The 115,343-nt window shown below is 55.7% G+C and carries 88 protein-coding genes (2 of these 88 only partly in view); 38 read left to right on the plus strand and 50 right to left on the minus strand.

Annotation, left to right across the window (positions count from 1 at the left end):
* Positions 1-767, plus strand: partial view of a glycosyltransferase gene (locus tag A3850_RS04305; RefSeq protein ID WP_068214564.1) — the 3' portion only. Its footprint begins 244 nt before the window's first position; 767 of the gene's 1,011 nt are visible here — the last part of the coding sequence; its start codon lies beyond the left edge, outside the window; its stop codon occupies positions 765-767.
* Between the two features lie 180 nt (positions 768-947).
* Here A3850_RS04305 and A3850_RS04310 read toward each other — a convergent pair whose 3' ends face one another.
* Entirely contained in the window at positions 948-2,261 is a 1,314-nt protein-coding gene (locus tag A3850_RS04310; RefSeq protein ID WP_068214566.1) for a UDP-glucose/GDP-mannose dehydrogenase family protein, read from the minus strand.
* Positions 2,262-2,354: 93 nt separating this feature from the next.
* Positions 2,355-2,900, minus strand: coding sequence for a cytidylate kinase family protein (locus A3850_RS04315; RefSeq protein WP_068214567.1), 546 nt, complete (start codon positions 2,898-2,900; stop codon positions 2,355-2,357).
* A gap of 104 nt (positions 2,901-3,004) precedes the next feature.
* On the opposite strand from A3850_RS04315, the gene A3850_RS04320 reads away from it, so the two are divergent.
* Positions 3,005-5,275, plus strand: a complete 2,271-nt coding sequence (locus A3850_RS04320) for a hypothetical protein (RefSeq protein WP_068214568.1) — start codon at positions 3,005-3,007, stop codon at positions 5,273-5,275.
* A 154-nt stretch (positions 5,276-5,429) separates the two neighbouring features.
* On the opposite strand, the gene A3850_RS04325 is transcribed toward A3850_RS04320, so the two are convergent.
* Entirely contained in the window at positions 5,430-6,791 is a 1,362-nt protein-coding gene (locus tag A3850_RS04325) for a hypothetical protein (RefSeq protein ID WP_068214569.1), read from the minus strand.
* A gap of 128 nt (positions 6,792-6,919) precedes the next feature.
* Between A3850_RS04325 and A3850_RS04330 the strand changes: the two genes are divergently transcribed.
* Together A3850_RS04330 and A3850_RS04335 are read left to right on the plus strand one after the other, a co-directional pair.
* Complete coding sequence (locus A3850_RS04330) at positions 6,920-8,038, plus strand: hypothetical protein (RefSeq protein WP_076639964.1); 1,119 nt, start codon at positions 6,920-6,922, stop codon at positions 8,036-8,038.
* A 72-nt stretch (positions 8,039-8,110) separates the two neighbouring features.
* Complete coding sequence (locus tag A3850_RS04335) at positions 8,111-8,431, plus strand: low molecular weight protein tyrosine phosphatase family protein (protein WP_068214573.1); 321 nt, start codon at positions 8,111-8,113, stop codon at positions 8,429-8,431.
* A gap of 108 nt (positions 8,432-8,539) precedes the next feature.
* On the opposite strand, the gene A3850_RS04340 is transcribed toward A3850_RS04335, so the two are convergent.
* Entirely contained in the window at positions 8,540-9,103 is a 564-nt protein-coding gene (locus A3850_RS04340) for a hypothetical protein (protein ID WP_068214575.1), read from the minus strand.
* 431 nt (positions 9,104-9,534) lie between these two features.
* Between A3850_RS04340 and A3850_RS04345 the strand changes: the two genes are divergently transcribed.
* The gene (locus A3850_RS04345; RefSeq protein WP_068214576.1) at positions 9,535-10,635 is read left to right on the plus strand and encodes a gliding motility-associated C-terminal domain-containing protein; all 1,101 of its coding nucleotides are present in this window, start codon (positions 9,535-9,537) and stop codon (positions 10,633-10,635) included.
* Between the two features lie 147 nt (positions 10,636-10,782).
* Positions 10,783-13,614, plus strand: a complete 2,832-nt coding sequence (polA, locus tag A3850_RS04350) for a DNA polymerase I (protein WP_068214578.1) — start codon at positions 10,783-10,785, stop codon at positions 13,612-13,614.
* A 12-nt stretch (positions 13,615-13,626) separates the two neighbouring features.
* Here the strand turns inward: polA and A3850_RS04355 are convergent, their stop codons facing one another.
* From A3850_RS04355 to A3850_RS04400, 10 genes are all read right to left on the minus strand, one after another.
* Complete coding sequence (locus tag A3850_RS04355; protein WP_076639923.1) at positions 13,627-13,941, minus strand: type II toxin-antitoxin system RelE/ParE family toxin; 315 nt, start codon at positions 13,939-13,941, stop codon at positions 13,627-13,629.
* A gap of 11 nt (positions 13,942-13,952) precedes the next feature.
* Entirely contained in the window at positions 13,953-14,222 is a 270-nt protein-coding gene (locus A3850_RS04360; RefSeq protein WP_068214581.1) for a hypothetical protein, read from the minus strand.
* Positions 14,223-14,325: 103 nt separating this feature from the next.
* Entirely contained in the window at positions 14,326-14,535 is a 210-nt protein-coding gene (locus A3850_RS04365) for a hypothetical protein (RefSeq protein WP_068214583.1), read from the minus strand.
* Between the two features lie 543 nt (positions 14,536-15,078).
* A complete protein-coding gene (locus A3850_RS20105; protein ID WP_157500878.1) occupies positions 15,079-15,543 on the minus strand; it encodes a hypothetical protein in 465 nt (154 codons plus the stop codon).
* A 77-nt stretch (positions 15,544-15,620) separates the two neighbouring features.
* On the minus strand, positions 15,621-15,887 hold the full coding sequence (locus tag A3850_RS20550) for a hypothetical protein (RefSeq protein WP_076639924.1): 267 nt from the start codon (positions 15,885-15,887) through the stop codon (positions 15,621-15,623).
* Positions 15,866-16,165 carry a hypothetical protein gene (locus A3850_RS04375; protein ID WP_068214586.1) on the minus strand — a complete coding sequence of 100 codons (300 nt, stop codon included), beginning with the start codon at positions 16,163-16,165 and terminating at the stop codon, positions 15,866-15,868. The genes A3850_RS20550 and A3850_RS04375 overlap by 22 nt, the downstream gene beginning before the upstream one ends.
* Before the next feature lie 720 nt (positions 16,166-16,885).
* Complete coding sequence (locus A3850_RS04385; protein ID WP_068214590.1) at positions 16,886-17,758, minus strand: RHS repeat-associated core domain-containing protein; 873 nt, start codon at positions 17,756-17,758, stop codon at positions 16,886-16,888.
* A gap of 554 nt (positions 17,759-18,312) precedes the next feature.
* A complete protein-coding gene (locus tag A3850_RS04390; protein WP_082921611.1) occupies positions 18,313-19,185 on the minus strand; it encodes a tyrosine-type recombinase/integrase in 873 nt (290 codons plus the stop codon).
* The gene (locus tag A3850_RS04395) at positions 19,182-20,117 is read right to left on the minus strand and encodes a tyrosine-type recombinase/integrase (RefSeq protein ID WP_082921612.1); all 936 of its coding nucleotides are present in this window, start codon (positions 20,115-20,117) and stop codon (positions 19,182-19,184) included. The genes A3850_RS04390 and A3850_RS04395 overlap by 4 nt, the downstream gene beginning before the upstream one ends.
* A 60-nt stretch (positions 20,118-20,177) precedes the next feature.
* Entirely contained in the window at positions 20,178-22,712 is a 2,535-nt protein-coding gene (locus tag A3850_RS04400; protein ID WP_082921613.1) for a toprim domain-containing protein, read from the minus strand.
* 172 nt (positions 22,713-22,884) lie between these two features.
* On the opposite strand from A3850_RS04400, the gene A3850_RS04405 reads away from it, so the two are divergent.
* The gene (locus tag A3850_RS04405; RefSeq protein WP_082921614.1) at positions 22,885-23,250 is read left to right on the plus strand and encodes a helix-turn-helix domain-containing protein; all 366 of its coding nucleotides are present in this window, start codon (positions 22,885-22,887) and stop codon (positions 23,248-23,250) included.
* Positions 23,251-23,355: 105 nt separating this feature from the next.
* Here the strand turns inward: A3850_RS04405 and A3850_RS04410 are convergent, their stop codons facing one another.
* The 5 genes from A3850_RS04410 to A3850_RS04425 form a co-directional block, all read right to left on the minus strand.
* On the minus strand, positions 23,356-23,649 hold the full coding sequence (locus A3850_RS04410) for a hypothetical protein (protein ID WP_068214595.1): 294 nt from the start codon (positions 23,647-23,649) through the stop codon (positions 23,356-23,358).
* Between the two features lie 3 nt (positions 23,650-23,652).
* Positions 23,653-30,336, minus strand: a complete 6,684-nt coding sequence (locus A3850_RS20305; RefSeq protein WP_082921615.1) for an RHS repeat-associated core domain-containing protein — start codon at positions 30,334-30,336, stop codon at positions 23,653-23,655.
* Positions 30,337-30,382: 46 nt separating this feature from the next.
* On the minus strand, positions 30,383-31,852 hold the full coding sequence (locus A3850_RS04420; RefSeq protein WP_068214599.1) for a tail fiber domain-containing protein: 1,470 nt from the start codon (positions 31,850-31,852) through the stop codon (positions 30,383-30,385).
* Positions 31,853-32,213: 361 nt separating this feature from the next.
* Entirely contained in the window at positions 32,214-32,387 is a 174-nt protein-coding gene (locus A3850_RS20115; RefSeq protein WP_157500882.1) for a hypothetical protein, read from the minus strand.
* 121 nt (positions 32,388-32,508) lie between these two features.
* The gene (locus A3850_RS04425; RefSeq protein WP_068214601.1) at positions 32,509-33,267 is read right to left on the minus strand and encodes a hypothetical protein; all 759 of its coding nucleotides are present in this window, start codon (positions 33,265-33,267) and stop codon (positions 32,509-32,511) included.
* A 138-nt stretch (positions 33,268-33,405) separates the two neighbouring features.
* On the opposite strand from A3850_RS04425, the gene A3850_RS04430 reads away from it, so the two are divergent.
* The 4 genes from A3850_RS04430 to A3850_RS04445 all read left to right on the plus strand — a co-directional run bounded on the left by A3850_RS04430 (position 33,406) and on the right by A3850_RS04445 (position 39,159).
* Positions 33,406-33,768 carry a BlaI/MecI/CopY family transcriptional regulator gene (locus tag A3850_RS04430; protein ID WP_068214603.1) on the plus strand — a complete coding sequence of 121 codons (363 nt, stop codon included), beginning with the start codon at positions 33,406-33,408 and terminating at the stop codon, positions 33,766-33,768.
* A 21-nt stretch (positions 33,769-33,789) separates the two neighbouring features.
* Positions 33,790-36,450, plus strand: a complete 2,661-nt coding sequence (locus A3850_RS04435) for a M56 family metallopeptidase (RefSeq protein ID WP_068214604.1) — start codon at positions 33,790-33,792, stop codon at positions 36,448-36,450.
* A gap of 166 nt (positions 36,451-36,616) precedes the next feature.
* Positions 36,617-37,426, plus strand: coding sequence for a DUF6624 domain-containing protein (locus tag A3850_RS04440; protein ID WP_068214608.1), 810 nt, complete (start codon positions 36,617-36,619; stop codon positions 37,424-37,426).
* A gap of 197 nt (positions 37,427-37,623) precedes the next feature.
* A complete protein-coding gene (locus tag A3850_RS04445) occupies positions 37,624-39,159 on the plus strand; it encodes a M20/M25/M40 family metallo-hydrolase (protein ID WP_068214609.1) in 1,536 nt (511 codons plus the stop codon).
* Position 39,160: 1 nt separating this feature from the next.
* Here A3850_RS04445 and A3850_RS04450 read toward each other — a convergent pair whose 3' ends face one another.
* The 6 genes from A3850_RS04450 to A3850_RS04475 form a co-directional block, all read right to left on the minus strand.
* Positions 39,161-39,847: a HupE/UreJ family protein gene (locus A3850_RS04450; RefSeq protein ID WP_068214610.1), complete on the minus strand. Its 687-nt coding sequence runs from the start codon at positions 39,845-39,847 to the stop codon at positions 39,161-39,163.
* Positions 39,828-40,892, minus strand: a complete 1,065-nt coding sequence (locus A3850_RS04455; RefSeq protein WP_082921617.1) for a DUF4198 domain-containing protein — start codon at positions 40,890-40,892, stop codon at positions 39,828-39,830. The genes A3850_RS04450 and A3850_RS04455 overlap by 20 nt, the downstream gene beginning before the upstream one ends.
* Positions 40,893-41,116: 224 nt before the next feature.
* Complete coding sequence (locus A3850_RS04460; protein WP_197493984.1) at positions 41,117-41,434, minus strand: hypothetical protein; 318 nt, start codon at positions 41,432-41,434, stop codon at positions 41,117-41,119.
* A gap of 198 nt (positions 41,435-41,632) precedes the next feature.
* Positions 41,633-44,821, minus strand: a complete 3,189-nt coding sequence (locus A3850_RS04465) for a CHAT domain-containing tetratricopeptide repeat protein (RefSeq protein ID WP_068214614.1) — start codon at positions 44,819-44,821, stop codon at positions 41,633-41,635.
* Between the two features lie 5 nt (positions 44,822-44,826).
* The gene (locus A3850_RS04470) at positions 44,827-45,579 is read right to left on the minus strand and encodes a tol-pal system YbgF family protein (protein WP_068214618.1); all 753 of its coding nucleotides are present in this window, start codon (positions 45,577-45,579) and stop codon (positions 44,827-44,829) included.
* Complete coding sequence (locus A3850_RS04475) at positions 45,576-46,109, minus strand: RNA polymerase sigma factor (protein WP_068214620.1); 534 nt, start codon at positions 46,107-46,109, stop codon at positions 45,576-45,578. The genes A3850_RS04470 and A3850_RS04475 overlap by 4 nt, the downstream gene beginning before the upstream one ends.
* Positions 46,110-46,229: 120 nt before the next feature.
* Here A3850_RS04475 and A3850_RS04480 point away from each other — a divergent pair, with 120 nt between their 5' ends.
* The 3 genes from A3850_RS04480 to A3850_RS04490 all read left to right on the plus strand — a co-directional run bounded on the left by A3850_RS04480 (position 46,230) and on the right by A3850_RS04490 (position 49,594).
* The gene (locus A3850_RS04480) at positions 46,230-47,726 is read left to right on the plus strand and encodes a WD40 repeat domain-containing protein (RefSeq protein ID WP_157500887.1); all 1,497 of its coding nucleotides are present in this window, start codon (positions 46,230-46,232) and stop codon (positions 47,724-47,726) included.
* A gap of 569 nt (positions 47,727-48,295) precedes the next feature.
* Positions 48,296-48,766 carry a hypothetical protein gene (locus tag A3850_RS04485; RefSeq protein ID WP_068214625.1) on the plus strand — a complete coding sequence of 157 codons (471 nt, stop codon included), beginning with the start codon at positions 48,296-48,298 and terminating at the stop codon, positions 48,764-48,766.
* A gap of 486 nt (positions 48,767-49,252) precedes the next feature.
* Positions 49,253-49,594, plus strand: coding sequence for a nucleotide pyrophosphohydrolase (locus tag A3850_RS04490; RefSeq protein ID WP_068214627.1), 342 nt, complete (start codon positions 49,253-49,255; stop codon positions 49,592-49,594).
* A gap of 62 nt (positions 49,595-49,656) precedes the next feature.
* Here the strand turns inward: A3850_RS04490 and A3850_RS04495 are convergent, their stop codons facing one another.
* The 11 genes from A3850_RS04495 to A3850_RS04545 all read right to left on the minus strand — a co-directional run bounded on the left by A3850_RS04495 (position 49,657) and on the right by A3850_RS04545 (position 65,498).
* Entirely contained in the window at positions 49,657-51,294 is a 1,638-nt protein-coding gene (locus A3850_RS04495) for a DUF1501 domain-containing protein (protein ID WP_068214629.1), read from the minus strand.
* Between the two features lie 59 nt (positions 51,295-51,353).
* Positions 51,354-52,799 carry a DUF1800 family protein gene (locus A3850_RS04500; protein WP_068214630.1) on the minus strand — a complete coding sequence of 482 codons (1,446 nt, stop codon included), beginning with the start codon at positions 52,797-52,799 and terminating at the stop codon, positions 51,354-51,356.
* A gap of 154 nt (positions 52,800-52,953) precedes the next feature.
* The gene (locus A3850_RS04505) at positions 52,954-53,769 is read right to left on the minus strand and encodes a YgcG family protein (protein ID WP_082921618.1); all 816 of its coding nucleotides are present in this window, start codon (positions 53,767-53,769) and stop codon (positions 52,954-52,956) included.
* Positions 53,770-53,875: 106 nt separating this feature from the next.
* The gene (locus A3850_RS04510; protein WP_068214632.1) at positions 53,876-54,334 is read right to left on the minus strand and encodes a TPM domain-containing protein; all 459 of its coding nucleotides are present in this window, start codon (positions 54,332-54,334) and stop codon (positions 53,876-53,878) included.
* 3 nt (positions 54,335-54,337) lie between these two features.
* Positions 54,338-54,925, minus strand: a complete 588-nt coding sequence (locus tag A3850_RS04515) for a LemA family protein (protein WP_068214634.1) — start codon at positions 54,923-54,925, stop codon at positions 54,338-54,340.
* Between the two features lie 8 nt (positions 54,926-54,933).
* The gene (gene meaB, locus A3850_RS04520; RefSeq protein WP_068214636.1) at positions 54,934-55,971 is read right to left on the minus strand and encodes a methylmalonyl Co-A mutase-associated GTPase MeaB; all 1,038 of its coding nucleotides are present in this window, start codon (positions 55,969-55,971) and stop codon (positions 54,934-54,936) included.
* A 141-nt stretch (positions 55,972-56,112) separates the two neighbouring features.
* Positions 56,113-57,225, minus strand: coding sequence for a M42 family metallopeptidase (locus A3850_RS04525; RefSeq protein WP_068214637.1), 1,113 nt, complete (start codon positions 57,223-57,225; stop codon positions 56,113-56,115).
* Between the two features lie 173 nt (positions 57,226-57,398).
* Positions 57,399-60,584: a glycoside hydrolase family 9 protein gene (locus A3850_RS04530; RefSeq protein WP_068214638.1), complete on the minus strand. Its 3,186-nt coding sequence runs from the start codon at positions 60,582-60,584 to the stop codon at positions 57,399-57,401.
* Positions 60,585-60,788: 204 nt separating this feature from the next.
* Positions 60,789-63,002 carry a patatin-like phospholipase family protein gene (locus A3850_RS04535; protein ID WP_082921619.1) on the minus strand — a complete coding sequence of 738 codons (2,214 nt, stop codon included), beginning with the start codon at positions 63,000-63,002 and terminating at the stop codon, positions 60,789-60,791.
* Positions 62,999-63,751: a 23S rRNA (guanosine(2251)-2'-O)-methyltransferase RlmB gene (gene rlmB / locus A3850_RS04540; protein WP_231915278.1), complete on the minus strand. Its 753-nt coding sequence runs from the start codon at positions 63,749-63,751 to the stop codon at positions 62,999-63,001. The genes A3850_RS04535 and rlmB overlap by 4 nt, the downstream gene beginning before the upstream one ends.
* A gap of 31 nt (positions 63,752-63,782) precedes the next feature.
* A complete protein-coding gene (locus tag A3850_RS04545; protein WP_068214641.1) occupies positions 63,783-65,498 on the minus strand; it encodes a CotH kinase family protein in 1,716 nt (571 codons plus the stop codon).
* A gap of 69 nt (positions 65,499-65,567) precedes the next feature.
* Here A3850_RS04545 and A3850_RS04550 point away from each other — a divergent pair, with 69 nt between their 5' ends.
* Positions 65,568-66,458 carry an aldose 1-epimerase family protein gene (locus tag A3850_RS04550; protein ID WP_068214642.1) on the plus strand — a complete coding sequence of 297 codons (891 nt, stop codon included), beginning with the start codon at positions 65,568-65,570 and terminating at the stop codon, positions 66,456-66,458.
* A gap of 77 nt (positions 66,459-66,535) precedes the next feature.
* Here A3850_RS04550 and pdhA read toward each other — a convergent pair whose 3' ends face one another.
* Positions 66,536-67,594 (minus strand): pyruvate dehydrogenase (acetyl-transferring) E1 component subunit alpha, encoded by a 1,059-nt coding sequence (gene pdhA / locus A3850_RS04555; protein ID WP_068214644.1) that lies wholly within the window; start codon positions 67,592-67,594, stop codon positions 66,536-66,538.
* Positions 67,595-67,722: 128 nt separating this feature from the next.
* Positions 67,723-68,595: an esterase family protein gene (locus tag A3850_RS04560; RefSeq protein ID WP_197493985.1), complete on the minus strand. Its 873-nt coding sequence runs from the start codon at positions 68,593-68,595 to the stop codon at positions 67,723-67,725.
* Between the two features lie 197 nt (positions 68,596-68,792).
* Here A3850_RS04560 and A3850_RS04565 point away from each other — a divergent pair, with 197 nt between their 5' ends.
* Positions 68,793-69,533, plus strand: a complete 741-nt coding sequence (locus A3850_RS04565; protein WP_068214646.1) for an RDD family protein — start codon at positions 68,793-68,795, stop codon at positions 69,531-69,533.
* An 88-nt stretch (positions 69,534-69,621) separates the two neighbouring features.
* Complete coding sequence (locus A3850_RS04570) at positions 69,622-70,386, plus strand: sulfite exporter TauE/SafE family protein (protein WP_068214648.1); 765 nt, start codon at positions 69,622-69,624, stop codon at positions 70,384-70,386.
* Between the two features lie 15 nt (positions 70,387-70,401).
* Here the strand turns inward: A3850_RS04570 and A3850_RS04575 are convergent, their stop codons facing one another.
* On the minus strand, positions 70,402-72,900 hold the full coding sequence (locus A3850_RS04575; protein WP_197493986.1) for a BamA/TamA family outer membrane protein: 2,499 nt from the start codon (positions 72,898-72,900) through the stop codon (positions 70,402-70,404).
* Here A3850_RS04575 and A3850_RS04580 point away from each other — a divergent pair.
* From A3850_RS04580 to A3850_RS04620, 9 genes are all read left to right on the plus strand, one after another.
* Positions 72,878-73,636, plus strand: a complete 759-nt coding sequence (locus A3850_RS04580; RefSeq protein ID WP_068214651.1) for an RNA methyltransferase — start codon at positions 72,878-72,880, stop codon at positions 73,634-73,636. The genes A3850_RS04575 and A3850_RS04580 overlap by 23 nt on opposite strands.
* A 163-nt stretch (positions 73,637-73,799) precedes the next feature.
* Positions 73,800-75,191 carry a rhodanese-like domain-containing protein gene (locus A3850_RS04585; protein ID WP_068214654.1) on the plus strand — a complete coding sequence of 464 codons (1,392 nt, stop codon included), beginning with the start codon at positions 73,800-73,802 and terminating at the stop codon, positions 75,189-75,191.
* Between the two features lie 97 nt (positions 75,192-75,288).
* Positions 75,289-77,004: a SulP family inorganic anion transporter gene (locus tag A3850_RS04590; RefSeq protein WP_068214656.1), complete on the plus strand. Its 1,716-nt coding sequence runs from the start codon at positions 75,289-75,291 to the stop codon at positions 77,002-77,004.
* Positions 77,005-77,236: 232 nt separating this feature from the next.
* Positions 77,237-78,583 carry a fasciclin domain-containing protein gene (locus A3850_RS04595; RefSeq protein WP_068214658.1) on the plus strand — a complete coding sequence of 449 codons (1,347 nt, stop codon included), beginning with the start codon at positions 77,237-77,239 and terminating at the stop codon, positions 78,581-78,583.
* Between the two features lie 322 nt (positions 78,584-78,905).
* Complete coding sequence (yidD, locus tag A3850_RS04600; protein ID WP_068214660.1) at positions 78,906-79,166, plus strand: membrane protein insertion efficiency factor YidD; 261 nt, start codon at positions 78,906-78,908, stop codon at positions 79,164-79,166.
* 85 nt (positions 79,167-79,251) lie between these two features.
* The gene (locus tag A3850_RS04605) at positions 79,252-80,457 is read left to right on the plus strand and encodes a thioredoxin domain-containing protein (RefSeq protein WP_068214662.1); all 1,206 of its coding nucleotides are present in this window, start codon (positions 79,252-79,254) and stop codon (positions 80,455-80,457) included.
* A gap of 68 nt (positions 80,458-80,525) precedes the next feature.
* On the plus strand, positions 80,526-81,473 hold the full coding sequence (locus A3850_RS04610; protein WP_068214665.1) for a prolipoprotein diacylglyceryl transferase: 948 nt from the start codon (positions 80,526-80,528) through the stop codon (positions 81,471-81,473).
* Positions 81,474-81,506: 33 nt separating this feature from the next.
* Positions 81,507-82,052 carry a Crp/Fnr family transcriptional regulator gene (locus A3850_RS04615; protein WP_068214667.1) on the plus strand — a complete coding sequence of 182 codons (546 nt, stop codon included), beginning with the start codon at positions 81,507-81,509 and terminating at the stop codon, positions 82,050-82,052.
* A gap of 70 nt (positions 82,053-82,122) precedes the next feature.
* Positions 82,123-82,695: a DinB family protein gene (locus A3850_RS04620; RefSeq protein WP_068214668.1), complete on the plus strand. Its 573-nt coding sequence runs from the start codon at positions 82,123-82,125 to the stop codon at positions 82,693-82,695.
* Positions 82,696-82,800: 105 nt separating this feature from the next.
* Here the strand turns inward: A3850_RS04620 and A3850_RS04625 are convergent, their stop codons facing one another.
* The 8 genes from A3850_RS04625 to A3850_RS04660 all read right to left on the minus strand — a co-directional run bounded on the left by A3850_RS04625 (position 82,801) and on the right by A3850_RS04660 (position 92,751).
* Complete coding sequence (locus A3850_RS04625; RefSeq protein ID WP_068214670.1) at positions 82,801-83,961, minus strand: DUF4097 family beta strand repeat-containing protein; 1,161 nt, start codon at positions 83,959-83,961, stop codon at positions 82,801-82,803.
* Positions 83,951-84,646, minus strand: coding sequence for an anti-sigma factor (locus A3850_RS04630; RefSeq protein WP_068214671.1), 696 nt, complete (start codon positions 84,644-84,646; stop codon positions 83,951-83,953). Before A3850_RS04630 ends, A3850_RS04625 begins: the two co-directional genes overlap by 11 nt.
* A gap of 9 nt (positions 84,647-84,655) precedes the next feature.
* A complete protein-coding gene (locus A3850_RS04635; RefSeq protein ID WP_068214673.1) occupies positions 84,656-85,234 on the minus strand; it encodes an RNA polymerase sigma factor in 579 nt (192 codons plus the stop codon).
* A gap of 162 nt (positions 85,235-85,396) precedes the next feature.
* Positions 85,397-86,818 (minus strand): rod shape-determining protein RodA, encoded by a 1,422-nt coding sequence (rodA, locus tag A3850_RS04640; protein WP_068214674.1) that lies wholly within the window; start codon positions 86,816-86,818, stop codon positions 85,397-85,399.
* Positions 86,819-86,905: 87 nt separating this feature from the next.
* On the minus strand, positions 86,906-87,307 hold the full coding sequence (locus A3850_RS04645; RefSeq protein ID WP_068214676.1) for an SPOR domain-containing protein: 402 nt from the start codon (positions 87,305-87,307) through the stop codon (positions 86,906-86,908).
* 12 nt (positions 87,308-87,319) lie between these two features.
* Positions 87,320-87,955: a deoxyribose-phosphate aldolase gene (gene deoC, locus A3850_RS04650; RefSeq protein ID WP_068219415.1), complete on the minus strand. Its 636-nt coding sequence runs from the start codon at positions 87,953-87,955 to the stop codon at positions 87,320-87,322.
* A 280-nt stretch (positions 87,956-88,235) separates the two neighbouring features.
* Positions 88,236-91,574, minus strand: coding sequence for a preprotein translocase subunit SecA (gene secA / locus A3850_RS04655; RefSeq protein ID WP_068214677.1), 3,339 nt, complete (start codon positions 91,572-91,574; stop codon positions 88,236-88,238).
* A 202-nt stretch (positions 91,575-91,776) separates the two neighbouring features.
* On the minus strand, positions 91,777-92,751 hold the full coding sequence (locus tag A3850_RS04660) for a phosphotransferase (RefSeq protein WP_068214679.1): 975 nt from the start codon (positions 92,749-92,751) through the stop codon (positions 91,777-91,779).
* A 636-nt stretch (positions 92,752-93,387) separates the two neighbouring features.
* On the opposite strand from A3850_RS04660, the gene A3850_RS04665 reads away from it, so the two are divergent.
* Positions 93,388-94,227, plus strand: coding sequence for an NAD-dependent epimerase/dehydratase family protein (locus A3850_RS04665; RefSeq protein ID WP_068214680.1), 840 nt, complete (start codon positions 93,388-93,390; stop codon positions 94,225-94,227).
* Positions 94,228-94,536: 309 nt separating this feature from the next.
* Positions 94,537-96,747: a DUF5916 domain-containing protein gene (locus A3850_RS04670; RefSeq protein ID WP_068214682.1), complete on the plus strand. Its 2,211-nt coding sequence runs from the start codon at positions 94,537-94,539 to the stop codon at positions 96,745-96,747.
* Positions 96,748-96,757: 10 nt separating this feature from the next.
* Here A3850_RS04670 and A3850_RS04675 read toward each other — a convergent pair whose 3' ends face one another.
* Both A3850_RS04675 and A3850_RS04680 read right to left on the minus strand, forming a co-directional pair.
* Positions 96,758-97,171, minus strand: coding sequence for a rhodanese-like domain-containing protein (locus A3850_RS04675; protein WP_082921623.1), 414 nt, complete (start codon positions 97,169-97,171; stop codon positions 96,758-96,760).
* Positions 97,168-97,521 (minus strand): rhodanese-like domain-containing protein, encoded by a 354-nt coding sequence (locus A3850_RS04680; protein WP_068214684.1) that lies wholly within the window; start codon positions 97,519-97,521, stop codon positions 97,168-97,170. The genes A3850_RS04675 and A3850_RS04680 overlap by 4 nt, the downstream gene beginning before the upstream one ends.
* A 63-nt stretch (positions 97,522-97,584) precedes the next feature.
* On the opposite strand from A3850_RS04680, the gene A3850_RS04685 reads away from it, so the two are divergent.
* Together A3850_RS04685 and A3850_RS04690 are read left to right on the plus strand one after the other, a co-directional pair.
* Entirely contained in the window at positions 97,585-99,681 is a 2,097-nt protein-coding gene (locus A3850_RS04685; protein ID WP_157500889.1) for a ComEC/Rec2 family competence protein, read from the plus strand.
* 777 nt (positions 99,682-100,458) lie between these two features.
* Entirely contained in the window at positions 100,459-101,574 is a 1,116-nt protein-coding gene (locus A3850_RS04690; RefSeq protein WP_068214688.1) for a COX15/CtaA family protein, read from the plus strand.
* Positions 101,575-101,735: 161 nt separating this feature from the next.
* Here the strand turns inward: A3850_RS04690 and A3850_RS04695 are convergent, their stop codons facing one another.
* Positions 101,736-102,104: a hypothetical protein gene (locus tag A3850_RS04695; protein WP_068214690.1), complete on the minus strand. Its 369-nt coding sequence runs from the start codon at positions 102,102-102,104 to the stop codon at positions 101,736-101,738.
* A gap of 311 nt (positions 102,105-102,415) precedes the next feature.
* Here A3850_RS04695 and A3850_RS04700 point away from each other — a divergent pair, with 311 nt between their 5' ends.
* The 8 genes from A3850_RS04700 to A3850_RS04735 all read left to right on the plus strand — a co-directional run.
* Positions 102,416-105,802 carry a DUF4175 family protein gene (locus A3850_RS04700; RefSeq protein ID WP_068214692.1) on the plus strand — a complete coding sequence of 1,129 codons (3,387 nt, stop codon included), beginning with the start codon at positions 102,416-102,418 and terminating at the stop codon, positions 105,800-105,802.
* A 230-nt stretch (positions 105,803-106,032) separates the two neighbouring features.
* The gene (locus A3850_RS04705; protein WP_068214693.1) at positions 106,033-106,419 is read left to right on the plus strand and encodes an ATP-binding protein; all 387 of its coding nucleotides are present in this window, start codon (positions 106,033-106,035) and stop codon (positions 106,417-106,419) included.
* A 2-nt stretch (positions 106,420-106,421) separates the two neighbouring features.
* Entirely contained in the window at positions 106,422-106,871 is a 450-nt protein-coding gene (ybeY, locus tag A3850_RS04710) for an rRNA maturation RNase YbeY (protein ID WP_231915279.1), read from the plus strand.
* A 187-nt stretch (positions 106,872-107,058) separates the two neighbouring features.
* On the plus strand, positions 107,059-109,518 hold the full coding sequence (gene thrA / locus A3850_RS04715) for a bifunctional aspartate kinase/homoserine dehydrogenase I (protein ID WP_068214695.1): 2,460 nt from the start codon (positions 107,059-107,061) through the stop codon (positions 109,516-109,518).
* Positions 109,518-110,453: a homoserine kinase gene (locus A3850_RS04720; protein ID WP_068214698.1), complete on the plus strand. Its 936-nt coding sequence runs from the start codon at positions 109,518-109,520 to the stop codon at positions 110,451-110,453. The genes thrA and A3850_RS04720 overlap by 1 nt, the downstream gene beginning before the upstream one ends.
* 26 nt (positions 110,454-110,479) lie before the next feature.
* Entirely contained in the window at positions 110,480-111,811 is a 1,332-nt protein-coding gene (gene thrC / locus A3850_RS04725; protein ID WP_068214700.1) for a threonine synthase, read from the plus strand.
* Positions 111,812-112,094: 283 nt separating this feature from the next.
* Positions 112,095-114,431: a M1 family metallopeptidase gene (locus A3850_RS04730; protein WP_068214702.1), complete on the plus strand. Its 2,337-nt coding sequence runs from the start codon at positions 112,095-112,097 to the stop codon at positions 114,429-114,431.
* Between the two features lie 153 nt (positions 114,432-114,584).
* Positions 114,585-115,343: the 5' portion of a diphosphomevalonate/mevalonate 3,5-bisphosphate decarboxylase family protein gene (locus tag A3850_RS04735; RefSeq protein ID WP_068214703.1), read on the plus strand. The gene runs 345 nt beyond the window's last position; the window shows 759 of its 1,104 coding nt (coding positions 1-759); its start codon is at positions 114,585-114,587; its stop codon lies beyond the right edge, outside the window.

The raw sequence follows: 115,343 nt of genomic DNA on the forward strand, positions 1-115,343 counted from the left end.
AACGGGCCAGCGGCAACTACGGCATCTTCCTGGATAGCGACTGCGTGCTGCCACCGGATTACTTCCGCGTCATCACCCAGGCCCTGCGGGAACGGAACCTGGACTGCTTCGGTGGCCCCGACGCCGCCCACGAGGATTTCACCGACACACAGAAGGCTATCAACTACGCGATGACGTCCACCTTTACGACAGGGGGCATCCGCGGCAGCAGCGAGAAGATGGAGAAGTTCCACCCCCGCAGCTTCAACATGGGCTACTCGCGGGAGGTCTTCGAGCAAACCGGAGGTTTTTCCAAACTGCGCTTCGGGGAGGACATCGACATGAGCATCCGCATCAACCGGGCCGGCTTCACGGCGGGTTTGGTGAAGGAGGCTTTCGTCTACCACAAACGCCGGGCGACGCTGCGGCAATTCTTTAAGCAAGTGTTCAACTCCGGCATCGCGCGGATCAACCTGCACAAGGCCCATCCGGGTTCATTGAAATTGGTCCACTTCGCTCCGGCCGTCTTTACGCTGGGCGTCACGTTCGCCGTTTTACTTGGCCTGATCTGGTCGCCGGTCTTCTTTGCCGTCCCCCTGATTTACGCCCTCCTCATTCTGGTGGACGCCACCGTAAAAACGGGCAGCCTCACCATCGGCGCGCGGGCCGTGGTGGCGAGTTTCGTCATGCTTTTCGGGTACGGTACGGGCTTCCTCTCCGCCTTCTGGAAACGGATCGTACTGGGGAAGGACGTCTACTCGGCTTTTGAGAAGACGTTTTATGATTAGAGGGATTTCTAGCAGTTATCTCTGCTAAAGCAATCGCAATTCTTAGTATCACCGATTTTAGGCAATATCCTATTTCCACAATTAACACCAATCACGTCTCCCCTCTCCTTTGGACCACGAAGTAGCTGCGCAGCAAAAGGGGCCGGGGGAGAGGAAAACAAAAGCACTAGGAAAGGCAACCTACCCCACCTTACTCCGCCCAATCGAATCGTAGTAGAAGCCGGCTTCCACCATGCGGCGGAGGTCGTAGAGGTTACGGCCGTCGAAAATGATTGGGGCAGCCATAGCTTCCTTCATCCGGTCGAAGCTGGGGGTGCGGAAGACGGACCATTCGGTCATGATGCCCAAGCAGTCGGCGCCCTGGAGGGCTTCGTACTGGTCGCCGCAGAAGGTGACCTTGTCGCCGTAAAGTTCCTTTACGTTGTCCATCGCTTCGGGGTCGAAAGCGCGGACGTTGGCGCCGGCGGCCAGTAGGCGGTCGATGGTGTAGAGGGCGGGGGCTTCGCGGATGTCGTCGGTATTCGGTTTGAAGGCCAAGCCCCAGAGGGAGACGGTTTTGCCCTTCAGGTCGTCGCCGAAGTAGGCCTCGATCTTGTCGGCGATCCGGAAGCGTTGGCGGGTATTGACGTCCATTACGGCGTCCAGAATCTTGAAGTTGTAGTCGTACTGCCCGGCGGTGTGGGCGAGGGCCTGGACGTCCTTCGGGAAACAGCTGCCCCCGTAGCCGACGCCGGGGAAAAGGAAGCGTTTGCCGATCCGGGTATCACTGCCCATCCCCTTCCGCACGGCATCTACGTCAGCGCCCGTCTGCTCGCACAGGTTGGCGATCTCGTTCATGAACGTGATCCGCGTGGCCAGGTAGGAGTTGGCGGCGTATTTGGTCATTTCGGCCGAGCGGATATCCATAAAAATGATGGGGTTGCCGCTGCGGACGAAGGGTTCGTAGAGGCGGCGCATCACCTCCTCGGCCTTTTCCGATTCGGTGCCGATCACGACGCGGTCGGGCTTCAGGAAGTCGTCCACCGCCACGCCTTCGCGGAGGAATTCGGGGTTGGAAACGACGTCGAACAGGTCCGTATCCAGCTTTTCGGCGAGGGCGGCGTGCACGCGTTCGCCCGTCCCGACGGGTACGGTGGATTTGTCCACCACCACGGTGTACTTGCTGATCATGCCGGAGAGGTCCTTGGCTACGCCGAGGATGTATTTGAGGTCCGCCTGCCCGTCGTCCCCCGGGGGGGTTGGGAGGGCGAGGAAGATGATCTCGGCGTGGTCGACGGCGGATTGCAGGTCGGTCGTGAATTTCAGGCGGCCCTGCTTCTGGTTGCGGGCGAAGAGGACGTCCAGGTCGGGCTCGTAGATGGGCACGTCGCCCTGGCGCATGCGTTCAACTTTCTTGGCGTCGATGTCGACGCAGATCACTTCGTTGCCGGTTTCGGCGAAACACGTTCCGGTAACGAGGCCAACGTATCCGGTGCCTACAACTGCAATTTTCATTCGGTGGGGATTATTTGGTAGCTAACGGCTGGCGCGGAAAAAGGATGATGGGGCGCTGCCGCGGGTGCAAAGAAAAGGGATTGGGGACAAAACTCAGCCACAGGCGTGCCGCGCCAAAATGACGCTGGCCACCTCCTCGGGGGTGACGGACCCGGTATCAATTATAAGGTCGTACTGGCCCAGATCGGTGTAATCCACCCCGTACTTCTCGATGAAGCGCTCGATCTCGGCGGCCCGGCGGAGGCCGAGTTGGTTAAAAGCCTCCTCCACGTTTTCGTAGGCTTCGGAGAAGCGATTCTCGTCGCCAAAAATGCGGGCGGCGGCAATCTTGGGGTCCACCTTCAGGTAGATCTTGAGCGCGTCCTTAATGAAGAACCAGGACATCCGGGAGTCGGAGATGAACGGCTCGGGCTCATCGTTGAGGGCGATGGAGGCCGCGTCGATCTTCTGGTCGATGGAAGGGTCCGTTTCCGCCAAGCGGTTGAGCTCCAGCGTAGAGACCCCCAGTTCGGCGGCCATGGCCCGCTGGATGGTGCCGGTGCTGACGATGGGAAAACCCAACTTCTCCTTCAGGACCTTGCTGACGACGGACTTCCCGCTACCGAGATCACCGGTGATGGTAATTTTTCTGAGGCTCATGCGGCGAAGGTAAGGCGTTTAGGGATTCCCAGGGTTCCTGGAGCGCCCGACGCAGGGAGGGTCTCCAGGCGGCCCGGTTGAGTGGTATTTCCTAACTTGGCTTCGTGCGCGCTTTCTTCCGTGGCCTCTATCGTTCCTTTTCCGTCCAGCTCCTCCTGCTGCACCTACGGAGCAACTTCCTGTTGCTGGCCGTCTGGATTTTCTTCCTGCTCATGGTCTCGGGGATACTGGGGCGCAACCTCGGTTTGCAGTACCTCTTTCTCGACCCGGAGTACCTCAACGAATCCGGCTTCTGGCCCTTCCTCATCATCGGGGGTGCCTTCGCCTTCTTTACGATGAGCTGGAACCTGAGCACCTACCTTCTGCTCGGTGGTTACTTCAACTTCCTGGCCAGTCTCTCCCGCCCCTTCTTTAAGTACTGCATCAACAACGCGCTGCTGCCGCTGGCCGTGCTGTTTACCTACTGCTTCCAACTGTGGCGCTTCTTCCAGCTGGACGGGCAGCACAGCCGCTACCTGGAATGCCTGAGCGGGCTCTTGCTGGGGCTTACGCTGAGTATGTTCCTCTACGCCATCTACTTCAACCTGACGAACCGGGACATCAGTTACTACCGGCCCAAATTCCGGGAGCCACCCCCGAATATGGGGCCCAGCCACAATCGTAAGACCACCATCGGCCGCCGGGCGTACCGGACGCGGGGGCTCGGCCCAAAACTGAGCGCGCTGTTCGACAACCCCTACCGGGTGCGGACTTACTTCAACGAGAAGCTGCGCACCAAACTCGTCCGCTCGGTGGCGCACTACGAGTCGACGTTGCTGCAGGGCATCTTCCGGCAGAACCACAAGAATGCGTTGTACCTGCAATTTGGGACGATCGTCCTGCTCGCCCTTCTCGGTATCCTGATCGACCGGCCCCCCTTCCAGATTCCAGCTGGCGCGAGCGCATTGATCCTGCTGAGCCTGATCGTAGCCATCATCGGGGGCATCAGCTACTGGTTTTCCGAGTGGCGGGTGACGCTGCTGATCCTGCTGGCCATTGGCATCAACGTGCTGACGAGCAATGCGCTTTTTCAGTTCGACAACCAGGCTTACGGCCTGAACTACAAGGGCAAACAAGCCCGCTATTCCACCCAACAACTGAAAAGTCTGTACGGGAGCGATCAACTGCGGGAGGATCGGGCCGCCACCGTAAAGATCCTCAACAACTGGCGGGAGAAACAGGGCCAGGAGAAACCACCCTTCATCATTGTCTGCGCCTCGGGCGGGGGGCTGACGGCGGCGCTCTGGGCCACCCACGTCACCCAAACCCTGGAGCGGTGCAGCGAAGGTGCCCTCCTGCGCGGGACGGCGCTAATGACGGGAGCCTCCGGCGGCCAGATCGGGCTGGCGGCGCTGCGGGAGGCCTACCTCAACGACCCGGAGTTCCGCGAAAAGGACGCTTCCCGGCTGGACGCCATCAGCCGCGACCTGCTCAATCCAATTACTTTTTCCATCGTCAGTAACGACCTTTTCCTCCCCTTCACCAAGGTGGAAGTCATGGGCAAGAAGTACCGGCGCGACCGTGCCTACGGTTTCGAACGGGAGCTCAACCTAAACACTGGCGGCGGGCTGGAGAAACCGCTTTCCGCCTACCGGGAGCCGGAGCGGGAGGCCCGCATTCCCCTACTCTTTGTCACCCCCAGCGTGGTGGACGACGGGCGGCGGATGGTCATCTCCCCCCAGGGCGTGTCCTACATGACGGCCCCGCCGACGGCCATGAACGGCAAGATCGACCTGGAGCCCGACATGGTCGATTTTGGTTGGCTCTTCCGCGAGCAGGGGGCGGACCAGCTCAACTTCACGACCGCCCTGCGGATGAACGCGACCTACCCCTACGTGCTGCCACTCGTCCGGCTACCCACCAAGCCCACGGTGCGGGTGATGGATGCGGGGTACCGGGACAATTACGGCATCGTTTCCGCTACCCGTTTCGTGACGGTGTTCCAGGATTGGATCCGCGCCAACACCTCCGGCGTGCACATCATTCAGATCAGCGCCTTCCGGGAGGAGGACATTCGCCAGGATGACGACGGGAGCCGCGGCGTCGTCGAATCCCTCTTTAGCCCGGTTGGGGTGGCGGGCAACATCCTGGGCGTGCAGATTTTGGACCAGGAAGTCCTGCTGGGCCAACTGGCGGAAACCCTCGGCGAAGACTTTTTCCACCTCCACCGCTTCAACTACCAACCTGCGGCGGATGACCCCCTGCGCACCTCCGTCTCCTTCCACCTGACGGAGCGGGAGCGCGCCCAAGTTCTCCGCGCTTTGGATACGGATGCGATGAAGCGGGAGTTGGATCGGGTGGTGGGGGTTTTGGGAGACTCAGTTTCTAGGTTTTAGTTTCTAGTTGCTAGCAACTAGAAACTAGAAACTAGAAACTTATGCAGATTGTAGTAATCTCCTCGAGTTGTAACCCCGCTTGAGGTCGCTCGTACCGTATGCTATACTATTCATGATCTATGAGATGGGCGTGATGCGGTGAACGAATCGTATCCTAAAACGTATCCTCCCAGGCAACACCATCGCGGTCGCGCAGCGCGAAGCCATCCACGGAGCCGAAGCCGGAAAATTCGTAGCGCAGGCCCACGATCTCCTTCGGTGCCTCCGTACTTTCTACCTGCAGGATCTTGCGGCCATTCGCAAAGAAGGTCAGGAGCCCCTCCTGGCCGCGGCATTCCAGCTCGATCCAGTCGTTACCACTCAGGCCGAAGGCGGAGAGGTCCCGGTTGCGGCCGCTCAGTACTTTGCCCCCCGCGTATACCTCCAGTTCAGCGACGCAACCGGGCGCGCTGAGGGGGATGATGATGACGCCATTTTCCAGGAGCAGCAGGACGCGCGCAAACTGGCAGGCGCCGGCGCCTTCCCAGAAATCGTGGCGGAGGCGGGTGGTGAAGCTGAAGTCGTCCGTCCGCACGTTTTCGGTGGCGCCTACGTGGGAGAATACGGTTGTCGGTGGGTCCGGTTGGAGGGCAATCCCCATATCCGTCAGCATTTTCCGCGTGATGGAGAGTTGTCCGTTCTGGCGGACGCTCTCGAGCGGCAGGTACACGGGCGCGGTTTCGGTTGCTACGGCCGCCACCCAATCGTCCACCCGCAGGTAGAGTTCCCGTTCCTTTACGACCTGATCGCCCACCACCAATTTGGCCCGGTAATAACCGGGGAGGTAGTAGATCGAGGTGTGGGTATCGCCCGCAGGGTCCAGCTTTTCGCGGCGGCGGGCATCCCAGCTTTGCTGAAGGTATATTTCGTCGGCTGCGGGAGCCAGCTTCGCATCGTAGTTAAAGACGACGGAGTTGGGTACGCCGGTCGTGACGGGCCGGAAACTCAGGTGAAAATCGTCGGGATCAAGCAGGGGTTTCTCGGGCGCTGTACCCGATTCTGGGCGGGGCGAGTTGGGCGCTGCCGCGGGTGTCAGGTAAGGATAGAGTACGGTCAGGACGAGACCCAGTAGGAGAAATCCGGCTACGAGCGCGATGGGCTTAACCTTACGCGAAGTGGGAACGGTGTCTTCCGTCGGCAGGGAAGGAATGCTTGGGCTGGGGACCTCCATTTCCGCTGGTTCGACGACCGTTGGAGATGCGGTCTCCAATTGTTGAGCCCGGTAAGCGCGCCAGTGGTCAAAACCGGCGTAGTTGGCCAGGGCGTCGAGCGTCGTCGTGCTGGGCTGGCTGGCGTAAGCGACGCGGCCCCAGACGCGTTTCAGGGTGGTCGGGCTGAGGGTGACGGCGGTGGCTTCGGCGATGTTTTCGCTGAGGTCCTGGAAGTCCTTGTTCGTCCACTGCGCGGCGGGGCCCCACCCTAGTTGGGCCTCCACCCGAGTGAGGAGATTGGCTAGTAAATCTTCGTCCGATACCATGGCACAAAGGTAGGTTCGGGGGTGGCAAAATTGGCCTTGCACGAGTTTGCACGGCCTTGCACCGCGCGTGTTTCCTGGGTTTTTGGTGGCGCCGTCACTTTTGTGGCCGAACCAAACCCCTCACGACCGTGAAAACATTCTTTTGCCTTTTGTTACTCGCCCTTTTCATTGCACCCGCGGCAGCGCAGAATAAAATTCCACTGGAGGCCGCGGCTTGGAACCTTAATGGTTACGACGCCAGCTTCATTACCCACCGGGGTGTGCCTGCGCTGAAAATTGGTGATAAGGGGGCAGCGGCGACCGGCGAAAACATCATCGTGCCACGAGACGTGAATTTCAGCAACGGGACGATTGAGTACGACGTGGAACTCACGGACCAGACCCGGTTCACGAGCATTCATTTCCGGCGGAAGGACGCCCAAAATTCCGAGCATTTCTACCTGCGGAGCAATGCGGTGGGGGACCCGATGGTCAACTCCGCCATCCAATACGCCGCCGTCCTCGGGGGCGTGAATTTGTGGGACCTGAGTGGCGACTACCAGTCCAACGCCACGCTGCTGGGCTCGGGGTGGAACCACGTCAAATTGGTGGTGCGCGACCGGCAGTTGCTGGCCTACGTGAACGATATGGAAACGCCGGCCCTGTACGTGCCGCAAATGGACGGCGACTGGACGAGTGGATCGATTGGCTTCGACGGCAGCGTCATCCTGGCCAACCTCACCATTACGCCCGACGTGACCCCGGGACTGAGCCCAGGGGCCGGCTTCGACCCGACCCACAACGACGCCCGTTACCTCCGCAACTGGCGCATAAGCCCGGCGGCAGCCCTCCCCTTCGGCACGGAACCGACGGAGGTGCCAAAAGATGGTGCGTGGACGCCCATCCGGGCGGAGCGGCTGGGCCTCGTCAACCTCAGCCGCCGTTTCGGGAAAACGCCCGGTGGCGAACGCCGAATTACCTGGCTCAAGACGAGCATTGCAGCCACCACCGCCGTCACCCGCCGGCTGGACCTGGGCTTCAGCGACGAAGTCTACGTATACCTGAACGGGAAGCCGCTGTACGTGGATAAGAATCTGTACAACACGCCGGGTATGAAGGCGCCGCGGGGGCGGTGCTCCATCGAAAACAGCCACTTCGAGCTCCCCCTGCAGGAAGGCGATAATGAGTTGGTGATCGGGGTAACGAATTTCTTCTTCGGGTGGGGCATCGTGGCGCGGCTGGAGGATGGGGCGGGGTTGCGGTATTGAGCTGGGTGCAACGTTTGCCGCTTACAGCAAAGGCGCAGCAACTTTTAACTCGCTACCCGCTATTCCACACCCATGAACCTCCTTTTCCTCTGCTCCCGCAACCAGTGGCGCAGCCGCACGGCTGAGACCATCTTCAAAAACAATGGCCTGCACCAGGTGAAGTCCGCCGGTACTTCGGCTGCGGCGCGGGTGCGCGTTAACGCCAGTTTGTTGAGGTGGGCCGATCGTATTCTGGTGATGGAGGACCGCCACCGGGAGATCATCGAGGAAAGGTTTCCGGATGCCGTGCGGGGGAAGGAGGTGGAGGTGCTGGACATTCCGGATGATTATCGGTATATGAATGAGGAATTGGTGGCGGAATTACGGTTGGTGATGGAGGGCATCATCGATTAAAATACACTCTGGTTTAATCAAAGAAAGCCCCCACCACTCGCAACGGTGATCGTCACGGGATGGTGGGGGCTTACGAGGAGGATTTGCGCGCTAGCGAACGGTCGCTACCTAGATTTTCAAATCCGCTAGGCTGAGCTTAGAGGTGCGGCCCATTTGCTTGGTGCGTTTGCCTTTTTCCTTGCGGTTTTCGTAGCGTTCGGTGCCACGGTCGGTGGCGTCGCTGACTTTATCGGACCATTCGGCGAGTTCGGCATCGGTGAAGGTCTGGGCATCCTTTTTATTGATCATTTTGCGGATCCATTTGCGGACGTCCTTATCGCCCTTCTTGACGACGGGCACGAGGGCCACGCGGGCCTTCAGGCCACCGGGGAGGACGGCGGACTCGAGGACGTAGATACCGCCGGCTTCCAGATCGGCTTCCACGTAGGAGCGGTTTTCGGAACGGGCCCAGAAGACGTGTTCGCCGGGCTCACATTCGTAACGGAGGTACTTCCCGGCGTTGAAGCGACCGAGTAGTTGGTCGCCGTCGTAGTAACGGAAATTGACCAGCATGGCGTTTCCGGGAGCGCGGACGATGTAGACCACGGCTTTGCCCTCGGCCGGTGGGGCGAGTTGGGCGTCGGCACTTACGATGGCGATTAGAACGAAAAAAAGGGAGAGGAGAATTCTCATGTTAATAGGGGGATTTAATTTAGGGGACAAAAGTAGGAGATTTCTGTATTTGTATTGTTGGGAAGGTTGCGTCGAATGCTTTTGGGCGCTGACGCGGGTGCGGGGTTGGGGATGGTGGTGCGTTGTTACTTTGGTGCTTTGGCATCCGATGCATCAAAGTAACAACGCACTAAAGGACTAAATCTGTTATTTTAACGAATGACGATTTCCGTTGCGTTCGCTCTTCTAATTTCGATTTTCGCCGGGATCTTTCCTGACCTTCGGTCCGTCTGATGCGCTTTGCGTCTACTGCGTGGTCCGGGCTATCATGGTGATGACTACCGGTATATGAATGAGGAGTTGGTGACGGAGTTTCGGTTGGTGCTTTGGTGCTTTGGCATCCAACGCATCAAAGTACCAAATCCGTTACTTTTAGGGAAAGCCAAAAGCCGTTGCCCACTCGCCCCCTCACCCTCCTCCTTCGCACCTGCGTGAGCGCCCTGATTGTGTTGATGCTGAGTTTTGGCGGACTGCTGGCCCAGTGCCCGAGCCCAGACGTGGCGATCGTGAACAGTTGCGTGACGGTGGCCAACCCGACCAACCCGGAGCGGACGGTGGAGGTGGAATTGTTGGTGTTGCAGAACGGGGAGATGGACTTCCCGGTGAATAACTTGGGGATCGACCTGCCCTTTAATGGCTTCGGGAGCCAGAACGGGGACGTGGGGACGGGGCCGGACGGGACGCCTTATAACTGCGCCTTCAAAGTGCCAACGGTGACGGCGTTAACGGGGTGTGGGGACGTGGTGCCCCTCGGGCCGGACGGGATCATCCCCGCCAACGCGACCGTGCTGTTCGTAATGACGGGGAACGCGTCCACGGTAAGCATCGATAGTCTGGATTTCAGCGCGCTGTGCAGTAATGGACGGACGATCTACGTGCTTCAGAATGCTTGCGAACGGACCGTCGGCGCACTCGCCAACCGGCCCGGTAGCGGGGCGAATACGCTGCGGACGATCACGGTGAACTGCCCCAGCGAAGCGACGGACCTGACTTACGACACGGCCCTACTACCCGACGGCGACGGTGCTTACTACGACCGCACGGCAGATGAGTACGGATTGCGGGAAGATTGCTCGGTACCGGCCCCAGTGATCGCCGTGGTGGACACGATGGTGGTAGATACGATGACGGTCGATACCATGATGACGGACACAATGACAACGGACACAAGCGGAATGGACACGGTGACGGTGGATACAGTGGTGATGAACGATACACTCGTTATGGCGCCGGATTTTCCACTGTACCTACCGACGGCCTTCAGCCCGAATCGGGATGGGGTAAATGATCGGTACCGGGTGGGGCTGCCGTTAGGAGCCGTTGGCACCGTGCGCTACACCATTTATGACCGTTGGGGCGGGCGGATTTACATCGGCACTGAACCTTGGGATGGGCACGAGGCACCGGACGGAGTGTATCTCGCTGTGGTGGACTATTTTGAAGGAGGGGTATTGGTGAAGCGGGTTGGGCGGGAGGTTTTGTTGATACGATGAGTAGTTTCTAGGGTTTAGTTTCTAGTTGCTAGCAACCAGTCACTAGCAACTGAAATTAGAAACTCATACGGGCACAAGAGATCTCCTCGAGTTTTCACCCCGCTAAGTGGCGCTCGTAAAGCCGCAACCGCAAACTATCTTTACCCCATGTCCGAACCTACCGAAAAGAAGCTTTTCCTGCTCGATGGCCACGCCCTCGTTTACCGTGCGCACTTTGCCTTTATTAACCGGCCGCTGATCAACTCCAAGGGGATCAATACTTCGGCGATGATGGGCTTTACGCGGACGCTGTGGGACCTGATGAAGAACCAAAACCCTACGCACCTCGCGGTGGTGTTTGACCCCGAGGGGCCGACCTTCCGCAACGAGATCGCGGCGGACTACAAGGCCAACCGGGAGGAGCAGCCGGAGGACATCGGGGTGGCGTTTCCCTACGTGCACCAGATCCTGCAGGGGTTCAATATTCCCGTGATCATCATCCCGAACTTTGAAGCGGATGACGTGATCGGCACCCTCGCCAAGCAGGCCAGTAAGGAGGGGTACGAGGTGTACATGGTGACGCCCGACAAGGACTACGGGCAGCTCGTGGAAGAGAACATCTACATGTACAAGCCCAGCCGGATGGGGAACGGGATCGAGATCCTCGGCGTGAAGGACATCAACAAGAAGTGGGACATTAAGGAGCCGATCCAGGTCATCGATCTGCTGGCGCTGATGGGGGATAAGGTGGACAACATCCACGGCGTACCCGGCATCGGGCCGAAGACGGCCGCCAAGTTCATCAACGCCTACGGTAGCCTGGAGGGCATCTACGAGAACATCGACGACATCAAGGGGAAGAACCGGGAGCGACTCATCGAGCACAAAGCGATGGCCGAACAGAGCAAGGTGCTGGCGACGATTGACGTGAACGTCCCCATTGCTTTTGACGCCGAGGCCTACCACATCAATGAATTCGATTACGACCACTTGACGGACATCTTCCGCGACCTGGAGTTCCGGACGATCGCCAACGAGATCCTCAACACGAACCCGGCGTTGGAGCAGAACGCGCCCGTCCCGACGCAGGGGGATCTGTTCGCCCAACCCACTTCCTCCGCACCTGCGTCAGCGCCCAAAAGAGGGGGAGGACGCTTCAGCAAGCCGGCCGCCCACGCGATTGCGGACGACCACTTTGCGAACACCGAACAGGACTACCACAAGGTGGAAAGCGCCCCGGAACGCGCCGCGCTGATCGACCAGTTGAAACAGCAGCGGATCTTTGCCTTCGATACCGAGACCACGAGCATCGACCCCACGCAGGCGGAGCTGGTGGGCCTTAGTTTCAGCTGGGCGCCCGGGGAAGCGTACTACGTGCCGGTGCCCGAAGACCGGGCTGCGTGCGAGGCCATCGTGGCGGAATTCGCGCCCTTGCTGGCCGACGAAAGCACCCAAAAAGTGGGGCAAAACCTTAAGTACGACCTGATCGTGCTGGAGCGCTACGGCGCCCCCGTGCGCGGCGACCTGCTGGATACGATGGTGATGCACTACCTCATCCACCCGGACAAGCGCCACTCGATGGACCTCCTCAGTGAGGAGTACCTGAACTACAAACCGATCCCGATCAAGGACCTGATTGGCTCCGGCAAGAAGCAACTCACAATGCGCCAGGTGCCCGTGGATAAAGTGGTGGACTACGCCTGTGAGGACGCCGACATCACCATGCGGCTCTACCACGCGCTGTGGCCGGAGCTGGAGGAAGAAGGCCTCGTGGAGCTGTACAACACGATCGAGGCGCCGCTGATCCCGGTGCTCGTCAACATCGAACTGGCCGGGGTGAACCTGGACGTGGACTTTTTGAAGAACTATTCCGAAGTCCTTACCACCCAGTTGCGGACGATCGAGAAGGAGATCTACGACGAGGCCGGGAGTGAGTTCAACATCGGCTCCCCGAAGCAGATCGGGCAGATTCTGTTCGAGCGCATGGGCATCCATTACAAGGGCAGCAAAACGAAGACCGGGCAGTTCAAAACGGACGAGGCCACGCTGCAGGACGTGGCGGTGGAGTACCCCATCGTGAAGAAGATCCTCAAGTACCGGAGCCTCTCCAAACTGCTCGGCACCTACGTGGACGCCCTGCCCCTGCTGGTGAACCCGCTGACGGGCCGGATCCATTCCAGCTTTAACCAGACGATTGCCGCGACGGGCCGCCTTTCGAGCTCCAACCCCAACCTGCAGAACATCCCGATGCGGACGCCGGAGGGCGCGGAGATCCGCAAAGCTTTCGTACCGCGCGACGGGGACCACGTCTTGCTGGCGTCGGATTACTCCCAGATCGAGCTGCGCCTCGTGGCCGCCCTGAGTGGTGACGAGGGGATGGTGAAAGCCTTCCAGGAGGGCCGTGACATCCACACGGCAACGGCGGCCATCGTGTTCGACGTGCCGTTCGAGGAAGTGGACCGGACGCAGCGGAACCAGGCCAAGACGATCAACTTTGCCATCCTCTACGGCGCCGGCAGCCAGCGCCTGATGCAGGAGTTGGAGATCTCCCGCCAGGAGGCCAGCGACCTGATCAAGAACTACTACGAACGCTTTGCCGGTTTGCGGGACTTCATGAAGTCCTCCGTCGATACGGCCAAGGACGAAGGTTACGCGATGACGTTGTTGGGCCGGAAACGAACCTTGCGGGACATCAATAGCCGCAGCTCCGTGGCCCGCGCCCTATCCGAGCGGATGGCGATGAATACGCCGATTCAGGGCACGGCCGCCGACATGATCAAGATTGCGATGATCCGGATTGACGAAGCCCTGCGGGCGGGTGATTTTAAGACGGAGATGATTTTGCAGGTCCACGATGAACTGGTCTTCGACGCGCCGCGGGAGGAGGTCGAGACGGTTAAGCCCATCATTGAGCAACTGATGCGGGAGGCGATTCCGGATCTGGCGGTGCCGATTGTGGTGGAGACGGATATGGGGGAGAATTGGTTGGAGGCGCATTAGGGGGGGGGCCTCCTAAGGCAGTATCTTCTCAACGCCCTTCATTGATTGACTGTCGTGGACTAACTCGATGATGATTACTACTGGGTTAGGTGTTTCTTCAACGGTGTAGATAATCTTGTAAGAACTTTCCGGTAAAAAGCGGTAGGGGTTATCGCTCTTCTTTCGTTTAATCCTAAGTTGACCGTATCCATCAGGAAAAGTTTTTAGCGACTGTATTGCCAGCAGCAGTTTGCGTTCCATCTTCAGAGCAGTTTGCAACGAAGCTTTTTCAGTTAGATGATCAACGATGTGTTGTAGACTGGCTTGTGCTTCGGTGGATACGCGCACTTACTATTGCTTTACCACTGAGCGGACTTTTTCGCGATTATGTCGTCCACGTCAAGGTAGTTACCCCGCTTCACGTCATTGACGATTTTTTCGAAGACGTCGTCTGCTTCGCTGGCCAGGATCGGCTCATTATTTTTAATATTGTAACCTATCACTTCGCCTTGCACGTCTTGTTCCTCACGCTCATAAGTCTTGAGCAGCGCGTACACCGCCGCTAAAAAACGCTCGTCGATTCGTTCCAGGATTTGCTGGCTTTCGGTCCGCATGTCGATTTTGGTCATGGCTATTGGTGTTGGTGGCGTTGGTCTAAAAGTAACGGTTTAGCGGTTAAGTCAGTTGTTTAAGTGGTTGGGAGGTGGTGGTTGGTTTTGCACTTTTTTGTGTCTAGTAGTACGTTGGTGCCTTTTTTTTGGTGGACAGGCCGGCTTCGAGTTTAACGAGTTCCTGGCCGGATGGGGCGATGGTGGTGGAGGTACTGGCGGTGGGGGTGGTTTTGCTGCGTTTGAAGATGGTGCGGTTGTGGGGGAGGAAACGGTTGTACTGGCAGGTGCGGTTAGTGTCGTTTTCGTGGGTTTTGGAGTGTTTGGGAACCATTTGATTTTTTGTAGCCCTTGTGTTTGCGGGGAGGAGGAGTTTCGGGCGCGCCCAATTGACGCTACCCGTCAAGCCTGGCGGCCTGCGGGTAGCTGCTCATTGGGCGGGAACGATTTTACTCGACTGGGCCTTTTAAAATGACTTCACCTGTTGTATTAAATTTTATTAACATTCCCCCGATCAACCCGTGGTTTACTCCGCCCTTTCTTATAGGTGAGTTTCCATTATCAAAGTAGAACAAGACGGGTACCCTTTCACCATCCAACAGAATAAAGCGCCTAGACGTATTAACCTGTTTCTGCACAGATTCAGGTAGGTTCGCTGTATAATTGAACGTGATCGTAGTAGAGTAGTCGCAGTCATTTACTAGGGCAAATATTTCAGCGTTTCGTACTCCAGTTCTAAATCTTGAGTCTTTTAAGTCCCTGTAAACTGCTTCAATTTGATCGTTTAACTCTTCCTGGTACTCTACTATTATCATGCTAGTTTGGCAAGAAGATAAATAAGCAAGTAACAGAATGACGGATGTAATCGATGCTTTTCTCATTTCTTTAATGCATCTAGTGCCCGTTGAATTAAGCTGATTTGGCCACTGTAAACGGAAGAGTTTGGCCCTACGATTGTACTACCCTGGCGGTTATGGCCAATGGTGCTACCCTTAGCTCCAATACTGAATGTAGTTACTCCTCTTCTTCTGGCATTGGTGCCATCCGGACCTGCATTATTTCTATCCCTCACGTCTGCTACACTCGAATATCCAGTCTCGTTCTGATGCGTGTGGACATCGCCAAAGCTGGCAGCATTCGGACCATGCGCTTCTCTTACTTCTTCAGGGCTACTAAGTTGAATATGTCCCGGCCCGCTTTTTGGTATACCCATCTTGTTCGTACCAGAGCCATCAACTCTCGATAGTGTTATAGTCCCCGAATCCGTATCCATAATCATTTCGTAAGCCTGCTCGTTTCCGCCAGGATTGTCGTCCGTCATCGTCGCTTGAGCGTCGTTCATCAGACTCTGGTACGCTGCCCCTTCACTCTCCGCTCCTTCGGGTAAAACCGTAGTTAATTCTTTGGCACCGCCATTGGCTACCAGATTTGGTCCTGTGGATCACCAAGACCTGCTCTTCTTTCAGCTCCAAACTTAGCGATATCCGTAACACCATAATTCTTGCCGTCATTGACCCCATCAGATCCTAAGTGACGAACAGTACCGTTATGTACGTACCAATAATCCCCTAAGGGTGAGCGTCCATCAGGATCAATAAACCGTATTGGATTATTGAATGTGTAATTGTACGGTGACCAACTCGCCATACTTGAAGCAAGAGGGTCTACAGATGTCCATCTTGCCACCGCCGCATCATACCACCTAGCCCATAATCATACAACCCCAGCTCCCCATTAAACTCCTTACCGTTGTACCGGTACCGAGCCTCCTCCCCACCAGCATTCCAATCCCCCTCCATCTCCATACTAAAAGCATAGTAGTGATGCTCCCCCAACACCTCTTGATCCTGGATAACCCCATCCAAATTAAGGTCCGCAAAACGGACGCGGGTGTTGCCGAGGTGATCCTTTAGGTAATACTCGTACTGCCACGTAACGCGGGTGGGGCACTTTTTCGTGTCCACCAGTACGTTGGTGCCTTTTTTGGCGGAGAAGCCGGCTTCGAGTTTGACGAGTTCCTGGCCGGTTAGGGCGATGGCATTGGTGGTAGGGATCTTGGCGGTGGAGGTGGTTTTGCTGCCTTCGAAGACGGTGCGGTCGCGGGGAAGGAAACCGTCGTATTGACCGGCGTAGTTGCTCTCATCGTCTCCGAAGGTTTCGGGGTGGTTGGGGACGTCGGTTTCTTCGCAGCCGCTGTGTTTCTGGGGGAGGGGGGGCAGTTGGTTAGGGGGGGCTAATTGACGCTACTCGGAAAGCCTGGTAGTACGCGGATAGCTACTCATTGCGGGGACTGCCACCGTATTTTTGCCAATCTTTTTTCGAGAGACTTTTCAACAAAAACGCCTCCAAGTACTTGTTTTCTCCTGAAAGAGTAATATCAATGGGTCTTGATCTTCTAAACGATTCAGCCGGTAGCATTATAGTCTGAGTTTCATTTATCCTAAAATAAAGGTATTTATATCTCTTGCTGCTTGATACTTCGATAACTTTCCAATATTGTTTATAACCAAATGGAATAGTATCTCTATAAATTAGTTCGTTGCAATGAGCTCCTGGACAAAAACCCTTGATCTCTAATCTCACATCGTCCCACCCACTTCCTAGTACGACTACACTACTATTTCTACTACAAGAAGTAATAATGACGGTCACAAACAGGAAAATAGTCATTTTCAATCGCATAATCATTGTCCTAATTTCAGTGCATACATCGCAACATTCGTCTGCCTTCTAGTTCTTTTAGCAGTAGGATTATATTTATTGCTACCCTTGTTAAGGCTACCACTATTATACATATTTCGAGCCATTTGATACTGAATTGCGTCCAATCTATGATAGCTCGAAGTTGGATTTCCATTCCATACATCATCTGGATGATGCATCATATTGTTATATGATATATCGTCCTTATTTAATCCAGAATTGCCAGGATAATCTTTAGGATGAAGAAGGCCCAACCAGTGGCCTACTTCATGTATTATGTTCGTTGTCGATGTGACGTACATAGCTTTACCACCAATGTCATTTACAAAACCCCTAGCATTACCCACTACACTTGATTTATCCAAAAAATTTTCCATATAGATCACATGATCACTTTCTTCTACATCGCTCCCGTCGGATGCTGTCAGGTTAGAATTTACAGACAACTGAACGTCACCATCAATTGACATTCGGTTCTGTATTCTACTATTTAGTTTTTCGACGAACCCTTCCTGTTTGCTCTGTCTCCATCCATTATTAAATACTACTTTTCCGGTCAAGTTGATTGTCACAGAATTTATACTCCCCTCATCGTCATAACCTACATCTATACTAATATCGTCTCCCAGTGGATCATTATAATATATTGGGTTGTTCCCCATTCCATTGTAAGGAGATAATGCTGTAAATTTCTCTAATAAAGGATCTACTTGTAACCATCGACCTATTGTTGCATCATAAGACCTGTAAAACGCTAAATCCAACTCCAGTTCCTCATTCCTTTCTATCCCATTATACCGATAGAGTAGCTCACCTACACCAACTTTCCCGCCTTCAACCACTCCCAGACACATGCCCTAAGGTACTCATTTTCAGTTTCTTCTTCAGTTGAAAATAAAAACTGAACACGCACGCGCACGCGGTCTTGATCACGACGACGCCACCGGTTCTCAGTCCTCCGGTGGCATAGTTGTAGCCCGGACTGGATGTTCGCTTTGGTCGCACGGTCTACGGGAGCAACCCACCCATCGATGTCACCAAAGTGAACATCCAGGCTGGGCTTCGCGGGGTCTGGGGCGGCGATTTAGCCCCAGTGTTAGACGGGCGGTAAGACGAGCGGTCCCGCTGGTCACGTCCACCGTCTCAAGTTCGGTCCGTCGGTCTTTCGTTTTTGGTCCCAAAGTCTTCAGCTCGGTCCCCTCCGGCCGGTGGAGCTTCCGCGGAACCGGACGGCGGATATTGGGTCGCTTCAGCTGCGACATTAAGGGTGGGAGGCTCGGCGGCGGCCAAGGGCCAGCTACCCGCAGTGCGACCTTCTTCGGGAGCATTGTCGGGTAGCGTTTCTTGGACGCCGCCGCGCCGGGGGTGGGATTCAGTTTGTGCTCGGTCCGATGTTCAAGGCTTTCCTTTAGCGTAAGGGGTGGAAGCGCACTACCGCCGCCCGCAGCTCCTCCAGATTCGTTTCGCGGTACCCTTCCGTTGTCGTCACCTTTTTGTGGCCGGCGAAGACCTGCACCTGCCGTAAGCCTCCGCCGTTCTTGAGTTTGAGCGCGATCACGCTTTGGCGGATCACCATCGGCGTCAACCGTTTGCCTGGCACCAACGGCCTAAGCGTCTCCACCAGGTAGTGCACCCCTTCGCCATTTTCCGCCGTTCCCCGGCTCGTCAGGATCAGCGCTTTTATATCATCCCTCATCAACCTGGGCCGGTCCTCTTTGAGATACTCCAACAATGTCATCACCTGCACCGCCGCCAGCTTTAGCGTCCGCGCCTGTTGCCTTCCTGACCCTTTAACTTTGATCGTCGCCGCTGCCAGATCGACGTCGCCAACTTGCAACCTTCCCACTTCGCTAACCGTCAGTGCTTGATGTACCAGCAGACCGATGATAACCGCGTTCCGGTTGGCTAATAACGGATATCGCTCCACCCTTGTCGTCAGCAACTTCTCCAGCTCGGCCGCGTCAAGCAAGTCTTGTGTTTGAACCTGGTCAGTTCTGGCCACGTCTCGCAACCGCAACCGCGACGCCGGATGATCTTCGCGTTTGCCAACCTTCAACAGATACCGGTGATAAGCTTTGACCGAGTACAAAATCCGCCGCACCGTTTCCCCATTCTCGTACCGCCCCCGCAAGCTCACCAGGTAGCCGACCACGTCGGCGTACTTCACCCGCAACGCCCCGCTTTCCCCGCCGACGTAGACCAGGTACCGCTCGATTTCAAAGGCGTAGGTTCTCGCCGTTGCCACCGTGTAGTTCGCGCTCAGGTAGTCATCCAGGTTCATGTGTCGCCGGCGTTTACGTGCGTGTAGATCTGCGTCGTTTCCAGGTGATCGTGACCGAGGAAGTCACGTACTCGCTCCAGGTCCATGCCCTTGGTGATCAGGTGCGTGGCCACCGAGTGCCGCAAGACGTGCGGCGTAATAATCTCTTTGACCTTCGCCCTTTTCACCACCGCCGCCAGCCGCCGACTGATCACGTTACCCAGCATCCGCCCACCCCGATCGTTGAGCAGTAACGCCCCACTATTCGCCCCGCTCACCCACCGCCACCGCTCCCGCTTCTGGTAGTTCTTCAGCCCCGCCGCCACCCGCGCCGCTAGCGGGATCACCCGCCGCTTTTTACCCTTTCCGCTGCGGACGTACAGCAACCCATTTTGATGGTCGACATCGCCCACGTTCAGGTCCACGACTTCCATTCTGCGCAGCCCGCAACCGTACAGCAGGTGCAGCAGCACCGTGGTCCGTACATCCTCCGCCGCCGCTTGGTAAAGCTTATTGATAACCGCCCGGCTCACCGCCTTTCTCGTCGACGCCGGCGGCGTCGGCAACTCTAAGCCTAGCAACGGAGAACCGCCCCGCAGCCCGTGCCGCTCGGCGTAGTCGAACAGCAGCTTGCAGCTAAACAGGTAGCCCGTCACGGTGTACAAGCTCAGCGCTCCACCCGTTGCGCTTGGCCGCGTCGTTAGGTAGGCCAGGTACGCCGCCATGTCGTCTTTGCCAACTTCGGCCAAGTCCAACAGCCCCCGTTCCTCCAACCACCGCAGCATCTCGCCCGCCCCGCAAAGTTTCGCCGTCCCTTTGGCATAACCCAGTAGCCGCAACTCCGCCCGACAAGTCGCCAGTAAAGACCGGTAGTTTTCCGTCATTGGTTCGTACATACTTGCCATACCCTCTTTACACTTTTTGCGAACACCGAACGCCAGGGGTCTATTCATCCTTTTCGCCAGTGTTTACGCGCCTTCTGGCGTTCGGTCTGGCGTTCGCTGGCGTCCGGTTTATAGGCCGTCTAGCTGTTCGAGCAGGTCGTTTTTGATGCGCGCCCGCAGCGCTTCCATATTATCCCAGTGCGCCACCTTGTAGCGGTAGCCGCGATTGGCGAAGCCCTCTTTGACCAGGTATTCTAACTCGACCAACCGGTTTAGATAGTGGTGCTGCTGCGTCTTACCCAGCTTGACCACGCCGCGCAACTCGAAGCGGTTGAAGGCGTAGCTCTCACCCTTCCGCTTGACGTAGCTTTTGACCTGCTCGAAGAACTGCCGTAAGCTCCCGTCGAGCTCATCAACCTTCAAAACGATGCTCTCAAAAAGGATCTCGCAGGCCACCCGTAAGTCCTCCGGCGCCGTCACCAGCCGGCCCCGCCCGTCCCGCTTCCGCTGGAACTGATTCAACAGCGTCACCTGCCGCACGAAGCACTGATACAACTCGTTCAGCCGCCGGATTTTGTGCGCCTTGGCCGGCAGGCTGATGCGCTCCGCGAAGGGGTTGATCACTTCCAACGGCGCCAGCAAGCGCAGACAGTTCTGCAGGAACTCCCGCACCCGCTTTTCGTCCCGCTTGTCGACCTTGCCCGCGCTCCATTTATTCTGGTATTCGATGATCCGCAAGGACTGCTCCTGGCTCTCATCCACCGCCACGACGAAGCAACGGCTGATATTATCCTCGTACACTTCCGCCTTCGTCGTACACGCCAAAGACGCGATCGGACCGCGCACCACCCGGTTGGCTTTCTCGATGTTGCCCAACTCGTTTTTCACGCTCGTCGCGCTACGGATGATGCCGCTCGACTGCAACTCCCGCACCGCCAACAAAGCCTCCTCTTTCAGCCCGTCCAGATCCTCGAAGCACAGCAACTTATTGACGAAGTCGTATTCCCCTTGGTTGTAAAAACTGCCCTCCGTCACCCGCGTGTACCGCTCGACTTCTTCCGCCGGGATCATCTCCGCCACCGTCCCTAGCAGCCTGGTTTTACCGCTGCCGCTCGCGCCCTGGATGAGCGCGTGCAAGGTCTGCGGCATCGCGTACGAGCTGGCCACTACGAACAGCAACAGCCGGTTATTCTCCTCGCCGACGATGCCCGCCCGCTCGATCATTTCGTTGATGCTGGCCAGCAAGTTCGGCGCTTTGAGGAACTGCAGGCAGCGCGTCCGGTCGCGGTCGCTGACGGCCACGCTCGGCTTATCGTCGCGGCCGACGCCGGCACGCAAAGTATCGCGGTAGCTTTCCAGTAGCTCGGTCAACCGGTCCAGGTCCAGCTCGATCAGGTCGGCGCGTAAGCCCAGCCGCTCGGCCACGTCCCGCGCCGCCTTGCTGATTTGCTTATCCTCGTACAGGTCCAGCTTTTGGCGGCTGCGCCGTCCGCCCGCGATGCTAATCGCCAGCGTCACTTTAAGACTATCCAGATCTTTCTCCGCCGTGCGGATGCCGCCCTTCACTTCGTACGTCGCCGTGGCCGACCTATATATAAGGTTGTTGGGATTAGCCGTGTCTAGCTTTTGCGCGGTCGCGGGTGCAGAGTTTTTGGGTGGTACAACCGCGTCCGTATCGTCACCACCAACCACAAACGTGATCTCTTCCCGTCCGGCCAACAACCCACCGAACTCCGTTTCCACATCCGTCATCTTACTCGTCACGCCGTTAACGTCTTCCCCTTCCGGCAGCCGCACGAAGCTCATCCGTAAGTTCGGTTTGATCAATAGCAACTCCCCGGCCAACTTCTCCGTCGCCGCCCGCCCGGCCGCGTCATTATCTAAAGCCAGGATCACCTCGCGCAAGTCCTTCAGCTCCCCGATCGCCATCCGGTGTTCCGTCGTCAACCCGTTCGTACCGTACAGCGCCAGGACCGCATACAAGTCTAGCCCGAACTCATAACGGCGGATGCTGGCCGCGTCGATCACGCTCTCGGTCAGGATCAACGTCCGCGTCGTAGCGTCCGGATAGTATGGATACAGCCCCCGCCGCCCGGCGGTGTAGTAATGCCCGCTGCCCTTGATCGCCCGGCCGTACAGGCTCGTCACCTGGCCATCCTCACCACGCAGGGGCAGGATGATGCAACCCCGCCCCCACTTGGCCGGCGTCTTGCGCGACTTGTAGCCTACGCCGAGGAAGTCCCAGAACTTTAGCCCGCGCTCGAGGCAGTATGCCTGGGCGGCGGCGTGCTTCTGCATCGCCTCGCGGCTAGCGGCGTAGATGGCTTTTACATCCAGCTGCTCAACGGCTGGTTTCATCGTCGCCGCCGGTGCTGGCTTCGTCGATTCCGTGATAGCGCCGCCGCACAACTCCTTTGCCTTCAAGATCGCCGCCCGCTTGTCGCACTTCTCCATGTGCATCACGAAGTCAATGACATCAACGCTTTCCACCTCGCAGCTACCGGCGAAGCAGTAAGCGGTGTTCGTGTCTGGATAGATCTTCATCGAGGCGGACTCGTCGACGTGGAAGGGGCACTTCATCGCGCCGGTGGCGGTGGCTTCCAGGCCGTAGTTCGCCAGGACGGCGGTAATGGGGAGGGCGGTTTTGATCTCGGAGATGGTCATCGGCGGCGGCTTCGATCAGTTTTCTGTTCAACTGAAAAGAAAATTGAGGGTGCAACTGTTAAAGTTTTAGAACCTAATGTGGTGCTAAGGTAGCGTAACCGATGTTGCCGCGCAACTAACCCGAAGTTAAAACCCTTATTTTGTAGCCGTAACTTGCCAATATAAGAACAAAATGAACGCTATAACCACTATTCAAGTGCTAACCATGACCTTCGGCGAACGACTAACGGACCTGCGCAAACAAAAGAAGATCTCCCAGACCGAACTGGCCCAACAGCTCGACCTACACAAAAACGTCCTCGGCCGCTACGAACGCGACCAGGCCAAGCCGTCCATCGACGTGGCCGCCAAGATTGCCAAAGCCATGGGGGTTTCGCTCGACTACCTGTCCGGTAACGTCGAAGCCGATATCGATGAAGAAGTGGTGAAGCGGGTGCAGTCGATTCAGGGACTACCTGACAGCGAACAGGATTTAATTACGCGGACGATCGATGCGCTGGTGCGTGATGCCCGGACTCGGCATGCTTATTCTCTTTGAAAGGTGGCGATGATGACCCCGCCCAATTGACGCTACCCGTTAACCTTGGCGGCCTGCGGGTAGCTCTTCAATCGGAAAGATTACTAACTGATCGCAGAATATATTTTAATGTGTTAATATCACTGCTTGACAGTAGTCAGAGTAATAGCGCACTTTGGATTCAGGTAGCTCATCACATAGCTGCTTAGCCAAAGTGACCCCCTCCTTGTCAAGTTTGCGCATCACAGTAGCATCGCTATACCCTCCGTAGAACTCGCTGTGATAAGACTCAAGCCAAGAGATGAGTTTTAAAGATAGCTCAGCAGACATAGATATTTCACTTAATTCAATATATCCTCCATTTATAGTGTCCCTAATTCCAGTGCCACTTATCATTCCATCAATAGTCAGATAATTCATAGATTAAAATTTAATTGGTCTAAAGAATCTGTGATTTATGACTCCATTTCTTAGCCTACCAATCTCATACACACCAGTCTTTCCATTCATTGTCCCTTTCAGTTGGTACATCCTATAGCCAGATGGATTTATACTAGGAGTAGTACGCAAAATAGCCCGATCAAAGCGATAAGGAAAATTGTGGCTTGTTGGATCTTCTAATCCTCTAGCTCTGACTCGTCGGGCATAAACAATATTTGTATTTGAGCGCGGAGCATTGAAGTTGAAGCGAGATGGTAATAGATTATTGAGGGTGGATTGACTTGGAGCTAGGACAGTTGCTTCCATAGCAAACCACAAGGCAAAACCTTTCATTCTCTCTACAGCAATACGGTCAGACTCAATCTTATCTTGCGCTGCTACGTATTTGGCGAAAGCAGCGCTAAAAGTTTGCTCCCAATATTCAGTCTCTTGAGTATGAGACCATCCAGATGTTCCAAATTCTTCTTGCCAATCAGCAAAACTACCACCGTAACCATATCGTTCAGGACTTTGATCTTTATAACTACTATATTCTATTCGAGTTGCTGTCACAGTTGCCGTTACACCAGTTGCTGTATATGTTGGCTCTGTCCCGCCGCCGCCATTCGAAGATATCGTTGTAGTTAATGCATTACCCTTGGTTTTCATCCATTCTGGGCGAAAATCACTCGGTTCAGTCTCTTGTAACCCATCAGCTGGGGACATACCTGTTGGATCAGTAAGTGATATTGGATTATTGAATGTATAGTTAAAAGGACTCCAATTACTCATTGTTTCTGCGAGGGGATCTATTTGCCCCCATCTGGCGGTGGCCGGATCATACCACCTAGCCCCATAATCATACAAGCCCAGTTCAGTGTTGAGTTCCTTCCCATTATACCGATAACGAGCCTCCTCCCCACCAGCATTCCAATCCCCCTCCATCTCCATACCAAATGCGTAGTAGTGATGCTCCCCTAACACCTCCTCATCCTGGATAACTCCATCCAAATTAAGGTCCGCAAAACGGACGCGGGTGTTGCCGAGGTGATCTTTCAGGTAATACTCGTACTGCCACGTAACGCGGGTGGGGCACTTTTTCGTGTCCACCAGTACGTTGGTGCCTTTTTTGGCGGAGAAGCCGGCTTCGAGTTTGACGAGTTCCTGACCGGTCAGGGCGATGGCGTTGGTGGTGGGGATCTTGGCGGTGGAGGTGGTTTTGCTGCCTTCGAAGACGGTGCGGTCGCGGGGGAGGAAACCGTCGTATTGACCGGCGTAGTTGCTCTCGTCTTCTCCGAGAGTTTCGGGGTGGTCTGGGACGTTGGGGACGTCCGTTTCTTCGCAGCCGCCGTATTTCTGGGGGAGGGGGGATTCGGTTAGGGGGGTGAAGAGCATGCGACCGTTGGCGTGGTGGGCTAGGGCAGGTTGCTCATCCAAGAATTCGATATCGCCCAGGTAGTGGCGAGCGGGGAAGTCTTCTTTACGGATGTTGGAGGTTTCTTCCAGCTTACTTCCGGTTGATGAATACGTGATGTTTACTACGTAACCGTCGGCACGCTTAAATTTGTACGGAAGATTGAGGTAGTTGTAAGAGATTTCTAGCCCACGGGCTGGATCCACCGTTACGTTACCATTCAAGTAGGTGTAGTCTTTGCCCGATGCTTGGGAATTGAAACCGGGTTCGAATTCTGTGCCTTCGTTGGCCTCCGTGATACTTTTAATTTGGTTAGAGTTTGCTGAGAGCGAGTATTCAAGATCGTCAATAACGCCAAAGGAATTGTCCGGACGCTTTCCGTAGCGTTCGAGCCCTAGGATATTACCGCGTTGGTCGTACTCTAATGTTGAGCGGTACCTACTGCTGATGGTTGCACCGGGTGAATCATGATGATCAGCTTTGAGTAGTCGGTTCTGATCGTCGTAGGTGAAAGACTGGATGAACGCAGCTGCTCCACGACTGTAGCTGGTAAGTGCGGATATATTTCCATTCGATCTTGCCGGTCCTGTAGTGCCTGCGGGCGCATCTTTATAGTGGATGTCGAGCGCAAAAAGATCCGTTCCGGGATTTAAGGGATCATTTATGTTGTCCAGCATCCCGTTACTCAGATAATTAAAATCTATGGTCTGGAGTGGATTGGTAGACGTTCCACCTATTAAGTTTTGTGCGATCTGCCCCTTCTCCGTAAAAGTGCTCCGGTTGAGAAACTGCCACTCCCCTCTACGATCATTATGAGATACGCGGTGAAGGTTTTCTATGACTCTGCCGGCATGGTCAGTTTTTGCTCTTGTTTCGGATGAAACGTAGCCGGATGGATAGCGGGTAAAATGCCTGGTCTCAAGGGGCGTACCCAGCGGGTCGAAAATGTAGCTGTAAGTTTCAGCGTCTACTTCGTCGGAAAGAATTGTATTACCGTCAGTTCGAATTACCCGACCGAAGTCATCATAAGTCATGTAGGTGATAAGTTCTTTCCCAGTAGGTAACTCACCATTCATCTCCCAGGTGTGCTGACTTACGATTTTATCTTTTAGAAAGGGATCATCCTCGTCACCGTAAACAGTTTTGGATAACATCGCCCCGTCACTTATCAGCTCGACTGTGGATACGTTATTACTTGGTTTGTTGACGGCAAATCCAGTATGTGTCAATCTTCCATAATCATCATAAATAGAAACAAAATAGTTGTACGCTGATGGTAGCGATTGAGAGGAACTAAAAGTCAATAGATTCCGCTCATCGTAGTAATAGTACTCGCCTGAATGATCAGGGACCTTTTTAAATATCAAGTTATCAGCACCGTCATATTGGTAAGTATAAATGAGGTTGGTGCTAGTTGAGTCAGTGCCCGGAGGGTAAATTGCAGCTACACGGCCTTTGGCATCAAATTCTGTGTAAGTATCAGCATATGGCTGCGCCTCATTTGGTGTGTAAACACGTGCGAGAATCTCTTGCCCTAAAAGATCTTTGTATGATGCTGTTTGGTGTCCATCCGGATCTGTAGCAAGGGTCTTTGACAAAGTGCCGATCTCGTAAATCTGACCTGTTCCTTTGTGGCTTATCTGTGCTTCATTTCGCCCGTATTCTAGGGTTGCGGTTTGCCAGTCTCCGGGTTGGATTACCGTTTTTACTCTACCCAAAGGGTCGGCATAATATTCTTTGTGGCTGTAATCATTTGCTCCAGGCTCAACGTAGGAACCGTCAGTTGTAACCGCGCTAAATGGTTCAAATACCTTATGTTCTCTACCTAAGTGATCGTATTTTATTGATGAGACAATTTGTGACATTGGGTTGCCATCATTATCCGAAATAGCACTTTGCCCTAACATCACAGTTTGAATTGATCGGCCTAGTCCATCCAAATGTTGAAATACTATTTGGTCTGTCAATCCACTAAATGATGTTGCTTCAGCAGAATGTGTGTAGGTAGTTGTTGTCTTGACATAATTGGTTCCGTTATGAGACGCCAAATGATATGAGTAATCATATTGTGTTTTTGTTTCTATAGAACCATTCCTTCCTAGAGGGGTGGTTGCAAATAAACGGCCCACATTGTCGTATTCATATGAAATCATACTACCATCAACGGAAATAGCTCTGTTTAATAGTCTCGCGTTGTCGTAGTACTGATAATTCTCCTCCATTACTCCATACTTCTTTTTTAGCAGGTTGCCTGTTTCATCCCAGTCAAAAACTTGTGGATATGCCCAACCAGTTTGAAGTATGCTATCGGGTCGGCCATATTGGTAACCAAGAATAGAAGCATCAAATTCTAAATTATGCTGCCAATCTCCATTTACGTCAATAGCAGCCTCAAAACGGCCCTGTCGAGCTAGTCTTGGGAAGCCATCGAACATTCTATATTCGGTTTCAAAACCGTCAATCAAGCTACTATTTCTAAATTTTTCAACTTTCCATGGTTTGCCAATAATATTTCTACTAATTAATTCATTTGACAGTTCAGTTGTTGGGTAAGAATGTATATAAGAATTTTGGACAATCACCTCGTCTTCATTATTTGCCAAAGTCGTAACTCTTATTGGCTTATGGTGAGTATGATTGCTGTCGTATTGGAAATTTGTTATTTTTTCAACGTCGTCTTCAATTCTAGTGGTAGTTGAAATTAGCCTTGCTCCTACTCTTGGCTGATATATCATTGCTTCAAAGCTTTCTGAGAATATTCCTCCGAGTGCACTAACTCCAGGAAAGATATTATATGTTTTAATTGCGAACCCTGATCCCCCGGCCTCTGTATAACTTTCTAAATAATCTGTTCTTGTTGAAGCTATAGTTTTTCCGTTATCATCATTTGTAAAAATTTTTAAAGATTCCAGCCCATGCTGTGCATTAAAGTTATAGGCAACTACATCAAGATTATTTGACCCGAAGCGTACTGCCCCCCCACGCGACGCCCTGCTTCCAAAATCTTCGGTATTAAATGGACTGAAATTGAAGTCATGTATAATTGTTCCTTTACTATATAAATTTTCTACAACTCGAGCATATCCTATATGCCTACCGTCATGATTATTTAAGGAAGTTATTGAAGTTTCATTCCATCTGTATGTTACAGCTGTACTAAGACTTCCATTTATTTCTGAATCCTGATGCATTCCGCTTCCATATGATGGTCTACGTATTATTAGCCCACTTGATCTTAAGTCTGTATTAGACAATACATAATCATAAGACTTTATGATATCTTCTGAATAGTTAGAAGAATGACGTATTTCCTTAATGCGAAGGCCGCCAACTGGCTTATTTATGAACCTTTCAATATCATCTCCAGCAGAGAGTATAAATTCTACCCTAGCGTTTCTAGAAGTTAACTCAAAAGTGTACTCAGTATTTATGTCTAATGTTGGGAAAGCATCAAGTAAGTTGATATCTCGTTCTACTTTAAATAGTTCAGGATATCTCCATATGATCTTATGCTCATCAATGAATTCGTTGCCATGAAACACCTTGATAGTACCCTCCCTAAAGTCAGTTGAGCAATCACTAGTTGTATTCACTCCATCAAACACATATTTGGCCGTGGTTAAATCTTGAATACTTTGAAACAGTATTGAATTAGTAGTAGTTGCTAAATTATTTCCACAGCACGGGTTCGAAGGCGATGGCGTCACATCACAAGCGATAAGTTTAAATTTTTCTTCTAATACTGGCTCTTCATTTGGTTCGTTAGCTGTATTACTTTCAAATTGATAATCAGTTTTTCCTCCAGTTGGATAATTTATTGACTTTAATGTCCCAAAAAGTTGTTTTTCCGGATTTGTATTCCGATCTGCTGCTCCATAACTTACGCCAGGAAAGAATCCATCTGGCCCCACAGCATTTCCAAGTGTTGTCTTTGGAATATTTAAGAAATATTGATCCTTATCATTTGTTAGGTGTGCCCCATTATAGTAGCCCCAATGATCTACAGTTTTCGACAATCGATTAACTAGGAAAGGTGTACCATCATTAACTGGTCCCGTATATTCAAAAGTATAGGCCGGTTTAACAATTGATTTGTCGCAAAACAATTGCTGCACACTGTCAAGTTTGAGACGATATAAGAATGGAAAATCGCCTCTACTGATTAATTTTGTATCTATAAAGTAATCAAAATGAAACTTGTATTGAGAACAGTAAGCACCATTTCCGGTACTATGCTCTACATAATCTAATAATCCAGAACTGCCCCCAAGATCTTTTCGAATTTCATTACTGTGAAATCTTACAGTATCAAGCGGTGAGGTTATACTTGCAACTCTTTGGCCTTCGATATAATTATCTCTATAATGGTAGCGATTCAGGACAACACCATTTGCACCAGGGTAGCTGAATTGGACACTGTACTGCGGGAAAGTTGAAATCATATAATAGCCCGATGTTGGGCTACGATAAGTATAGTCTTCTTTGATGTATTGCAAATCGATACCATAGATTAAATCTGGCGATTCAATTCTCATTAGCATCCAGCCACTCCTAACAGGCCTATTTACAGTTCCAGATGTTTGCGTTTCGTATGCACTCCTATCACCATATTTCCCAAAATGGTATCTAATTCCACTATCAGATGTTACAATAAATGATACAAAATTAGTTGCGTCCTTAACAAATTCAACTCTATGATCAGAGGTTTTGTCAACTATCTGTAGAGTTTGATCTTTATCTATGAAAAATTTTATAGAAACCCCTGGTGCCGTTACATGGAATAAATCAGGCTCTCCATCAAGCAGTCCAGCCTGAATTGGATGCAGTACATCACGTAACCAAATCAGATTTTCATTATCGTCAGTTGGCGGCTCGATAATTGATCCACCATTCGAGAAGTATCCGCCCGACCCTTCATCTGGCAAACCAATGACTGTTCTACTTATCATTCCTCCAGCGGATAAAGTCCACCCGATGCCCGCCCAGGACGCTGGTTGCGCTACTTTAATTCCACTAGCATGGTAGTTTAAGCTGATCGGCAGAGATATCGAACCACTTGAAACTGTAAACAAACTAATTCCAATTTGAGGTAAACCTGAAAAGAGATCTACGGGAACGTCACCATATTGACCGAGTGAGGCTGCATTTGGAGGAGGTTGTACAAAATCTCCGACCAACTTGTTGTCTGGCTGTGCTGATACAAATGACGATGTAAGTATGAGTACAGAGGTAAATAAAAATATGTATATGGTTGTTTTCGCACCGACCATCATGATGTATTTTGAAGCAAATAGTTTAAGAGCTAGCTGGACTTATTATTTACTGAACAACTATTTTTTCAGATGCGAATAATTCATTTTGCTTAAGTACTTCTATCACGTAGCTGCCTTTTATCCACCCTGTTGTTGAAATGCGAATTTCGGCCGTATTAAATTTTCGTGTAACTATTGTTTGCCCTTGTATAGACACAACACGTATTTCTAAATTTTCTATATTTCCAGATTGTCTGACTTTTACATAGTTTGTAGCAGGATTAGGATATACTGTAATCGAATTTAACCTCGTTTCTTGTTCTTGTGATTTTTCGTCTTGATTGTCTATACAAGGAATGCAATTTTTGAAGGTATTTACTATATCTCGAAGTTCGATTAGCTCTGATCGTATCAGTTCCTGCTCATCCTGCAACGAACGAAGTTGTCTTTCTTTGTCAGCAATCACCTCCCCCTGCTCCTGCACCGCCCCAACCAAAATTGCAATCATATCCATATACCGCACCCCACGGATATCTACGGCCTCTGAACCAGCCACCGAGCCAGCACTTTTCTCCGTACCGCCAACCACGCTCGGAAAACCCTGCTCATCCACCTGCTCCGCCGTAGCGATCTCCGCCGCGTCGGTGGTGTAGGGATGGTGGACGTCCGTCACCAGGTCGGGTAGCACTTTGGCGACTTCCTGCGCCACAAAGCCGTAGTGAATGATCTCTTCTTCTCCAAAGCCCATCTTCTCGGAGGCTTTGTAGCTGTATGTATGGGGTTTGAGGCTATTGACGATATCCAGCGCGCCTTCTATATTCTTGACGTTCTTTTTCAGTCGCTCGTCGGAAGCTTGGGTGAAGGTGCCATTGACGTGAACGTCTCCAACGAAGTAACCAGCGTAACCGGAGCCACCGTTGATGTTGCTATACAGGCCGTACCGCGCAGCTTGTCCGCCACCTTTAATGTCGATGTACTGACCGTAGGACGTCTTGGCCGCATCTTGTGTATAACTCTTTACCTGGATGTAGCTGCCGTAGGCATTATTCCGCTTCCGGTGCACTGTCTCTCCGTAAAAATTGGCGAATAGCTTATTCTGCGCTCGTGCGCCCCGGTCGTCGATAATACTATAGTTGCCAAACAATCGGCCCTTGGCGTCGGCCGTATTAGAGAGGTCGTTATAGATACCGTAAGCATCCATATCACCACCGTGGCTGACTACATTGCGTACGCCGTACGTAAGGCCAGTAGCTCCCATCGCCTGTTCTACGTGGTTCCACAAGCCATACTTTTCGGCTAAGCCGGAATCGAGAACGTTGTAGATACCGACACCCCGGACGGTATCCGCACCAGTCGAGCGAACAAATAGATTGTATTCGTGGTCAGCATTGCTGAAGCGACTCTTGGCCATTGGGTGGGGAAGGTCGCCAAAGCCATTACTACCGGTACTATCAACAAAAATTTGGGCGCTAAGCGATTGGCTGATAACGACTAGGCACAGCAATGCCAGGGTGGGTGTTAGGAACTCTTTTTTCATGGGCATTTAGATTCTGCCTCCAATGTACACTACACAGAATTAAAATTCACCATCTATTCAATATAACATTACTAATTCTACACACATTTAATTAATCATTATTTCCGATTACACATTAGACCATTTACCCATATATCATTAGTTGGGCAGTTAGTTTGCGTGTCTCTTTCAAGATTATCAACCCCCACCCCCCCCCTAATACCCAAAATACTGATCCAAATCATCCACAAAAAATCCATAGACCATCACCCGCACCCGCCCCGCAGAATTAACACTATTCCAGGCCTGAATAGAACCACCACCTTCAACTACCAAAATGGGCGCGCGCTCGGCCTCCACGCATGACGTCCCGCTTTCCAGACTACCGGTTATCATGATCCTGCAGGTCCACGATGAACTGGTCTTTGACGCGCCGCGGGAGGAGGTCGAGACGGTTAAGCCAATCATTGAATAACTGATGCGGGAGGCGATTCCGGATCTGGCGGTACCGATTGTGGTGGAGACGGATATGGGGGAGAATTGGTTGGAGGCGCATTAATCACTTCGTTTGATAGTTGAATTTAGATTGCGCTACCGAACGCTGATGTTCGTCTTTCCCGTACTACCGCATGACGATGTTAGACAGGTCCGTTGCCGGGCCGGCGAAAGGGCGACTATCAATATTGGTAGTACTGTTCCAGGCTGGTCACGAAAGACCCAGATACTACGACTCGCACGTCCGTCTGAGAATCGACGTCGCTCCACATCTCTAGTTTTTCGCCGGCCCGCAGGACCATGAGGGGCGTCCGGGTGCCCGTCATACACTTGGTACCGGAATCGTCGCGGGAGCCACTCAGGAAAATCTGGGGGTTCAGCGCACTTCCGAAAGCTGACTGCCGACGAAGGCCCACATAGAAAAAGGCAAAGTTGCTGGCTTGCTCGGCGTTACTGTCGTTTACCCGTTCGCGGCCAGTGGCGCAGATATTTTCCACGACGAAGAAGTAGCCTGGGGGCACCCCGTCAGGAGAAGTATCCGTACCGAACGGCGTCTGGGAAGGGACGGTGAAGTTTCCCCATGTTTCGCGCATGTCAACGTAATTTTCTCTCCAGATGCCTTCGGGTTCCACGCCGAAAGAGACGAACATACCCGGGATTGGAATATCGAGGTTACTACCCGCTGATTGAGTCAGGCTCTTCCACTCCCCGTCGGCGTAGCCCTCAAAATCCTGATCGACGCCATCAAAGCGGATCGTTCCGTTCGAGGGCGTGGTATTGTCATCACCAATCTTAACCTTCCCGTTGACGTCCAGCGTCTGCGTAGGGTTATTCGTGTTCACCCCCACCTGTTGGGCAAAAGTAGAAGCACTGAACAGGAGAAACATTACCGTAAAGGTCCAGAAGGTATAGTTGCGCATGGGAATCTTTTTCCCCTTCATACCCCCATCATTCCAAACGTTACACGAGCAACCAGAAACTAGCAACTCAACACTAGCAACTAGAAACTAAACACTAGAAACTGACCCCCGTCTAAAAAATTAGTTGCCCATCTAAAAAAATAGACATACCTTCACCCCATGCAAGCACTCACCCGCAAGGAGGAAGAAGTACTCCGAATCCTCTTTAAACTCGAAAAGGCCTTCGTCAAGGACATCATCGCCGCCACGCCCGGCCCGAAGAAACCGGCCCACTCCACCGTCGCCACCCAGGTCAAGGGGCTCGTCACCAAGGGCTACGTGGCCTACGAGGATTTCGGCAACACCCACCGCTACTACCCCGCCATCCCCGCCGCGCAATTTTTCGGCCGCGACATCAAGCGCGTCGTCACCGATTTCTTCGGCGATAGCCACAAGGCCCTCGTCTCCCACTTCGCCAAAAACAAAAAAGTCAGCCGCCAGGACCTCGAAGACATCCTGCGCATGATCGACGAACAGGAATAACACCTAAAACCATTTTAAGCCATGAATTACCTATTAACGGCTTCCCTATTATTGCTGGTCATCTGGCCGGCCTACGCCCTTTTACTCCGCTTTTCTTCCCGCTACGCCACCAACCGCAGCCTCCTGGTGCTGGGCATGTTGGCGGTCACCATCCTTCCGTTTGCGAAGTTGCCCAGCCCGGCGCCGGTCGTCTCCGAGCGCGTGCAACATTCCATCGAATACGTCGCGTCCACCGTCTCCAACGAGGCGGAGTTGGCGCTGCCGCGGGTGCCAAGTAATGGGGAAGAAACAGGACCGGCCCTCAGCCAGGGACCCACCTCCACCATTGAGGTCCAACGGGCCACTTCGGTACCGACTGATTACTGGTCCTACGGCTACCTGTCCGGTCTCCTCCTGTTGGGGTCCATCCTCTGTGGAAGGTTACTGAGCGTCCTTACCCTGCACCTGCGTTCGCGCCCAAAAAATGGGTACCGGGAACTCGCAGAAAATGCAACTGCCGGGCAGGCGTTCACCTTCGGCCGGACGATCTACGTCAGCCAGGACCTCCCCGCAAACGCGGACTTCCACCACATCCTGGACCATGAACGCGTCCACGCCAACCAGCTCCACTCGCTGGATATTCTGCTGAGCGAGATCTTCCTCTGCCTCTTCTGGTTCCACCCCGCGGCCTGGTGGCTGCGCGCCCAACTCCGGGCCAACCTGGAGTACCTCGTGGACCAACAAGTGATCCGCAACGGCGCCGATAAACGGGGCTACCAACTGGCGCTCGTCCGCCAGAGCCAGACGGCCGGCCAACTGGCCCTCGCCCTACCCTTCTCGGAACCCACCCTGCGCGGCCGCATCTCCCGCCTGACGGGGTTGCCCGAATACCGCGTCGTGGCCATCGGCGCCGCCCTGGCCTTCCTCGGTTGGTTCGGCGTGGCCGCCCTCGTCATCAATGGCACCCAGGACGACCCGTCGACCGATAACCTGTACCTCGCCGCTTCCGCTACCGACGACGACGCTTGGGTGGCCTACTACGACCGGACGCTCCCCGCAGAACTGACCTCCTTCGAACTCTATACCGACCGAATGCTGACGGGCGAGGAATACCTGCGCGTGCGGGCCATGCTCGCCAAGGCGCCCGGCGTGAAATTGTACGTATTCAAGAACCAGTACGACCCCGGGCCGAGCCTGGAGATCCAGTACCACCAGCAGGAACCCGGGCGGATGCAACTCCGGCCAACGCCCCGCAACGGTAACATCTACATGATCGGCCTGGAAACCCGGGGCTCGGCCCTCGTCGCGCAGGACCACTTCGCGCCGGTGAGTATGGAATTCTGGGCACGGCACGAAACGCCCGGCGGCGGCAACGGCATGATCGTATACAACACCAGTACCCAGCCCAACTCCGCCATCGATTTCACCAGCCTGACGGAAGCGGACTTTACCGACGGACCGATCGTTTATTTCAACCGCCAACGCGTCGACCTGAATGAGGGTACCTTCTCCGCTGCGGACAAGACCAGCAGCGACTACCGCATCAACGGCGTGGCCGTGGCCGAGTTAGGCCGGGATGAATGGACGAAAGTCCGCGTCGAGGGCCGCCCCCTCGAAAGCCCCAAAACCCGCCTCGCCCGCCTGGCCGGTCTGCTCGACGGGAATATTAGCAGGAGCCACCCCGCGCTCGGCAAATTCGTCAAGCACGGCTTCACCTACCAGTCTTACTGGACGGACCCAGGGACCTTCCGCGCCTGGTACGAAAAGATCGACGTGAGCGATGACCGGCCCTGCAAGTGCCGCTACAACGATAACTCCGTCACGAAAGACTTTCTGCTGGACACTGAATTCGGCCCCAACGCCATGATGCAGATTGCCTACGACGACGGAACAACGGATGCCATTAGCCTGATGGTGCTCGACGACTACCCGGAAGGCAGCTCCTTCCTGAATCGTGACCACGTCGAAATCGGTACGCCCGCCAACGGTGAGGACGTCTCCGGGCCGGCCCAAAAAATTAATATCTACCTCAAGCGCCTCCCCTCCCCCAACGAGGTGGACTGGATCAGCCACTACCTGGCGGATTTCCCCGGGTACCAACTCCGCCTCTACCAAAATTGTACCGACGCCGCCGGCAGCCTCACCCTGAACTTGGGCGACGCGCGCGGCAAGACCTGGGGCTTCGACAACTGGCCGATCGACCAATCTTCGGACCGCGTCCGCCAGATCAACCTCACCCGCTACCCGGGGGCCGGCGTGCGGGCCAGCACCAACGCTAATGCCCTCTGGCCACCGGAGGCCGGCGACTACGCTTTCGCCATCGAGGTGGATGGCCGCATGACCGTCTTCGAAGGCTACACCAACCCCTCCTACGACCCCGTAGGCCTGGACCGCCCCTTCGCCATGGACCGCTTCCGCTGCCTCATGTACGGCGACGACATCCCCCAAACCACGGAAGCCCAGTGGATATCTACCTACCATGATGGCAGCCTCAACAAGATGGACTACGTCCTCCAAACCCTGGAAGAACACGACTACCAGGACCGCCCCGTCACCTTCTACCTGAACGATAAACCCATCAGCTTCGAAGCCTTCGTAGAAACCGATGGTGGCTCCAACTCCACCGTCTACATCGGCGGCCTCCCCAACCGCCCCGGCTCCCCAATCTACGTGCAATTGGATGATGTGAGCGTGGTGCGGTAGGTCCAATCTCTTGGATTGGGAACCTCCCACCTCGCCATCACACTATCACGCCTGTCACACTATTACGCTATCACGCATGTCTCGCCTATAACGTCTCCCCTCTCCTCTGGAGAGGGGCCGGGGGAGAGGGCTACACGAGGACCAAAACCCAAACAATAACACCTTCATGAAAATTCAAATTCTAGCCCTCCTCCTAACCCTCCTAACCACCTGCTCCCAGTCCCCAAAAGCCTCCGACACCCCCCTCACCACCCTCCACAAACTCAGCCTCGGCGAGATCGTGGAGTGGGAGCGCCGCGGTGCCTTTGAGTTGGAGGACGCCGCCTTCGTCAATGTCTACGACCAACCCATCGGTGAGGCGGAGAAGGACCTCGTGAGCGCCGGCGGGGCCGGGTTCGATTACTACTCCAACGGTGAAGCGATTGAGAAAGTCCTGGTGCGGCCCCAGATTTACCAGGACAACATCATCAAGATCCTCCGCCACCGCGCTCAGGACGACCCCTTGGCGGACTACACCATCAGCGACCGGTACTGCGACTCCATTTCCACGGTGATCGACGGTGTGATCGAACGCGACCAGGGCGTCCGCAATGGCTCCCTGGCTGGCGACATGCGGACGGTCGACGCCGAAAACCAGGCCATCATGGTCTCTATCTTCGAGTCCTGCGGCGACATGTACGAGGAGCTGACGGGCAACCAGATCCGCAGCCTCTGGTTCGTCGCCCAGCACAGCGACGCCGAATTGATGGCCTACTACTACCCCTGGTTCTACGAAGCCGTGGAGCGGGGCCGCATGAACAGTTCCACCTTCGCCCTGATGATCGATCGCCTCCTGATGTACCACGATTACCCCCAGGAGTACGGCTCCCAAATCCAAAATGGCGACCTCTACCCCGTCCGCGACCGAGCCAACCTCAACGTCATCCGCGAAAGTGTGGGTTTGGGGCCGATTGAGGAGTATTTAGCGCGGTTTTAGGCGTTTGCATCCACCTTACTTCACTCTCCTACCCGTTGCAAGACTACCAGATCGCCGGAAGAAAGGGAATGTCGAATAGCCAAAATAAGCGTCCTCCTTTTTCAAGTAGCAGTGGGCGCTGCCGCGGGTGCAGGGTTTAGGGACGGAGGAGCGGGGGATGTGGGCGGTGGCCGGTCAGTCCGTACTTTAGGGCCGTTATGCTGAATATCCGATTACTGTTCTTACTGCTGCTGTGCGGTCCCGTTTGCCCCTACTTCGCCGGCACCTGCGTCAGCGCCCAAACGCTTACCCTGCACGAACGGACCCTGGCTTCGCTGCCGGACTACGAGGCCTTCCTCTCCATCCCGAACGACGCCCGCAAGGAGGGACAATTGGAACCTAACCTGCAGTGGCTCGAACGGGAATTTAGTAAGCGGGGATTCAGCAGCAAGCGCCTCCCGAACGCCGGGCTCGACCTCGTGCTGTTCACCTTCCCTGCCACCGAGCCGGACGCCGAAACCGTCCTCTTTTACGGCCACGTCGACGGGCAAAGTGTGGACCCCGGCAAGTGGAAGTTGGCCCCACCCTTCCAACCCACTTACGGTACGATGGCCGTCAACGCCGCCGGCGAAGTGGAGTACACCGCCGCGGAACTTCCGGCGGACCCCACTGCTTCCGACGTCCGCCTCTTCGCCCGCTCGGCCAGCGACGCCAAGGCCCCGATCATGATGTTTTTGATCGCCTGGGACCACCTCGTCGCCAGCGGCAAACGACCGAACTACACGGTAAAATTTGTCGCCGACAGCATGGAAGAAGCCCAGGCGCCGGACCTCGAGGGGATGGTCCGGACCCACCGCAACAGCCTGGCGGCCGACCACCTGGTGATCCTCGACGGGCCCGTCCACGCCACCAACCAACCGACGCTGATGGGCGGCGCACGTGGTATCGCCACCGCCCGGCTGACGGTCTACGGGCCCCGGCTCGCCCTCCACAGTGGGCACTACGGAAACTACGCACCCAACCCCGCCCTCGGGCTGGCCCAACTTCTGGCCGGCATGAAGGATACCCACGGCCGCGTCATCATCCCCGGCTACTACGACGGGATTGAGATCGACGCTACCAGCCGCGCCATGATGGCCGCCGTGCCGGACGACACTACGCGGCTGCACCCTCAACTTGGCTTTACGGGTCACGATGCCATCGGTAACAACCTTCAGGAAGCCCTGCAGTACCCTAGCCTCAATATCCGCGGCATGCGGAGTGGCTGGGTGGGCGCCGCCGCCCGGACGATCATCCCCGCCACCGCCGTCGCCAACCTGGACCTGCGATTGGTCGCGGAAACGGAGGGTGACCGCCTACTGAAACTGCTGGAGCAATACATCCTGGACCAGGGCTACTTCCTCATCGAAGACGGCCGCGAACCGACCGACGCCGAACGCGCCGCTCACCCCCGCCTGGCTTCCTTTTCGGGGCGCACTTCCTACGCCGCCTTCCGCACGGACCTGAACGGGCCGACGGGTACCTGGCTCCAGTCCGCCCTCCGCCGGACTTTTGAGCGGGAGCCCATCTTAATTCGGACGATGGGTGGCTCCGTCCCCATCGCACCCTTCGTGACTACGCTGGATGTCCCCGCCGTCGTCCTCCCCCTCGTCAATCCGGACAACAACCAGCACGCGCCTAATGAGAATATCTTGCTGCGGAATTACTTTCGGGGGGTCGAGACCTTGTACGGAGTATTGGGGGAGAAGATGTAGGTCAGCCGTTAAAATACCCGTACAACTGGTACACGAACAACCCAATACCAGCAACGATCAGGTACCAGTTCATTGCCCGGTAAAAAGCTGCGTAACTCTTCAGCCGTTGCCACTGGGTAATGAGGAACACAATGGGAATCAAAGCCAGAACTTGCCCCAACTCAACCCCAACATTAAAACTGACGATCTTGGCCAGGAAGGAGCCGGCACCCAGGTCGAAGGACTGCAAACGTGTCGAAAGACCCAGCCCGTGGATGAGTCCAAAAACGAATACCATTGAGAGTAAGGGTGGAGATTTTACGTCCAATAACTTCGTGAAGCCCCCCAGGTTTTCAAAGCCTTTATAAAGTACGCTCAGCGCAATCACGGCGTCGATCAGGTGCTCGTCCACCCGTACTCCCAAGTACGTTGCCCCGATGAGGGTAATGCTGTGGCCCACCGTAAAAACGGTGATGAAACGGACAATATCCTTAAACCCCTTCAGGTAAAAGATCACCCCGGCAAGGAAAAGCAAGTGGTCATATCCCGTTAGCATGTGCTTAGCACCAACGTAGATGTAGGCCAATAGGCCACCTTCAGCGAGGGTAGCCTGGTCCGAATCACTGACGCCGTGGGCCAGGAGTAGAGTTGGCAGTAGCAACAGACAAAAGCCTGCCAGGCCGCGTAGCTTAATAGTTCTCACGGGCATTCGCTTTACCATTGAAGTAAAAGAAGAGCACCCCGACAAACACGAGACTGGCTATCCAGAAGACCCACCCGGGCAGGCCAGCCTCGTGGTCGTGGCCTTCACCCTGGTCGTGCGCGTGCTGGTGCCCGTGGTCGTGCGTGTGCTCGGCCTCGGTTCCGTGGCTATGGCCGTGGTCGGTGTGGGCCCCGTGCGCGTGGCCGTGGCCAAGCTCAAAAGTCAGCGTGGCCCAGTTGCTTTCGTGGGTCAGCCCTGGTTCATTGATGGGTACAAGGTTGATCGTTCGCAGGTACCAGACACCTTCGCTGGGGAGCTTAGCGGTGATCATGCCATTGGCGTCCGTCCGCATTTGCTCAATGCCTGCGTGGCTGTGGCCACCGTCTTCAGCGTGCTCATGCTCGTGGGCGTCGGTATGCGCGTGGCCGTGGGCGTGGTCATTACCTAGGTAGACGAGTTGATCTCCAAGTGGCGCCCCGTCAAATAGTAGCTGTACCTGCATTTCATCGCCGGGTTTCAGGGAATACGGATTTGATTGTGGTACGAATTCGATCGGGTAGCCGAGGGGGGTAGCCCAGTCGTCGGTTAATTTATCACCAACCTGAAAGATGGTTTTGACGTGCTTTGAGTAGCGTTCTACGGCGTCCGTATGGCGAGCGGGGTCGGCCTTGCGTTCAGCCAGGAGGTCAAGAATACCGTCGTGTTCGAGGTAGCCGTTGAAGGCCTCGGCGTCCATTTCGATGGAGCGAGCGCGGGTGGATACCCCGGCAACGTACGTACCCGGGGCACCGGTTTTAAAGGTGAGCACCGTCGCCATTCCTACTTCAGACCACTGGCTCGTGTCCACGGTCCGTCGCTTTCCGTTGCCCAGAATACTTACGTCCTGCATTCGGTCGCGGGTAATGACGTTCTCACTTTCTTCAAAAGTGCCGTTGAATAACTCCAGGGAAACCAATTTGTCCTGCGGCAAAAAGTAGGTATCCAGTTTTAGGAACATATCGTGGCTACTCAGGAGCAGCACGGCGGCAAACAAAGTAAGGAGGTGCTTCATCACGGGATGTATTTATGGCTAGCTAGGCACAACTTACGGATAGGTGGAGAACTAGCAACAATTATGCGCTGCCGCGGGTGCCAGGTAAGTAGGAAAGGCGGCGGATGGGTGGCGGGTACACACCGGTTGAAAGCTCAGGTCACGGCTGCTACCCTTGAAGTAGAGATTGTCCTCGGCAAAGTGGTAAAGACTAAGAGCGATAACTTATGAGAACCTTCAGGCACCTACCGCTGCTTCGCCACCCATTCCACGTGCCTGGCAATCCGCTCATCGGCGAGTAACAACTCCTTCGTATTGTACTCCCGCGCCAGCTCCTTCTCGTCCGGGATGAGCCGGTGGATGCCCTTGTGGCACTTCCGGCAGATGCTGATGCGGCGGTGCGTCATATCCTCCTTCGTGAACCGCTTTTGGAAGTACTTCTTACCGTGTACGGCGCGGGGGATGAGGTGGTGCTCAGTGAGGGGTTTGGTGCGGCCGCAGAGTTCGCAGGTGCCTTGGGGGCCGGTCATCCTTTCGGTGTAGTTTTTTCCTTTGCGGGGCATGGGGTGGGGATTGGGGTGCTTCTTTGGCTTGGCGTTTAATGTTCAGAGCATTCGCTTCGCTTGGCGTCTTTTTGCTTGCCGTTTGCTTTGCTTAGCATCTGTCTTGTTTGCCAATCGCTTCGCTTGGCATACTTTCTGCGAACGGCTGAAGCCGTTCGGGACTGGCGCCCTGCGGGCGGGTACGGCTGAAGCCGGACCCTACGGGTTGGGGCTGCGGCCAATAGCTATGATAGCTGAAGCTATCGCCAACAACAGGGCGCCAGCTAGCCACCAAACCCATCGTGATGCATGGCGGCGCAACGCAACCGGCCCGTCTTTTCCCTGGTGTACCAGCCCCGCCCAGTAGTAGGGGTGGCGTAACGTGGGGTCAGCGGTGTCCTCTAGGTAACGGAGTTGGGCCCTCCGAAGTGCGCGCGACCTCGCTTCACCGTCGGCCAATTCTTCGAGGGCGGTCGTAACGAGGTTGGCGTTTGCCTGGCCGTCAACCATCCAGAGGGTATTATAGGTGCTGGCGCAACCCGCGTAAGCAAAAGCATAAGCCAGGCTGAGCATTCCGTCGCCGGGGGCCGTTTCTCCCAGGCCACTCTCGCAGAGGCCGAGGATGCTGAGGTCGGCCACCAGCTCTTCATTGAAGATCTCCGCAAGGGTGAGTAGGTTATCCGTTTCGGCGCCATGGCTCAGTTCGATGCCGGAGCGTAAGGGGGCACCGGCGTCCATCCGCCCGTGGGTGGCAAAGAGGAGCAGGTTCGCCGTTGGGAACGTCTGCCTTACGGCGGGTTCCGTAGCGGCATCGCCCGTAAGAGTACGCCCGGCGTACTTGTTACCAATGGCTTCGGCCAGGTCCAGTGACCAAGGCTGGCTGCTGGGCTGGGCGGTAGAAGAAATCCCACCTGAACCCGTAAATCCGGGGGCGATGGTCACCAGCTCCCCCGCTTCGTTACCTACCCCGGCTCGTTGTGTTTCGTACAGCCAGAGTGAGTACGCGAAACTAACGCTGTGGTCCTTCAGCAAGTAGTCGGCCGCTTTGGGCTTGCTGCTCAAGGCGGCAAAGGGAACCAGCGAAAGTTGTCCGGCGGGTACCACCAGCACGTCTTCGCCAATTAGCCGTAAGAGTGGTTCCCAGACTAAGCGGTACAAATCGTGGCCCGCGGCCAGGTGGTCCTCCGTCAGGGTGGAAGACAAGGCCTGGCGGTAGTTACCCACTGCCTTATCCACTTCCCCTACCCCGCCGCAGTCGATGAGTGATAGCCGGTCATTTACGATCAGGGCGTAGTAACGGTCTTGGCCCCGGAGGTAAACGACGGTACTCTTCGCGGAATCCCCGGCATTGCTGTTTTGTCCAGCTTCCCCCCTTTCACCCGGCACCTGCGTCCGCGCCAGATAATCTTTGGCGGTCAACACTTCCGAACCGGTGGTAAGCTGATAATAGGCGGGATAATCAGTAGCGACGCGCGCCAAAAACTGGTCGTATTCACGGCGGACGTGAAAGAGTTCCTCGCGAAGACTATCCGCATCCGGGCCTCCATCCGCTACCGCGTAGTAAAGGTGCTCGATGGATTCCTGAAAGGCGGCGGACCGTTCGGGGATACTATCGGGGACGCCGGTGAAACGGGGGACCTGCGTACGCAAACGATCCCGCAAGCCGGCGCTCTTGCCGTATTCGGACAGCACGAATATCCGGTCGAGCAGCGTGGAATCTTCGGTGCGGGCAAACGCGCGGGCGTAAAAATCAAGGTGGCGGCGGCGACTTACCTCAACCTTGCGGCTGAGCACTCCCTTCGCCTGCGGGTCGTGGAACTGCCGCCGGGTCTGCTCGACGACCGCCGTAAAATCAGCTTCCAGGTTTCGGAATTCCGCCAGGTGTTGCGCCGTTGGGTCCGTCTCGTAAGCCGAATAGGCGGCTTCACAGAGTAGCTCCAGGGTGCCGATGGGTTCAACCCCAAGGCGGTATTCTCCCTCCGGGCGGACGATGTAGAGCGCCGCAGCTCGGGCCGCCGCAGCTTCGGGAAACCGACCCAGGCGCGCCAGCCGATCGGCGTGGGCGGCTTGGTACAAAGAATACTCCAGCGAGTTGGTTAGTTCCGCCCCGGTAAACGACTCGAGAGCCAACTCAATCTGTTCCAACGCCGCCGTGTTCTCGCCTAATTGGTCCAGGGTAGAGGAATAATTGTAGCGCGTCCTCGCTAGTACGAGCTCATTTTCCGCCGAATTTTGTTGGAGGATGGCGATGGCCGCCCGCTGGTAGTAAGCCGCTGAATCTAGGTTCCCGAGTTGCTTGTGGGCGATGCCCAGGCCATCCAGGAACCGCGCCCGCTGGTTACCGCCGCGGCCGACCTGCTTTTCGGTTAAGGTTAGCAAGCGGTGGAAGGCCGCCACGGCCGCAGCGTGCTCCCCGGCCAGACTCTGCAGCACGCTCTGAGCGTGGTAGGAATTAATGAGCGAGGGGTGTCCCGGACCGACGAGCCCCTCCCGAATGGTCAGCGCCCGGTCGACGTACTGGGCCGCGGCTCCAAAATCTCCGACCGCGTAGCGCGCAATCCCCAGATTGTAGAGGGAAACGGCGTGGTTTTCCGCCAGGCCGAGACGCTCGTACAAGGCGAGTGCCCGGCGGCGGTAATCCAGGGCCTCGACGTAGCGCTCCTGGTTATCCAGTGCATTGGCCAGATTATCGTAACCGTTGGCCGCGTACTCGGTGGTATCCCGATCGTTGCCGCTCAATAAACGTAGGCCCCGGCGGGCGGCGGCCTCAGCGGCTTGGGGCTGCTCCGCACGGATGTACACCACCGTAAGATCGTTCTGAAAATACGCGTAGGCTAAGCCCGTCGTATCGTAACCGGACCGCGCCAGATTGTGGGCTTGTTCGATGTAATAAACCGCTGAGTCGGGGATGAACATACGGTTGTAGGTCAGGGCCAACTCTTTAAAGGTCAGCAACCGCTCCTTTGGGTCCTCCTCCCCTTCCGTGGAGGCTGCCAGCAGTAGTAGATCGTCCAGCGCCGGGCGGTACTGACCGTCCAGACTGCGGGCGGCCGCGCGAATACGCCGGTAGCTCCGAGCCGTACCAACGGTAACGTTACTGGCCGCTAACAACGGATCGGCCAACCTGATCAGGCTGTCCGCGGCCTGGTGCCGGGCCAGATTAGCATTCATTTCGATCAATCCGGCGTAGGCCCGCAATTGCTGATCGGGTGAAGCTGCCGCCAGCGCCAGTTGATAATGGTAACGAGCGGAATCGACTTGTCCTAAATCGGCGTAACGCTCCGCCCGCGCTAGCAAGCTATCGGCGGATTGCGCGGAAGCTTCGCTTGGGGGAAGCAGTAGGAGCAGCGTAAACAAAAACAGGGTGTGGCGTACGAGAAGGGCGCCGGTAAACAAGCGAAGCTTCATGCTGGCTAATTTACCAACTCACGCATTAACTGCTCCGCCTGGCCCCGGAATTGGTGATCGGGCTGGGATACGATGGACTGGAGTTGCTCCATTCCCTCTTCCGTTCGCCCGGTTTTTAGTAGGGTCAGCGCCAGGAGGTAACCGGCCCGGTTCTGAAAGAGGGAAGCTGTATCGTCGGTTACGCGTTGGAGCTCACCGGAAGCGATCTCTAGGTCACCGGCGTAGTAGGCGCTGGCCCCCCGATAGTAAATCAGCGTATCGTTTGCCGTGAGGGTAAGCGCCGAAAAGACTGATTGGGCTTGGGCGTATTCGCCCCGCTTAAAGAGGGTCATGGCCTCACTGAAGGCGGGGTCGGCAGTGACGTCCATGACGACGGGCAGGCCGGGGTCCTGGTACTCATAGGCGGCGTATACCCCTGCGTCGGTGGGGCGAAAAAAGAAGTAAGCGGCCAGGCTGAGTAGCAGGATGCCCACAAGGAGCAAAGCAATTTGGAGCCCCCCCCCCGAACGGGCCGGTTGCTCAGTTGCTACAGGAGGGTCTTCAACTTTCCCGTGGCCACCCCGCTGCTCGTGGATTACCTCGAGTTGTTGCCGCAGTCCCGTGGCACCCACCGCCAACCTAAGGTTGCGTTGCTGCTCGATGCGCTCCCGCAGGGTAGCCTCTTCGGTGGCGTCCATGCCCTTGGCCAGGTCGGCGAAGCTTTTGCCGTCCACCCCGTCCAGGTAGTCCTCGATGTCGCTAAATTCCGGTTGGGTCATGATGGCTTGAGTTGGGCGCGGAGCCGCTGTACGCAACGGTACTTATTATTCTTTGCCGTTTGTTCGGTATAGGTCATCACTTCGGCGATTCGGCGGAGGGATAATTTTTCGAAGTAGAACAAGTGCAGTAGCCGCCGGCATTTTTCCCCGAGGTTGGCCAGGGCGGCTTCCAGTTCCGTGACGCGGGTGTAGAGTTCATCGTCCAGTTCTTCGGGGTACTGTTCAATTTGCGGGGGCAGATCCACGGTGGCCAACTTGCGGTTTTTTCGGGTCTGCGCCCGCCAGATGTTTTTGGCCACGGCTTGCAGGTAGGTCGAAAGCCGGCTATCCGCCCGGGGCTGTACTTTGCCCGTGCTGGCGTTGAGGTAGAGTACGACGATGCTTTCCTGGAAGACGTCAAAAGAGTCCTCCGCCGTGCCACCCAGCGCTTGGGTCTGCCGGTCGATTGGTGGGAACCAGTGTTCGTAGAGGTAGCCCAGCGTAGCCGGGTCGTGGTTGATGATGCCAGTGTGGATCTCCGCGTCGGTCATGTCCTGCGAGGTCGGAAAGTTGTGGCCACTAATATAATTGCAAATTTTCTCGCCGCTGGTGATGACAATTCCTATGTGGCCGACAGCAACAAGCACCTTCCACCACAAAATGCACGCGCCGTGAAAACACACTGTCTCTTTCTTCTCTTTCTTTTTACCTGTTCCCTGTACGCTCAGGAGCCCGCCAACGAGTACGCTCAGTGCGGCCCCATCCTCAACGGCACGGCCGGGGCGGCGGCTAATTTCGGCCAAACCCTGGCCATCTCCGGTAACGGGGAAGTATTGGCCGTCGGGGCACTCCGGGAGGGAGCCAACAACGGTGCCATCCACCTTTTTCGCCGCGACGGGGAAACTTACCGCCCGCTTGGTAATCCCATTACGACGATAGTTCCCAACGCACTCTTCGGCCGCTCGGTCGCCCTCAATGCGGATGGCACCCGGCTGGCTTTCGGCACTACTCAGCGGGGGCAGGGCGCGGGAAATACCCAACTGGGCTTCATCGTCTACACCTACGACGTGACGGAAACGGGCTACGGCAACCCCCGCTTCATTATTGGATCCCCCATGACCCGCCAGTTTGGGGCTGCCGTTGATCTTTCCAGCGATGGCAACCGCATTGTGATCGGTGACCCGGACGGGGGAGAGTTCGGCCGGGCCCACGTATACGATCTCAACATAACTGGTTGGGATGAGATAGATCAACTCACGGCCACTACCAACTCCGGTGCCTTTGGCGCGGCGGTGGCGATCAGTGGTGATGGCGAGCACCTGCTCATCGGGGCGGAGGCCGTTGGGTCCGACAATGATTTGGACGACGTTTATCAATACCAGTTGAATAGCACTTCCGAGACCTACGATCTCGTACGCACCTACGAAGGCCAGGTAGGGAGTAACAATTTCGGTAACGCCGTGGACATCGATGATGACGGAGACACCTTCATGATTGCCGATGACGATGCGGACGTAGGCGTCGATTTACCGGGGTACGTAGCGGTATACCGTTACCGGCCTGATGGGTCCACCCGTTTTTTTGCCAACGTCGTCACTCCCCCGACTACTAGCCGCTTCGGCCAGTTCGGCTCGGCGGCGGCACTGAGTGGGGACGGCAACACGCTCGTGGTTGGCGACTTCAATTATAGTGGCCCCGCCAATTCCGCAGGCCGCGTCTACGTCTACAACATTCCGGAAGATGGGCGGCTGACGCTGATTTCCAGTAACATCATCGGCGAGGCGGCCTTCACCTACACTGGTCGGGCGGTAGCGATTGCCGACGACGGTCTGCGGATTGCCGTCGGGAGCTCCCTGGCGAATGCGAATGATGGGTTTGCCCGCGTTTATTCTCCCCTGTGCTCACCGGTAGCGACGCGCGAGCCCTTACTGGACTTACCTAACCTGCGCTTGGTTACTGACGGTACTGGCCTTACGGTAGACTTCGGTCAGGCGCTCAACGGGGCTAGCATCGAGGCTACGTTGGTGTCTACTGATGGGCGGGTAATTGCGCAACGCATCCATCGGGGTGGGCGCGGGTTTACCTGGCCATTGCGGTTACCACGGGGACTTTACGTGCTTCGGTTGCGGAGTAAGGGGCGGTTTGTTGCGCGTAAGTTTGTTTGGTAGGGGCTGGCTACGCAAGCGCATTTGGGCGCTAACGCGGGTGGAGAGTAATGGGACTTGGGACTAGCCCTCTTGCAATAGGAACGGCTAAAGCCGTTCGGGACATGCGCCCTGCGGGCGGGTACGGCTAAAGCCGTACCCTACGGTACGTTGGCTAAAGCCAATAAAAAAAGGCAGGACCAGCTTAGCTGACCTGCCCGAACATTAACCAAAAACCCAGCAAAAGACTTGACCTTAGTTCTTGAGCAGTACTTCCACCAGGTGGAACACTCGCGATAGTCAGTCGCTCGAAGGGTAGATTGCTACAAAGAACAACTACCTCGGATTCCACCGGGATAAGTAATGTTCATTGTGGCAACATGAGTACGCCAGGTTAACGTGGCGAAGTTGTCATAGAATCACCGGCTTTCATCAAGCCGAATGAAAGTAAATCGCAGACCAAGCCGTAGGTGTTCGGACGGATGCGTCGTTTTTCTAAATTTTTTTTCGCCAAACATGGCTCCTTCCCTTTCGTTCCATTAGCGCACGCTATTTAATCAGCGCGCATTAACCAATTACAACCTAACATCAACATGGAACTGACCAAGACACAAAAGGAACTCAAAGCAGCCATCGTCCAACAACTACTTAAAATGAAGCAGGACTCCCTGGACAACATCATGCAAATGCAGAAGATGGATAACCAGGAAGCCAAGAAGGAGATGGAAGACGGCATGAATATGTTCGAAACCGGCAAGGTAGATCAGGCCCGCAACCGGGTGACCGCCCGCTCCGGCGTAGCGGATGCATTGGCCGAGGACATCCGCATCCTCAACGGTATCGATACTATTGAGCCTACCGAAGAGATTCAACTAGGGGACGTCATCCACACCGATCAGGGAAAATTCTTCGTCGCCTGCGCCAGCGATGCCTTTGAGATTGATGGGGAAACCTACCAGGGCATCTCCACCGATAGCCCCCTCTTCCGCGCCCTGCTCGGAAAGCACGATGGCGATACCGTCTCCATCAATGGTAATGAGTTCACCCTGAAGAAGTCCTTTTAGGCTACCAACCGCTTTGCAGTTAGCTACGCTAGCTCGTCACGATCAACTGGCCCGGGCCGGATCAACAAGGAATCTCGGAGTAAAACCCTTCACATCGGTTTTCGGCGCGGTTGCTGCTTGGTCCGGCCCTTGCTAATGGGTAGATAAAGTGAGTAGTTCCTTAGAATGAGCAGCCGCCAAAATGAAAAAACCCCGTAATGGTAATTCCATTACGGGGCGACATCATAATCTCACGAAAATACTTGATAAATCTCAGCGCTGGTGCACTCGCTCGGGGCCTTTCCCAAAACCCTGGAGCCAGTAACTATTACCAGCTATATTGCTTATGGTTACAATATGAGGGTAAGATAATTAGCACCACAGTAAATAAAAGAGAGTTTGTGAAAGATTAAATCGCCTTAACCTCGTATACACTAGCGTTCACAATAGACTCAACGATAAAAAAGTGAAAATTTATTGCTGCTTTGAACACCAATTAACTGCAAAATGACCCTCAAAAAAGCACAGGAAACGGTTGACGAATGGATCAACACAGTTGGCATACGGTACTACTCGGAGCTTACGAACACCGCCATCTTAATGGAAGAAACCGGGGAGGTAGCCCGCCTCATGGCCAGGATCTACGGGGAGCAGTCTTTCAAAAATCCCGTTGACGCCGAGAACGCCCCCGCACAGTTAGCCGACGAAATGGCCGACGTGCTCTTCGTCCTGATCTGCCTCGCTAACCAGACGGGTATCGACCTCACGGAAGCACTCACCAAAAACTTGGCCAAGAAAACCATTCGGGATGCGGACCGGCACCGCAACAACGAAAAACTACGGGATTAAAACCTTGCCCACGCAGGGTCAAATCATTCAGCTCATTCTCCGTATTGAACTATCCTGTCGATTTACCGAGGGAAGAAGCCAATCTTTCTACTGTACACACGGCCACCGGTCTCTAAGCTAACGATGTAGATCCCAGCCGCCCAGTTCGCAGCCCCTACGGGTAGTCTGCGGGTATTAGTTCCACCGGGGGAACGGCCCTGGTACAGCGTAGCAACCCGCCGGCCCGCCATATCGGAGAGCGAGATCTGCGTAGCGGCTTCACCGGCCATCTCGTATTCCACGACGATGTCTCCACCGGAACGATAGGCAGCCAGCTTCAACCGCTCGGGACTATCCGCATCGGCGCGGGTACTGACGATGCCCTGGCACTCGAGCCCGAGCGTATCGACGTTCCCGTAGTCCGCACCCATCATGTCGGTGACGACGTCTGAGGGAATGCACAACCAGTCCCGGAAAACCGTCGCGTAGATGTTGCGGAAGTCGACCTCGTAGATCATGTTACCATCCTGGTCCGTTTGGGTAAGGTTGGGCAGTCCGCCACTGACACCATTCCCGTTAAGTCCTTTACCGAACAACATGAGGGGAGCAGCGGCACCGTGGTCGGTACCGAGCGAACCGTTTTCCTGGATGCGGCGACCGAATTCGCTGAAGGTCATCGCCAGCACGCGGTCTTCCATTTCACCGTCGCGCATGTCCTTAAAGAAAGCGGTGGTGTTGCGGGCAATGCTATCCAGCAAGGTAGCGTGGGCGTCCGCCTGCTCCGCGTGCGTATCGAACCCATCAATTTCTACCACGAATAGCTTGGTCTTCAGACCACCCCGTAGCATCCGTGCGACGAGGGCTAACTGGTCACCCAAACGGTCGTTGACGTAATTAGCCGTATTGCGGCCCATTTCAAATGTATCGGCGAGGATACCAGCGTAGCGGAAGGTGGTATTTGCTACCGTCCGTACGTAACCCAGTTGCTCGCCGTAGGAGCAGTCAGGGAGATCCAGTACGTCGTGCAACTGCCCGGTACTTACGATATTGTACAGCGCGGTGGGGTTCTCCGTGGAGATAGCGTAGTTGAAGTTGTCCTCATTATTAAAGATGAGGTTGCCGGAGCCACCAATCTGAATGGCGGGGGGCGTTTCCGGCGGGCTCGTCAAAAAGTCCGGAAGTTGCCCCTGCAGGTAACGGCCGAGCACACCACTACTGATGACCTCGTCTGAATCCGAAGTCGTCGCCCAAATGTCTGAAGACCGGAAGTGGCTCAGGTTTTGCGTTGGGTAACCTACGTTTTGGATAACACGCATCTGCCCTTCATTCCACAAGGATTGAAGCGGGCGCAGTGATGGGTGCCCTTGCAACGTCGGGGCAAAGTTCACCGTTTCACTTTGTGGGATGGCCAGGCGCGGCCGTGCCGTCTGGTAAGTTCCGTAATCGTGGACGGGGATGAACGTATTCAACCCATCGTTCCCACCCTTTAGGCGAATAAGGACGAGGATGCGTTCATCATCACCTTCCACCAAAGCTTGGGTCAGCGAAGAGGGGGAAAAGCTATTGACGGGAAGCCGATTCAGCAGAAAACCGGATGCCCCGGCAACGCCCAACCCCTTCAGGAAGGAACGCCGGCTGTGGTCCGCAGTATGCAGTTGGCCGTCGGCGAGGCTCTCACCCCGGCGGCGCGCTTGCTTATTGTTCGTTTCGTTATTCCGCATGGTGGGAATGATTTTTGTAGACTGACCAAAAAGCCCGGCTAGTCAGAGAAGTAATGGGATCAGGTAAGTTGGAATTCTGGCATCCGCCCGATGTGGCGCATCAGCAGTACGAATTGCCAGTTGGAGGTAGGATAATCCAGACTCCAGACGCCGTTCGAGTAGTAGTTTTCGGGGACCTCCCACTTAAAGGCATCCACGGCGTTCTCGTAGGCCGCTTCGGTGAGCAGGCCCCTCGGAATGAAGTAGTCCACCATTGCGCGGGCGATCTCATCGGCGGAGTCGCTGTTGTTGGTCAGTTCGCGGGCAAACTCTACGTAGATATTGTTCTGCTCGTTGTACTGCGCCCAGGCGAAGCCATCCATGACTTCCCAACGTAAGGCGAGGCGGTTGGAATCGATCCAGGCGCGGTCTCCCTGCCAGCCGGCAACGTCGGGCGGCTCGCCGAGGTACTGCCCCATATTGGCCATGGCGAAGAAGCCCCAGTCGTAGTAATTACCAAAGTCACCCAGATTGCCCTCCCGGGCCCAGGTCGTGATCAGGTCCATTGGGGACTTAATGAGCGCACCAACGTGAGCCTCATCGTAGAAGTGCGCGCTTTTCCACAGTTGGCGTAGCACCGGCGCAATTTGGAAGTCGTTGTACTGAAAGGTCTGTGCCATTCCCGCCACGGTAGCTTCGTCAATACTCGCGTTGACGTAGTAGCGGTACAGTTTTTCCGCAATGAAGCGGGCGATCTGTGGCGCCCGCTCTTCAAAAAGGATTTTGATGAGGGAACGGTAGTTCCAGGTACCCGTCCGGCCAAACACCGTCTTGTTGCCGGGGTCGTAGCCCCAACTCGCCCACTCTACGGGGCCGCAGTAACTCGTCCAGCCGTTCCAGCCGGTCAGGGCGCGGCTCGCTTCAACGATGTCCTGCTGGGTGTAGCCATTATTTTCACCGAGAGTGAACAGTTCAAAAAGCTCCCGGGCGTAATTCTCGTTGGGATTTTGGCGGGTATTTTGGAAGCCGTTGAGGAAGGCCAACATCGCCGGGTTGCGGCCCACGTCTCCCACGAATCGTTCGAAATCACCGAAAGCGTGGGTGGCGATCAGGTCCGTATACTGGTAGTAGTAACTCGGGCAACTGTGGCTTTCGTAGGTCGTCACGAAGTGGTTCTGCCAGAAGAGTTCCAGCTTCTCCCGTACCCCATTGTTGAGCGCCTCGCGCATGAAGCCCTGCGACCATTCGCGGTACAAATCAAAGGGTGCGATCTGGCGGGCGATCAGTGCGTCGTAATCCCAGAACGCCCACTCCGGTTGTTCCCGTTTGGGCTGGTTGATGGCCTCGTCGAGGAGTCGGTCCACGGTAGCTTCCATACCCTCCATCAGCGCGAGGTTGATCTGCTCGGGGGTAGCGCCGTAGCCCGCCCGGCGGAAGAGGTGCATGATTCGGTCGCGGTTCCAGGGGGCGTCATCCGTTGCCTGAAAGACCTCCAGGCCGGTAGTCGCGCAATTTGCAATCGTCATAGTATGAGTATAGGGTCTTTAAATATACGGGGTTTCCCAATTACCCACCCGGTGAACGCAACGTCTTAACGTATTGTAACAGTCGTGAAACGATCCCCACGGTATGAATTGTCGCCTAGCCAAGTACTTGAGGCGCAGCCAACATTAGAACTGATTACCAACCCCCTCCGGCGCCTCCACCGCCAAAGTCGCCTCCGCCAAAGCCGCCGAATCCACCACCGCCGCCGCCAAAGCCGCCACCGCCGCCGAAGCCACCGCCACCACCGAAACCGCCGGGCATGATGATCCAACCACCACCCCGCCGGCGCCGTCTGCGCACTTTCCGGTGGGGGTCGTCCATATCGTAGGGCCCACCCCGCCAGTAGCCACCGTCGTCGTCATCATCATCGTGGCGGTTATTGAAACGGCTGATGAGGATGAAGACCACGAAGATCATGATGAAGATCACGATCGGAGGTATGCCTTCACTATCCCCCCGCGCGGGCAGGTCGTCCGCACTGTATTCTCCTTTACCTAGGGACATGATGGCGCCCGTCGCCTCATCAACCCCCCGGTAGATCTGCCCCTGCCGGAAGGCGGGCGTCATGATCTGATCGATGATCCGTTTGGCGATGGCATCCGGTAGGAAGCCCTCAGCGCCGTAACCCGTCTGAATCTGAATACGCCGGTCATCCCGGGCGATGTACACGAGTACGCCATTGTCATTTTGGTCCGACCCACCAATTTGCCAGCCCTGGGCAATGGCCAGGCTACGGTCAAAGGCCGTATTCCCGTTGAGGGAAGCTTCCGTTACCACCGCAATCTGCGTGGAAGTCTCCTTGGCGTAGGCGTTCAACTTTTGCGTCAGCCGCTGCTCTTCGCTGGCGGAAAGCATCCCACCGTAATCGCTGACCAATTGGTTAGGATTACGCGGTATCGCCTCCTGGGCCATCACTCCTAAACCCGTGCAGACCAATACCAGGATTGCCATCCAGTGGAAAGCAAATCTGGCCGTCAGCGAATAAGGGGAATTAGGTAGGTACAAGAGTTCCTGTTTTAAATATTGATTGTAGAAAAGCCCGCAGCTTTAGCGAGGACTACACCTTGCCGCCGGGCCGGCTACCTGGGCCGCCGTAACTCACGTCGTCCGGCAACTCGTTCAAGTCATCTTCCTGGTAGGGGAAGAACTTCTTCAGTTTAGCACCGATCTGTTCGATCGTCAGGCAAATACCCGCCACGAACTCTCCACGCTTGAAGTGGCGCTGCATCAGATCCCGTTCGGATTCCCAGAAGTCCTGGGAAACCACCCGGTTGATGCCTTCGTCGCCAATTATGGCAAACTCACGTCGGTCTACTTCCAGTAGGATCAGAACGCCGTTGCGGTCCGCTGTTTTGTGCATGCCCAACTCCTTAAACACCCGGGCGGCCACGTTGAGGGCACTGGCGCGTTCGCCAACCTCCACGTGCACCCGGATCTCTCCAGAGGTGTTCAATTCCGCGGCCTGAATAGCAGCGACGATCTCGGTCTCCTCCTCGGAGCTGAAAAAGCGAACCACCGCTTAGAATTCAACCGTTGGCGCCTGGTCGGAGCCCGTTTGGGCCTGGAACTGAGGTTTTTCTTCGAAGCCAAATACGCTGGCAAACACTGTCCCGGGGAAGCGGCGGACTTTCTTATTGAACTCCGTAGCCTGCGCGTTAAAACGGTCACGCGCAACGGCTACGCGGTTCTCCGTGCCTTCCAACTGCGCCTGCAGCTCCTGGAACTGGGCGTTAGATTTCAGGTTGGGGTAATTCTCCGCCGTAGCGAGCAAACGGCCGAGGCCCTGGCTCAACTGACCCTGCGCGGCCTGGTACTGCTCCAGTTTCTCCGGTGTAAGGTCATTAGCGTTGATGTTGATGCTCGTGGCGCGGGCCCGGGCGTTCGTTACGGCTTCCAGCGTTCCGCGCTCAAAGTCAGCGGCTCCCTTTACGGTGTTGACCAGGTTCGGGATCAAGTCCGCGCGCCGCTGGTACTGGGTTTGTACGTCAGACCAGGATTTCTCCATGTTCTCCTCCGCGTCCACGAATCCGTTGTACTGGCCGCAACCGGCGATGAGCAGGACGGCAAGGATAGCGACGACAATGCCGAGTGTTCCGAATGATTTCATGTGGTATTTTACTTATTGTATTGGAAAAAGTCCGCTAACAAAACGTCGGCGGCGGACGAAAAGGTAACACGTTCGTCGAATATACGCTGCAATCCGTCGGTGCCTTTCACCTTCTCCTGCAGATACGCATCGACTTTACTACGCACCGCATGGTATAAGCGTTCTTTGAGCCAGGTCATTTTTTGTTCTTTTCGGCGCTGCCGCAGGTGCTGGGTTAGGACGAGATGGCCCCGAAAATCTCCCAACCGGCTGCGCAGTTCAGACAGCCCCTCCGGTTGAAGGGCACTGATGGTGGATACTTCCACCGTCCAACCATCCGGGCGGGGAGGCGCCAGGTGTAAACCCTGCCGTAACTGACGGGCGGTCTCCTCCGCTGCGGTAGGAAACAGGTCCTTTTTGTTGACGGCGACGTGGTCCGCCAGTTCCAGGATTCCCCGTTTGATACTCTGTAAGCCATCCCCGGCCGCCGGTTGGGCCAGGAGGAGAAAGGCATCCGTCATCCCGTGGACGCGCCACTCGGCCTGCCCCACCCCAACGGTTTCTACCATGACGTAATCGTAACCGGCAGCTTCACACAACAGGATGGCCGCGCGGGTAGCTACCCCTACCCCACCTTGAGATCCAGCGTTGGGGCTCGGGCGGATAAAGGCCCGCGCGTCCTGCGAAAGCGTTTCCATCCTTGTTTTATCACCCAGGATGCTCCCCCCGCTCAGGGAACTAGAAGGGTCCACGGCCAGCACAGCCAGGCGGTGGCCCGCTTCGATGAGCTCCAACCCAAATTGCTCCACGAAGGTGGATTTGCCCACCCCCGGCGTTCCGCTTACGCCCAACCGAAAGGTTTCACGATCATCCTCACCGGCCATGGCCAGGTCGATGAGTTCATCGGCGATCTGTTGATCCTCTTCGCGGGTGGATTCCAGCAGTGTGATGGCACGTGCGAGGGCGCGGCGGCCATTCTTACCCGTCAGTTCCGCAAACATCGCTGCGGCCGATACCTGAGGTCGGTCCGCATTAAAGTTCAGATTTCGGTTGATGGACGATGGCATGGGTGCTGCTTTACTTCGCAGGTAACGAAGGGCTTGCAATGTACCAGACTTAAGGCTGAACGGTCCCTAAATGTTAGGATAAGTTCGGATTCACCGACCCGAAAAATGGGTTAGATCGATGGTTAATTACCCGGGAGCTCATTATCCCAACCAGTCCAGGTCCCCCGCTACGCGGTCGGGGTGTTGGCCGTCTCCGTGGTCCTTGGCGAAAGACCAGTCGTATCCATCCAACTTGCTCACGGCGGCTACCAAAAGATCAATCGTGGCTGCCACGTCTCCCTGGTGGACGACCTCCGTACTCTGATGCATGTTCCGCAACGGAATTGACAATGCACCCGCGACAGCGCCCTTGGTGCCGTAACGTTGGACGGCGGCCGTGTCGGTACCACCCGCGGGTAGCAGCTCCAACTGGTACTTGATTTCCTCCGATTTGGCCAGTTCCTTCAGGTAGTTGACCATCCGGTAGTCGCTGATGACGGAGCCGTCCAGCACCTTGATGGCCGTGCCCTCGCCGAGGTTGGAAACGGCCTCCTGGGGCGTAGAGCCGGGTACGTCGTAGGCGATGGTGACGTCCAGGCCAAAACCAAAATCGGGGTCGATGTGGCTGGCGCTACCCATGGCGCCGCGCAGGCCCACTTCCTCCTGCACCGTGAATACCGCGTAGAGGTCGTAGGGTAAATCCTGCCCCTGAAGCCGGCGCAGGGTTTCGATAAGGATGAAAACCGATATCCGGTTATCGAGCGATTTGCTGGTCACGCAGTCGCCCAGCTCCACCATATCCCGTTCGCGGGTAATGGGGTCGCCCACTGAGATCAGCTTATCAACCTCCTCCTTGGGCAGGCCCGTATCGATGAAGTATTCGTTGAGGGGTACGACCTTGGCCCGTTCCTCCGCCTTCATGATGTGGATCGGCTTGGAGCCCATCACGCCCAACACGTCGCGGCGCCCGTGAATGAGTACTCGCTGAGCCGTAAGCGTCTTGGGGTCAAAACCACCCAGCGGAAGAAAGCGGACGAAACCCTTTTCGTCGACGTGGTTGACGATGAAGCCAATCTCATCCATGTGGGCCGCCACCATGACGCGCTTGTTTCCTTTGCCGCGGCGAATGGCAATGAGGTTACCCATGTTGTCAATCTGAACCTCATCGGCCAGCCCCTTCACCTCTTCGTGAATGAGGTTGCGGATACGGCGCTCGTAACCGGAAACACCGGGGGCGGCGCAGATGGATTTAAGCAAGGACAGATTCAGAGCCATAGTGGGGTACTGTTAACGGAGAAAGGCGCAAATGTAAGCAGTGAGCCGGGATAGCTTCGTAGCTTATTCTGCGCTCTGGTAGTGATTGGTTGTAGCCTCTGCCCCAACAAAAGGAGGGGTTGGCAACCCGTAAGTTACCAACCCCTCCTGACTCGTTCAGTTCGGAATGCCCGCTATTGAATGACGATTCGCTGAACCTCGCCCAGTGCGGTAACACCCGCAAGTAATTTGATGGCGTATACGCCCGGAGCAAGGTTAAGATCGCGGTAATCCAGTTTGAATTGGTGCTCGCTGGCCTGCCCCAAACGGATCGCCCGTTGGTTCAACTGCCGCCCCGTCAAGTCGTAAAGGCCAATGGTCAGGGCTTCCCCCCGCGCCTGAAAGCCGAGGTTGAGTTGTAGCAGTCCGTTACTTGGGTTGGGGCTCACCTGAATGTCAGCCGCAATCCGGCTTTCGGGGGTGAAGAGGCTGGTAGCATCTGCATTGCCAAAGCAGAAACGGTCAAACTTCAACCAGTTGTTGTTGGCCTCAACGGTCACGGTGTGTACCCCTTCGGAAAGGCCGTCCACCCTGGCGACGATCTCTCCCCAGTAAGTATCGTCGAAGAGCGCGGAAATAGTGCCTTCGTCGAGATCGGTAATGACCTCTTCGCCGTCTAGCGTAACGATGTACTTATCGGCCAGGTTACGGTCCGTTCCGGAAGCTTCCCCGACCCGGAGGCGGAAACGCATCTCGTGCATACCATCGTCCGCTACGGAAAATGGGAAACTCACCTTATCGCCGACGTCAAACATGTTGATGTAGCGATCACCGCTGGCGTTGGCGGTGAAGCCGTCACCCCGGATCTCACCGTTACCCCCAACGTCGGCCAGGATGGTAAAGGCATTTTCGATCTCAATGCAGTCAAAGGAAATCTCTCCGGAGCCACCACCCGTATCTGGTTTGGGGACGGAGTTAGCGTCGCGCCAACAAACCCGGTCGAGCTTGAGGTAGTCTTGCTTGGCGGTGACGGTTACCTCGTGGTCGGCCGCCGTCAGGGCGACATCCACCAGGACGATCTCCCCCCAGTAGGTATCGCCGGCCAGCGGAGATATACTCGTGGAATCCAGGACGTACTCTACTTCGTTGCCATCCAGGCTTACGGTGTACGCATCGGCCAAATTAGTCGCGTTGCCGGCGGCTTCCCCTACGCGGACGCGGACAGCCAGGTCAAACTTCCCGCCACGGCTGATGGTGAAGGGGTAGCTGGCCGCGTCGCCCGCGTCGAAGAGTTTAACGGAGGCTCCGTTCGTGGAGCCGGGGCTGTTGCTATCCATTTCTACGGTACCGTTGCCGCCAACGTCGTTACCGACAGTGAAGCCAAGTTCTGCCTCACCGCAATCCTTAATGGGGTCAATTCCGCCGGTGCCCGTTTCCCCTTCCGCGGCGTTGCCGGCAATGAAGTAGGAGAGCGCTTTGATGTAGGCCGCCTGGTAGTAAATAGCTGGCTCGTTGTAGGCCCAAGGGCCGTTCTGCCAGAAGTTATCCACGCTAAAGGCTTTCTGATCTGGCTGCTGCCCCGCCGTTGCCGGGAAGGAGTGGGTACCCAGCTTGATGGGCATACTACCCTGACCCTGCGGGTTCGGTCCACCGGAGATGAAGCCAGGAGCCGGACCGACGTTGGTTCCGTCAATGTTATCAAACTTCGTATCGAGGGAGAACCAGCTGTGCCACATTTCATCGGCGCAGAGGTCGCCACCGTACTGGTACATATTGGAGAGCATGCAAATGCCGGAGGGGTTCGTACCGTGCAGGTAGTTGATGATGGATTGCCCACGCTCAGTGTAAGCAGCGCTATTCTCCGGGCGGATGCCATAAACGTGCAGGTCCATGATGTCTCCCACCTGCCGGCTGATGAGGCTGTTAGAGCCCCAGTTAAAATAGATGGGCTTGGCCCGGTACAGGTTATCCTGTTCGGCCACGACGTAGTTGGACCCCGTACTCTTGGGGGCGGAAGACTTCATGTCCAGGATGCCCTGTTTGGTGGTGGGGTCGGCTTCGGGATTCTGCGTGTAATAGAGCAGTGCCTCTCCCTGGTGAGCGCGGTACACGCCCCAATCTTCTGCCTTCCACGGCCGGGCTTGGCGGTAGTTGGCGGCGATGAAGTCCTTGTACTTCTGCTCGCCGGTCAGTTCAAACAGGTAGACGGCGGCGGCGGCGGCCAGGGCCCGGTGCTCGGTGGCGTACTGGTTGCCCGGCCCATCGGCGTCTCCTGCTTCGATGCGCCCGTCGTCACAGAGTTCCGCTTTATTGGGGGCGGCCTCGTAGTAGGCGAAGGCTTTGGCGGCGCGGTCCGTTAGTTCGGCTATTTCTTCCGGCCAGACGTTGGCTCGTTTGTAGGAAACCGCGGCGTGGGCCATCATCCCCGCACCCGTAATGGTGGAGCTCACGCAAACGCCGTTGTAGTAGCGCAAACGCGTATCCGTACTCGGGGGGCTGATGTAGCTTACGTCGTTCAGGATGCCCATCTTTTGGATGATGCCCGCCGTTGGTCGGTTGGGGTCGTACAGCTGCATCTTCTTGATCCAGTCGATCTCGAATTTAACCTCGTCCAGTAGGTCGGGTGTGTCGTTACCGGACTCGGGGATGTTGAGGTCAAAGTCGTTCCAGAAATCCGGAGCGTTGTCGTAGGTGGTCAGCAATGCGTGGACTGCATCTACGGCGAAGGTGACGTATTTGTTGGGATCTCCCGCGTCGAACCAGCCACCACTCAGGTCGCGGGTAACGCTGGGGTTGTCCAGTTCCCGGACGGCCGTTTCCTGGTTAGGGCGGCCGTACCATTCGGTATCCGTCCAGGGCTCTCCGCTACCGTACTGGGCTAACTTGTCCTGGTTGATCCGCTGGTAGTAGAACATGTTGATGGCGGCGCGCATCACTTCGTTGTATACGTCGTCGGCAATGCGGAATTCGTAACTCTCGGCCGTTGACCCGTCGTTCTTCTGGACGCGGATGCGGTATGCGCCCTCCGTATCAAACTCGGTAAAATCGAACCAGGCGCCTTTGTCTCCACTCAAATCGTCCTTACCTCCACCGTTCCAAAGTTGGGGGTAGGCGGAGAAAACGACGGCATTAGTAGTCGCGTCGATCAGATCGACGGTCGCCCCCTGGTTGAGGTCAATTCCTTCGCCAGCGTTATAGCCATCGACGGCCTTGGCGATGACGGCTACCTTGGTAGCGTTCGGTAGGTAGCCGAATTGATCGATCCGGATGAAGTTGCGGTCTTCCAGTACCTCCTGCGCATAAATGGTTCCACCAAGGAAGATGGAAAGAAGCAGGAAAAAAGAGAGACGTAGAATAGATTGGTGGTGTTGGTGTTGCATGAATCGATTGGATTATGAAAAAAGCAGGTGTCCTTCCAAGAGGAGGTTGAATGGGCTGCTCAAGGTACCGTAAGCGGCTGCGAACACCTTACCCGGGCATGCAAAGTAAGTGTCTCAAAATCCCGGCGGTGTACACTTCACTACGTTTTTGCGGTATTCAGGCGGCTTAAGCCCTTCCAGTCCATTAGAATCGGGCCTTCTCCATTAGAACCAGTACCCCAAATTAAAGTAGAACTCCCCGCCGACATTTCCGCGCGCGTACGTCACCTCGATCGGCCCCAGGGGGGAATCCAACCCGTAGGTGAGGCGTGCCGAAGCCAGCAACTCCCGATTAACGGAAGTAGGCAACCCTTCGCCCTGCCCCAGGCGTGCGACGTGACCAGCCAGCGTCAGGTAATGGGTGCTCAATTTGAGGCGCCCGTACGCTTGGCCCATTATCAGGCTATTCCCCGATGCCCGCCCAATCTCCAAGCCGGGGAAGGCTTTGAAGTTATTCATCAGGTTAAAATTATTACTTCCCAAGTAGTAACGGAAAGGCAAGCTGGATTTATCCAGGAAGAAACCCACGCTGGCGTCCAGGCCAAAACTGAAGTGGCGGCCGGCCGGGAAGAGAAACTTCGTATCCAGATCAATATTGGCGGACCATTCATTCAACTGGAAGTCCGGATTACTCAGGTTACGCGACGCCCGGGCTTCGGCGTCAATGCTGAAACCGCGCATGGGGTAATTCTTGGCGTCCAGCTTATCGTAGAGCAGGTAGAGGCGAGGCACGAAGTAGAAGTCCCGCATAAGCGGAAAGTCGCGAGATTCGCCCGTGGAAGCAACTTGGTCCGAAAGCGTTCCGTAATACTTGAATTCCGCCGCGATGCCCGTGAAGGAATTGGTCGTTTGCCGCACGTCCCAGTAAGCTTCGGCGGAGATGTCCGAGAATCGGAAGTCCAATTGGTCAAAGACGAGACCCTGCATCGTCATGGGTTCGTCCAGGTCGAAGGCCACGTCCGCGTAACTGGCCCGGCTTCGCAAACCGAAGGCCATTCCGTTGATACGGTTCACCCGGTAATCCGCCCGGTAACGGAAGCGATTGCCCCCGATCAGGTCCACCGTCAGCATGGAGTTGTTGACGATCAAATCGGCGAAGGTGGCGCCAAACAATAAATTGGCTCGGTATACCTGGTCGTAGTGCAAACCCAGGCGCAACTGCTGGCCGAAATTGGGCGATTCTTCCAGATTGATGGCCAGCCGCACCTCATCCTCGGACCCGGGGATCGGTTCAAAATCATAATCGATGTGGACGTACCGCCCCGTCGCGAAGAGGGCCACGACGTACTGGCGGAATTCATCCCACCGCAAGCGTCCGGGCAGTTTCCCGTCGAAGTAACTCAGTACCTGGCGGCGGCTCAAATCCGTATTACCCGCAATTTCCACGACGGGCGCATTCAGGAATTCCGGAACCGTCGCCGTACGGGTGGTCGGCTTTCCCCGTTGCCGCGCGGCCAAGGTCTTGAGGGTATCCAGTTGGGCGCGGGCGGCGACGCGGCCGGCTTCGATGAGCTCATCCACCGCATCAAAACTGAGCTGGCTGAAGTCACCCAACTCCGGCTTGATGTCGATGTCGGTAATCTCGTATTGCTCGACGTTGCGCTTGTTGGCCTGGAAAAAGGCAATCTGTAATAGGAGCTTATCGAGTGAGTTGATATCCTCCGCCCGGTACGGGTCTTGCTCCACGGTGATGCCGATGACGAAGTCCATTCCCTTTTTCTTCACCTCTTCCGCGGGGTAATTGTTACTGACGCCACCGTCCGTCATCACGTGGCCGTTCATCCGGTGGGGACTCAGCACGCCGGGCAGGGCGGCGCTGGCGCGCATAGCGTTGGCGAGTAACCCGTCCTCCAGTACGATGGCCTCGCCGGATTCGATATCCGTCCCAATACACAGAAAAGGCGTGGGCAATTGGCTGAAATCACGAATGCCATGTACGCCGGCCGTCCAGTGGGTAAACAGATCCTTAATCCGCTGCCCGTCCGATAGCGCGGCGGGCAATTGCAGGGCGAAGTTCTTCAGGCTGAGGTTCAGCAGGTAGTGTTCGTTGTAGAGCTTTTCGTAGATCGTCCGGTTTTCCCGGGCGATGGCGTCCTGCAATTCCGCCATGATGTCGGTCTCCCGCAGCATTTGTTCCAGGGTATCCGCGCTGTAGCCGGCGGCGTAAAGTCCACCGACGATGGAGCCCATGCTCGTTCCCCCGATGTAATCTACCCGCACCCCGGCCTCCTCCAGCACCTGGAGGGCACCGATGTGGGCGTAGCCACGGGCTCCGCCACCGGAGAGGACGAGGCCTACTTTCAAGTCCTCCTGCGCCTGCGTGAACGGCAAACAAACACCTAACAAAGTCACAATTAGCCCGTACAGTCTTAGCCTCATATTCCCATCCGTTTACGCATGGTTTCGTAGAGCAGGATACCCGCCGCTACCCCGACGTTGAAACTGTTGAGTTGGCCGGCCTGGGGAATGCGGAAGCGGACGTCCGCCGCCCGGCCCACACCTTCGGAAATGCCTTCGCCTTCGGCACCCATCACAATGCAGAGGGGTTCGGTGAGCTGGAGTTCGTGGAGGTAGGCCTCCGCCTGGAGGTCCGACGCAACCACCTGGATGCCACTGTTTTTCAACAACGCGACGGTGTTGACGAGGCTTTTCTCCCGGCAGACGGGGATACGGAGCAAGGCGCCAGCGCTACTCTTCACGGCGTCCGCCGTCAGGCCCGCGCTGTTCTTTTGGGGGATGATGATCCCGTGGGCGCCACACACTTCCGCCGAGCGGGCAATGGCACCGAGGTTGCGGACGTCCGTTACGCCGTCCAGCAACAGCAGGAGTGGCGTCTCTCCCTGTTCGTAGAGCATCGGGATGAGGTCCTCCGTCTTCTGGTAGGCCGCCGCGGCGAGTTGGGCAATGACGCCCTGGTGGTTGCCCCGCGTCATCCGGCCCAACTTCGCGCTGGGGATGACCGTGAAGGGTACCTCCATCATTTTACACAGCTTCCTTAGTTCCTTTTCGAACTCACCCCGCGTACCCTGCTGCAAGAACACCTTATCCACCGGGGCGCCCGAATTGAGGGCTTCCAGCACGGGGTGGCGGCCGTAAATGATGTCCTCTCTTTCCTTCTTCATTGCCATGGCCGCTCGGTGCTTTAGCCCACGAAGGTAGCTACTCCGGCTTACGCGCGATGGATGCGTACAGGCCAATTAGCACAAACACAACGAGGGCCACGCTCAGCCGCAGCAGGGTTTGCTCCGTCGATACGCCAGCGCTTACGGGAGTGGACGTTTCGTCGGCTAAACCTTCCCCCGTCGGAGCGACGTAGCTGCCGGCGGATACGGGCGCTGCCGCAGGTGCAAAGCGAGGTTGCAAGCGAACGGGACCGGCACCATTCAAATCAACCGTTCGTTTACCCTCCGTAGCTCCATCTTCCCAACGGACAAACCGAAAACCGGGATCGGCAATGGGTTCCACCGTAATGGGTATCCGCGAAAAATAGGATCCTACGTATGTTTCATCGGCCAGCGAAATATTTTCGTTGAGGACTACCGTCCCCCCTTCCCCAACCTTGATAGTTACTTCCCGGTCCGGGCCACCCCCGAATTTATTACGGAAGTGCTCCCGCACGAAGGCCGGTCGCTGCCGGGCAAATTCCCGCAAGCGCTCCACGTGGATGGGCCAGTACTTTTCGTCGATCCCCCACCGCTCGGATTGGCGGGCAATCTCCGGCCCTACGCCGGCCACGTGGCCATCGATGGCGGCCAGGACGGCGTCGGGGCGAAAGTCCGTCTGCAGGTAGTCCAACATTCGGTTGACGAAGGTGGCCCGGTACCCGTCGTTCTCCAGTAAGTTGCGTTGGAGGCGGGTTACCCAGGGCGGGTTGGGCCAGGCGGGGCCATCCGCCGCCGTGAGGAGGTCCAGGGTATTGCGGGTGTAAGCCGTCGGGTCGTGCAGGCCAAAACCCTGGTCGACGTCGTACAGGATCCAGCGGTAGCGAGAGTTGGGGTCGGTCCGGTCCCGCCAGTACCGCAGGTTGCCCCCCGCTTCCTGGTTATCGAAATAGATCTGGGCAATCTGCAAACGTTGGAAGTTATCCACGTCCATCCGCCGCCGGACGGCCTGAAAGGCGTTGGGATCGTTCAGGTTATTGCGCCGGACGAACTTCATCAGCTGGTCGTAATCCCGGCGGCCACCGTGCTTGACGCCGCTATTGCCCTCCAGCAGATCGATATTGTTTTTGTCGGAGACCCCGAAGCGTTCGGCGAGCCAGTGGGGGTTGATCTTTTCTCGCAAGTGATACAGTCCCCAGTAACGGCCGTTCAGGTAAACCCGGCAGGGGCGGCTGGCCTGGATGTCCAGTTCCCAACTCGGGTCCCGCAGCAGGCCGGTCAGTAGGACGTCCCGGAGGTAGGACCGCCCCCAGTCCGACCCACCGTTGCGGACGACGAGGTACTTGAACTGATCCGGCGCACTCTCCCCGAATAGCGGGTAGTTCACGTATTCCTGGCCGTAGGCTTCCCGGCAGGAGAGCGAGAAGGACTTTTGGGGGTGAAGCCGGCTCATGCCTCCGAAGAGCCGAAAGTCCACCTTACCCGAGAAGATGGTGCGGCCGGTGGCCATAATCAGTTTTACGTCGGCGGGGTGACTGTCGTGCGTCCAGAAGTTGGCGCCTTCTTTTTTCCAGTCGGAAGCGTGCACACCTGGCCCCTCCACGAACCAGCCGGTCCGGGGGTTGAAGAGGCGGTCCTCGTCGATCGTCACCTCTAGCGTGATGAGTTCGGTACTTGTTGCTTGTCCTTGCACGACACCCGCGGCAGCGCCCCAGAAAAGGAGGAGCAGAAAACGTATAATTTGGGGTAAAATCGGATGGGTAAACGAAGGCACGAGCCAAAGTTAGGGTAGGCTGTTTACATTTACGCGAAACCTGCGTTACCACCAGCAAAACGACTATTTATGCGCCACGCGCTCGAAAACCACCGGCTAAGTATTGCCATCGAAGAAACCGGCGCCGAGTTGGCCAGCATCGTCAATCTCGAAAATGGCCGCGAGTATATGTGGCAGGGCGACCCCGCGGCTTGGGGCAGCCAGGCCCCCGTACTCTTCCCCATTATCGGGGTGCTGAAAGATGGCGAAACGGAGATCGACGGGAAGATGTACCGCATCCCAAAACACGGAATGGTGCGCCATAACCAGGATCTTGAACTGTTCTACCACGGTGACGACCGTATCACTTTCCGGATGTGCTGGAGCAAGGAAACGCTGAAAACTTACCCCTACGAATTTGATTTTCGCGTCACCTACCGGCTGCGCAACGAGCACGTGATCGTCTACCATGAAGTGATGAACGTAGGCGAAGCACCCATGCACTTTTGCCTCGGCGGCCACCCCGCTTTCAACGTTCCTGCCGTGAAGGGAGAACGCTACGAGGACTACTTCCTCCGCTTCGAGCACGAGGAAACGAGCGATCGTTACGTCGTCACCAAAGAAGGGACAATTGGCGCGGAAACGGTACCCGTTCCCTGGCGCGCCGGTAACATCCTGCCGTTAAGCCACGACCTGTTCGCGAACGACGCCCTCGTCTTTAAGGATTTGAACAGCCACAGTGTCGTCCTAGAAAGCCTGCAGAGCGGCCCCATTCTGAAAGTGGATTACGCCGGCTGGACGCACCTCGGTATCTGGGCAAAACCCAATGGCAATTTCGTCTGCATCGAGCCGTGGATCGGCCTTTCGGACGCGCACGATTCCAACAAGCAATTCGTAGAAAAGGAAGGGATCGTAACGCTGGCTCCGGGGGAGACTTACGAGATGAGTTACGATATTAAGATTTTGGGGCAGGCGATTTAGGATTTAGTCTGTAGTCTATAGTCTGTAGTAAGGGTCCCCTACTACAGACTGTAGACTACAGACTATAGACTACCATACTACTTAATGTATTCAATCGGCTCCGACAGGTAATTATCCGTGTACAGCTCCGAAGCGTCCGGGTAATCGCTATCCTCGGCGAACTGGGCGGCTTCGGCTACTTCCGTTTTCACGGCGTCCTTGATCTCTTTGATCTCCGCCTCGGTGGCGAGGCCGTTTTCGAGGAGGAGCTTCTCGGTTACTTTGATGGGGTCCTTCTCCTGGTAGGCGCGCAGTTCCGTCTTTTCGCGGTACTTGGCGGGATCGGATACGGAGTGGCCTTTGTAGCGGTAGGTCTCAATATTGAGGTAGTACGGGCCCTTACCGGAGCGGATGTGCTCGGCGGCGCGCTGGATGGCTTCGTGCACGGCGGCGGGGTCCATACCGTCCACGCTTTCGCTGGGCATGTCGAAGCTGGCGCCGAGTTTGGTCATGTCGGTCACATTGGAGGTCCGTTCTACGGAGGTGCCCATGGCGTAGCCGTTGTTCTCACAGATGTAGAGGGCGGGGAGCTTCCAGGTCATGGCCATATTCCAGCTTTCCCAGAGGGCACCCTGGCGGCTGGCACCGTCGCCAAACATAACGACGCAGAGGTTGTCCGTACCCTTGTACTGCTCGGCCATGGCGATGCCCGTCCCGATGGGGATCTGGGCACCGACGATGCCGTTACCACCGTAGTAGTTATTCTCTTTGTAGAAGAAGTGCATGGAGCCACCCTTACCACCGACGATGCCGGTTTCCTTACCGTAAAGCTCAGCCATGGCGGCTTTCATGCTTACGCCGCGGCCGATGGCGGTGCCGTGCTGGCGGTAGGCCGTCACGATTCCGTCACCTTTAATGAGGGCGGATTCCATTCCGGCCGCAACGGCTTCCTGGCCGATGTAAACGTGGCAGAAACCACGGATTTTTTGCTGGCCGTAGCTCATCAGGGCGCGCTCTTCAAAACGGCGGATGCGGAGCATGAGGGTGTACCATTCCAGGTACTGTTCCTTGCTGTATTTCAGGCCTTTAGCGGTGCCATTCTTCTTGGCGGCCGGCTTCTTCTTCGTGGCGGTGGGCTTCTTGGTAGCTGTTGACATAATTATTGGTTAGCGAAATTTCGCTGCTTGGCTTAAGGATACGATACTAATATAAGATACACTTGGATAGTGCCCGGTGTTTAGTAACGGGCCCTCCATAACGTGTATTAGGTAACGCGGTATATGCTTTAGAATTGGTGAAAACCTTTCGTGATAAATTCGAGTACTTCCGGTAGGGATTCCCGCCAGTACGTCCAGTTGTGGGCGCCGTCGCGGACCCGGTATTCGTGCGGCACCCCGGCCTTGCGGAGCTCAATGTGTACCCGGCTATTTTCCGTGAACAGGAAGTCATCGTCTCCACAGTCTATGTACCAACGGACGCTGCTCATCTTTTCCTTATCGCCGTTTTTGACCATTTCCACGAAGTTATTCTCGTTATAGTGGCGCAGGATTTCTTCATCACTGTAGGTCTCCCCCTCGCGGGCGTAGCGGGCGGCTACTTCTTCAGTCGTCATACCACCAGCCCAGGCGCTGAGGGGGCAGGCGGAGCCGAAGAGTTCGGGGTGGCGGAGGGCGTAAGTGAAAGTACCACCGCCGCCCATACTGAGGCCGGCGATCGCGCGGAAGCGTTTATCCTTTTTAATGCGGTACTCTCCCTCCACGTGGGGCATCAGTTCCTGGAAGAAATGGTCTTCGTAATTCCAATCTCCGCCGGGGCGGTTGAAGTAGCCGATCTTTTCGGTATCGCCGTCGGGCATGATGATAATCATCGGCGTCGCCTTGCCGGAGGCGATGGCGGCATCAGCGATGCGCTGCACTTCCCCAAATTGTACCCACCCGGTGTGGTTATCGCTGTAGCCGTGGAGGAGGTAGAGGACGGGATAATCCCGCTGGTCCGAGTCATATCCTGGCGGCAGGTAGACTGCGTAGCTACGGGTCATTCCCAAAATATCACTATTCATCGTTTCAGCGGTGCTAATCTGGCTTACGCGTTGGGCGCTGGCGCAGGTACACAGGAAAAGGGCAAGCAGGAACGTGGGTAACGAACGGTAAAAGGTCATATCAGCAATGGTTAGTGGTCCGCCTAAAGTTATGGAGTTCTTACCTTCACCGTATGAGAAAAACTGGCTACTTCCTGCTCATACTCGCTGCCCTCCTGTTGGAAGGTTGCCGGGCGACGGGGTGCGGCTGCCCGATGTACTGATCCAACTATACCTGAACCGGAGTGGTTTGGGTACAACGACACCTCCCCTACCCCGTGGCCCTCGACACCATCACCATTCAGACTACCCAGAACGTCAGTATCGACTACGACCTGGCCAAAGTTGGCGCCCGCATCGGTGCTTTTCTGATCGATCTGGTGATCCTCATCATCCTTTTTTGGCTACTAATTCTCGCGCTGGATGGTCTGGACGTTGACTTCGAAGAGTCCTTTCTGTTCATGATTGGTCCGTTGACCTACATGATCTTTTACTTCTTCCTCTTCGAAACCTTTAACCGTGGCCAAACGCCCGGCAAAAAGTTGATCGGCCTCAAAGTGATCCGCCGCGACGGGCGGGACCCCACCCCGGGCGACTTCCTGGCCCGCGCCATCTTTCTGCTGGTGGACGTTGTTTTCACTTCCGGCATCGCGGCCATTTTGCTCATCGCTAGTGGTAAGAACAAGCAGCGCTTAGGGGATATGAGCGCCGGCACGGTTGTTATTCAAGCTAATACCAACTCTATCTTTTCGTTGGAGGAGATCATGAACATCAAGAACCGGAACGACTACGAACCGGTCTTCCCCGGCGTGCAACGCTTTACGGACGACGACATGATGATCGTCAAACAATCCCTGAACCGGATGCGCAAGTACAATAACCCGGCCCACCGTCAGGCCGTTCGGACGCTCGCCCTCCACCTTGCGGGTTTGCTGGACCTCCCGGCCAACGAACTCAAGTATACCCCGGAAAAATTCCTGGAAACGATACTGCTGGACTACATCGTCATCACCAGGTAGTAGAAAGTGTCTTAGTTAGGTTGTCGTGTAGTGCGACGCACCCGGCCACGCACGCTACGGACTACAGACTATAGACTACAGACTAATAATGCTCTACCTCCTAGCCTTTCTCGGAGCCCTGCTAGCCGGTGCGATCAACACCCTTTCCGGGAACGGGTCGGCCATCACCCTGACGGTGCTCATGGAAGTACTCGGCCTCCCGGCGGACGTAGCCAACGGCACCAACCGGGTCGGCGTACTGGGTAACGGCATCGCGGCGAGCCTGGGCTTTTACCGTGGCGGACGCTTCTCGGTAAGCGAAGGGCGGCGGCGGGACATGAACCTGATCGTCATTATCACCACCCTCGGCGCCATCCTTGGCGTATACCTGAGCTTGATCACCTCCAACGCAGTCTACCGGGATATCTTCCGGAATCTCCTCATCGTTATGCTGGGCATCATCCTGGTGAAGCCCAAACGGTGGCTGGTTGTCCCGGAAGGAGAGACTGCCCTGAGCCTGTGGTTGAGTGTCCCCCTATTTTTCGCCTTGGGCATTTACGGCGGATTTATCCAAATGGGGATGGGCGTCTTCTTCCTGGCGGTGATGGTCCTCATCGCCCGTTATGAGATCATCCAGGCTAACGTCGTCAAGGTGCTCGTCGTAACCATCTACACCCTACTAGCCGTGGGCATCTACGCCTACCGGGGTCTCATCGACTGGGAGATTGGGCTGCTCATGGCCGCTGGCCAAATGATCGGTGGTTACCTGACGGCTACCTACGCGGCCAAACACCCCAAAGCCGGGCTATACACTTACCGCTTGCTGATTGTCGTCATCATTGCGGCCATCGCCAAAGCATTCTGGCCGGCTTGATTGTGGAATAGCTTTCTAAAAAGGATAGCCCAGGCCCAACTGCGGCCGCAGATTCAAATTACGGAAGGAAGTAAAGGGCCGCCAGTAATCCGACTCCGGGAAGCGCTCACCGTCGCGGGGCAGCGGGGTACCGTCTCCCTCGTGGGGGTAGTTGTAGCGCAACGGCATGGCGAGGTCGAGGCGGAAGATAAAGTAGCTCAAATCCACCCGTAAGCCAAAGCCGGCGTCGACGGCAATCTGCCGGTAGAAGGGCTGGACCAGAATATTCGATTCAATCCTTTCCGAGAAGCGGAAGCCAGATCCGGGGCGAGCCGGGTCCTCCCCCAGAATCCACACGTTACCCGCATCCATAAAGAAGGCACCCCGGAAGAAGGAAAACAGCGGGAAGCGGTACTCGGCGTTGAATTCCAACCGAATGTCTCCGGTCTGGTACAAAAAGAGGTTGTTATCCGTATCCAGGCTCAGCGGATCGATGAAGCCACCCGGCCCGAGACCCCGTGGCGCCCAGGCTCGCATACTGTTGGCTCCCCCCACGAAGAACTGTTTTACGTAGGGTATCTCCTCCTGAGAGCCACCAAAGGGTTGCCCGATCTCGAAGGCGAAACGAGTTGCAAAGCTCTTCTGGGGCGTATACGATTTATTATAGCGCAACGAACTCTGCCAACGCAGGTAGCGAGCGAAAACGGCGTCGGACTTCGGCCGCAGAGTAATGTCGTCTTCCCGAAAGGCATTGATGAGGCTGTTCACGGCGGCCACCTCCAAACCCGTGGCCTCGAAATTGCCGGACAGACCAACGGAGCGGCCCCGGCGGTCCGGCCGGCCGGCACGGTTGATCTCCAGGTTCCGGAAGAGGACGGAGAAGAAGTATTGCTCCCCGAAACTCCGTTGCAGGCGCTGGTTCTGGTCCAGCACGGGCGCAAACTCCGGCTCAATCGTTGGTTGGAGGACGTCAATCGTCAGGTGGTTGATCCGGTAGTTCGTGATGGGGGACGCCTTATAGTCGTAGCCAAAGCGGGCATTGAAGATCGTGTAGGAAAACAGCTGACGGATGAGCAGGTATTCGTAGCCCACGCTAAACCGCGTACTGGCCTTCTCCCGCATCCCCCGTAGGGTACCGTCACCAACGATGTTGCCCCGGTAGGGAGCCGGGATCTTGTTCAGTAGGGAATAAAAACCCAAGTCCTTGAACCGCGGCAAGTTTAGGGAAATATCCGCCGCCAAGTCGATGGTGTTGAAGAACGGGTTGTTATCGTTCGGGCTGGGGTTGACCTCGAGGCCGGCCCGGACGCTCGTCGTCAGTAATTCCGCCCCGCCGAGTACGTTGCGGTTCTGAAAGCTGGGCTCCACGGAGATACCGAGGAGGTTACCCGCGCCCGCCGTTCCGTTCCGGTTCGTGTAGTTAAGGTCCAGGTCGGCACCGATCGACATCCGGTCGGCCGGGGAAAGCTGGATGGTGTAGTTCAGTACCGACTCATTCGCGGTATCGATCTGCTGGTTGATTCGGACGAAACTGTAAATACCGAGGCCATTGAGACTGAGGTTGGTCTTGTTCAAATCCGCCCGGCTGTTGAGGGAGCCCGGCTCGATGTAGATGTTCTTCCGCAGCAGTTCGGGCCGCATCCGGAAGGAAGCCTGGTTGGAAAGGAAGCGCACGTTATTGATGACCGTATCCAGCCGGAAGCGGGCTTGGCCGAGAGCCAGCGGGTCGTAATCCGTAAACACCTGGATCTCCCCCACCCGGTATTTGCGGTAGCCCCCTTCCTGCTGGGAGGGCAGGACGTTGAAAAATACATCCGCGTAACCCTGCCGCCGGCTTGTATCCACTTCCAGTTGGTCGATGTAGGCACCACTGAAAAAGGCGTAGCCATTGTTGCGGAGGTACTGGCTGATGCGTGCCTTTTCGACGTCGAAGTTATTCAGGTCCAGGTACTCTCCGGCCACGAAATTGCTCTGAAAGCGGGAGGCCTGCAGCAGACTATCAACCCCGGGGTCCGCACTCGTGAAGACCACCGAGTCGATGAGGTAGCGCTCACCCGCTTCGACGTGGTAGGTGAGGTTCACCTTGCGCTTGCGGCCACGGTCCGCTTCGTGGTAGGCCCGGGCGTTGAGGTAGCCCTTGTAGCGCATGAAGTCCTGCATCGCGGCGGCGGAGCGGCGGCTCAGGGAGTCACTGTATATGGCGGGTTCCTGCCCGATGGTATTGCGCAAGAAACGGTCGATACTCGTCGTGTCCTTCGGCTTGTTGTTATCGAGGTAGAAGTATTCGCGGGGCCAGAGCAGGAAGAAGTTGCCGTTGGGTTGCTGCTTGGCGATGGTGGAGAGCTGGTAGGTCACGTCCGCCCGGTCGGGGACGTTTTTCCGGTCGATCAGCCGGACGCTCTGCTTGGTAAGCAACTCCTGGCTGGGCGGCAAATATTTGGTAGTATTGCAGGAAGCCAGGACGACCATGACCAGGACGGCCGGCGCCCAAACGCGTAAACCCCGCGCCAGCATGCCCATCAGCTCCGGTACCATCAAATTCATAAGTAGTCTTCGGCGTAAGAAGATGCGGCAAAACTACCACAATTTCACCGCCGAGGGCCACCGCATCGTCGCGGAACTCCTGGCGCAGGATGCCTACCCCGTTAAACACATTTACGCCCTCGAAAATTGGGCGGCGGAGCACGGAGCGGGCCTTACCGTTCCGTTAACGGTCGTCACCCCACGGGAGTTGGGCCGCATCACCCAGCTAACAACACCCAACCAGGTGCTCGCGCTTTGTGATATTCCCGCCATTCCAACCGACCTCCCCGGCGGCATCGCGGAGGGTTGGAGCCTCTACCTGGATGGCATCCAGAGCCCCAGTAACCTCGGTGCCCTGCTCCGCATTGCCGATTGGTTTGGCTTCCAACACGTCATCGGCGGGCCCGGCACGGCGGACCTGTACAACAGCAAGACCATCCAGGCCAGCATGGGCTCGTTCCTACGGGTAAGCTACCGTACGGGAGAATTATCCGAAATCACAACGGCATTCCCCGAACTTGTCACCTTCGGAGCGGACCTTGACGGAGAAGACATCTTTTCGGTAAATGCTCCTACCCGAGGCGTGCTGGTCATTGGTTCCGAAGGGCCGGGCATTCGGGAGGAGGCGCGGTCGCAGGTGCAACGTTGGGTAACCATCCCCCGCGCGGCGGAAAGGCAGGCTGAAAGTTTGAACGCCGCCGTCGCCGCCGGGATACTGGCCGGACAGTTGGTGAACGGAGTTCGGTAGGTTGGTCTTCCAGTATCCGGGTACGAATTTAATTTTACCGGTACCCATTGTTGCTTGCCCACCTCCCCTGGCACCCGCGCCCGCGCCCACCTTGAGACGTTAGATTTTAGACTTTGGATTTTAGACGGTCAACCAAAACGCATGATAAAACCTTCATACGTCCATGACGATTGATCAAATCTATACCGGTTGCCTCGCGCAGGGCGCCTACTACATTGAATCGGATGGAGAAGCCGCCATCATCGACCCGCTGCGGAGCCCGGAACCCTACCTGAAACGGGCCGAGGATGCGGGCGCCAAGATCAAGTACATCTTCGAAACCCACTTCCACGCGGACTTCGTGAGTGGCCACCTGGACCTGGCCGCTGCCTCCGGTGCAACGATCGTTTACGGCCCCGGCGCGAAGACGGATTACGAGAAGTACACGGCCCACGACATGGAGGATTTCAAGTTGGGGAAAGTGACGATTCGCGCCCTCCACACCCCCGGCCATACCCTGGAAAGCACCTGTTACCTGCTGCTCGACGAGGAAGGCCAACCGAAAGCCCTCTTCTCGGGGGATACCCTCTTTATCGGCGACGTTGGCCGGCCGGACCTCGCCCAAAAGTCCGGCGCCCTCACGATGGAGGACCTGGCGAGCCTGCTGTACGATTCCCTCCGCCGCCGCGTGATGGTGCTGCCCGACGAGGTCATCATCTACCCCGCCCACGGGGCCGGCTCCGCCTGCGGCAAGAAGATGAGCCGGGAGACCCAGGATACCCTCGGCAACCAAAAGGCTACGAATTACGCGCTGCGGGAAGACATGACGCGGGAAGAATTCGTACAGGAAGTTACTGATGGCCTCCTCCCCCCGCCGGCCTACTTCGGCGAGAACGTCCGTATGAATAAGGAAGGCTACGAGAGTTTTGACAGCGTGATGAAGAGTAGTCTACGGGCCCTCGCCCCCTTTGAGTTCGAACGGGTCGCCAACGAAAAACGGCCCTTGTTGCTAGACGTACGGGACAAGGCTGAATTCGTGCGCGGGTTCATTCCCAATAGCGTGTTCATTGGCCTCGATGGCTCCTTCGCGCCTTGGGTAGGAGAAATGATCACGGACCTAAAACAGCCTATCCTACTCATCACCGACGAAGGGCGGGAGGCTGAAGCCGCCGAACGCCTCAGCCGGGTGGGCTACGACAACGCCATCGGCTACCTGAAGGGCGGGATCGCCGCCTGGAAAGCCTACGGTGGCGAACTCGACCGGATTGAGACCATCGACGCCGCAACGTTTGGCGAACACCTCCGCGCCGGTCGGGTGGAGCGGGTTGTGGACGTTCGCAAAGCCGCGGAATTTGAAGCGGGTTCCCTCAGCCAGGCCACGAACCTGCCCCTCAACGAACTGGGCCGTCGCCAGCACGAGATCGATACCGACAAGCACGTCTACCTGCACTGCGGGAGTGGTTACCGATCGACAATCGCCACCAGTCTGCTGAAGTCGCGGGGCGTCCACAACGTGGTGAACGTACAGGATAAGGTGAAATTGATCCTGCACGAAGAGGCCCCGGCGGCGGGTTGATCTGGTTTAATTCTGGACCTTTAGCCACCTGCGTTACGAGACGCTGCCGACTGACCCGCAGCCGCTTTGTATTGCTCCTCCCTTAAGCTAACCACCTTTGAAGACCCATGCTCGGCCCTGGTTCCCCCACCCTCCCGGTACCGGGCGGGCCACCTACGTGGCGGATGCTGTGGCGGGGCTGACGGTCGGCATTTTGCTCATTCCCCAGGCGATGGCTTATGCGCTTCTCGCGGGGGTACCGCCGGTCTACGGTCTGTACGCCGCCCTGCTACCGTTACTGGGCTACGTGCTTTTCGCTAGTTCTCCCCACATTTCAATTGGGCCGACGGCCCTGGCTTCCCTCCTTTGCCTGAACGGAATTTCCGGGTTGGCGGAACCGGGCACGCCGGAGTTTACGGAATACGCCATTCTGCTGGGTGGACTGACGGGGGCGCTGCAACTGGCCTTTGGTTTGTTGCGGATGGGCGGTATCGGAAGTTTGCTGAGCCGGCCGGTACTGTCCGGGTTCGTTTCCGCCGCAGCCGTACTGATCCTCTTTTCCCAGCTGGACGGGCTGCTGGGGATCGATACCGAGCGGACGAGTTACTTCCACCAAACCGTACTGGCTCTGTTTGCTGGGCTGCAGGATCTGCACTGGCCATCGGCCATCCTGGGTGTCGTCTCCCTTTTACTCTTATGGTTAGGGGGGAAATGGCTGCCGAAGCGGTTTCCGACCATGTTAATACTGATCGTGCTGTGCACGCTGTTGGTAGCCCTTTTCGGCCAGGGTTGGGGGGTCGACGTTGTGGGTGAGATACCCGCAGGGTTACCGGCTCTGACCTTGCCGGCTTTTAGTACGGAGGCAGTGTTGGCCTTGCTGCCGGTGGCGGCGGTGATTGCCCTGCTCAGTTTCATTGAGACCTTATCCATTGGCAAGGCCTTTGCGCCTAAGTACGATTACTACCGCATTTTGCCCGATCGCGAATTGATTGCCCTGGGCGTGGGTAAGTTGATGGGAATGTTCTTTCAGGCCATTCCTACCTCGGCGAGCTTTAGCCGCTCCGCCGTAGCGGAAGAGGCCGGGGCACGAACGGGGTTTAGTTCGGTAGTGGCGGTAATTCTACTTATTCTTACCCTCCTGTTTTTCACGCCCCTCTTCTATTATCTGCCGATCCCGGCACTGGCTGCCCTCATCATTTATTCGGTACGGAATCTTCTGGATTTTGCCGAGGTTAAACGGCTTTGGCAACTCGCCCCAAAGGAATTCGCGACTTTGGCCATTACCTTTTTCTTCACGCTGTTTGCCGGCCTGCAGTACGGGGTTGCCGGAGGGGTCTTACTTTCTCTTTTCTTCGTCTTTGCCCGGGCGGCGCGGCCTCATCTGGCGGAACTGGGGCGTCTGCCCAATACGAATGCTTTCCGCAACCGGTTACGGTTCGCCGAGGCGGAGGTGGACCCCGCGGTGCTCATCATTCGTTTCGATGCCGAACTATACTTCGGAAACGCGGAATACTTCACCGGTGAGATTGAACGCTTGCTGGAGGTGAAGGGCGAGTTGTTGCAATCCGTCATTATCGACGGCCACACCATCAATGACGTGGACACGAGTGGCATTTTTGCGCTCAACCAATTACTGAAGCTCCTCAGCCAAAGGGGCGTCGAGTTTTACATCTGCGGCATCATTGGTCCGGTGCGGGATATGTTTTACAAGTCCGGCATTATGGAACAGATGGGTAGTGACCACATCTTTCTTTCGATTCAGGATGCACTGACCTTTATTAACGACCGGCCGGAGGACCGGGGGTGGGACCGGCCGGCGGTGCAGCACCGGTAGTAAAAGCAGCTTTAGCAGTGCAGCGTGTACGAATACAGGCCGGTTGGTCTGAATTGACGCCTACAAGAAAGATTGTCAGAACAACGACCATCATTCGAGTGCTTATGAACCGTCTGAGTTGATAACGCTTGTAGTCACCAAACCCACCCATTTAGACACCACGAACTATACCCTTTAACCTGGCTTCGCGCACCAAACCCAATTCCGCGGCGGGCCGCATTTCCTATATCTTATGCTAAAGCTCACTCGCAGCTACCAACTCCTCCTGCTCGCCATCTTCGTGCTGGGCTTCACCTCTTGTGATGATGACGAAGACCGGCCCAACAATCCCGTCATCGGCACCATCGCCGATATCGTTGAAAGTAATGGCGACTTTACCAGCCTCGCTATCGCTTTGGAGCGCACTGGCCTGGACGCCACCCTCGACGTTGCGAACGCCAACGTTACTGTTTTTGCGCCTAATGATGCCGCCTTCACCGCTGCCGGAGTAGACGCTTCCAGCGTGGATGTCGACGCACTCCGCAATATCCTTTTGTATCACGTCATCAGTGGTGACGTGCAGGCCGCAGAGTTTGCGGATGGAGAATTCACCGTTAACTCCCTCAATACTACTGGTGCCGGTGGCAGTGCACTGCCCATCTTCGCTAATAATGCCGGTGGTTCCATCACCGTAGGTGGAGCCGCTGACAATAGCGCTACCGTCGTAACGGCGGACGTGCAGGCCGTGAATGGTACCATCCACATCATCGACGACGTCCTGATGCCCCCCAGCATCGTGGACCGAGCCGTACGAGATGGCCGTTTCAATACGCTGGTGGCTGCCGTCACGCGCGCCGGACTGGCGGGTGTCCTTAGTGGCGCCGGTACGTTTACCGTCTTTGCACCAACGGACGATGCCTTTGCTGATGCCGGCATCGACCTGGACGACCTCAGCGATGAGGACTTGGGGAATATTCTAAAGTACCACGTGCTGGGTGCTACCGTTCCTTCTTCGGCCATTGCGGCGGGGGCTTCCTTCCCGTCTTCCATCAATACGACGGGCCCTGACGGCGCGGCACTGAGCTTACTCGTAAATAATACCACCGATGGGATTACCATCAATGGTAATTCTAATGTAGTCGTTGCCGACGTGAGTGGTAACAACGGGGTAGTCCACGCTATTGATCAGGTATTAATGCCACAGAGTATTGTAGACTTCGTCGTCAATGCGCCCGGTTTGGATTCTTTAGCGGGTGCAGTAGTTGCTGCCGGCCTGGTGGAAACGCTGAGCTCCGACGGCCCCTTCACCGTATTTGCGCCTACCAATGATGCTTTTGCAGCCATCGATTCAACCGTAGCTACCCTTAGCGTACAGCAGCTTTCGAGCGTTCTGACTTACCACGTGGTGGGAGGTGCGAACGTCCGTTCCGACGCGCTGCCAGCAATGGCTACAACCGTGCAGGGTGAGGACTTGAATTTCAGTGGCGCTACGATCACGACAAGCTCCGGCCAGGAAGTAGCCATCAGTGCTACGGACATCCAGGGAACCAACGGTGTTGTGCACCTGGTGCCTACGGTACTATTACCCACTAATCTCTAGTGGTCAATTGACGTCCATCACTACAAGTAGTGGAAGGGGAGTTCGGCAGCTGCTGGGCTCCCCTTTTACTTGGTTTGTGGCCACCTACTGGGTGCCGCAATCCTGCTCAGTAACGGACCCAATAAAAAATCTTACCTTTTTTTCTTCGGCACCGAACACCGTTAAAAAAGGCTGGGTTATAAGGGCACAGTGAAAGTTCTGACCTTAACGACGCCCCTTCCCGAGTAGGAACGGGCGTCTTTTTTTTGCCCCGGTGTAAACATTACCGTTCGCCCATTTCATCCCGGGTCAACCAAGCTTCCTTACCGTCCGTTTTAGTGGCATGCTGCGTAAGCTACTCATCCTTCCCATTCGTTTTTACCAGGTTGCCCTCTCTCCCCTGCTGGGGCAGAACAAGTGCCGGTACCAACCTACTTGCTCTCATTACGCCATTGAGGCGATCAATGAATGGGGGCCAATCAAAGGGTCCTGGCTGGCCGCCAAGCGGATTGGAAGCTGCCACCCGTGGGGTGGCCACGGCTTTGATCCCGTCCCGAAAAAGCCCGGTGGCGACAATACAGCCGGTGGGGAGGACGTATCTTAGTTGCCCCGTTCGCCGACCTTTGGGAGGCGAACCACATTTCATTTTTTGGCAGCATGCCCTTCAGAACCACTCGTAATTCCTTTTCATGAAACGTGCTCTTCAACTTTCCCTGCTCTTCGTATCCTTACTCTGCACCTGCGCCAGCGCCCAGGCCCAGGGGATTGAATTCTTCCACGGAGAGTGGAGCGAAGCCCTGGCCAAAGCCAAAGCTGAGGATAAATTGATCTTCGTGGACGCCTACGCGGAGTGGTGCGGCCCCTGTAAACGGATGGCCGCCAACGTGTTCCCGCTGGAGGACGTCGGTAGCTTTTTCAACGAGAACTTCATCAACGTGAAGATGGACATGGAGAAGGCTGAGAGCAAGGAGTTCCGCCGCAACCACAGCGTCCGCGCCTACCCTACCCTGCTCTTCATCAACGCCAAGAATGAGGTCGTTCACAAATCTGTAGGCGGCAAGCAGGCCCAGTCGTTGATCGAAGAAGGGGGCAACGCGCTCAACAAAATGGACGACGTGGAGGACCTCGCCGAGCAGTGGGAAAGTGGCGACCAGAATCCAAAACTCGCCCTGCGCTACATCCGCGCCATGGTTCGCCAGGGCCAGAACCACGCCAAAGTGGCCAACGATTACCTCCGCGCACAAAAAGACCTGACGACACCGGAAAACCTGGACATCCTCCTCGTCGCCGCAACGAACGCCGACAGCCGCATCTTCGATCTGCTCGTAAAGAACCAGGCCGCCGTTGTCGCCCGCTCCGGGCAGAAAGCCTTTGACGCCCAGATCAAAAAAGCCGTCATGGCCACCAAGGACAAGGGATTGGAGTACAAGGACGCGAAGCTCATCAAAACCGCCGTCGATAAATACGCCAGCGTGGATGGTGATGCCGCCAAGGCCCTGGCCTTACAGGCAGACTTCGAATTGGCCGCGCAGGGCCAGGACGCGAAAGCCTTCACCAAGGCCACCAAGAAGTACCTGACTAAAGGAGCCACGGGTGACGCCGCTCAACTGGCCAATATCTACGCCGTAGCGACTACCTCATCCTTCATCAAGGACGAAAAGGTGATGGACCTGGCCGTCGCGGCCCAGGTAGCCTCCGCGGAGCTGGATGCCGAAGGCGCCTACCGCAAGTACTACCGCCTGGCCGAATTCCTGCTGAAGAATGACAAGAAGGAAGAGGCTTACACCTATGCGCAGCTGGCGATGAACAGCCTCGACCACTTGAAGGCCGGCAAGAAGAAGCAGACCGAACGCGCCATTAACGCCCTGCTGGGCCGTATAGAATCCGCTCGGTAAGCACCGGCTTTAAGCGCAATCATCCGTCCTGATTCTCCATCGGTGGATCGGCGACAGGCAGACACTCCATGTACCCAGACCTTTCTTACCTCGCCAATGCTCTCTTCGGCACTCCGCCGGATAGCGTGTTGAGTATTGCCAAGACCTTTGGCCTCTTTCTGCTCTTCGCCTTTCTGACGGCGGCCTGGCTGCTGACGAAAGACCTCGAACGGCGGCAGCGTATCGGCCAACTCAAGGGGCAGAAGCAAGGAGGAGGTAAGGCCGAAACCTATACCGTCTACCCCAGCGACCGGGTGGGCCCGATCACCTTGGCCGCCGCCTTTGGTGGTCTGCTGGGGGCTAAGGTTTTTGCCATCATCGAGTACCTCCCCCGATTCTTTGAAGACCCCATCTACGTACTGCTGAGTGGAAGCGGGCTGGCCATTTACGGTGGCCTCATTGGCGGCGCGGCGGCGGTTTGGTGGTACGCCCGCAAGCACGACATCAAAATCCTTCCGCTGGCCGATGCCGTCGCGCCCGGTCTAATTATCGCCTACGGGGTGGGCCGCCTCGGCTGCCAGCTGAGTGGCGACGGAGACTGGGGCATCGTAGCGGGCCCGCAGCCCAACTGGTGGTTTTTACCGGACTGGATGTGGAGCTCTACCTTCCCGCACAACGTACTGGAACGCGGCGTGGCCATCCCGGGCTGCACCTGGGAATACTGCAAAGAATTGCCCGCGGCCGTTTACCCCACTTCCATTTACGAGTTCCTGATGGCTATGGCGATTGGGGCTTTACTGTGGGGCTTACGCAAACGGTATACGGCCATCCCCGGCATGCTGATCTCCATCTACCTCGTTCTAAACGGCATCGAGCGCTTCTTCATCGAGTTCATCCGGGTGAACGACCGGTACGACGTGCTGGGCGTGGCCCTCAGCCAGGCGCAATTGATCGCCATCGGGTTTATGATAGCCGGTGGGCTCGGCATCTACTTCTTTAATAAGCGGGCGCTGCCGCGGGTGCAGGGTAATGGGTAAATAATCACCGGCAATCCTAAATACTTACCTACCATGCCTTCCCCCCTCCAGCAACTAAAGGACTACCTCCGGGAAGAAGAAATGTGGGAAGGCCGGACCACCCTGAAACGCGGGGATTTCCTCCACCAGCCGGGAGACCGGAACGATACCATTTACCTCGTAGAAACTGGTACCATCCAGGTTTACGTGGTGACGAACGGCGGAGAGGAACAGATCATCCGCTTCGCCTATCCGGGAGACGTATACTCCGCCATTGATTGCCTGCTGACCGGCCGGCCGACCATCCTTAGCGCGCGGGCGATCAGGGCGTGTACGCTGTTATCTCTGCCTGGCCGAATGTACCGGGAACGTATTCTTGGCAACCCTAAAGCGGCTCAACTTTGGCAGCAGGTCTCCGCCTGGATGCTCGTCGGACAGCTTGATCGGGAAATCGACCTACTGATCAAGAACCCAGCGGAGCGGTACCGGCGCGTGCTCGAACGGAGCCCCCAGCTGTTTCAGGAAATCCCGGCCCGTTACATCGCTAACTATCTGCGGATGACGCCGGAAACGCTTTCCCACATCCGTTCTCAGGCGTAATCTTGATCCTGCGTAAGATTGGGGGAGGGTTTTTCCGGGATCTTTGAGCCATCATCAAGTCTTCCGTCCTATGTCCCCCCGCAATACCGAAGCGTTACTTCAACGACTGACCGACCTTACCATCAGCAACCGGGCGGCGGCCCAACGTTTAGCTGCCCTACCCCACGCTACTTTGCACCTGCGGCCGCGCCCCGATGCCTGGAATGCCGTGGAGTGCTTCGCTCACTTGAATTATTACAGTGATTACTACCTACCGGAAATGCGGCGGCGGATGGCTACTTCGATTCACCCGCCCCAGGCAACTTATACTTCTTCCTGGTTGGGCAACAAGTTCGCTGCGGGGATGAAACCTGGTCCAGCCATGAGAAAGGTGAGCACGCCGCGAAGCGCCAACCCCAAAAATTTTGGGATGGAACCCACCGAGGCCGCACTGGCACAATTCATAAAGTACCAAGATGAAACCCTGGAACTATTGCAACTAGCCGCCAAGGTAGACTTAACGAAGACCAAGACCGGCATCAGCCTGACGCGTTTCATCAAACTACGACTTTGTGATACCCTCCGGACGGTCATCTACCACAATTGGCGCCACGTGCTGCAGGCAGAACGGGCCTGCCAACTGGAGGGAGAAGTAGCGGGCTGATCAAGAAACGCTGTTTGGCTAACAGCAAAAAAGGAAGCCTCCCCGGAAGTCATTCCAGGGAGGCTTCGTAAACACTCTAAACTAGTAATCAACAAGTTCTTGTGGTTACTGGCGGAGAGAGATATCTCCGTAGGCCGTAGAGATAAAAACACGGCCGGTGCCAGTACCGGAAATTTTTCCTTTGATGGATTCCGAAGAACCCTCTTTGTTGCGGTTCAGCTGACCGTTGCCAGACACCGAAACGTCGCCGTAGCGGGCGCTGACGTCTACATCATAGCCGCGGCCCGTTGGCATAACGAGGCGAACGTCGGCATAACGCGTGGTAACGTCAATCTTTTCGAAATCTCTGCCAATTTTTTCCACGTCGATGTCTCCGTAGTTGCTATCGGCGCGGAGACGGCGGAAAATGGTGCCAATGGAGTAGTCGGAATAGCTGCCGTCCACGTCTAATTCATCCACCTCCATGATTTCCACGTCGTTATAATTACCGCGGAGCGTCGCTTCCGTCACCTTCTTGATCTCGATCTCTTCGTAGCCAGCGTCAACGTTGATGCGGTTGAGGGTTCCGAGCTCCAGCTCGCTGTAGCGCCCGTCGTAGGTGAGTACGTCTGCTTGGTGGATATCCGCTTCACTGTAGCGCAAGCGGAGGCTGCTGGTTTTGCCCAACTCATCGGCTCGGATCGACCCGTAGGAGATCTTCACGTTGTTGCTGCCGGAGAGTTTACCGGCGACGAGGTCTCCGTAGCCAACCTCCGTCGTGTTGTTACCACTCAAGTTGGGCAGGCGTACATCGCAGTATTTGGCAATCGTTTCTAACGAAGCTGATGCGGGCATCTTTACGTTGTAGTAGACCTTGAAGTCATTGGAGTTGTCGCCCCAGTTGATGGAGATGGAATTGCCGAAGATCATATCCCACAGGCTGCCATCTTTCTGGCGTTGGCCGATCTCGGTCGTGGCCGTCGCCCGGTTACCCCCGCCAGAGAAGTTGATGGTGATGCGGTTAAAAATGGCGTCGGCCTTTTCCTGGGAACTAGCGGTTACGCGGACCTGGACGTCGATTTGAACCTTGTTTTCGTTCCAGGTTTCGACGTTGATCTCGCCGTAGCGGTTTTCCAGCCGAACGGAGCCCTGACCGTTGACGTCGTAGGATTCGGAGAAGGTTTTTTCGTAGTCCTTCTCCCAGCCACCAGCCGGGGCGGCGGAGACCTCACCAACCAGCGCGAAGGCCAGTAGTAGTGAGAGGATGGAAGTGATTCTATAACTCATTTTCATTTGCTTTTTTGGAGGCAGCCTTGGGGCTGCCGGGGGGGATCTGCCGCTGGACGCGAAGCAGGATATCAAGTTTCGTGCGGTAGATGCGGATCATCTCTTCTACCAATTCTGCCCGTTGGCTTTCCGGGACTTCCAGCAGGGAGGCGCGGATCTCGGCCGTTGCTGCATCGATTTCTTTGAGGTCGGCGACCAACTGTGGGTCGTTGTTCACTTGCTTGACGCGGGTGAACTGGCTGGCGATCTCCCGTTGGTAGTACTGTTCTGTTTCCAGGTACTCCGGGTTGATACGTTCAAGTTCGAGGGCTACACGGTCCTGCTCGGCGTTCTGGTAACCGCGGCTGCTCCCGATGAGGAAGGCAGCCACGATGAGTACCAGGGCGGAGGCGGCCATCCCGAGGATGGGGAGGTACCGGCGGCGGTGCGTGACCCGCAGTGGGGAGGCCGGGGTGGCGTCCGCTTCGGCGAGTTGGCCCATGATGGCAGCTTCCATTTCCGGTGGAGGCGTTTCGCTATCGAAGGCTTCCCGGTTGTTGGCGACGAACCGTTCAAAATCGTCGGGTTCATCGTCTTCGGGGGTGATCGATGCTTCAATGCGGCCCCAGAGGCTATCCGGTGGGGTGTCCGCTTCGAACTCTTCTTTATGGTTGAGGATGAAATCCTCTAGCTTATCGTTAGCCATGGTGGAGGATTATTTTTCTTCGTTTAAAATGGCCGCGAGCCGTTTCTTGGCGCGGCTGAATTGTGATTTGCTCGTCCCGACGCTGATGCCGAGAATGTGAGAGATCTCTTCGTGGTCGTAGCCTTCAAACAGGTAAAGACTCAGTACTACCCGGTACCCTTCACTTAGTTTCATCATGCCCCGCTTTACGCGGTCTACCGTCATACCCGTTGCCTGAAAGCCGGGTGTAGCGGAGTCACTCCCGACGGGGCTTTCGTCGGTTTGAATGTCGTGCTGCTTGGCGTCGTAATCCGTCGTCAGTAAGCGGCGCTTCTTCAGGTGGTCGATACAGCGGTTGACGACGATGCGCTTGATCCACGCACTGATCGAGGCATCGAAATTGAAGGTGTCGATCTTGCGGAAGATGTCCACAAAAGCCACCTGCATGACGTCCTCCGCGTCGTGGGAATGCCGGAGCATCCGCAGGCAGAGGTTGTACATCGGTTTGGCGTAATGGCCGTAGAGCTCGCGTTGGGATTTGCGGTCCTTCCGCTGGCAGCCCAGGACCAACTCGCGGTGCGTGTCGCGATAGTCGGCGGCTGTTGACATAGGTGATAGGATTAGATTGACGCCCACGGGGTGGTTTGCTTGTTTGAAGGTAGAGACGAGGCGCCGTGGGCAGGGTTGCACTTTTAAAGTGCTGCTGGCAAATTTATTTTAGTTTTTTAGTCTGCTGAGATCCAGTAGCGTTTTCTCCAGTTCCGGGCTATGCTATACCACCCCCCGCATCCTGTCAAACTTCAGCACCACGGCGATCATTAGCGTAAAGCTCAGCAGGGAGCTCCCCCCCTTAGAAATAAAGGGCAAGGGAATACCAATCACTGGCATTAGCCCCATCGTCATCCCAATGTTGACCAGCATATGGATGGCGATAATGCCCGCTACCCCATAGGCAAAAGCCCGGGCGAAGGTCCGCGTTTGCCGCTCGGCGATGACGCTGAGGCGCCACAACAATCCCAAAAAGGCGAGGATGATAAATGCGGAACCGATAAAGCCTTGCGCCTCTCCCACGGCTGAAAAGATAAAATCCGTCTCCTGCTCCGGTACGTAATCGTACTTGGTCATGATACCCTCAAAGAGGCCCCGGCCGGAGAAGCCACCGCCTGCGATCGCTAGTTTGGATTGGATGATGTTGTACAGCGCGCCCCGCTCGTCCATCCCCTCCGGGCGTAGCCAGGCGTTGATCCGGTCCTGCTGGTGAGGTAGCAGCACGTTGTTGAAAAAGAAGTTCGCGGCCACCGCGATCAATCCTCCCCAAGCTAAAGTCCCCAGGCTGACGCGGGCAACTTGCGTTCGCTGCCGGACGAAGAGAAAGGCGACCATCGCGGAAAAGGCCACGCCCAGTGTCAGTAAGACGGGCCAACCCAGGCCAAACTGAAAATAAGCCGTAGCGGCTGCGGCGATCAGGACAACACTTCCCAATACCCAGTACCACATCTTTTGGGGAGTGGAAAAACTCATCACCAAAAGGAGAAGCCCAATCAAAGCTGCGGTCAGTAAGCCCGGGGTAGAAACAATACCTAATAGGAACATCGCCGCCGTAAACAGGCCAAAACCAAGTAGTAATCCCGGTAGCCCCTCCCGGTACATCACCAAGAAAAAACTGACGAAGACCAGGGCAGATCCTGGGTCCGGCTGCAGGACGATGAACGCTGCAGGAATGATCCAAATCAGCATTCCGTAACCGATATTTTTGATCCGGTCCATCTTTCCCGTCCACTGGCTTAGGAAGGCGGCCATCCCCAGGCAAGTGCCAAACTTGGCCAGTTCACTGGGTTGGAAGGTAAACCCCGCCAGCGCGAACCAGGAGCGGGCGTTATTGATCTCCTTACCAATCAATAGTACCAGGATCAGTAGTACTACCGTCCCAATGTAAATTGGGTAGGCGCCAACCACCCAAGTCTGTCGATCGATGAACAAGTCTACCAGAAACCAGGCCCCCAGGGAGATGATCAACCAGATGAATTGCTTTCCCGCCAGCGAATTCAGGAGCACCGTCAGGTCTCCCGTCTCGTAACCGTCGGGCGGTCTACCCACGGCGTACAGCATGATCAGCCCGCTGATGACGAGGAAGAAATAAATGATGACGGTGATGGGATCGACGATGTGTCGATCACGGATACCTCCAATCATGATGGGGGCTTAACACCCATTAAATGGGTAAGACTTGGTTTTGCTCCGAATAGTCCGAATGGTATCCCAACGCTACCTTGTCCGAGGCTAGTACATGCGTAGTAGCTCGGACTTCTTCACGTCATCCTTCACCAGGTAGACGCCTTCAAACTGGCGGTTGAGGGTAAATTTCAGTCGCTCGGCCTCCTGTTTCGTGAGGAAAGCGCCGGCCCGGAGTTTGTAGTAGGGCTTAGTGTGTACCCAATCCACCGGGATATTTGGGTAGTTCACTTTGAAGTCCGCCTCCACCGTTTCCAGGCGGGCGCGGTCCGTCGTAGCCAAAATTTGTACTCGCCATCCGGATACCTTGTTGGTCGCTTCGTTTGAACGCACGAACAGATCCATCAACGTTTCCACGCGGGGGTCTACATTCACGCTTACACTCGCCTGGGCGCTGACGCAGGTACTGAGTAAGGACCAAGTAAAAAGGACGGACAGGATACGCATCATAATGAGTAGTAGTTAGGCCAGTAGGGCAATTCCGGCGGAGGTACCAATCCGGTCCGCACCAGCCGCAACGAGTTCTTCGGCAAACGCTTTATCGCGGATGCCTCCGCTAGCTTTAATCTTGATCTCCTCCACCAGGTTCGCCCGTAAGAATTTTACTTGCTCGACGGTGGCCCCTCCCCGGGAGCCCGTGGAGGTTTTAACGAAGTTAGGCTTCACGTCATTGCAAATGTCACACACCTGCTTGAGCTCCTCCTCCGTCAGCGTGCTGGCCTCCACAATCAGTTTAGATACCTTGCCCTTGAGGCGGGCCGTAGTAGAGACGGATTCGATATCCGAGCGGACGTAACTCCAATCTCCGGATTTTACCGCAGCAATATTGATGACGATGTCTAATTCGTCCGCCCCCTCATCCATGGCCCGGCGAATTTCCTGCACCTTGACCGCAGTTTCCTGGTAACCATTCGGAAAGGCAACGACGGTTGCTAACAGCACGTCACTACCCGATAGCAGTTTCTGGGCCCGGGTTACGAAGTAGGGTGGCACACAAACAGCCCGGAAGCCGTGGTCCAACGCCTCCTGGCAGATACGGTCCACGTCCGCCCCGGTACATTCGGCAGCTAGAAAAGTATGATCAATCAGCTCTTTCAAGGCGAAAATTGTGGGCCACCCGTGGGTGACGTTTAGGGAAAGACTCAGTACCACCCTAATAAAACCGGTGGCAAAAGATGTTCGTGAGAGACGAGTAAGCGGCGGACACTAGCCATGCATGGCTGTGAACCGAGGCGCAAGATAGTCAGCCACGATCTTTAATCGGTGTCTTTACTTCTATTGCGCTCACCTTTTAACAAAGAAAGGAGCCAATGGAAAAGGGGCAAGCATTAATTGCTCGCCCCCATTCTTAGTTAGGATCCAGAGATGCTCTACTGGATTATTTACCGTGGCACTGCTTGAACTTCTTACCACTACCACAGGGGCAGGGGTCGTTACGCTTCACCTTGGCCTCCTTACGTTGGAAAGTCTCCACCTTTTGCCTTTGGGCCTGGCCGGCATTATCCGCTGCTTTCTGGGCGGCGGCGGCTTCCGCTTCTCGCTTGTTGGTGGTTACCTGCTCCTGAGCGGGCTGACGTGTTGGAGCCTTGGCCTCCTGAACATCCTCAGCCCGCTGTAGCACGAGGTCACCCTTGGCGAGGTAAGCCGTAGTGGTTTCGTTGATTCGGCGGATAAGGCCTTCGAAGAGCTTATAGGCTTCCATCTTGTAGATCACCAGTGGGTCCTTTTGCTCGAAGGAGGCCAGGTTGGTGGAGGTCTTCAGTTCATCCATGGAACGCAGGTGCTCCTTCCAGTTATCATCGATGATGGCTAAGGTTACGGTCTGCTCGATGTCGGAGATGATGCTCCGGCCGTTGCTTTCGATGGCCTTTTCGATATCAGCCGTAATGGCTAGCGGGTGAGTAGAGCCATCCGTAAACGGAATCACGATACGCTTGTAACGCCCGGGCTGGTCCTCCTGAATCTGACGGATGTGAGGCATCACGCGATCCACCAATAGCAACATTTTGCTGTGGTAGAAACCCTGGAATTCCTCCAGCAGGCGATCAGCAATATCATTCACTTCCTTCGTCTCCTTGAAGAAGGCCGCATCGATCTTGGTCTCGAATCCGAGGATGCGCAGCACGTCGAAGCGGAAGCTGTCAAAGTCTCCATTCTGCTTATTCTGGAAGGTGATGTCGTCGAGCAAGCCCTCGAACATGGAATGGATATCCAAAGCCAGGCGTTTACCACTCAGAGCGTTGTCCCGCTTGCGGTAGATAGCCTCCCGCTGGATGTTCATTACGTCATCGTATTCCAGGAGGCGCTTACGAGTACCGAAAGCGTTTTCCTCGACCTTTTTCTGAGCGTTCTCGATGGACTTCGTCACGATGCCCGCCTGGATGACGTCGCCTTCCTTGTGGCCGGCGCGGTCCATCCACTTGGAGATCCGTTCGGATTGGAAGTAGCGCATCAGGCGGTCCTCCAGCGATACGTAGAATTGGCTGGAACCAGGGTCTCCCTGGCGCCCGGAACGACCGCGCAACTGGCGGTCCACCCGCCGGCTATCGTGGCGCTCGGTACCAATGATGGCGAGGCCACCGGCCTGCTTCACCTCGTCGCTCAGTTTGATGTCCGTACCCCGGCCCGCCATGTTGGTAGCGATGGTAACCTGACCGGGCCGGCCCGCCTCAGCGACAATATCCGCCTCGCGCTGGTGTTGCTTGGCGTTCAGTACGTTGTGTTCGATGCCCCGTGAACGGAGGTACCGGCTCAGTTTCTCACTGATCTCTACGGAGGTCGTACCTACGAGGACGGGGCGACCAGCCTGGGTGATCTCCTGCACGTCGTTAACGACGGCGTTGAATTTCTCCCGTTCGGTTTTGTAGATGAGGTCATTACGGTCATCCCGTTGGATGGGGCGGTTAGTGGGGATCACCACAACGTCCAGCTTGTAGATGTCCCAGAATTCTCCTGCTTCCGTCTCGGCCGTACCGGTCATACCGGCCAGCTTGTGGTACATGCGGAAGAAGTTCTGCAGCGTCACCGTTGCGTAGGTTTGGGTGATCTCACCAATCTTGACGTTCTCCTTGGATTCCAGCGCCTGGTGGAGACCATCCGAGTAACGGCGGCCTTCCATCATCCGGCCGGTCTGGACGTCGACGATCTTCACCTGCCCGTCCTGGACCACGTAATCATCATCGATCGTAAAGAGCGTGTAGGCCTTCAGCAACTGGCGGATGGCGTGGAGGCGCTTTGATTTGACGCCGAAGTCTTGGGCAATCTTATTCTTGGCCAACGACTTTTCTTCGTCGGAAATGTCCGTCCGGTTATCCACCTCGGCCATGTCGGTGGCGAGGTTAGGCATGATGAAGAATTCCGGATCCTGGTTGTAGCGGCTGAGGTATTCTACGCCCTTCGGAGTAAGGTCAACTTGTTTGTTCTTAGCATCAATGGTGAAGAGCAGTTCGGCGTCCACTTCGGGCATCCGTTTGTTCTTCTCGGCCATGAAGGTGTTCTCCGTTTTTTGCAGGAGGGTACGGATACCGTCTTCGGAGAGGAATTTCGTGAGGGGGCGGCTGTTGGGTAGCGCGCGGTACGCCCGGAGGAGGGGGAAACCAGCTTCCCCGTCTTCCACGCCGAGGTATCCTTCCTTAGCAAGTTTCTTGGCCTGGGTGAGGAATTTGTTGGCCAGGCGCTGTTGCTCGGCTACCAGTTTTTCAATGTGGGGCTTGAGCTCTTCGTAGTCGCGGTCATCCGTACTTCCCGTCACCGGGCCAGAAATGATGAGGGGCGTCCGGGCATCGTCGATCAGGACGGAATCGACCTCATCGATCATCGCGTAGTGGTGCTTACCCTGGGTCTTGTCGGCGATGTTGCGGACCATATTGTCCCGCAGGTAATCGAAGCCGAATTCGTTGTTAGTACCGTACACTATGTCGCACTGGTAAGCCGCACGGCGGCCGGGGCTGTTGGGGCGGTGGTAGTCGATACAGTTGATGCTGAGTTGGAGGAACTCCATCAATGGGCCAATCCACTCTGCATCCCGTCGGGCGAGGTAATCGTTCACGGTAATGACGTGGACGCCCTGGCCACTGAGGCCATTCAGGTAGGCCGGGAGGGTGGCGACGAGCGTCTTACCCTCACCCGTTTGCATCTCGGCGATCTTGCCTTCGTGAAGGGCCATACCACCGATGAGCTGCACGTCGTAGTGAACCATTTTCCACACAATTTCGCCACCGGCGGCCGTCCATTTATTGCTGTAGATGGCCGTATCGCCTTCAATGCGGATGTGGTCTTTCTTTTCGTTGGCGGCGAGGTCACGGTCCGCCTGGGTAGCGGTTACGCGGAGTTCCTCGTCTTCGGTGAGCCGGCGGGCGGCTTCCTTCACGGTAGCGAAGGCTTCGGGAAGGATTTCTTTAAGTACGACCTCGAGTTCCTCATCGCGGTTCTTCTTCAGCTCGTCTACCTTTTTGTAGATGGCATCCTTGCGGTGGAAGTCTGCTTCCTCTTCGGCGAGCGTTGTCAGCCGTTCGATCTCGGCGTCGATTTCGGCGAGGTATTCATTGATGCGGCCGCGGAGCATGGTTGTCCGCCCCCGGAGTTCGTCGTTGGAGAGCCCCTGTAGCGTATTGTATACTTCATTGACCTGCTGGACGATAGGTTCGTAGGTAGCTACGTCCCGGTCCTGTTTCGAGCCAAAGAGATTTTTAATGAATTTAGTGAAGCCACCGGCCATGAGATACGTTATTTACCCTTTTCCTCCGCACCTGCGACAGCGCCCTTATTGATGTGATGGCGCTGGATATGCGAGAAAAAGTATTGTGCTAAAATTGCCGCAAAGATACGCGGCACCACCGGCAGCGCGCACAAAGCACGCCACGGCCGGCTAAGTGACTGATTGTCACGAAAAAACAGAACGGCCTGACAGGTACGCAGGTTTATTGGAGGCCAATCCGGGCCTGCTCGAGCAATGATTTCCGCTGGCCCAACGTGAGCGAGAGTGGTAACTGGGCGATACCGATGATGCGGCGAATGACCTCCACGTAGCAGAATTCCCGCGCCAGTTTGGCGTTGAAACCCGGTGGTTTACGGTAGCTGCGGTCGATCTCGGTAAGGAGTTCCGGCTCGGCCTCGGAGAGCAGCAAGTGTGCCATGAGTACGCCGAGATCAAACTCCGGCGCCCCCCGGTGGGCGAACTCTCCGTCGATGACGAACACCTCACCCTTACGGCGCATGAAACTGCCGGGGTAAAAATCACCGTGAATAAGCTGGCGGCCAGCCGCGCGGTACTGCGCTCCGAGTTCCAGCGCTTTCGCCCGAAGCTTTTTATCGTACTGGTAAACCGCGGCGACGTTGGCCAGGCCGGGCAGGAAATCGTCTAGCGGGAAACCGTTGTCGGGATTGAAGGGCAGCTCAAAAATGTGGGCGGCGTTCAGCGCTTTGAGTTCTTCGTTGGCGGGGAAATCCTTTACGTTCACCCGGTGCAAGACCGAGAGGTAATTCAATAAGCTCCGCAACTGGGTTCGGCTGATGGAACGGCCTTCCTCGTAAACGTAGATCATATCCTCGGCGCCCTCCAGATACTCCAACAGCAAAGTGTAGTTGGCGGCATCATAATCTAGAACCGCGGGGTGGTGGCCGGCCAGTTCGGGGTCTTCCGCCGCGGCGCTCAGGTACTGGTATTCAACGTCAATCCGCGCGATCGGCGCCGGAATACTCGGGTACTTAGCCACGTAGGGCCGGCTTTGTTTGAGGACGAACTGCCGTTCACTCGTCGTTACCAATAGAGTCACGTTCATGTTCCCCTCCCCCGCTTTAGTAACGGACATAAGGGTTTCCCCCGTCCGTAGAAATTGGCGCTCCCGTAGGTAGCCCGCGATACCGGTTGGCGTATCAGCTTGTAATTCGATCATGATAATAAGGTGGCTTGGTCGGCACTAGGCCGGGGAGTTACTGGGACGGGCTAATTTAGGTATCCGCTACGTAGTTGCTTTACCGTACTAAAGCAAACACTTGTCTTTGACCTTGCACGGAAGTCTGAATGGTGCGGTAGTGTACACCGATTTACATGAAGTTGTGTATTCCTCTCCCCCGGCCCCTCTCCAAAGGAGAGGGGAGACGTGATAGGCATTTCATGTATAACAGTATACGCGGTAGTGAGTAGCAAAAGAATACCCCACCGACATTCTATAGTGCGGCGGGGTAATCCAAAATGGTTGCAAAAAAATTGCACCGGAAATCTGTACTTATTTGGTATCCCGGTAGCAAGTAGAACTATTCGTTGGCGCGTAGAAGACGGTTCGCCAACGGTAAAAATGAACTGATACATCAATTAGCTCGAGTGAAAGCGAAGGAATAGTAAACACTACCCCTCCGCGTAAAACTCACTCAAAACAAATGCGTTACTCGCCGGGTGCTTTGGTCCTACAAAGATAAGGTTTCGCACCACTATTTCAAACTAATTTGATTACGTTAATCCAATTAAATTGATTTTGTAATTTTATTGCGAACTGTCCCGATTTAGTTGAATACAACCCTAGTTTTGCGGTATGACGGACGACAATTCTAAATTAAAAGTGGCCATCCTCGGGACTGGTTGGTTGGGTACGGCACTGGCGAAAAGCCTTTGTGATCGGGGGCTTCAGGTACACGCTGCCAAGACGACCGAAGCTGGAAGAGATGAGCTTGCCCAAGCCTTACCACTCCGAGCGTTCGTGGTGAAATTACCGGAGCCCATCCCTGCAGCCTTTCTGGTTGGCATTACCCACTTGGTCATTACTATCCCGCCCGGTGGCCGTCGTTTTAAAGAAGCGACGACCGAAAAGTATTTGGAACAAATTCGTGCCATCACTCAAGCCTGCAGTGATCGGACAAAAAGCCTTCGCGTCATCTTTTGCAGTAGCACCGGCGTGTACGGCTCAACCTCCGGAACGGTGGATGAAGAGACGGAAGTAGCCCCCGAGACTCATTCTTCCCGCGCCATCGTTACCGTGGAAGACTACCTCCGTTCCACCTTTCCCCGTCTGACCATCCTGCGTTTTGCCGGTCTCATCGGGCCGGGCCGCCACCCGGGCAGGTTCTACGGTGGCAAAGAAATGGCGGTCTCCCGCGCGGACGCGCCCGTCAACTTGATCGAACAACAAGATGCAGTAACGGCAATAGAGCTAGCTATTCTCGACCACGACATTCTGGGAGTGTATAATGTCTGCGCCGCGGCACACCCCACAAAACGGGCATTTTACGGCGCTGCCGCAGGTGCCCTGCAATTGGATATCAAAGCCTTTGAGCCGGGGGGAGAGGGCGATAAACGAATTGATAGCCAGAAACTTCGGGCCGCCGGTTGGGCACCAAAAAATGATGGTTTGAAAATAAATGAGCTAAAGGTGTGACCATCTGGCCGCCCTTACGTTAGAAGAATACCTAATACGTTAGGTTTTACAGCGTTTTTCTATTTAAAGCTTCACTTGACCAAATGAAACAGTGTTTGACTTTTCAAGGCTAAAAGCCTACTTCAATTCTACAACTGTGTTAGCCATCTTCCTTCCCGGGAGGTGGCTTTTTTGATGGTTGAAAATGATAAATCCCCTTACCTCATTCAGTGTTGATTGTCGGTACCCCACAGTCTTCCACCTGATTTCGAAAACCGTTTGCCTGGGTGGCTGCTTACCTTTGCCTACCCTTTCTAAAAACGGACCGATTTGCGCTCACTCCTTCTGGTTTTATTCCTGCTGCCGGTAAGCCTGTGGGCTCAGTTTGATGCCGCCACTGCAGACCTACCACCGAGCGCTACCGCTACCCGCTTTACCGAGACCATTCAGCTCGATGGGAGATTAGACGAGGCCCAGTGGACGAATAGTCAACCGGCCACGAACTTCTGGGAAACTTTCCCTGCGGATACCGGACGCGTCAGCGACCAGACCGAGATCTACTTCGGCTTCGACGATAGGAACCTCTACATCGGCGCCAAATGCTACGTGCAGGGGCAAGACTTCGTAGTACCGAGTCTCCGCCGCGATTACCGGGCTGGTGGTAACGACAACCTGACCTTCGTACTCAATCCCTTCAAGGATAAGACCAACGCCATCGTCTTCGGGATGAATCCACTGGGCGTTACCCGCGAAGCCCTTATTTACAACGGTGGGGAAAATGGCAGCGACTTCCGGGAAGAATGGGACAACAAATGGCGGGGCCAATCCTACATCGGCGAGGGATTCTACTCCATGGAACTCATCATCCCCTACACCAGCCTCCGTTTTCCGGATGGGGATACGCAGTGGTACTTCAACGCCTACCGTTTTGACACCCAGTCCAACACCCGCTCCACCTGGCACCGGATTCCCCAGAACCAGATGATCATGAGCTTGGCTTACATGGGGACGATCGACTTCATCGGCGGCGCCCCCCAGGCCCAGGGGAAGAACCTGACCGTCATCCCCTACCTCAGTGGCAACTTCAGCCGTGACTACCAGGAAGGAACACCCAGCGATTGGGGTGGCAACATCGGTGGAGACGCCAAAGTCGGAATCGGATCCGGCCTGAACCTGGACCTCACCGTCAACCCCGACTTCAGCCAGGTGGAAGTCGACGAGCAGGTGATCAACACCAGCCGTTTTGAGATCTTTTTTCCGGAGCGGCGCCAATTCTTTCTGGAGAACGCCGATCTCTTCGGCAGTTTTGGTTTCTCTCGCACCAACCCCTTCTTCAGCCGGCGAATCGGCGTCACCCGCGATACGACTACGGGGGAGGGCCTCCAAAACCCCATCTACTTCGGTGCCCGCCTCAGCGGAAAGGCCAACGACGACTTACGGGTCGGCCTCCTAAACATGCAGGCGCAGGATAATTTCGACCAGGGTTTACCCAGCTATAACTATACCGTTGGGGCGGTGCAACAGCGGGTAGGGACGCGCTCAAGCATCGGCGGCATCATCGTCAATAAGCAAAACTTTGGTGAATTTGCGGATACCTCCGAAGTCAACGCCAACTTTAACCGGGTGATCGGCTTCGATTACAATCTGGTCACCTCCAATAATCGGTGGACGGGCAAGACCTTCCTCCATCGCAGTTTCTCCGAAGGGGAAGATGGAGATGATTACGTTCACGGATTCAATCTGGAATACAATGTCCGTAATTGGAACGTGGATTACGACCACGCTTACGTAGGCGAAGATTACAACGCCGAAGTTGGTTTCGTCCCGCGTAAAGGTTTCTTCACCACCGGGCTGACGGCGCGGCGGATCGATTACCCTACCAACCCGAACGTCGTGGAAAAGGGGCCGAGCATCAACGCCCGGGCCTTCTTCCAACCCGATGATGGCCTCACGGACCGGTCGGTGGAACTGGGCTACGGCTGGTCCTACACCAACACCCAGCAACTGCGGGCGGAGTTGGAGTATAACTACATCTTCCTTTTCGACGAGTTCGACCCCACCCGTTCTGATGCGACTCCCCTGCCCGGTAACCGGGGCTACGAGTTCACGACGGCCCGGGCCAGTTACCGGACGGACCGCCGCAAGCGCTTCAGCAGCAGTTTTGAAGTGCAGGGCGGAGAGTTCTTTAATGGTTACCGCTACGGTTTCGGCGGAGGTCTGGTGTACCGCTACCAACCCTTCGGGGCGATCAACCTGCGGATGAATTACCAGTACATCGACCTTCCGGAACCCTACGCGAGCACCTCCCTCTTCCTGATTGGCCCACGGATCGACCTCACCTTCAGCAAATCGGTGTTCCTGACCACCTTCGTACAGTACAACGACCAAATTGAAAACGTCAACCTGAACGCCCGCCTCCAGTGGCGTTTTGCCCCGGTATCAGATTTCTTCCTGGTATATACGGATAACTACGATAGCCTGGACCTGTCGGTGAAGAACCGGGCGGTCGTGGCAAAGGTCAGTTACTGGTTAGGCTTATAAGTCGCCGCACTTACTTCTTCCAGGCGCCGTAGCCACCCAGCAGATTGTAAACTTCGCCGTAACCTAATTCGTCCATTGCCGTGCAGGCCTTGGCGCTGCGGCCACCCGAGGCGCAGTAGACCAGGTAGGTTTTGTCGGGATCGAGAGCCGCGAGTTCGGCTGCAAAGTTGGGGGAGCGGTAGTCCAATTCAACGGCGCCTTCAATTTTGCCGCGGGCTATTTCGCCGCGGGTGCGGACGTCCAGTACGACCGTATTGGATTCCTTCATTTTTGCGGCGAATTCCTCCGCCGTCAGATCCTGGTGAACGGTTGGGGCTTGTCCTGTTTCCGATCCGTTCACGGCACCTGCGTCAGCGCCCGACTGGCTATTGCAGGCGGTGACGGTAAGCAGGCAGAAAAGGAAACATAGGGTGCGGAAAATCATAGTTCGTAGGCGTTGATGCCACCGTCCAGGTGGATGAGTTTAGTGATGCCGGCATTGCGCATGAGGGTGCAGGCGCGCACCGAACGACGGCCGCTGCGGCAGTAAACGAGGTATTGCGTGTCAGGATCGAGTCGCTCCATTTCCTCAAGAAAATCCGGACCTAGGTAGTTCATATTGACTGCGCCTTCCAGATGGTAAGTCTCGAATTCGGTGGGGGCGCGGACGTCCAGCACCGTACCCGCCGGGGCGGTGGCGCGCAGCTTGTCAAATTCTGCGGGTCCGACGTTGACGAGTTCCTGTTTGAGGATCTGCCAGCGGGGAATGGGGCAAGCGGGAGGGCCGGAGGACATGGGAGAAGGTTTGGGTGGAATACAAATTTAGGGGGTAGTCGGTTATTTACGTTCTTTGTTATTGTGAAGGATAGTCAGCAATTTCGGTCGGGGCCAATGGTGCTGGATAAGGTTCCGCTGCTGCTGCCACTGCTCACTTTCCTGGTCGGTATTTTCCTGGCGGACTTCGCTGGCCTTCCCGATTTACCCTGGTTATTACCCGCCGTAGCCGGCTTGAGCCTGGCGGCGGGGCTGGCGTACGCACTCCGCGGCCGCTTCTTGCTGCCGCGTAATTTACCGGTGGTCCTGGGTCTACTGGCCGTCCTGATGCTTGGCTTTTGGCGGAGTGGCGACGCTCATTTGCCCAATAAGACGAACTACTTCGCTCCGGTACTGGCGCAGGAGAACCTTCTCGGCGCTGAGATCATCAGCCTGCGGGCCAGCGAGCGGAGCCTTCGTTTGATCGTCGATGCGGAGACCATATATAAGGATACGCTTGGCCGGCCCGCTACTGGCCGCTTGCTCGTTTATTTACCGCCCGACATAAAGTCTGCTTCCCTGCGGGCGGGTGACCGAATTTTGGTGCAGGGCGACGTATCAACAATTTCGCCACCCCTCAATCCCGCTACTTTTGATGCTCCGGCGTACTGGGCTAGCCAGGGGATCTATCATCAACTCCGAGTCCGGGACAGCAAGGCTTGGCGTCATCTACCCAATGAATCCTGGGCACCACGGGCGGCGGCCGAACGCGTTCGCAAATGGTGGTTCAAAAGCTTCCAACCCTACCTGGTGGGGGATGATCTGGCGGTAGCTTCGGCCCTCATCATGGGTAAGAAGGACCTGCTGACGACGGAGGTACGGTCTCAGTACTCCGATACCGGCGCCATGCACGTGCTGGCGGTTTCCGGTTTGCACGTGGGGATTATTTTACTGATCCTGCGCAGCTTGTTTCAGCTGCTCCCCGGTCGCAATTCCAGGTCTGGCCGGTTTTTGGAGACGCTCGTTACGGTGCTGGCCATTTGGGCGTTTGCCTACGTGAGTGGCTTGAGCCCGTCCGTCCGCCGGGCCGCGATCATGTTCTCCATCATTGCGGCGGGGCGCTTGACGGCGCGGCACTCCTACCTCCTTAATACCTTGGCCGGCGCGGCACTTCTGATGCTGGTGCTGGAACCCGGGCAGTGGCGGCAGATTGGTTTTCAGTTGTCCTTCCTGGCCCTACTCGGCATCGTTTGGTTCGCCACGCCGCTGCAGCGATTGGTGCCGGGCCGCGGTTGGCCCTGGGAGAGTCTCAAGGCGGGGGTGGCGGCCTCCATCGGTGCGCAACTGGGCACCTTACCGGTGGCGCTTTACGTGTTTCGTTCCTTCCCGCTCTACTTCATGTTGAGTGGTTCGGCGGTGGTTATTTTCGCTTACCTAGCCATGTGCGGCGGCTTGCTCCACGGAGCCATTTACGCCTGTTTCGGTTTCGGGGAACTGACAAATCTGACGGGCTGGGCTCTGGCGCGCATCATCGAATTGCAGAATGCCTTCATCTACGCCTTCGCCCAATTACCCGGTGGGGTACTGGAGCTGCAGACCTTCTCGATCTGGTCGGCACTCCTCACGTTTGCTTGCGTGTTGGCCCTGGCGCACTACGTCAATTATCGGAAACGAACGGTACTCTACGCCGCGCTGCTGTTGCTGGCCGTTACCATCATTTCGGCGCTGCCGCAGGTGCGGGGTGATGGGGCAAGCAGTACGGTAACCGTCTACCACCTCAGCCGTAAATCCTTGGTGGATTGGACAAACCCCGAAGGTGCCTTCGCCCTGGGTGATGAGTTAGAGCCGGACAGGATTGATTTCCAGGTAAGTCCAAACCGTAAGGAATTGGGCTATACCGTTGATTCAATTCTGGCCATCGCGGATTTGGAAACAATAGACATCAACGGCACTACCTGGCTCATCCTGGATGGGAAACGCCGGGACCGGCCGGTGGACATTACCGCCCCCTACGTCCTGATCAGGAATGACCTCCGGCCGGGCGCTTTCGCTGACGTTGACATCCCACCAGAGACGACCTTAATCGTAGATGGTAGCAACCCACCTTGGAGGTATGCGGACTGGGAAGCTTTTGCTGAGGAGCGTGGGGTGGAGGTTTGGGTAACGGGGATTCGGGGGGCGTTTTTGATTCGGGGCCAGTAGCTCGGTGGCTGATGTTGTACCTATTTCGCAGGAGTTGGGGAGGCCTGCGGCGCTTTTGCCTCCGGCGGTTGCGGGAGAGTAAGAAGAGGCGGTGGAGAAATTGAGGTTTTTGACTGCCTTTTCGACTGTACCAGCCTGTTGCGATTGGGTTTCGCAGGAGAGGTAGAGCATTGGAGAACAAGAGGCTTACGCTGGAGTACACTGTCCGCCCCGAAGGGCCGGCTTGCGTAGCGATGGCCCACCGGCAGGTGGCCCATTCTACTTTGGGCAGGTGGCCAATTCAACTACGGACGATTGACCCATTCCACCAAAAAAAACCCACCAACCTTACCAACATATCAATTTTTTACCATGCGTATGTCACATGAGAAGCAATCCCTTACGTAGGCCAATTTTCAAGGTCCTTTTGGGGAATACCGTTGGTAAATGCCCCTTTATCCACAGCTCTGCACCGGCGGCAGCGCCCGTTAGTCTTGTTATCCACAAAATCACAGGGTGGGCGTTTCATTCTCCACCTACCACTGACACTTTGGGGTCAAATTTCCCCAGGCAAATGGGAAAAAGTTATTCCGTTGACAATTCAGCGACTGGCTGTGGATAGTTTTGTAAACCCGCATCAATAAAGGGTTTACGTTGTTAGGAGACTGTGGAAAATGTTAGGCGAAATGGGGATAATAAGAATACCAAAGGTATGGCTTGAATCTTCTCACCAAATCCACAGCCCTAATAGTAATAAGGGGATTTAAATTTTAAAAAAGTATTAATAACTATTATAGAATGGGTGAAATCGGGAAAATCCAGGACGTGAAGGTGAAGGACCGGCGTTCGACCTACCCCGCCGCGGTGAAGTGGTGGCTGATTGCCGGCGTGATCCTCGTCATCGGCCAGGTTGTGATTGGTGGGATTACCCGGCTGACGGAGTCCGGCCTCAGTATTACCGAGTGGGAGCCGCTCAGCGGGGCCATGCCGCCCCTAAACGCAGCAGACTGGGCCGTGGAGTTCGATAAGTACAAAGCCTCGCCCCAGTACGAGAAGATCTTTGCCGACATTACGATGGCCGAATTCAAGTTCATCTACTTCTGGGAATGGTTCCACCGGCAGTGGGCGCGGATGATGGGGTTAATCTTTGCCGTGGGGTTCGTCATCTTTTGGCGCAAGGGGTGGCTGGACCGGCCCCTGATGAAACGATTGGGCGTTACGGTAGCCCTGGCGGCCTTAGCGGCGAGCTTCGGCTGGATCATGGTCGCCAGTGGCCTCCACGACCGCCCGTGGGTGAATGCTTACAAGCTGACGATTCACCTGAGCCTGGGGATTACCCTCTTTTCCTACCTTTTGTGGACAACTTTCAAAGTTATTCAGCCCAAGCAGCGGACTTTTCCACGAGTTGCTGTGGATAAGTGGCGGTGGCCCCTCAACGTATTCCTCATTATTCAGCTGATTTTGGGTGGGATCATGTCCGGGGCACGGGCAGCGCTACCCTACCCCACATGGCCAAGTATGAATGGAGATTTTATTCCACCGGTTTTGCTCAACGGAATCAACTGGACTGTGGAGAACATGGTGAACTACGAGCAGAGCCTCTTCCAACCGGCCTTAATTCAGTTCTTCCACCGGTTGACGGCTTATACCCTGGTAATCATCACTTTAGCCTACGCGATTGCCGTGTTTAGGGACCCACTGGCCCGGGTTTTACGCAAGCCTACCCTACTGTTGGTAACCCTGTTGGTAACTCAGGTAATAATTGGCATCGCTACGGTAGTATCGAGTATTGGTCAGGTACCGGTAGGTCTTGGAGTAGCCCACCAATTCACGGCTATCGTACTGGTGGGCACGCTTTTATACCTGAATTACACACATGCCCCCGGAAAGCTGTTGAAAACTGTGGAGAAGTAGGTGGAAAAAGCCACTTTGAAAATTTTGTGGACTCGTTTCCCTTCATTATGAGGCGAAAATTCGCATTTCTAAGTCCCCAGAAATTGTGGTAAATGTGGAATATGTTTGTTACGCCCTGGCGTCCTTATTGTTAGGGCCAGCTTCCGTACTGAAAGGCGGATTTATGCACTGCGCCAGTCCTTCTTTCTTTGGTTGACGTACTGCCCGCCCATGAAGATGGCGAGGAGGAAATGAAGTAGCATCGCTCGGGCATCCGGGTTTTGCAGCCCCTGTACGATGGCCATTCCGATGTGGAAGATGGTCAGGATGCCGGTGACGTTCAGGACCAACTCCCGGTTATCTTTCTTTAGGTAAGCAACCAACGAAAGCGCCGCCAAGACACCCGCTGCCAGACCGTACATGTTCATTAACATGGCGTAGCTCTGCCCCTGACCATCACTGAAACCGGGTACCAGATCGGGCGCGCCGGGGTAAAAAAGAAAGAGTAGCGCGACGATGCCCTCAATAAGGGTATGGATCAGGAGGATCATATAGTTGGCTTTGGTGAAATAGCGGGCAGTTGACGTACCGATCTACCGGATTAGTAGCTCCGCAGGAGTAAGCTTACAAAGCTTTGCGCATCTGGTTCTTTGTTTTATCGGTTCAACGCCAATCATATTGCCATCTTCCGCGTGACAAAAGCTAATTTTTTGAGTGGCTCGAGCGTTGTCCTTCAACCCCCGGGCAGCAAATAGCTTTATCGTATCTTGTTGTCCCTTTGCAACTTGATCACTTTTCGTTAAAGAATAGTGATGGGTTTCCCGTCTTACTTTAGAGTGTATTCCAGAATTTTCGCAATCCCATGCCTCACGCCAACCAATCGGTCTCCAGCCATTACGATCAGCTGATTCAAAAATTGGATCAGTTTACCCGTAAGTACTACATCAATAGTGTCATTCGCGGCCTGCTTTACACGGTAGGTCTGGTACTTGCGTTGTTTCTGCTAGTCAGCTTACTGGAGAGCCAGTTCTACTTCAGCACGGGGACTCGCAAATTAATGTTCTACGGTTTCCTTGGGCTCAGTGTATTTGCCCTCGGTGCCTGGGTGCTTTTGCCTCTGAGCCGTTACTTCCGTTTGGGAAGCGTGATCAGCCACGAAAAGGCGGCGGAAATGATTGGCCGCCACTTCACCAATGTGAAGGATAAACTACTCAACGTCCTCCAACTTCGCCGTCAGGCCGGGGATGCGGGAGACTCCGCTCTGCTGCTGGCTTCCATCGATCAGAAGTCAGCTGAGATCAGCCCGGTACCTTTTCGCTCCGCGATCGACCTGGGTGAGAACCGCCGTTACCTGAAGTTTGCGTTGCCGCCGCTGCTGTTACTGTTCGTTATCCTCTTCGCCGCTCCGAGCCTCATCAAAGATTCTACCAACCGGCTGATTCGTAACGGCGATACGTTTGAACGGCCCGCCCCCTTCCACTTTGCGCTGCAGGGTGCGGAAGATTTGGAAGTGATTCAATACGGTGATTTTCCCATCACGGTAAAGGTCGAAGGCGACGTACTGCCCGCCGATGCCTACGTAGAAGTGGATGGCTACCGTTACCGCCTGCAAAAGGAGAATGCGAACACGTTCACCTACAAATTCAGCAACGTCCAGGAGGATACCAAATTCAAATTCCTCGCCGCTGAGGAGGAAAGTGAGGACTACACGCTGGCCATCCTACCGAAACCAAACATCGCCTCCTTCACCGCCGAGTTGGACTACCCCAACTACCTGCGCCGCAAGGATGAATCCGTCACCAATATCGGTGACCTGACCGTGCCCGCCGGTACCCGCATCAAGTGGGTCTTCGATACGGAGAATACGGACAACATCAGCCTGCTCTTCGCTAACCAGGGTGAATTGACGGAAGTTCGCCGCGACGGTAACGACCTGTTCAGCTTTGACGCCCGGGCCCTCCGCAATGACCGCTACACCCTTTATGTGGGTAATGACCGTCTGCCCTTGGCCGATTCCGTTAGCTACAACCTGTCCGTCATCCCCGATCTCCACCCGCAGATCTCCGTGGAGATGTTCCCGGACAGCACGGACGAAAAGCTACTCTTTTTTGCTGGGGAGGCCTCCGACGACCACGGTCTGACGAGTATTCGCTTCGTCTACCGTGTCAAGAGTGGCAAGACTGGAGTCGAGGGTGAGGAACAAGTGGTGCCCATCAGTGGCCCCGCCGGTAAATCCGCCCGTTACGATTACGTCTGGGATTTGGTTAACGACCTACAGTTGGAGCCAGGAGATGAGCTGACTTACTATTTCGAGACCTTTGACAACGACGCGATCAACAACTACAAGAGCGCGCGCACGGGAGTGATGGCGTTCCGCAACCCCTCGACGGAAGAATTAGAAGAAAAAGCCGAAGCCAATGACAGCAAGGTCAAGGACCAACTCAAAAAAGCACTCGACGCTACCAAAAAACTGAAGGAAGACACCAAGGATCTCAGGGAAAAGATGCTCCAGGAAGAAGAGATGGACTGGAAGATCAAGAAGGAACTCGAAAAACTGCAGGAGCGCCAGCAGGAAGTCCAACAACAAATGCAGGAAGCCCAGAAAGCCTTCGAGGAAAACCTGGAGAATCAATCCCAGCAGGATCAGGACATCCAAGACAAGCAGGAAAAACTCCAGGAGATGTTCCAGGAGTCCGCCAATGAGGAGATGGAGGAGCTCATGAAGCAGATCCAGGAACTGATGGAGGAACTCAACAAGGACGAAGCCCTCAAGAAAATGGAGGACATGGAAATGTCCGACGAAGAAACGGAAGCCGAACTCGACCGCATGCTCGAACTCTTCAAGGAGTTGGAAGTAGAAAAGGAAATGCAGGAAACCATCGACAAACTCGAAGAGCTGGCCAAAGAACAGGAAGAGCTCGCCGAGGAAACGGAGAAGGGCGAAACTCCCCAGGAAGAACTGGAGGAGAAGCAGGAAGAAATCAAAGAGGAATTCGAAAAACTGCAGGAGAAACTCGAAGAAACCGAAGAGAAAAACGAAGAACTCGAAAAGCCTATGGATCTCGAGACGGAGCCAGAAGCTCAGGAAGAGATCAAGGAAAGCATGGACAAGGCCCAGGAGGAGATGAAAAAGGACGATAACGCCGCCGCCTCCGAACAACAGAAAAAGGCCAGCCAGAAAATGAAGGAAATGGCTGAATCCATGGCCGGCTCCATGGACGCCATGGCCAAAGAAGGTGCCGAAGAAGACCTCGAAGCCATGCGCCAACTACTGGAAAATATCGTCGACCTGAGTTTCGACCAGGAGGAAACGATGAACGATCTTCAGAAGACCACGGTGAACACTCCGCGTTACGTGGAACTGGTTCAGGATCAGTTCCAGATCAATAACGACTTTGAACTGGTGCGTGATTCCCTCAACGCCCTGGCCAAGCGCAATTTTGAGATTGAAAGTTTCGTCACCGAGAAAGTAAGTGAGATCCGCCTCAACCTCAAGAACACCGTCAAGGAATTGGAAGAACGCCGTACTCCCCAGGCCGGCAACGTGCAACAACGCGCTATGACGGGCCTGAACGATCTCGCCCTCATGATGAGCGAGAGCATGGCCAACGCCCAGCAACAAATGGCGGGGATGATGGCCGGCGACCAGCAGTGTGAATCACCCGGCTCCGGTAAGGGTAGCAAACCCGGTAAACCCAGCTCCAACCCCGGTTCTGACGGCCAACGTAGCCTCAATGACGCTATGGAAAGCATGAGCCAAGGCCAGAAAGGCCAGGACGGCTCCGAAGGAAAGGACGGAAAGGGTAAAGACGGCGGCGCTTCCGCCAAGGAATTTGCCGAAATGGCCGCCCGCCAGGCTGCACTGCGCAAAGCACTGGAGGCCAAACAAAAGGCCCGCCAGGAAGGTGGCCAGGGAATCGACCCCGAACTGCAGGAACTCATCGACCAGATGAACGAGACGGAAGAAGACCTCGTCAACAAGCGCCTCACCACCGAAATGATGAGCCGCCAGCAGGAGATCCTTAGTAAAATGCTGGAGCACGAAAAAGCCGAGCGCCAGCAGAAGCAGGACGAGAAGCGTAAATCCACCACCGCTGAGCAGCAACGCCGGGAAATGCCCGCCAGCCTCGAGGAATACCTCAAGCAACGCCGCGCCGAAGTAGAAATGTTTAAGCGGGTAACCCCGGAGCTTAACCCTTATTTCCAGGGCTTGGTGAACGAATATTTCCGTTCGCTGCAGGGCCAATAGGCTGAACAACAAACATTTAACGGTGATTTCGGTATTTATGATGCTGCTTAAGTGAACCCACACCCCCTAACAGTGTGTTGACTAAAAAGACAGCGCGAAATTTGCTTATCTCAATGCTGTTGTTATATTGCCGTCATTGACGGGTTTTTTCGTGACTTTCCCCTTTCCTGTTAGTCATATTAAGCGAAATAACCCTTCCGGCCGTCAGAACTCAAATCGCAAATCCGTCTATGCTTACGTTAGCTTCCGACCCCTCCAACATCAGTCAAGTTGAGCCTTACGCAGAGCAAATTGCTAATCAGTATCACCTGGCCCCGGAGAAACGGATCAACCTGCTCATCAGCCTGACGGAAGCGGTTACCAACGCCATTATGCACGGCAATAAGCAGGATCGTAGCAAACTCGTCAAGATCCAGTGCGCCAAGACTGCGCGCCACCTCGCGGTAAGGGTATCCGATCAGGGGCCTGGCTTTAACTACGATAGCCTACCGGACCCCACTTCCCCCGATCGTATCTGCGAATGCGGTGGCCGCGGCGTCTACCTGATGAACCAACTCTGCGATACCGTAAAGTTCAAGAACGGTGGCACGACGGTGGAGATGCAATTCAGCTTCTGATCTTGGGTGATAATATTGAGTTCCACGTAGAAGAAGGTGGAACGAGCCTCCCGGAAGAACAGTACGCTCCGCTCACAACGTGGATCGAGCAAATCATTGCAACTCGCGGAGGCCTAATGGGCCCCATCAACTACATTTTTTGCGGTGATACCTACCTCCACGCCATGAACGTGGAGTACCTCGACCACGATACGTTAACGGATATCATCACCTTCCCCTACGAGCGCTTCCCGACGGTCTCCGGAGATCTATTTATTTCAACGGAAAGGGTAAAGGAAAATGCCGTCGACATGAATGCTAGCTTTCGGGACGAACTCCACCGCGTCATGATCCACGGCGTCCTCCACCTCTGTGGCCAGGGAGATAAGAGTGATGAAGAAGCCAAAGAAATGCGGAGTCTGGAAGATTGGGCGCTATCCCAACGACCCGCTGAGTTGACGGGTGAAGCATGAGGGGATTTTCGAGTGCGCTAACCGCCACCTTTCCGCCCGGTACTACTCATTGTAAATACCGCCAGCAAAGTCAGCCCCGAACACTGGATTTACCCCATCTTTACGGACTTTTTAGGTCAAACTTCCGCATACCGGCACCCCTCCGGATCGTAGCTATTTCACTGGCTGCGGGCTAAATGAATCTGTTATGAAAGTCCTTAAGTTCGGCGGCTCGTCCGTCGCCAAACCCGAGCGCATCCGGGGTATTGTCGATATCCTTAAGAACTACTACGCTTCGGGAGACCACTTTACGGTAGTCTTTTCCGCTTTCGGTGGGGTAACGGATAGCCTGATCGAAATGAGCAAATTGGCCGCCGCCGGCGACGATCGCTACGGAGACGCTTTCAGCAAATTTTCGGCTCGTCATCAGGACGCCATTAAAGATCTGCTACCCGCCGGGGAACTCCGCCAGGAAACGGCCACCCAAATGCGGAAGTCCCACGAAGTCCTCAAGAATCTCCTTTACGGAGTATTTCTCGTGCGTGAGGCCAGCCCGCGGACGATGGATTACGTCCTCAGCTTCGGCGAACGCTCCTCTTCCTACATCATCGCTCAGACCCTGAAAAACGCTGGCGTACCCGCCGCTTACCTAGATGCCCGGAAAATTATCAAGACTGATAAGAACTTTGGCAGCGCCAAGGTAAACTTCGATAAGACCTACACCGCCGTTAAAGAATATTACTCTCAAAATACTGATATACAGGTAGTTACAGGCTTTATTGCGTCGGCAAAGGGTGGCCTCACCACTACCTTGGGCCGGGGTGGATCCGATTATACCGCCTCCCTCCTCGCCGCTGGGTTAGAAGCCCAAGCCATTGAAATCTGGACCGACGTAAGTGGGGTGCTAACGGCCGACCCCCGCCGGGTAAAGAAGGCTTTTACCATTCCCAAGCTTACTTATGCGGAGGCCATGGAGATGTCTCACTTCGGTGCCAAGGTCATCTACCCGCCTACCCTAATGCCGGCCTTACACAAGGGTATTCCGCTGTACATCAAGAATACCTTTGAGCCGGACTTCCCGGGTACCAAAGTCAGCCAAACGGGTGACGACTCTGGAGCAGCCGTGCGGGGGATCAGTTCCATCAATAACGTTGCGTTGCTCACCATCTCGGGTAGTGGTTTATTCGGCGTCCCCGGAATCTCGGCGCGGCTGTTTACCTCCCTTGCGCAAGAAGGGATCAACATCATTTTGATCACCCAGGGATCGAGTGAGCACTCGATCAGTTTTGCCGTCAAGCCGGAGGTAGCCCAACAAGCTAAGGAGGCCGTTGAGGAAACCTTTGCTTACGAAATCGATCGGGGCGTTGTCAACCCCATTAAGGTGGAGAAGGACCTCAGCGTCGTCGCCATCATTGGGGAGGACATGCGCCACCAGCCGGGGATCTCCGGTCGCCTCTTCCAGGCGCTTGGCAAAAATGGTATCAACGCCGTGGCCATTGCTCAGGGCTCCAGTGAACTCAACGTATCCGTCGTCATCCCGGCGGAGGATGAGAACAAGGCCCTGAATGCCCTCCACGAAGCTTTCTTCCTTTCGGATTACAAAACCCTCCACCTCTTCGTCGTCGGTGTCGGTTTGATCGGAGGAACCCTGATGCAGCAAATCGAAGACCAGAACGACTACCTCCGGGAAAAACTGGGGATGGAACTCAAGGTCGTCGGCATGGCCAATTCCCGGAAGATGATCATCGATCCCGACGGTATCGAACTGGCTAATTGGAAACGAACACTTACCGAAAAAGGGACGGAAGCAGACCTGGCCGTCTTCGTCGGGAAGATGCGGGACGCCAATCTGAGCAACAGCATCTTCGTCGATAATACGGCCAACGATAAGATTGCGACCTACTACGCTGGTATCCTCGACGAAAGCATTTCCATTTCTACGCCCAATAAAGTGGCTACGTCGAGTAGTTTCGATCAGTACGAAAAACTTCAGGCACTCGCTGCCAAACGGGGGGTACAGTTCCGTTACGAAACCAATGTTGGTGCCGGCCTGCCCGTCATCTCAACCCTACGGGACTTGCTGGACAGCGGCGATCGGATCCGTAAGATCGAAGGCGTCCTCAGTGGCTCGCTGAGTTTCATCTTCAATAATTTCGATGGAACGGCTGCCTTCGACGAAGTCGTCACTCAAGCTAAGGAAAAAGGCTTCACCGAGCCGGACCCCCGCGTGGACCTCTCCGGTAAGGACGTCGGTCGCAAGATCCTCATCCTCGCCCGCGAAACCGGCGTTGCGCTGGAATCGGAAGACATTGACTTGGTGGGTTTCCTCCCAGAGGGTGCCATGGAAGCCGCTTCCGTACCGGACTTCTTTACCGTCCTCGAAAACAACCGGGCCTATTTTCAGCAAATGTATCAGGAGGCTGCCGCGGAAGGTAAAGTTCTGCGCATGATCGCCACCCTCGAAGGCGAAAGAGCAAGCGTTGGTATCCAGGCCGTAGGGGAGGACAACCCCTTCTCTGGCCTGAGCGGAAGCGATAACATGATCGTCTTTACTACCGACCGTTACCGCGAGCGCCCACTCGTCGTTCGTGGCCCGGGGGCCGGTGCGGAGGTAACCGCCGCCGGTGTATTCGCGGAAATCATCAAGATTGGAAAATTCCTGAGCTAATGACTGAAGTACGCGTTTTCGCTCCCGCCACCGTAGCTAACGTAGCCGTTGGTTTCGACATTCTTGGGTTTGCCATTGACCGGCCGGGAGATGAGATTGTGGCCCGGCTCAATCCGGATACGAAGGGCCTGAGAATTACCGAGATCACCGGTACGGGAAATAAGCAACTTCCCTACGAAGTCGAGCAGAATACTGCTGGTGTAGCCGCACAGCGCCTGCTGGAACATCTTGGGCGTACGGAGATCGGAATTGATCTGGAGATCCACAAACGCATGCCGTTCGGTAGTGGATTAGGCTCCAGTGCTGCGAGTGCCGCCGGTGCGGTAGTGGCCGTCAACGAGCTGCTGGGCGCACCACTTAGTCGGGAATCACTGCTTTACTTCTCTGTCCTTGGCGAACAGGTGGCGGATGGTAGTTTCCACGCGGATAACGTGGCCCCATCGTTGGTGGGAGGTATCACGCTCATCCGTTCCAACGAATCCCTCGACATTCACAAACTACCGGTGCCAGAAAACCTTCAGGTAGCGGTCGTACACCCTGATATTGAGATACTTACGCGAGATGCTCGGGCAGTACTAGACGATCACGTGGCCCTGCCCACGGCCATCCGCCAGATGGGAAGCCTCGCCAGTTTCATCACGGCTCTTTATACGGATGACCTGCCCCTCCTGGGCCGGTCGCTGCACGATTATGTCATCGAACCACAACGGAAGCAACTCATTAAGGGCTTCGACGACGTAAAGGCGGCTGCTCTTCAAAGGGGTGCTCTCGGTTGCAGTATTAGTGGCGCCGGGCCAAGCGTATTCGCCCTCTGCGACTCCGGTTACCTCGCCCAGGCCGCCGGCCAAAGTATGCAGGAGGCCTTCGCCCGCTACGGTGTGGATAGCCAACTTTACGTTTCCCCGATTAACCAACAGGGGGTAACCATCCTTTAGCGCGCGGCACCCAAACCTGAATAACTATGCAATTCTACAGCACTAACGACGCAAGCCATAAAGTAGGCCTCGCCGAAGCCATCTTTCGCGGCTTACCCGCCGATAACGGCTTGTACATGCCCGAGCGGATTGATCCCCTACCCCTTTCCTTTTTCGAGGAACTTCCCAGTCTTTCTTTCGCTGAGATCGGGTTCCGGGTAACGCAGCACCTGTTGGGAGATGACGTCCCTGCGGAGGAGCTTAAAGCACTCGTATACGATGCCGTCAACTTCCCCGCACCGGTTGTCCGGTTGGACGAACGGCGCTCCGTACTCGAACTATTTCACGGCCCTTCCCTGGCCTTTAAGGATTTCGGGGCCCGCTTCATGTCGCGGCTCATGGGCCATTTTAACCGGGGCAACGATAAGCAACTGGTCATCCTGGTGGCCACTTCCGGAGATACCGGCGGGGCCGTTGCGGCGGGTTTTTACCAGACGCCCGGTATTGAGGTCGTTATTCTCTACCCAAAGGGTAAGGTCAGTGAATTGCAGGAAAAGCAACTGACTACACTCGGCCATAACATTCACGCCCTTGAGATTGAGGGCACGTTTGATGACTGCCAGGCTATCGTGAAGCGTGCTTTCCTCGACGAGGAACTGCGCAGCCAAATACGCCTGAGTTCCGCCAATAGTATCAATATTTCCCGCCTCATTCCACAGTCATTTTACTACTTCGAGGCCTACAAACAACTTGCGACCAAAGACCCCGTAGCCTTCTGCATTCCCTCGGGTAACTTCGGTAACCTCACCGCTGGCCTGCTGGCCATGAAGATGGGCCTCCCCGTGAGCCAGTTCATTGCGGCGACAAATCGGAATGACGTGGTACCCGAATACCTAAAGTCGGGCAATTACCGTCCCCGGCCTTCCGTCCCTACCCTTTCCAACGCCATGGATGTTGGCGCGCCCAGCAACTTCGCGCGCATGCTTAATCTTTACGGTCAGGTCAGCGGGCTTGATCCTCACGATCCGGCTACCCACGCTGCCATGAGTAAAGTGGTAACGGGTTACGCTTACGATGATCATCAAACTGAGGACACCGTACGTGAAGTAGAGCAGAAGTTTGGGTACACCATTGATCCTCACGGTGCGGTCGGTTACCTCGCGCTCACTGAGTGGCAACGGGATAATCCGAACGTCCAGGGAGTGATCCTCGAGACCGCCCACCCCAGCAAGTTTAAGCCGGACGTTGAGCGTATCCTCGGCCGTGCTATTGAGGTTCCGGAGCGCCTGGCAGAATTAGCCTTCCGCGAAAAGGTGAGTACTGAGTTTGGCACTGCCTTCGAACCCGTACGCCAGTGGTTACTCAAGCGCTACACCTGATTTGGGCGCTGCCGCAGGTGCGGAGAAATAGGTTAAGTAGCCTTTCGGTAAGGGGTGATGTTCCACGTGGAACGTCACCCCTTACTGATGGATGTCATCCTCTAGGTTCCACGTGGAACATTTGGTAGTTGGTGGTCAATTGGCTGTTAGATCGATCCGCATCCAATTACCCGGCACCTGCGGCAGCGCCCTAATAAGTAAGTGAAGAGACATATTGTATTGATCTTACGGAACGGCCTCGAGGACAAGTTTGTATCTTGGCGAAATAACCAAACCGACCCAAGTGAACAGAATTTACCTGTGGCTCTGCTTGCTCTGCCTTTCGGCCGGAGTGACCGCCCAAACGGAAGACATCAACAAAAACCCCTTCCGCCAACTCTACAATGAGTTGCCCACCCCAAACGTCTACCGTAACGCGGCCGGCGCCCCCGGCCACGAATACTGGCAGCAACAGGCGGATTACGAAATGGATATCCACCTTGACGACGAAGCGCAGCGAATCTACGGAACCTCCAACATCAAGTACCATAATAACTCGCCGGATGCCCTGGATTACCTCTGGGTACAACTCGACCAGAACGTGCGCTCACTCGACAGTGACACGTACAAGATCGGTACGAATTCCGTCAACGAACGGATGACCCTCAGCAGTCTTTCCCGCCTCGAACCTACGTTTGACGGTGGCTTTAAGATCGACTACGTGCAGGACGGAAGCGGCAAGCCAATGCGCTACGTTATCCAAAAAACAATGATGCGGATCGATCTGCCAAGCATGCTGAAGCCGGGTGAATCGGTAGATCTGAAGCTGAAGTGGTGGTACAACATCAACGACCGTATGAAGGACGGCGGCGGCCGATCCGGCTCGGAGTACTTCGAGGAGGATGATAACTACCTCTACACCATCGCCCAGTTCTACCCACGCATGGCTCTCTACACGGACAATGAAGGCTGGCAGAACAAGCAGTTCCTCGGCCGTGGTGAATTCACCCTGACCTTTGGTGACTACGACGTGAAGATTACCGTTCCGGCGGACCACCTCGTGGCCTCGACCGGTACCCTCCAGAACCCTAATGACGTACTGACCCGCAAGCAGCGGAGTGCGCTTGATAAGGCCCGTAAGGAGTTCGTACAGCCCGTGATCATCGCCTCGCAGGAAGAAGCCATTGAGCGGGAAAAGACCAAGGTGAAGAAGGAAAAGACCTGGCACTACAAGGCCGAAAACGTGCGTGACTTCGCCTTCTCCAGTTCCCGTAAGTTCATCTGGGATGCGATGGCCGTCAAGCAATCCGATGGTAGCACCGTGATGGCGATGTCGATGTACCCCAAGGAAGGTAACCCGCTGTGGGAGCGATTCAGTACCAAGGCCGTTGCGCACACCCTGAAGTGGTACAGCCACTATACGTTTGATTACCCCTACCCCGTCGCGTGGTCCATCAATGCCGCCAACATTGGTATGGAGTACCCGATGATCTGTTTCAACTTTGGCCGGGTAGAAGAAGACGGCACCTATAGCCAACGGACGAAGTACGGTATGATCGGCGTAATTATTCATGAGGTCGGCCACAATTACTTCCCAATGATCGTTAACTCCGACGAGCGGCAGTGGACGTGGATGGACGAAGGCCTGAATACCTTCCTGCAGTACCTCACCGAGCAGCAGTGGGAGCGCGACTACCCCAGCCGTCGCGGGCCCGCCGATAAGATCGTCGACTACATGAAGGGTGATAAGCAGTATATCTCCCCCATCATGACGAATTCGGAATCCATCTGGCAATTCGGTAATAACGCTTACGGCAAACCGGCGACGGCACTGAATATCCTCCGCGAAACGGTGATGGGCCGCGAGCAATTCGACTACGCTTTCAAGAAGTACGCCAACCGGTGGAAATTCAAACACCCCGCCCCCGCGGATCTCTTCCGTACCATGGAAGATGCTTCGGCCATCGACCTGGATTGGTTCTGGCGCGGCTGGTTCTTTACGACGGACCACACCGACATCGCGCTGACCGACGTCCAACCCTTCCGGGCCAATACCAAGAACCCAATGGTAGAGAATAACCTGACCCGTGAACAGCGGAAGGCAGCGGGAGAAAACATCAGCTCCATTCGCAACCGCGAAGAGATTGAACAGACCTACGATGAGCAAGATCCCAGTCTTCGCGATTTCTATACGGACTACGACCCCCTCAACGCCAATTACCTTGATAAGAAGGAGTACGAGGAGTACTACGCCGGGTTAAGCGATGAAGAGAAAGCCGTACTTGATGCCAACAAGTACTACTATGAGCTCACCTTCGAAAACAAGGGTGGATTGGTCATGCCAATCATCCTGGAATTCACCTTTGCCGACGGTACCACCGAAGTGCAGCGCATCCCCGCCGAGATCTGGAAGATGGATTACAAGAAGGTGAGCAAAGTATTCCCGTTCACTAAAGAGGTAACCAAAATCAACTTGGACCCCTTCCTGGAAACGGCGGATACGGATCGGAGTAACAACTACTACCCTTCCCAAACGGAAACAAATCGTTTTGACCTTTACCAGGGCCGCCGTCGTGGTGGTGGAGAAAACCCAATGCAACGCGACCGCCGCGCCAAGGAGGCTGAAGGGGCTGGCCGTTAGTAAATCGCCGCGCCATTACTGACCTTATTACTCCAACTTGGAGGGAAGGCCGGGTAGAGAGATCTGCCCGGCCTTCCCGTATTTATCCTATTCCTATGCTGACCCGCGACGGTAGATCCGTCGTATTTTGCGGCCTCATAAATACAGCTTTTGATGACCTACGACCGCCCCGACCTAACCATTATTTCCAGCGACGTACAGCCGGGTTCGCTGCGTTGGCGGAGCCCTTCGAACATTGCGTTGGTGAAGTACTGGGGGAAATACGGTGATCAATTGCCCCGCAACGCTTCCGTCAGCTTTACGCTGGATGGTGCGGCTACGGACACCACGCTGCACTACAACGTGAGAAAGGACCACGGTCAGGGGGTGGACGTCCAGCTATCCCTGGACGGTAAACTAAACGAAGGATTCAGCACGCGCACGGCAAAATTTTTCGAACGGCTTTTACCCATCTATCCCTTTTTGAAGCAATTAAGCTTCCGGATTGAAACCAATAATAGTTTCCCTCACTCCGCCGGTATCGCCAGCTCGGCGTCGGGGATGAGTGCCCTGGCCCTCTGCCTCGTCAGTTTGGAAGAAAAATTATTTGAGCCATTTAAGGACCGCGCCGCCTTCTTTCATAAGGCGAGTTACCTGGCCCGTTTGGGTTCGGGTAGTGCTTGCCGGTCCGTTTACGGTGGCGCAGCCGTTTGGGGTAAAGTCGATGGCGTCCCCACCAGCAGCGAAGAGTACGCCGTCGCGGTTACGGAAAAACTGCACCCAGTATTTCAGACTTACCACGACGATATTCTGCTGATCTCCAAATCAGAAAAGTCTGTCAGCAGTCGGGCCGGGCACGGTTTGATGGAGGGTAACCCTTACGCGCCCGCCCGGTACGCTCAAGCCAACCAGCGGACGAACGAGATGGTGGAG

This window comes from Lewinella sp. 4G2 (genome assembly GCF_001625015.1).
In the GTDB taxonomy this organism is placed as follows: domain Bacteria; phylum Bacteroidota; class Bacteroidia; order Chitinophagales; family Saprospiraceae; genus Neolewinella.

Bases quoted from the DNA above. Each gene is read 5' to 3' on its own strand.
- A3850_RS04310 (WP_068214566.1), bottom strand. From the start codon at position 2,261: ATGAAAATTGCAGTTGTAGGCACCGGATACGTTGGCCTCGTTACCGGA.
- A3850_RS04315 (WP_068214567.1), bottom strand. From the start codon at position 2,900: ATGAGCCTCAGAAAAATTACCATCACCGGTGATCTCGGTAGCGGGAAG.
- A3850_RS04325 (WP_068214569.1), bottom strand. From the start codon at position 6,791: ATGGTATCGGACGAAGATTTACTAGCCAATCTCCTCACTCGGGTGGAG.
- A3850_RS04335 (WP_068214573.1), top strand. From the start codon at position 8,111: ATGAACCTCCTTTTCCTCTGCTCCCGCAACCAGTGGCGCAGCCGCACG.
- A3850_RS04340 (WP_068214575.1), bottom strand. From the start codon at position 9,103: ATGAGAATTCTCCTCTCCCTTTTTTTCGTTCTAATCGCCATCGTAAGT.
- polA (WP_068214578.1), top strand. From the start codon at position 10,783: ATGTCCGAACCTACCGAAAAGAAGCTTTTCCTGCTCGATGGCCACGCC.
- A3850_RS04360 (WP_068214581.1), bottom strand. From the start codon at position 14,222: ATGACCAAAATCGACATGCGGACCGAAAGCCAGCAAATCCTGGAACGA.
- A3850_RS04365 (WP_068214583.1), bottom strand. From the start codon at position 14,535: ATGGTTCCCAAACACTCCAAAACCCACGAAAACGACACTAACCGCACC.
- A3850_RS20105 (WP_157500878.1), bottom strand. From the start codon at position 15,543: ATGAACGACGCTCAAGCGACGATGACGGACGACAATCCTGGCGGAAAC.
- A3850_RS04385 (WP_068214590.1), bottom strand. From the start codon at position 17,758: ATGTGTCTGGGAGTGGTTGAAGGCGGGAAAGTTGGTGTAGGTGAGCTA.
- A3850_RS04390 (WP_082921611.1), bottom strand. From the start codon at position 19,185: ATGAACCTGGATGACTACCTGAGCGCGAACTACACGGTGGCAACGGCG.
- A3850_RS04395 (WP_082921612.1), bottom strand. From the start codon at position 20,117: ATGAATAGACCCCTGGCGTTCGGTGTTCGCAAAAAGTGTAAAGAGGGT.
- A3850_RS04400 (WP_082921613.1), bottom strand. From the start codon at position 22,712: ATGACCATCTCCGAGATCAAAACCGCCCTCCCCATTACCGCCGTCCTG.
- A3850_RS04405 (WP_082921614.1), top strand. From the start codon at position 22,885: ATGAACGCTATAACCACTATTCAAGTGCTAACCATGACCTTCGGCGAA.
- A3850_RS04410 (WP_068214595.1), bottom strand. From the start codon at position 23,649: ATGAATTATCTGACTATTGATGGAATGATAAGTGGCACTGGAATTAGG.
- A3850_RS20305 (WP_082921615.1), bottom strand. From the start codon at position 30,336: ATGATGGTCGGTGCGAAAACAACCATATACATATTTTTATTTACCTCT.
- A3850_RS04420 (WP_068214599.1), bottom strand. From the start codon at position 31,852: ATGAAAAAAGAGTTCCTAACACCCACCCTGGCATTGCTGTGCCTAGTC.
- A3850_RS20115 (WP_157500882.1), bottom strand. From the start codon at position 32,387: ATGCGCCTCCAACCAATTCTCCCCCATATCCGTCTCCACCACAATCGG.
- A3850_RS04425 (WP_068214601.1), bottom strand. From the start codon at position 33,267: ATGAAGGGGAAAAAGATTCCCATGCGCAACTATACCTTCTGGACCTTT.
- A3850_RS04430 (WP_068214603.1), top strand. From the start codon at position 33,406: ATGCAAGCACTCACCCGCAAGGAGGAAGAAGTACTCCGAATCCTCTTT.
- A3850_RS04435 (WP_068214604.1), top strand. From the start codon at position 33,790: ATGAATTACCTATTAACGGCTTCCCTATTATTGCTGGTCATCTGGCCG.
- A3850_RS04440 (WP_068214608.1), top strand. From the start codon at position 36,617: ATGAAAATTCAAATTCTAGCCCTCCTCCTAACCCTCCTAACCACCTGC.
- A3850_RS04445 (WP_068214609.1), top strand. From the start codon at position 37,624: ATGCTGAATATCCGATTACTGTTCTTACTGCTGCTGTGCGGTCCCGTT.
- A3850_RS04450 (WP_068214610.1), bottom strand. From the start codon at position 39,847: ATGCCCGTGAGAACTATTAAGCTACGCGGCCTGGCAGGCTTTTGTCTG.
- A3850_RS04455 (WP_082921617.1), bottom strand. From the start codon at position 40,892: ATGAAGCACCTCCTTACTTTGTTTGCCGCCGTGCTGCTCCTGAGTAGC.
- A3850_RS04460 (WP_197493984.1), bottom strand. From the start codon at position 41,434: ATGCCCCGCAAAGGAAAAAACTACACCGAAAGGATGACCGGCCCCCAA.
- A3850_RS04465 (WP_068214614.1), bottom strand. From the start codon at position 44,821: ATGAAGCTTCGCTTGTTTACCGGCGCCCTTCTCGTACGCCACACCCTG.
- A3850_RS04470 (WP_068214618.1), bottom strand. From the start codon at position 45,579: ATGACCCAACCGGAATTTAGCGACATCGAGGACTACCTGGACGGGGTG.
- A3850_RS04475 (WP_068214620.1), bottom strand. From the start codon at position 46,109: ATGACCGACGCGGAGATCCACACTGGCATCATCAACCACGACCCGGCT.
- A3850_RS04485 (WP_068214625.1), top strand. From the start codon at position 48,296: ATGGAACTGACCAAGACACAAAAGGAACTCAAAGCAGCCATCGTCCAA.
- A3850_RS04490 (WP_068214627.1), top strand. From the start codon at position 49,253: ATGACCCTCAAAAAAGCACAGGAAACGGTTGACGAATGGATCAACACA.
- A3850_RS04495 (WP_068214629.1), bottom strand. From the start codon at position 51,294: ATGCGGAATAACGAAACGAACAATAAGCAAGCGCGCCGCCGGGGTGAG.
- A3850_RS04500 (WP_068214630.1), bottom strand. From the start codon at position 52,799: ATGACGATTGCAAATTGCGCGACTACCGGCCTGGAGGTCTTTCAGGCA.
- A3850_RS04505 (WP_082921618.1), bottom strand. From the start codon at position 53,769: ATGGCAATCCTGGTATTGGTCTGCACGGGTTTAGGAGTGATGGCCCAG.
- A3850_RS04515 (WP_068214634.1), bottom strand. From the start codon at position 54,925: ATGAAATCATTCGGAACACTCGGCATTGTCGTCGCTATCCTTGCCGTC.
- meaB (WP_068214636.1), bottom strand. From the start codon at position 55,971: ATGCCATCGTCCATCAACCGAAATCTGAACTTTAATGCGGACCGACCT.
- A3850_RS04525 (WP_068214637.1), bottom strand. From the start codon at position 57,225: ATGGCTCTGAATCTGTCCTTGCTTAAATCCATCTGCGCCGCCCCCGGT.
- A3850_RS04530 (WP_068214638.1), bottom strand. From the start codon at position 60,584: ATGCAACACCAACACCACCAATCTATTCTACGTCTCTCTTTTTTCCTG.
- A3850_RS04535 (WP_082921619.1), bottom strand. From the start codon at position 63,002: ATGAGGCTAAGACTGTACGGGCTAATTGTGACTTTGTTAGGTGTTTGT.
- rlmB (WP_231915278.1), bottom strand. From the start codon at position 63,751: ATGGCAATGAAGAAGGAAAGAGAGGACATCATTTACGGCCGCCACCCC.
- A3850_RS04550 (WP_068214642.1), top strand. From the start codon at position 65,568: ATGCGCCACGCGCTCGAAAACCACCGGCTAAGTATTGCCATCGAAGAA.
- pdhA (WP_068214644.1), bottom strand. From the start codon at position 67,594: ATGTCAACAGCTACCAAGAAGCCCACCGCCACGAAGAAGAAGCCGGCC.
- A3850_RS04560 (WP_197493985.1), bottom strand. From the start codon at position 68,595: ATGACCTTTTACCGTTCGTTACCCACGTTCCTGCTTGCCCTTTTCCTG.
- A3850_RS04570 (WP_068214648.1), top strand. From the start codon at position 69,622: ATGCTCTACCTCCTAGCCTTTCTCGGAGCCCTGCTAGCCGGTGCGATC.
- A3850_RS04580 (WP_068214651.1), top strand. From the start codon at position 72,878: ATGCCCATCAGCTCCGGTACCATCAAATTCATAAGTAGTCTTCGGCGT.
- A3850_RS04575 (WP_197493986.1), bottom strand. From the start codon at position 72,900: ATGGTACCGGAGCTGATGGGCATGCTGGCGCGGGGTTTACGCGTTTGG.
- A3850_RS04585 (WP_068214654.1), top strand. From the start codon at position 73,800: ATGACGATTGATCAAATCTATACCGGTTGCCTCGCGCAGGGCGCCTAC.
- A3850_RS04595 (WP_068214658.1), top strand. From the start codon at position 77,237: ATGCTAAAGCTCACTCGCAGCTACCAACTCCTCCTGCTCGCCATCTTC.
- yidD (WP_068214660.1), top strand. From the start codon at position 78,906: ATGCTGCGTAAGCTACTCATCCTTCCCATTCGTTTTTACCAGGTTGCC.
- A3850_RS04605 (WP_068214662.1), top strand. From the start codon at position 79,252: ATGAAACGTGCTCTTCAACTTTCCCTGCTCTTCGTATCCTTACTCTGC.
- A3850_RS04610 (WP_068214665.1), top strand. From the start codon at position 80,526: ATGTACCCAGACCTTTCTTACCTCGCCAATGCTCTCTTCGGCACTCCG.
- A3850_RS04615 (WP_068214667.1), top strand. From the start codon at position 81,507: ATGCCTTCCCCCCTCCAGCAACTAAAGGACTACCTCCGGGAAGAAGAA.
- A3850_RS04620 (WP_068214668.1), top strand. From the start codon at position 82,123: ATGTCCCCCCGCAATACCGAAGCGTTACTTCAACGACTGACCGACCTT.
- A3850_RS04625 (WP_068214670.1), bottom strand. From the start codon at position 83,961: ATGAGTTATAGAATCACTTCCATCCTCTCACTACTACTGGCCTTCGCG.
- A3850_RS04630 (WP_068214671.1), bottom strand. From the start codon at position 84,646: ATGGCTAACGATAAGCTAGAGGATTTCATCCTCAACCATAAAGAAGAG.
- A3850_RS04635 (WP_068214673.1), bottom strand. From the start codon at position 85,234: ATGTCAACAGCCGCCGACTATCGCGACACGCACCGCGAGTTGGTCCTG.
- rodA (WP_068214674.1), bottom strand. From the start codon at position 86,818: ATGATTGGAGGTATCCGTGATCGACACATCGTCGATCCCATCACCGTC.
- A3850_RS04645 (WP_068214676.1), bottom strand. From the start codon at position 87,307: ATGATGCGTATCCTGTCCGTCCTTTTTACTTGGTCCTTACTCAGTACC.
- secA (WP_068214677.1), bottom strand. From the start codon at position 91,574: ATGGCCGGTGGCTTCACTAAATTCATTAAAAATCTCTTTGGCTCGAAA.
- A3850_RS04660 (WP_068214679.1), bottom strand. From the start codon at position 92,751: ATGATCGAATTACAAGCTGATACGCCAACCGGTATCGCGGGCTACCTA.
- A3850_RS04665 (WP_068214680.1), top strand. From the start codon at position 93,388: ATGACGGACGACAATTCTAAATTAAAAGTGGCCATCCTCGGGACTGGT.
- A3850_RS04675 (WP_082921623.1), bottom strand. From the start codon at position 97,171: ATGATTTTCCGCACCCTATGTTTCCTTTTCTGCCTGCTTACCGTCACC.
- A3850_RS04680 (WP_068214684.1), bottom strand. From the start codon at position 97,521: ATGTCCTCCGGCCCTCCCGCTTGCCCCATTCCCCGCTGGCAGATCCTC.
- A3850_RS04690 (WP_068214688.1), top strand. From the start codon at position 100,459: ATGGGTGAAATCGGGAAAATCCAGGACGTGAAGGTGAAGGACCGGCGT.
- A3850_RS04695 (WP_068214690.1), bottom strand. From the start codon at position 102,104: ATGATCCTCCTGATCCATACCCTTATTGAGGGCATCGTCGCGCTACTC.
- A3850_RS04700 (WP_068214692.1), top strand. From the start codon at position 102,416: ATGCCTCACGCCAACCAATCGGTCTCCAGCCATTACGATCAGCTGATT.
- A3850_RS04705 (WP_068214693.1), top strand. From the start codon at position 106,033: ATGCTTACGTTAGCTTCCGACCCCTCCAACATCAGTCAAGTTGAGCCT.
- thrA (WP_068214695.1), top strand. From the start codon at position 107,059: ATGAAAGTCCTTAAGTTCGGCGGCTCGTCCGTCGCCAAACCCGAGCGC.
- A3850_RS04720 (WP_068214698.1), top strand. From the start codon at position 109,518: ATGACTGAAGTACGCGTTTTCGCTCCCGCCACCGTAGCTAACGTAGCC.
- thrC (WP_068214700.1), top strand. From the start codon at position 110,480: ATGCAATTCTACAGCACTAACGACGCAAGCCATAAAGTAGGCCTCGCC.